At 64.5% G+C, this 111807-nt stretch carries 113 protein-coding genes (2 of these 113 running past the window's edge); 42 read left to right on the plus strand and 71 right to left on the minus strand.

The window, feature by feature from the left end; all coding sequences use genetic code 11:
* Both NHH73_27535 and NHH73_27540 read left to right on the plus strand, forming a co-directional pair.
* Window positions 1-223: the end of a response regulator transcription factor gene (locus NHH73_27535; protein ID USX26271.1), read on the plus strand. It extends 479 nt beyond the left edge of the window; only the last 223 of its 702 coding nucleotides appear in the window; the start codon falls outside the window, past its left edge; its stop codon occupies window positions 221-223.
* Window positions 216-1463 carry a hypothetical protein gene (locus NHH73_27540; GenBank protein ID USX26272.1) on the plus strand — a complete coding sequence of 416 codons (1248 nt, stop codon included), beginning with the start codon at window positions 216-218 and terminating at the stop codon, window positions 1461-1463. The genes NHH73_27535 and NHH73_27540 overlap by 8 nt, the downstream gene beginning before the upstream one ends.
* A 38-nt stretch (window positions 1464-1501) precedes the next feature.
* On the opposite strand, the gene NHH73_27545 is transcribed toward NHH73_27540, so the two are convergent.
* Both NHH73_27545 and NHH73_27550 read right to left on the minus strand, forming a co-directional pair.
* The gene (locus NHH73_27545; protein USX26273.1) at window positions 1502-1963 is read right to left on the minus strand and encodes a hypothetical protein; all 462 of its coding nucleotides are present in this window, start codon (window positions 1961-1963) and stop codon (window positions 1502-1504) included.
* Window positions 1964-2002: 39 nt separating this feature from the next.
* A complete protein-coding gene (locus tag NHH73_27550) occupies window positions 2003-3001 on the minus strand; it encodes a proline iminopeptidase-family hydrolase (protein ID USX26274.1) in 999 nt (332 codons plus the stop codon).
* Window positions 3002-3214: 213 nt separating this feature from the next.
* On the opposite strand from NHH73_27550, the gene NHH73_27555 reads away from it, so the two are divergent.
* A complete protein-coding gene (locus NHH73_27555) occupies window positions 3215-4894 on the plus strand; it encodes an alkaline phosphatase D family protein (GenBank protein USX26275.1) in 1680 nt (559 codons plus the stop codon).
* 51 nt (window positions 4895-4945) lie between these two features.
* On the opposite strand, the gene NHH73_27560 is transcribed toward NHH73_27555, so the two are convergent.
* The 3 genes from NHH73_27560 to NHH73_27570 are packed head-to-tail and all read right to left on the minus strand — an operon-like array spanning window position 4946 to window position 6980.
* Window positions 4946-5629: a hypothetical protein gene (locus NHH73_27560; protein USX26276.1), complete on the minus strand. Its 684-nt coding sequence runs from the start codon at window positions 5627-5629 to the stop codon at window positions 4946-4948.
* A 6-nt stretch (window positions 5630-5635) separates the two neighbouring features.
* On the minus strand, window positions 5636-6385 hold the full coding sequence (locus tag NHH73_27565; protein ID USX26277.1) for a MipA/OmpV family protein: 750 nt from the start codon (window positions 6383-6385) through the stop codon (window positions 5636-5638).
* A 7-nt stretch (window positions 6386-6392) separates the two neighbouring features.
* Window positions 6393-6980, minus strand: coding sequence for a porin family protein (locus tag NHH73_27570; GenBank protein ID USX26278.1), 588 nt, complete (start codon window positions 6978-6980; stop codon window positions 6393-6395).
* 171 nt (window positions 6981-7151) lie between these two features.
* Between NHH73_27570 and NHH73_27575 the strand changes: the two genes are divergently transcribed.
* Genes NHH73_27575 through NHH73_27590 form a run of 4 tightly spaced genes read left to right on the plus strand, consistent with a single transcriptional unit; the run spans window position 7152 to window position 9871 of the window.
* Complete coding sequence (locus NHH73_27575) at window positions 7152-7853, plus strand: response regulator (GenBank protein ID USX26279.1); 702 nt, start codon at window positions 7152-7154, stop codon at window positions 7851-7853.
* The gene (locus NHH73_27580; GenBank protein ID USX26280.1) at window positions 7850-9157 is read left to right on the plus strand and encodes an ATP-binding protein; all 1308 of its coding nucleotides are present in this window, start codon (window positions 7850-7852) and stop codon (window positions 9155-9157) included. Before NHH73_27575 ends, NHH73_27580 begins: the two co-directional genes overlap by 4 nt.
* Window positions 9157-9501 carry a hypothetical protein gene (locus NHH73_27585; protein ID USX26281.1) on the plus strand — a complete coding sequence of 115 codons (345 nt, stop codon included), beginning with the start codon at window positions 9157-9159 and terminating at the stop codon, window positions 9499-9501. Before NHH73_27580 ends, NHH73_27585 begins: the two co-directional genes overlap by 1 nt.
* A complete protein-coding gene (locus tag NHH73_27590; protein ID USX26282.1) occupies window positions 9467-9871 on the plus strand; it encodes a hypothetical protein in 405 nt (134 codons plus the stop codon). The genes NHH73_27585 and NHH73_27590 overlap by 35 nt, the downstream gene beginning before the upstream one ends.
* 63 nt (window positions 9872-9934) lie before the next feature.
* Here NHH73_27590 and NHH73_27595 read toward each other — a convergent pair whose 3' ends face one another.
* The 3 genes from NHH73_27595 to pyrE all read right to left on the minus strand — a co-directional run bounded on the left by NHH73_27595 (window position 9935) and on the right by pyrE (window position 11956).
* Window positions 9935-10798, minus strand: coding sequence for a lysophospholipase (locus NHH73_27595; GenBank protein USX26283.1), 864 nt, complete (start codon window positions 10796-10798; stop codon window positions 9935-9937).
* Window positions 10798-11169, minus strand: a complete 372-nt coding sequence (locus NHH73_27600; protein USX26284.1) for a hypothetical protein — start codon at window positions 11167-11169, stop codon at window positions 10798-10800. The genes NHH73_27595 and NHH73_27600 overlap by 1 nt, the downstream gene beginning before the upstream one ends.
* A gap of 118 nt (window positions 11170-11287) precedes the next feature.
* Window positions 11288-11956, minus strand: a complete 669-nt coding sequence (gene pyrE / locus NHH73_27605; protein USX26285.1) for an orotate phosphoribosyltransferase — start codon at window positions 11954-11956, stop codon at window positions 11288-11290.
* Window positions 11957-12067: 111 nt separating this feature from the next.
* On the opposite strand from pyrE, the gene NHH73_27610 reads away from it, so the two are divergent.
* Window positions 12068-12841, plus strand: coding sequence for an exodeoxyribonuclease III (locus NHH73_27610; GenBank protein USX26286.1), 774 nt, complete (start codon window positions 12068-12070; stop codon window positions 12839-12841).
* A 144-nt stretch (window positions 12842-12985) separates the two neighbouring features.
* On the opposite strand, the gene NHH73_27615 is transcribed toward NHH73_27610, so the two are convergent.
* The 13 genes from NHH73_27615 to NHH73_27675 form a co-directional block, all read right to left on the minus strand.
* Window positions 12986-13873, minus strand: a complete 888-nt coding sequence (locus NHH73_27615) for a pseudouridine synthase (GenBank protein ID USX26287.1) — start codon at window positions 13871-13873, stop codon at window positions 12986-12988.
* Window positions 13873-14754 (minus strand): M48 family metallopeptidase, encoded by an 882-nt coding sequence (locus tag NHH73_27620; GenBank protein USX26288.1) that lies wholly within the window; start codon window positions 14752-14754, stop codon window positions 13873-13875. The genes NHH73_27615 and NHH73_27620 overlap by 1 nt, the downstream gene beginning before the upstream one ends.
* On the minus strand, window positions 14741-15997 hold the full coding sequence (locus tag NHH73_27625; GenBank protein USX26289.1) for an AmpG family muropeptide MFS transporter: 1257 nt from the start codon (window positions 15995-15997) through the stop codon (window positions 14741-14743). The genes NHH73_27620 and NHH73_27625 overlap by 14 nt, the downstream gene beginning before the upstream one ends.
* Entirely contained in the window at window positions 15997-16620 is a 624-nt protein-coding gene (gene metW / locus NHH73_27630; protein ID USX26290.1) for a methionine biosynthesis protein MetW, read from the minus strand. The genes NHH73_27625 and metW overlap by 1 nt, the downstream gene beginning before the upstream one ends.
* Window positions 16617-17759, minus strand: coding sequence for a homoserine O-acetyltransferase (locus NHH73_27635; protein USX26291.1), 1143 nt, complete (start codon window positions 17757-17759; stop codon window positions 16617-16619). The genes metW and NHH73_27635 overlap by 4 nt, the downstream gene beginning before the upstream one ends.
* A 107-nt stretch (window positions 17760-17866) precedes the next feature.
* Entirely contained in the window at window positions 17867-19612 is a 1746-nt protein-coding gene (gene ptsP, locus NHH73_27640; protein USX26292.1) for a phosphoenolpyruvate--protein phosphotransferase, read from the minus strand.
* Window positions 19613-19656: 44 nt separating this feature from the next.
* A complete protein-coding gene (locus NHH73_27645) occupies window positions 19657-19926 on the minus strand; it encodes an HPr family phosphocarrier protein (GenBank protein ID USX26293.1) in 270 nt (89 codons plus the stop codon).
* 77 nt (window positions 19927-20003) lie between these two features.
* Complete coding sequence (locus NHH73_27650; protein ID USX26294.1) at window positions 20004-20405, minus strand: PTS fructose transporter subunit IIA; 402 nt, start codon at window positions 20403-20405, stop codon at window positions 20004-20006.
* 66 nt (window positions 20406-20471) lie between these two features.
* On the minus strand, window positions 20472-21431 hold the full coding sequence (gene gshB / locus NHH73_27655) for a glutathione synthase (protein USX26295.1): 960 nt from the start codon (window positions 21429-21431) through the stop codon (window positions 20472-20474).
* Between the two features lie 110 nt (window positions 21432-21541).
* A complete protein-coding gene (gene gshA, locus NHH73_27660; GenBank protein USX26296.1) occupies window positions 21542-22843 on the minus strand; it encodes a glutamate--cysteine ligase in 1302 nt (433 codons plus the stop codon).
* A gap of 189 nt (window positions 22844-23032) precedes the next feature.
* Window positions 23033-24331, minus strand: a complete 1299-nt coding sequence (gene amt, locus NHH73_27665) for an ammonium transporter (protein ID USX29726.1) — start codon at window positions 24329-24331, stop codon at window positions 23033-23035.
* A 260-nt stretch (window positions 24332-24591) separates the two neighbouring features.
* On the minus strand, window positions 24592-24930 hold the full coding sequence (locus NHH73_27670) for a P-II family nitrogen regulator (GenBank protein USX26297.1): 339 nt from the start codon (window positions 24928-24930) through the stop codon (window positions 24592-24594).
* A gap of 12 nt (window positions 24931-24942) precedes the next feature.
* Window positions 24943-25713 carry a TorF family putative porin gene (locus NHH73_27675; protein ID USX26298.1) on the minus strand — a complete coding sequence of 257 codons (771 nt, stop codon included), beginning with the start codon at window positions 25711-25713 and terminating at the stop codon, window positions 24943-24945.
* A 288-nt stretch (window positions 25714-26001) separates the two neighbouring features.
* Here NHH73_27675 and NHH73_27680 point away from each other — a divergent pair, with 288 nt between their 5' ends.
* The gene (locus NHH73_27680) at window positions 26002-26262 is read left to right on the plus strand and encodes an accessory factor UbiK family protein (GenBank protein ID USX26299.1); all 261 of its coding nucleotides are present in this window, start codon (window positions 26002-26004) and stop codon (window positions 26260-26262) included.
* Between the two features lie 69 nt (window positions 26263-26331).
* On the opposite strand, the gene NHH73_27685 is transcribed toward NHH73_27680, so the two are convergent.
* From NHH73_27685 to NHH73_27695, 3 genes are read right to left on the minus strand one after another with little or no spacing between them, the layout of a single operon-like run.
* Complete coding sequence (locus NHH73_27685; protein USX26300.1) at window positions 26332-26757, minus strand: group 1 truncated hemoglobin; 426 nt, start codon at window positions 26755-26757, stop codon at window positions 26332-26334.
* Between the two features lie 39 nt (window positions 26758-26796).
* On the minus strand, window positions 26797-27351 hold the full coding sequence (locus tag NHH73_27690; GenBank protein USX29727.1) for a lytic transglycosylase domain-containing protein: 555 nt from the start codon (window positions 27349-27351) through the stop codon (window positions 26797-26799).
* 47 nt (window positions 27352-27398) lie between these two features.
* On the minus strand, window positions 27399-29135 hold the full coding sequence (locus NHH73_27695; protein USX26301.1) for a proline--tRNA ligase: 1737 nt from the start codon (window positions 29133-29135) through the stop codon (window positions 27399-27401).
* A gap of 202 nt (window positions 29136-29337) precedes the next feature.
* Here NHH73_27695 and NHH73_27700 point away from each other — a divergent pair, with 202 nt between their 5' ends.
* Window positions 29338-29985, plus strand: a complete 648-nt coding sequence (locus NHH73_27700; GenBank protein USX26302.1) for an RNA pyrophosphohydrolase — start codon at window positions 29338-29340, stop codon at window positions 29983-29985.
* A 103-nt stretch (window positions 29986-30088) separates the two neighbouring features.
* Complete coding sequence (locus NHH73_27705) at window positions 30089-30517, plus strand: DUF1841 family protein (GenBank protein ID USX26303.1); 429 nt, start codon at window positions 30089-30091, stop codon at window positions 30515-30517.
* Window positions 30518-30673: 156 nt separating this feature from the next.
* Here the strand turns inward: NHH73_27705 and mqo are convergent, their stop codons facing one another.
* The 3 genes from mqo to NHH73_27720 all read right to left on the minus strand — a co-directional run bounded on the left by mqo (window position 30674) and on the right by NHH73_27720 (window position 33369).
* Window positions 30674-32281: a malate dehydrogenase (quinone) gene (gene mqo / locus NHH73_27710; protein ID USX26304.1), complete on the minus strand. Its 1608-nt coding sequence runs from the start codon at window positions 32279-32281 to the stop codon at window positions 30674-30676.
* Window positions 32282-32671: 390 nt separating this feature from the next.
* Window positions 32672-33013, minus strand: coding sequence for a cytochrome c (locus NHH73_27715; GenBank protein ID USX26305.1), 342 nt, complete (start codon window positions 33011-33013; stop codon window positions 32672-32674).
* A gap of 11 nt (window positions 33014-33024) precedes the next feature.
* On the minus strand, window positions 33025-33369 hold the full coding sequence (locus NHH73_27720; GenBank protein USX26306.1) for a cytochrome c: 345 nt from the start codon (window positions 33367-33369) through the stop codon (window positions 33025-33027).
* Between the two features lie 218 nt (window positions 33370-33587).
* On the opposite strand from NHH73_27720, the gene NHH73_27725 reads away from it, so the two are divergent.
* The 3 genes from NHH73_27725 to NHH73_27735 are packed head-to-tail and all read left to right on the plus strand — an operon-like array spanning window position 33588 to window position 36206.
* Entirely contained in the window at window positions 33588-34442 is an 855-nt protein-coding gene (locus NHH73_27725; GenBank protein USX26307.1) for a MoxR family ATPase, read from the plus strand.
* Window positions 34442-35035: a GNAT family N-acetyltransferase gene (locus tag NHH73_27730; protein USX26308.1), complete on the plus strand. Its 594-nt coding sequence runs from the start codon at window positions 34442-34444 to the stop codon at window positions 35033-35035. Before NHH73_27725 ends, NHH73_27730 begins: the two co-directional genes overlap by 1 nt.
* 1 nt (window position 35036) lies before the next feature.
* A complete protein-coding gene (locus tag NHH73_27735; protein USX26309.1) occupies window positions 35037-36206 on the plus strand; it encodes a hypothetical protein in 1170 nt (389 codons plus the stop codon).
* Between the two features lie 81 nt (window positions 36207-36287).
* Here the strand turns inward: NHH73_27735 and kdpE are convergent, their stop codons facing one another.
* The 7 genes from kdpE to NHH73_27770 all read right to left on the minus strand — a co-directional run bounded on the left by kdpE (window position 36288) and on the right by NHH73_27770 (window position 44526).
* Window positions 36288-36992, minus strand: coding sequence for a two-component system response regulator KdpE (gene kdpE, locus NHH73_27740; protein ID USX26310.1), 705 nt, complete (start codon window positions 36990-36992; stop codon window positions 36288-36290).
* Between the two features lie 14 nt (window positions 36993-37006).
* On the minus strand, window positions 37007-39796 hold the full coding sequence (gene kdpD / locus NHH73_27745; GenBank protein USX29728.1) for a two-component system sensor histidine kinase KdpD: 2790 nt from the start codon (window positions 39794-39796) through the stop codon (window positions 37007-37009).
* Window positions 39797-39811: 15 nt separating this feature from the next.
* Window positions 39812-40402: a potassium-transporting ATPase subunit KdpC gene (gene kdpC / locus NHH73_27750; GenBank protein ID USX26311.1), complete on the minus strand. Its 591-nt coding sequence runs from the start codon at window positions 40400-40402 to the stop codon at window positions 39812-39814.
* Between the two features lie 10 nt (window positions 40403-40412).
* Window positions 40413-42458 carry a potassium-transporting ATPase subunit KdpB gene (kdpB, locus tag NHH73_27755; GenBank protein ID USX29729.1) on the minus strand — a complete coding sequence of 682 codons (2046 nt, stop codon included), beginning with the start codon at window positions 42456-42458 and terminating at the stop codon, window positions 40413-40415.
* Between the two features lie 72 nt (window positions 42459-42530).
* On the minus strand, window positions 42531-44348 hold the full coding sequence (gene kdpA, locus NHH73_27760) for a potassium-transporting ATPase subunit KdpA (protein USX26312.1): 1818 nt from the start codon (window positions 44346-44348) through the stop codon (window positions 42531-42533).
* Window positions 44348-44437: a potassium-transporting ATPase subunit F gene (locus NHH73_27765; GenBank protein USX26313.1), complete on the minus strand. Its 90-nt coding sequence runs from the start codon at window positions 44435-44437 to the stop codon at window positions 44348-44350. Before NHH73_27765 ends, kdpA begins: the two co-directional genes overlap by 1 nt.
* The gene (locus tag NHH73_27770) at window positions 44434-44526 is read right to left on the minus strand and encodes a potassium ABC transporter ATPase (GenBank protein ID USX26314.1); all 93 of its coding nucleotides are present in this window, start codon (window positions 44524-44526) and stop codon (window positions 44434-44436) included. Before NHH73_27770 ends, NHH73_27765 begins: the two co-directional genes overlap by 4 nt.
* A 236-nt stretch (window positions 44527-44762) precedes the next feature.
* Between NHH73_27770 and NHH73_27775 the strand changes: the two genes are divergently transcribed.
* Both NHH73_27775 and NHH73_27780 read left to right on the plus strand, forming a co-directional pair.
* Window positions 44763-45458 (plus strand): dihydrodipicolinate synthase family protein, encoded by a 696-nt coding sequence (locus tag NHH73_27775; protein USX26315.1) that lies wholly within the window; start codon window positions 44763-44765, stop codon window positions 45456-45458.
* Window positions 45455-46027, plus strand: a complete 573-nt coding sequence (locus NHH73_27780) for a hypothetical protein (protein ID USX26316.1) — start codon at window positions 45455-45457, stop codon at window positions 46025-46027. Before NHH73_27775 ends, NHH73_27780 begins: the two co-directional genes overlap by 4 nt.
* A gap of 91 nt (window positions 46028-46118) precedes the next feature.
* Here the strand turns inward: NHH73_27780 and NHH73_27785 are convergent, their stop codons facing one another.
* A complete protein-coding gene (locus NHH73_27785; GenBank protein USX26317.1) occupies window positions 46119-46886 on the minus strand; it encodes a TorF family putative porin in 768 nt (255 codons plus the stop codon).
* 302 nt (window positions 46887-47188) lie between these two features.
* Here NHH73_27785 and NHH73_27790 point away from each other — a divergent pair, with 302 nt between their 5' ends.
* Window positions 47189-49186 (plus strand): type IIA DNA topoisomerase subunit B, encoded by a 1998-nt coding sequence (locus tag NHH73_27790; GenBank protein ID USX26318.1) that lies wholly within the window; start codon window positions 47189-47191, stop codon window positions 49184-49186.
* A gap of 12 nt (window positions 49187-49198) precedes the next feature.
* Window positions 49199-51607, plus strand: a complete 2409-nt coding sequence (parC, locus tag NHH73_27795) for a DNA topoisomerase IV subunit A (GenBank protein ID USX26319.1) — start codon at window positions 49199-49201, stop codon at window positions 51605-51607.
* 121 nt (window positions 51608-51728) lie between these two features.
* On the opposite strand, the gene NHH73_27800 is transcribed toward parC, so the two are convergent.
* From NHH73_27800 to NHH73_27820, 5 genes are all read right to left on the minus strand, one after another.
* A complete protein-coding gene (locus tag NHH73_27800) occupies window positions 51729-52208 on the minus strand; it encodes a hypothetical protein (protein ID USX26320.1) in 480 nt (159 codons plus the stop codon).
* A 158-nt stretch (window positions 52209-52366) separates the two neighbouring features.
* Window positions 52367-53824 carry an IgA Peptidase M64 gene (locus tag NHH73_27805; GenBank protein USX26321.1) on the minus strand — a complete coding sequence of 486 codons (1458 nt, stop codon included), beginning with the start codon at window positions 53822-53824 and terminating at the stop codon, window positions 52367-52369.
* 187 nt (window positions 53825-54011) lie between these two features.
* Window positions 54012-55268 (minus strand): cyanophycinase, encoded by a 1257-nt coding sequence (locus NHH73_27810; protein USX26322.1) that lies wholly within the window; start codon window positions 55266-55268, stop codon window positions 54012-54014.
* 24 nt (window positions 55269-55292) lie between these two features.
* Window positions 55293-56612 carry a cyanophycinase gene (locus tag NHH73_27815; protein USX26323.1) on the minus strand — a complete coding sequence of 440 codons (1320 nt, stop codon included), beginning with the start codon at window positions 56610-56612 and terminating at the stop codon, window positions 55293-55295.
* 107 nt (window positions 56613-56719) lie between these two features.
* Window positions 56720-59482, minus strand: coding sequence for a TonB-dependent receptor (locus NHH73_27820; protein USX26324.1), 2763 nt, complete (start codon window positions 59480-59482; stop codon window positions 56720-56722).
* Window positions 59483-59705: 223 nt separating this feature from the next.
* Between NHH73_27820 and NHH73_27825 the strand changes: the two genes are divergently transcribed.
* Together NHH73_27825 and NHH73_27830 are read left to right on the plus strand one after the other, a co-directional pair.
* Entirely contained in the window at window positions 59706-60854 is a 1149-nt protein-coding gene (locus NHH73_27825; protein ID USX26325.1) for a M14 family metallopeptidase, read from the plus strand.
* Between the two features lie 21 nt (window positions 60855-60875).
* Window positions 60876-62270: a YfcC family protein gene (locus NHH73_27830; protein ID USX26326.1), complete on the plus strand. Its 1395-nt coding sequence runs from the start codon at window positions 60876-60878 to the stop codon at window positions 62268-62270.
* Window positions 62271-62403: 133 nt separating this feature from the next.
* Here the strand turns inward: NHH73_27830 and NHH73_27835 are convergent, their stop codons facing one another.
* Window positions 62404-62829, minus strand: coding sequence for a GNAT family N-acetyltransferase (locus NHH73_27835; protein USX26327.1), 426 nt, complete (start codon window positions 62827-62829; stop codon window positions 62404-62406).
* Between the two features lie 106 nt (window positions 62830-62935).
* Here NHH73_27835 and argH point away from each other — a divergent pair, with 106 nt between their 5' ends.
* Together argH and NHH73_27845 are read left to right on the plus strand one after the other, a co-directional pair.
* Window positions 62936-64333: an argininosuccinate lyase gene (argH, locus tag NHH73_27840; GenBank protein ID USX26328.1), complete on the plus strand. Its 1398-nt coding sequence runs from the start codon at window positions 62936-62938 to the stop codon at window positions 64331-64333.
* A 146-nt stretch (window positions 64334-64479) separates the two neighbouring features.
* Window positions 64480-66729: a M4 family metallopeptidase gene (locus NHH73_27845; GenBank protein USX26329.1), complete on the plus strand. Its 2250-nt coding sequence runs from the start codon at window positions 64480-64482 to the stop codon at window positions 66727-66729.
* 12 nt (window positions 66730-66741) lie between these two features.
* On the opposite strand, the gene NHH73_27850 is transcribed toward NHH73_27845, so the two are convergent.
* Window positions 66742-68373 carry an S-layer protein gene (locus NHH73_27850; protein USX26330.1) on the minus strand — a complete coding sequence of 544 codons (1632 nt, stop codon included), beginning with the start codon at window positions 68371-68373 and terminating at the stop codon, window positions 66742-66744.
* Between the two features lie 163 nt (window positions 68374-68536).
* On the opposite strand from NHH73_27850, the gene NHH73_27855 reads away from it, so the two are divergent.
* Both NHH73_27855 and NHH73_27860 read left to right on the plus strand, forming a co-directional pair.
* Window positions 68537-69763: a Xaa-Pro peptidase family protein gene (locus NHH73_27855; protein USX26331.1), complete on the plus strand. Its 1227-nt coding sequence runs from the start codon at window positions 68537-68539 to the stop codon at window positions 69761-69763.
* 8 nt (window positions 69764-69771) lie between these two features.
* Window positions 69772-70002, plus strand: a complete 231-nt coding sequence (locus tag NHH73_27860; protein ID USX26332.1) for a hypothetical protein — start codon at window positions 69772-69774, stop codon at window positions 70000-70002.
* Window positions 70003-70094: 92 nt separating this feature from the next.
* Here the strand turns inward: NHH73_27860 and NHH73_27865 are convergent, their stop codons facing one another.
* From NHH73_27865 to paaA, 12 genes are all read right to left on the minus strand, one after another.
* The gene (locus NHH73_27865; protein USX26333.1) at window positions 70095-70526 is read right to left on the minus strand and encodes a hypothetical protein; all 432 of its coding nucleotides are present in this window, start codon (window positions 70524-70526) and stop codon (window positions 70095-70097) included.
* A gap of 71 nt (window positions 70527-70597) precedes the next feature.
* Window positions 70598-72661 carry a phenylacetic acid degradation bifunctional protein PaaZ gene (paaZ, locus tag NHH73_27870; GenBank protein ID USX26334.1) on the minus strand — a complete coding sequence of 688 codons (2064 nt, stop codon included), beginning with the start codon at window positions 72659-72661 and terminating at the stop codon, window positions 70598-70600.
* A 16-nt stretch (window positions 72662-72677) separates the two neighbouring features.
* On the minus strand, window positions 72678-73289 hold the full coding sequence (gene paaY / locus NHH73_27875) for a phenylacetic acid degradation protein PaaY (protein USX26335.1): 612 nt from the start codon (window positions 73287-73289) through the stop codon (window positions 72678-72680).
* A 9-nt stretch (window positions 73290-73298) separates the two neighbouring features.
* Window positions 73299-74624, minus strand: a complete 1326-nt coding sequence (gene paaF, locus NHH73_27880) for a phenylacetate--CoA ligase (GenBank protein USX26336.1) — start codon at window positions 74622-74624, stop codon at window positions 73299-73301.
* Window positions 74625-74641: 17 nt separating this feature from the next.
* Window positions 74642-75070, minus strand: a complete 429-nt coding sequence (paaI, locus tag NHH73_27885) for a hydroxyphenylacetyl-CoA thioesterase PaaI (protein USX26337.1) — start codon at window positions 75068-75070, stop codon at window positions 74642-74644.
* Window positions 75063-76655 carry a 3-hydroxyacyl-CoA dehydrogenase PaaC gene (gene paaC / locus NHH73_27890; GenBank protein USX26338.1) on the minus strand — a complete coding sequence of 531 codons (1593 nt, stop codon included), beginning with the start codon at window positions 76653-76655 and terminating at the stop codon, window positions 75063-75065. The genes paaI and paaC (NHH73_27890) overlap by 8 nt, the downstream gene beginning before the upstream one ends.
* Before the next feature lie 2 nt (window positions 76656-76657).
* A complete protein-coding gene (gene paaG / locus NHH73_27895) occupies window positions 76658-77449 on the minus strand; it encodes a 2-(1,2-epoxy-1,2-dihydrophenyl)acetyl-CoA isomerase PaaG (protein USX26339.1) in 792 nt (263 codons plus the stop codon).
* Window positions 77450-77461: 12 nt separating this feature from the next.
* Window positions 77462-78541: a phenylacetate-CoA oxygenase/reductase subunit PaaK gene (gene paaK, locus NHH73_27900; GenBank protein ID USX26340.1), complete on the minus strand. Its 1080-nt coding sequence runs from the start codon at window positions 78539-78541 to the stop codon at window positions 77462-77464.
* Between the two features lie 5 nt (window positions 78542-78546).
* Window positions 78547-79104: a phenylacetate-CoA oxygenase subunit PaaJ gene (gene paaJ / locus NHH73_27905; protein USX26341.1), complete on the minus strand. Its 558-nt coding sequence runs from the start codon at window positions 79102-79104 to the stop codon at window positions 78547-78549.
* Between the two features lie 10 nt (window positions 79105-79114).
* Entirely contained in the window at window positions 79115-79867 is a 753-nt protein-coding gene (gene paaC / locus NHH73_27910) for a phenylacetate-CoA oxygenase subunit PaaC (GenBank protein ID USX26342.1), read from the minus strand.
* 12 nt (window positions 79868-79879) lie between these two features.
* Window positions 79880-80164: a 1,2-phenylacetyl-CoA epoxidase subunit B gene (gene paaB, locus NHH73_27915; GenBank protein USX26343.1), complete on the minus strand. Its 285-nt coding sequence runs from the start codon at window positions 80162-80164 to the stop codon at window positions 79880-79882.
* A gap of 71 nt (window positions 80165-80235) precedes the next feature.
* Window positions 80236-81219: a 1,2-phenylacetyl-CoA epoxidase subunit A gene (paaA, locus tag NHH73_27920; protein USX26344.1), complete on the minus strand. Its 984-nt coding sequence runs from the start codon at window positions 81217-81219 to the stop codon at window positions 80236-80238.
* A 182-nt stretch (window positions 81220-81401) separates the two neighbouring features.
* On the opposite strand from paaA, the gene paaX reads away from it, so the two are divergent.
* Window positions 81402-82331 carry a phenylacetic acid degradation operon negative regulatory protein PaaX gene (paaX, locus tag NHH73_27925; protein ID USX26345.1) on the plus strand — a complete coding sequence of 310 codons (930 nt, stop codon included), beginning with the start codon at window positions 81402-81404 and terminating at the stop codon, window positions 82329-82331.
* An 8-nt stretch (window positions 82332-82339) separates the two neighbouring features.
* Here paaX and NHH73_27930 read toward each other — a convergent pair whose 3' ends face one another.
* Window positions 82340-82576 (minus strand): DUF4160 domain-containing protein, encoded by a 237-nt coding sequence (locus NHH73_27930; protein ID USX26346.1) that lies wholly within the window; start codon window positions 82574-82576, stop codon window positions 82340-82342.
* A 193-nt stretch (window positions 82577-82769) separates the two neighbouring features.
* Here NHH73_27930 and NHH73_27935 point away from each other — a divergent pair, with 193 nt between their 5' ends.
* Window positions 82770-83900, plus strand: a complete 1131-nt coding sequence (locus NHH73_27935) for a M14-type cytosolic carboxypeptidase (protein USX26347.1) — start codon at window positions 82770-82772, stop codon at window positions 83898-83900.
* Window positions 83901-84004: 104 nt separating this feature from the next.
* On the opposite strand, the gene pmbA is transcribed toward NHH73_27935, so the two are convergent.
* Window positions 84005-85357: a metalloprotease PmbA gene (gene pmbA, locus NHH73_27940; protein USX26348.1), complete on the minus strand. Its 1353-nt coding sequence runs from the start codon at window positions 85355-85357 to the stop codon at window positions 84005-84007.
* A gap of 94 nt (window positions 85358-85451) precedes the next feature.
* Between pmbA and NHH73_27945 the strand changes: the two genes are divergently transcribed.
* The 3 genes from NHH73_27945 to NHH73_27955 all read left to right on the plus strand — a co-directional run bounded on the left by NHH73_27945 (window position 85452) and on the right by NHH73_27955 (window position 87483).
* A complete protein-coding gene (locus tag NHH73_27945) occupies window positions 85452-86054 on the plus strand; it encodes a DUF615 domain-containing protein (protein ID USX26349.1) in 603 nt (200 codons plus the stop codon).
* 3 nt (window positions 86055-86057) lie between these two features.
* Window positions 86058-86705: a molybdopterin adenylyltransferase gene (gene mog, locus NHH73_27950; GenBank protein ID USX26350.1), complete on the plus strand. Its 648-nt coding sequence runs from the start codon at window positions 86058-86060 to the stop codon at window positions 86703-86705.
* 112 nt (window positions 86706-86817) lie between these two features.
* Complete coding sequence (locus tag NHH73_27955) at window positions 86818-87483, plus strand: alpha/beta hydrolase (protein ID USX29730.1); 666 nt, start codon at window positions 86818-86820, stop codon at window positions 87481-87483.
* Here the strand turns inward: NHH73_27955 and NHH73_27960 are convergent.
* Window positions 87467-87787, minus strand: coding sequence for a hypothetical protein (locus NHH73_27960; protein USX26351.1), 321 nt, complete (start codon window positions 87785-87787; stop codon window positions 87467-87469). The genes NHH73_27955 and NHH73_27960 overlap by 17 nt on opposite strands.
* A gap of 178 nt (window positions 87788-87965) precedes the next feature.
* Here NHH73_27960 and NHH73_27965 point away from each other — a divergent pair, with 178 nt between their 5' ends.
* Complete coding sequence (locus NHH73_27965) at window positions 87966-88451, plus strand: hypothetical protein (GenBank protein ID USX26352.1); 486 nt, start codon at window positions 87966-87968, stop codon at window positions 88449-88451.
* Between the two features lie 73 nt (window positions 88452-88524).
* Here the strand turns inward: NHH73_27965 and NHH73_27970 are convergent, their stop codons facing one another.
* Genes NHH73_27970 through NHH73_27980 form a run of 3 tightly spaced genes read right to left on the minus strand, consistent with a single transcriptional unit; the run spans window position 88525 to window position 89947 of the window.
* Window positions 88525-89049 carry a hypothetical protein gene (locus tag NHH73_27970; protein ID USX26353.1) on the minus strand — a complete coding sequence of 175 codons (525 nt, stop codon included), beginning with the start codon at window positions 89047-89049 and terminating at the stop codon, window positions 88525-88527.
* Window positions 89049-89357, minus strand: a complete 309-nt coding sequence (locus NHH73_27975) for a hypothetical protein (GenBank protein USX26354.1) — start codon at window positions 89355-89357, stop codon at window positions 89049-89051. The genes NHH73_27970 and NHH73_27975 overlap by 1 nt, the downstream gene beginning before the upstream one ends.
* A gap of 35 nt (window positions 89358-89392) precedes the next feature.
* Entirely contained in the window at window positions 89393-89947 is a 555-nt protein-coding gene (locus NHH73_27980; GenBank protein USX26355.1) for a carboxymuconolactone decarboxylase family protein, read from the minus strand.
* A gap of 125 nt (window positions 89948-90072) precedes the next feature.
* On the opposite strand from NHH73_27980, the gene NHH73_27985 reads away from it, so the two are divergent.
* Window positions 90073-91404 carry an aspartate aminotransferase family protein gene (locus NHH73_27985; protein USX26356.1) on the plus strand — a complete coding sequence of 444 codons (1332 nt, stop codon included), beginning with the start codon at window positions 90073-90075 and terminating at the stop codon, window positions 91402-91404.
* 120 nt (window positions 91405-91524) lie between these two features.
* Here NHH73_27985 and NHH73_27990 read toward each other — a convergent pair whose 3' ends face one another.
* The 4 genes from NHH73_27990 to NHH73_28005 form a co-directional block, all read right to left on the minus strand.
* On the minus strand, window positions 91525-92376 hold the full coding sequence (locus NHH73_27990) for a fumarylacetoacetate hydrolase family protein (protein USX26357.1): 852 nt from the start codon (window positions 92374-92376) through the stop codon (window positions 91525-91527).
* Window positions 92377-92407: 31 nt separating this feature from the next.
* Window positions 92408-93328, minus strand: coding sequence for a 2OG-Fe(II) oxygenase (locus NHH73_27995; GenBank protein ID USX26358.1), 921 nt, complete (start codon window positions 93326-93328; stop codon window positions 92408-92410).
* A gap of 4 nt (window positions 93329-93332) precedes the next feature.
* The gene (locus NHH73_28000; protein ID USX29731.1) at window positions 93333-94586 is read right to left on the minus strand and encodes an MFS transporter; all 1254 of its coding nucleotides are present in this window, start codon (window positions 94584-94586) and stop codon (window positions 93333-93335) included.
* A 170-nt stretch (window positions 94587-94756) separates the two neighbouring features.
* Window positions 94757-96214: a lysine 2,3-aminomutase gene (locus NHH73_28005; protein ID USX26359.1), complete on the minus strand. Its 1458-nt coding sequence runs from the start codon at window positions 96212-96214 to the stop codon at window positions 94757-94759.
* Between the two features lie 235 nt (window positions 96215-96449).
* On the opposite strand from NHH73_28005, the gene NHH73_28010 reads away from it, so the two are divergent.
* Entirely contained in the window at window positions 96450-96920 is a 471-nt protein-coding gene (locus NHH73_28010) for a cache domain-containing protein (GenBank protein USX26360.1), read from the plus strand.
* Between the two features lie 26 nt (window positions 96921-96946).
* Window positions 96947-98629, plus strand: a complete 1683-nt coding sequence (locus NHH73_28015; GenBank protein ID USX26361.1) for a methyl-accepting chemotaxis protein — start codon at window positions 96947-96949, stop codon at window positions 98627-98629.
* Here NHH73_28015 and NHH73_28020 read toward each other — a convergent pair.
* The gene (locus NHH73_28020; GenBank protein USX26362.1) at window positions 98531-99118 is read right to left on the minus strand and encodes a DNA-3-methyladenine glycosylase; all 588 of its coding nucleotides are present in this window, start codon (window positions 99116-99118) and stop codon (window positions 98531-98533) included. The genes NHH73_28015 and NHH73_28020 overlap by 99 nt on opposite strands.
* A 272-nt stretch (window positions 99119-99390) precedes the next feature.
* On the opposite strand from NHH73_28020, the gene NHH73_28025 reads away from it, so the two are divergent.
* From NHH73_28025 to NHH73_28050, 6 genes are all read left to right on the plus strand, one after another.
* Window positions 99391-100257, plus strand: coding sequence for an HDOD domain-containing protein (locus NHH73_28025; protein ID USX26363.1), 867 nt, complete (start codon window positions 99391-99393; stop codon window positions 100255-100257).
* Between the two features lie 15 nt (window positions 100258-100272).
* Window positions 100273-101493: a hypothetical protein gene (locus NHH73_28030; GenBank protein ID USX26364.1), complete on the plus strand. Its 1221-nt coding sequence runs from the start codon at window positions 100273-100275 to the stop codon at window positions 101491-101493.
* 138 nt (window positions 101494-101631) lie between these two features.
* The gene (locus NHH73_28035; GenBank protein ID USX26365.1) at window positions 101632-102810 is read left to right on the plus strand and encodes a tetratricopeptide repeat protein; all 1179 of its coding nucleotides are present in this window, start codon (window positions 101632-101634) and stop codon (window positions 102808-102810) included.
* Window positions 102811-102826: 16 nt separating this feature from the next.
* Window positions 102827-103516 carry a GNAT family N-acetyltransferase gene (locus NHH73_28040; protein USX26366.1) on the plus strand — a complete coding sequence of 230 codons (690 nt, stop codon included), beginning with the start codon at window positions 102827-102829 and terminating at the stop codon, window positions 103514-103516.
* Between the two features lie 230 nt (window positions 103517-103746).
* A complete protein-coding gene (locus NHH73_28045) occupies window positions 103747-104007 on the plus strand; it encodes a type II toxin-antitoxin system CcdA family antitoxin (GenBank protein USX26367.1) in 261 nt (86 codons plus the stop codon).
* Window positions 104007-104324: a CcdB family protein gene (locus tag NHH73_28050; protein USX26368.1), complete on the plus strand. Its 318-nt coding sequence runs from the start codon at window positions 104007-104009 to the stop codon at window positions 104322-104324. The genes NHH73_28045 and NHH73_28050 overlap by 1 nt, the downstream gene beginning before the upstream one ends.
* Window positions 104325-104350: 26 nt before the next feature.
* On the opposite strand, the gene NHH73_28055 is transcribed toward NHH73_28050, so the two are convergent.
* Window positions 104351-104851 (minus strand): DNA-deoxyinosine glycosylase, encoded by a 501-nt coding sequence (locus tag NHH73_28055; GenBank protein ID USX26369.1) that lies wholly within the window; start codon window positions 104849-104851, stop codon window positions 104351-104353.
* 129 nt (window positions 104852-104980) lie between these two features.
* Between NHH73_28055 and NHH73_28060 the strand changes: the two genes are divergently transcribed.
* From NHH73_28060 to NHH73_28070, 3 genes are all read left to right on the plus strand, one after another.
* Window positions 104981-105418, plus strand: a complete 438-nt coding sequence (locus NHH73_28060; GenBank protein USX26370.1) for a DUF962 domain-containing protein — start codon at window positions 104981-104983, stop codon at window positions 105416-105418.
* A 77-nt stretch (window positions 105419-105495) separates the two neighbouring features.
* Window positions 105496-106416, plus strand: a complete 921-nt coding sequence (locus tag NHH73_28065) for an EamA family transporter (GenBank protein ID USX26371.1) — start codon at window positions 105496-105498, stop codon at window positions 106414-106416.
* Complete coding sequence (locus tag NHH73_28070) at window positions 106416-106907, plus strand: GNAT family N-acetyltransferase (GenBank protein ID USX26372.1); 492 nt, start codon at window positions 106416-106418, stop codon at window positions 106905-106907. The genes NHH73_28065 and NHH73_28070 overlap by 1 nt, the downstream gene beginning before the upstream one ends.
* A 22-nt stretch (window positions 106908-106929) precedes the next feature.
* Here NHH73_28070 and NHH73_28075 read toward each other — a convergent pair whose 3' ends face one another.
* The 5 genes from NHH73_28075 to NHH73_28095 form a co-directional block, all read right to left on the minus strand.
* Window positions 106930-108423 carry an ABC transporter permease subunit gene (locus tag NHH73_28075; GenBank protein USX29732.1) on the minus strand — a complete coding sequence of 498 codons (1494 nt, stop codon included), beginning with the start codon at window positions 108421-108423 and terminating at the stop codon, window positions 106930-106932.
* A gap of 41 nt (window positions 108424-108464) precedes the next feature.
* The gene (locus NHH73_28080; protein USX26373.1) at window positions 108465-108671 is read right to left on the minus strand and encodes a hypothetical protein; all 207 of its coding nucleotides are present in this window, start codon (window positions 108669-108671) and stop codon (window positions 108465-108467) included.
* A gap of 90 nt (window positions 108672-108761) precedes the next feature.
* Window positions 108762-109991 carry an imidazolonepropionase gene (gene hutI, locus NHH73_28085; protein USX26374.1) on the minus strand — a complete coding sequence of 410 codons (1230 nt, stop codon included), beginning with the start codon at window positions 109989-109991 and terminating at the stop codon, window positions 108762-108764.
* 19 nt (window positions 109992-110010) lie between these two features.
* Window positions 110011-110586 carry a HutD family protein gene (locus NHH73_28090; protein ID USX26375.1) on the minus strand — a complete coding sequence of 192 codons (576 nt, stop codon included), beginning with the start codon at window positions 110584-110586 and terminating at the stop codon, window positions 110011-110013.
* On the minus strand, window positions 110583-111807 hold the 3' portion of the coding sequence (locus NHH73_28095; GenBank protein USX26376.1) for a formimidoylglutamate deiminase. The gene runs 152 nt beyond the window's last position; the window shows 1225 of its 1377 coding nt (coding positions 153-1377); its start codon lies beyond the right edge, outside the window; its stop codon occupies window positions 110583-110585. Before NHH73_28095 ends, NHH73_28090 begins: the two co-directional genes overlap by 4 nt.

Consider the following 111807-nt stretch of genomic DNA (forward strand, 5'->3'; position numbering starts at 1 on the left):
TTTCAAGATTCTATCGGCGCTGTGCGCCGCGCACCCGCATGCCGTGTCCCGGTCGGCGCTGACGCACGCGCTGTGGGGTGCGAACCCACCGGACAGCGACGCCCTCAAATCGCACATCTACGCGCTGCGCAAGCAGCTGGAACTGGCCGGCGCGCCGGACATGGTCGTCACCATCCCGCAGCTCGGCTATCGGCTCAAGGTCGATGCGGCGGACCATGTTTAGGTCGATCCGCCACGGCCTGTTCGCGGCGCTGGCCGGCTTCACGGTGCTGCTGTGCGTCGGCTATACCGGCTTGGCGCTGATCATCTCTTACGTGACCGAGGACATGCTGGTCGACCGCCTGCTGGAGCGGGAAGCGACCGCCGTGACCGCGCAATTCCGCTCGGGCGGCGACATACAATCGACCGGCAACGACCTCATTCACGTCTACCGGGACGCCGGCGCGCTGCCGCCCGTCGTGCGCGCGCAGGTGACCGCCGGCCGCGAGCACGGCGAGATATTTACCGACACCGGCCAGCACTATAACCTGCGCACGCTCGACCTGCATGCGGCGAACGGCCGGCGGCGGCTCTATCTGCTGGCCGACGCCGGCCCGCTGCTGGTGGTGTCCAAACTGTTCCAGGATGTTGGCGGCGTGCTGGTCGCGGTCGCGCTGGGGCTGATCGCCTTGGCGCTGCTGCTCGCCTACATGCTGTCGCGGCGCCTGGTGCTGCCGCTGCAGGTATTGGCGGACGAAGTAAAAAGCCTGGCGCCGGAGGGCTCGACCGACTTCAGCGCCCGGCAACGCCCCGATGAAATCGGCTACCTGGCGGATAAGCTCGGCACCACGATCGAAGCGTTGCACGCGGCGCTGCACCGCGAGCAGGCCTTCACGCGCGACGTCGGCCATGAGTTACGCACCCCGCTGACCGTCATGAACAACGTCCTTGGCCAGGCTGCGTCACGCCCGCTGCAGGCGCATGAGCTATCGCAGCTGCGGGCCGGCCTCGGCGAGCTCGGAGACACCGTCGACGTCCTGTTCGCCCTGGCGCGCGCGGAACACATCCCGAACGACATGGTCGACCTGCGCGGCTGTATAGAGGACAGCCTGCTGCGCCTGCTGGAGATGGAGACGGCCGACTGGAGCGACGACCGCCTGGCGCTGCAATTGCCGGACCGCCTGGAGGTCACGGGAAACCGCCATCTGTCCATGCTGCTGCTGAACAACTGCCTGGGCAACGCGCTGTTTCATGGCCGCGCCGCCTCGCGACTGCGGTTGTCGTTCGCCGACGGCGTGCTCAGCCTCGCAAACACGATCGATCCGGACCGGGCCGGCACGATGCAGGGCTTTCTGCACGGCCAGCATCTTTTGCGGCGCATCGCCAAGGCCATGGGCTGGGAAATCGCCTTCCACGCCGAAGCGGCGGCGTACCGGGTCGACATCGTACCCCTCGTGCCACTCGTACCGCTGCCCCCGCGCTGAAACCGGCCGGACTTCACCGGGATTTCACCGCCGGTTTTCTATGCTGCGTACTCCTCAACTTCTTCCGGATACGCACCATGAAAATCCTTATCGGTCTGCTGGTCCTGGCCTGCGCTTCGCAGGCCGCTGTCGCGCAAGTGAAATCGCTTCCCTACAAGGAGGAAAAGCGCCGCTACCTGGTCTACACGCCGCCGTCCTATGACACCGCGCAGCGCAAGGCCTTTCCGGTGGTGTTCAGCTTCCACGGCGGCGGCATGACCATGGCAGAACAAATGCTGTACACGCAAATGAACCGCGCCGCCGACCGCCACCAGTTCATCGTCGTCTACCCGGCGGGGATTAAGCAGGACTGGAACGTCGGTTTCGGCATGTCCTATCGCGACGGCACCGACGACATCGGCTTTACCGAAGCGCTGCTCAACAAGCTGAAACAGGACTCGGGTCGACGTCGGCCTGCCGATCGGGAAAACCAGCCGCGACATCGAGGCCAACGACGTCATCTGGCGCTTCCTCGCACGGCATCGCCGCTAACCCGCCGGCTAGAGCCCGCCGAGGAACGCGAGCAGCCGCTCGAAATAGAACGCCTGGTCGTCCCACATGCACAAATGGCTGCCGTTGGCGCAGATGACCGCCTTGGCGTCGCCCATCGCCGACGCCATCTTCGGCATGTCACGCGGGTCCATCTCGTCGTAGGTGGCGCCGATGACCAGCGCTTTGACCTTGATCTCGCCGAGCCGATCCCAACGCTCCCAGTCCTTCAGGTTTCCGGTCATGACGAATTCGCTGCGCCCCTGCATCTGGTGATAGATCTTCAGGTTGGCGTGCGCGAACGTGCGGTTGACTGCGTCCGGCCACGGCGCCAGGCGGCAGATGAATTTGGGGTAGAGTTCCTCCATCAGGATTTGCTCGTAGTCGGGCGAGTCGTAGGCCTCGGCCGCCTCCAGCGCATCAAGCCGCGCCAGCGCCGCCGGCGGCAGCTGCCGTTTGAGCACGGCGAGATGGCGCTTCAGCGCCTGCATCCCGGCCGTCATGTTCGAGATGACAAGGCCGCGCAAACGGGCTTGATGGCGCAGCGCGTAGTCGATCGCCAGCAGCCCGCCCCACGAGTGGCCGAACAACACGAACGATTCCAGGCCGAGGCCGGCGCGCACTTCCTCCACCTCGTCCAGGTAGCGCGGCAGGGTCCACAGCGCGGGGTCGTCGGGACGGTCCGAGTTGCCGCAGCCGAGCTGATCGTAATAATACATCTCGATGCCCGCCTGCGGCAGGAACGACTCCATCGCCTCGAGGTACTCGTGCGAAAAGCCGGGCCCGCCGTGCAGCAGCAACACCTTGACCGGACCGCTACCGATCTTTTTCGTCCAGACCTTGTACTTGCCGCCCATGACGGGGACCATGCGCACACCGGCTGTCCTGACGCCCGGCGGGTTCAGGCCGTCGGCCTTGGTGATGGTGGGTGGCGGCGGCGGGCGGGACGTGGCGCCGGCCGCCGGGGAGGCCAGGGCGATGCCAGTAGCGATAAAGTGTCGACGATCCATTGCATTCCAGGTGGGTTGGGATGACGGCATTTTGCGCAATGCCGGCCGCAACCGGAATAGCCGCGCCGCGTAAGACACTGTTTCTCGCCGCGCGGCAATGGCTGCGCGACACGCCCTGGGCGCACCGTCCGCGACGCGATGCCCCCATGTCATCAGCCCGTAACACGGACTGCCTAAGCTACGCGTTCTTTCACTTTCGGCAATAGCCCAGTCATGACACAAACGAATTCGCGTCGCAAGTTCATCCGCAACTTCTCGGTCGGCACCGCCGCCATTTCGCTCAGCGCCTGCGGTGGCGGCGACCCGTACTACCAGCCGATCAGCTTTGCGCACGGCGTGGCCAGCGGCGACCCGCTGAGCGACCGCGTCATCCTGTGGACCCGCGTCACGGCCACGCCCGGCGCCGACGACATGGACGTCGGCTGGATGGTGGCCGAAGACAGCGCCTTCGCCAAAGTCGTCGCCTCCGGCACGGCCCGCGCCGGCGCCGCCGGCGACTACACCGTCAAGGTCGACGCCAACGGCCTGTCGGCCAACCGTGCCTACTACTACCGCTTCCGCTGCCAGGGCGTGGACTCGCCGGTCGGGCGCACCAAGACCTTGCCGACCGGCTCCGTGTCGCGCGCCCGCTTCGCCGTCTTCAGCTGCTCGAACTACCCGGCCGGCTACTTCAACGTCTACGGCGACGCGGCCAAGTTCGACGACATCGACGTCGGCCTGCACCTGGGCGACTACATCTACGAATACGCGGCCGGCGGCTACGCCTCGCAGAACGCCGCCACCCTGAACCGCGTGTCGCAGCCGGCCACCGAGATCATCACCCTGACGGACTACCGTCGCCGCTACCAGCAATACCGCACCGACCCGGACCTGCAGGCGGTGCACGCGCGCATCCCGTTCATCGCCGTCTGGGACGACCACGAGCTGTCGAACGACACCTGGCGCGACGGCGCGGAAAACCACGACCCGCTCACCGAGGGCCTGTGGTCGGCGCGGCGCAAGATGGCGATCCAGGCGTACCACGAATGGATGCCGATCCGCGTGCCCGACGCCGCGCGGCCCGACCGCATCTACCGCTCCTTCGACTTCGGCAACCTGCTGTCGCTGCACATGCTCGACACGCGCGTGATCGGCCGCGACAAGCAATTGGCGTTCGCCAGCTACGTCGGCGCCGACAAGAGCTTCAACGGCGCCGCCTTCGCGGCCGACGTGTCCAACCCGGCGCGCCAGCTGATGGGCGCCGAGCAGACCACGTGGCTGCAAGGCCAGATGAGCAAGTCGACCGCCACCTGGCAGATCCTCGGCCAGCAGGTGCTGATGGCGCGCATGATGCTGCCGGCGCCGATGGTGCTGGGCACGGTCGGCTACCCGACCTACCTCGGCATCGCCGCCAAGGTGCGCGCCGGCGTGGCCCTGACCGAGACCGAAAAGCAGCAGCTGGCCGCGCCGACGGTGCCGTACAACCTCGACGCCTGGGACGGCTATGCGGCCGCGCGCGAGACAGTGCTCAACATGTCGCGCACGCTCAACAAGAACCTGGTGGTGCTGGCCGGCGACACCCACAACGCCTGGGCCAGCGACCTGGCCGATGTCAATGGCCAGGCGGTCGGCGTCGAATTCGGCGTGCCGTCGGTGACCTCGCCCGGCTTCGAGAGCTATTTCCCGGGCGCCGCGCCGGCCACGGTGGCCGGCGGCATGGAACAGCTGATCGGACCACTGCAATATGCGGAAACGTCGTTGCGCGGCTTCGTGGTGCTGACGGTGACGCCGACCGAAACGCGCGCCGAGTACCGCTATGTCGACACCATCCAGTCGAAGACCTACAGCGCGTCGGTCGGCAAGACCTTGCGCATGCTGCCGGGCGCGGCGAACCGCAAGCTCGTGGCGGGCTGACAATGACAAAGCCGCGCGCTGCGCGGCTTTTTTTTCGGGCCGCGCGGCGCCCTATTCCAGCACGGCGCTGATCGCCAGCGGCGTGCTGCTGGTGAGCACCTGGACGCCGCCGGGATGGGCGGTAAAACGATAAACGAAGTTGCGGAAGCCGGCCAGCGCGTCGCCGGCAAAAGCCGGACCGTCCCTGCCGGCCAACAGCACCGGGGCCGTGCCCTCACCTTTGACCACCCGCAGTTGCGGCGCCTCGCCCGCCGCGTAGGAGAACTGCACGCCGGCGCAGTTCTTGCCGCCGGCCGCGCCGACGTAGCGCAAATAGGCCGCCATCTGTTCGCACGCGGTCGCCAGGTCGGCGACCGCGTACACGCCATCGGCGCGCGTCACCAGCGACACCCAAGGACCGGAAAAAAACTGCCGCGCCGGACGGTTCAATACCAGCTCCGCGTTCTCGTCGTAGGCCGCCTTGGAAAACGGAAAAACCGCCCGCCCCAACGCGTCCAGCGGCAAATCGACGCGCGTCGTCTTGCCGACCAGCGTCAGGCGCAGTCCCTCACCCTGTGCGCCCGCCTCGCGCTGGCGAAGGCGAAAGTGATTCTGCAAAAACTGCTTCGGCTTGCCGTACTTTTCAAACCAGATCATCTGCCGGTAGACGTCCCGGTAGCTGATCCAGTCCGACGTCTGCTGCGCCCAACAAAGCGTGGGCGCGACGACAAGCCAGAGCAGGAAGAATTTGACCATGACGTTCTAGAACCGGTATGCCAGCCCGCTGGACCACGTCACGACATTGCGCCGCCCGACGATCGGACTGGCGGCCGGTTCATTGCCCAGACGCTGGGCCGACACGGCGGTGTTGATCAACCAACGGCTGCTCAACTCCCAGTTCCAGTTGGCGCCCGCGTTCACCGCCATCACGCCGCCGGACGGGCGGTAGGCGCCGAACACCTCGTAGCGCTCCCGCATGACGGCCCCGCTGCCCAGCGTGGCGCCGGCGGAAAACGTGATGGTGTGGTGCGGCGCCACCGATGCCAGCGTCTTTTGCAGCCCCACGCTGCCAGCTAAGCCACCGGCGCTGGTATCGTAGGCTGCGCTGGTCAGCAGGCGCACCCGCCAGCCCAGATAGTAGTTATAGAATCCGCCGGCGTCCCACGAACCCTTGATGGAATGCGTATTGGCCAGCCGGCGGTTGTCGCCCGGTTCGCGGCCGTTGCTATCCAATAGCAGTGGGCCGTACTCCACCCCCGGCGTGTGCGACAGATGCATGCCAACCACGCCGCTGGCGGAAACGAAGATACCGTTGCTCCACTGGACCTGAAGCAGCGGCCGCAGCGCGGTCGACGGCTCGTGGTCGTCGACCGACGACAGGCGGGAGGCGATCGCCAGCCCCACGTACATATCGGTGCTCCCGTCCGGCATCATGCCAACGGCGCCATCGTCGGCCAGCGCCGGCAGCGCGGCCAGGGAAAGTAACGCGAATATCGGGGACAGCTGGTTCATGTTTTCCTTAAAAGCCGAAGCGCGCGCCGAGCGATAACTTGTTCATCTTCGCCGTCAACCCTTCGTATTTGATCTTGCTCGTGTGTTCGAACTCCAGTTGCAGCGACACGTCGCCGGCCACCCTCCAAGCGGCGCCGACGCCCAGGTACGCGCCATTCTTGTGCGCAGTGCGGGCCTCGCTGGTGCCGCCGCCGGTCAGATCGACCTTGAGCCGCCCCTGCGCCACGCCGGACTTGCCGTACAGCGACCAGTCGTCGCCAAGCCGCCAGGTGCTCCGCAAGGCCAGATAGGCCATTTGGGTGCTGACCTCCATCCGCCCGCCGGCCAGCTCATAATCGGTCGAGCCGCCGAAGCCCTGATAGCCGGTCTCCAGCGCCCAAACGGGCGTCAACACGTAGCCGGCGAACACGCCGACGCGCCGCTGATGCGTAGCGGCGTCGTGCCGGGTCGTCACGCCCCCATTGCGCTCGTTGACGTAGCCGTCGATGCGCGAGCCGATGTTGGCGCCCAAATACAGGTCCTCGGCCTGCGCGGAAGGCGCGAGGGCGGGGGCGAGGACGAGGGTGATGGCGGCACTTGCAAGGATTTTTTTCATGATGGTTTCCGGGTTGAGGTAAGAGCCTCGAATATTAAAACCGGCCGCCGCTGAAATCCCCCTCGGACTGTCTGCCAATTGTCGTCAATTTGTAGGGCGCATTTGTATAGAAAGTGTACGAATCTGTATGCGATTGTCTGATTTGCCACGCCGGCGCCGCGTGCCGCTACAATGCTGATCCAAAAGGGAGGCCCGATGCAGCGAGTAATGCTGGTGGAAGACGATGCGCGCCTGGCAGCGCTGGTCAAGGAATATCTCGGCGAGTTCGACTACGAGGTCGATGTGGTCACCCGCGGCGACCGCGCGCTCGAGCGCTTCAGCGCCACCCGGCCCGACCTGGTGATCCTGGACCTGACGCTGCCCGGCATCGACGGCATGGTCGTCTGCCGCCAACTGCGCCAGCTAAGCCCCGTGCCGATACTGATCCTGACCGCGCGCGAGGACATGTTCGACGAAGTGTCCGGACTCGAACAAGGCGCCGACGACTACGTCAACAAGCCGATCCAGCCGCGCGTGCTGCTGGCGCGGCTCCGCGCGCTGCAGCGGCGCGGCAGCGCGCCGGTCAACAGCGACGTCGTGGTCGGCGCGCTGCGCATCGCGCGCGCCAACCGCGCGGTGTTCTGGCGCGACGACGAGGTGGCGATGAACGGCGCCGAGTTCAAACTGTTCCTGATCCTGGCCGAGGCGGCAGGCAAGGTCCTGTCGCGCAACGACATCCTGATCAAAATGCGCGGCATCGAGTTCGACGGCCTTGACCGCAGCATCGACAATTGCATCTCGCGGCTGCGCCGCAAATTCGACGACGGCGCCGCCGAACGCATCAAAACCGTCTGGGGCGAGGGCTATCTGTTCAGCCCATCGGCCTGGGAATGAACCGGATTTTCCCACGCTTCGCGGCGCTGGTGCTGCTGGCCATCAGCGTGGGCACCGTGGTCGTCTACGCCGCCTTCAGCGCCCTGTTCGGCGATCCGGTCGACGAAATCGCACGGCGCCAGGCCACCGGTCAGATCTTCCTGCTCGAACAATATATCGACCAGGCCCCGGCCGACCAATGGCTGGCGCGCCTCAACAAGGTGCGCGAGGTGTCGGAGGCCACCTTCGAGCTGGTGCCACTGCCGGCCGCACTGGCCGCGCTGCCGGCATCGAAACAGGCGCGGCTCAATCAAGGCGCGATCGTCATCGACCCCGGCACCGCATCCTTCTACCGCCGCGTCGACCTGACCGGCGCGCGCTACATCGGCAGCGGGGACGACGTGATCCACGCGCAGCGCCTGCCCATCGACATCGGCCAGGCGCTGGCGATGGAGGTGATCCGCTTCGGCGTGATCGCCCTGTGCCTGCTGGTGCCGATCGGCTGGTGGTCGCGGCGCCACTGGCGCGATTTGCAGGCGCTGTCGCGGGTCGCCGACGATTTCGGCCGGGGCGACCTGAGCGCGCGCGCCGCGCCACGCGCCACCTCGAGCGTCGCCCCGCTGGCCGGCCGCATCAACGACATGGCCGGGCGCATCGCGCTGCTGCTCGAGACGCGCAAGCACTTGCTGCATTCGGTATCGCATGAACTGCGCACGCCGATCGCGCGGCTCGAATTCGCACTCGAGCTGCTGCGCCATCGGCATGGCGCCGCCGATCCGGCGCTGGAGCAACGCGTGCTGGCGATGGAGAGCGATGTCGACGAGCTCAAAACGCTGGTCAACGAACTGCTCGATCTGACCCAACTCGATCACGCCGGCGCCATGTCGACGCGACGCTTCGCGCTGGCGCCGATGCTGCGCCGCTGCGCGCCCTCGTCGGCGCTACGCTACGACGCCAGCCTTGCGCCCGACCTGGGAGATCTCGATGGCGACGAACGGCTGCTGGCCCGCGCGCTCAACAACCTGCTGGGCAACGCCGTGAAATACGCCGCCTCGCGCGTGACGCTGCGCGCCGCGCGCGAGGGCGATGGCGCGCGGCCCGTCGTCATCGTGGTCGAAGACGATGGTCCGGGGATTCCGCTGGACGCGCGCGGCAAGGTGTTCGATCCCTTCGTGCGGCTGGCGCGTGAGCAGGACGACGCCGTCGGCGGCTATGGACTCGGGCTGTCGATCGCGCTCAAGGCGGTGCGACTGCACCACGGCGATATCGCGGTCGACGACTCGCCGCTGGGCGGTGCGCGTTTCACGATCAGACTGCCGGCGTGATGGCACGCGGTGCGCGGCAAGCCATTAGCAGCCTTGGCTGCGAATGCAGTCCTTTCGGACACTGGATTGGCGCGCAGCGTTATGACGGCGCCTTCTACATCTCGGGTTACGCCGTGGAACTAACACTGAAAGCGCGAATTTGTAAAACCCTGCAATGGAACGGTTTTCCCGACTCCAACAAAGAATTTGAACGTTTCAGTTCTTTCAGAGTCCATGATTTAGCGGTACTCTTAAAACTGACCGGGCGGGAGCGCATGGTTATGACTCAGCATGCGGCGGAGTGGTCGATCGTCGCCGATTGCACGAACTATGAACACCTTCGTCGAAAAATTACAGCGCATTGAGCGGCGTCTCTCGATCGAGCGAGGTCCGTTTGAATTGTTTGCCGCGTTCCGGCCTGACAGCACGTTGCGGCTGTGGGACCTGCTCGTTACTGCGCGCTGGCTCGACGACTGGGGCTTGCCGGAAATGCAGATCATCGCATCGCAGCTGAACGCGGAATTTTCCTCTCCGGAAATCTTGAAATTCTCACGTATCGCTATCATCGAACGTGACAATCCTGGCCTGCAAACCATTCACTCGTCCGTCCAGGTTGAGCACGGTCTACGGGAATTCCGAAACGTCACCTTCTTTGACGTACCGATTTTGCATGCGTACGTCATCACCGCGCGCCACACCGATGCCGCACAACCACCTTCGCAGCGCGCCGCGTAGACTTGTCTACATCGATTAACGCCCCTTTTCAGGCCCGCGCCGCCGCCTCCGGTCCGATGACGATCAGCCGGAAGGCGGCAGCCGCATCCAATCGAGGATGTCGGCGAAGATTTGCTCGCGATTGAGCTCGTTGAAATTCTCGTGATAGTTTTGCGGATGGCGCTGATACGTCAGCAGCGACGCCGGCACCGATTTGAGCATGGCCTCGGACGCGTCGGCGTCGGCCAGCTTGTCGTCCCCCGCCACCACGGCAAACAGACGGTGCCGCCACGACGGCAGCCGCGCCGCCAGTCCCCGCTGCGCGGCCGTCAGCGCGTTGCCGAAGCGGACCGTGATCTCGGTGGCGCGCACGCCGTCGCGCTCGTCGGCGTGATGGCGCGCGGTGATGGCGTTGTCGTGCGTGAGCACATCGGTCAACGGCGCCAGCGGCACCTTCATGCGCGGCGCCAGCGCGCCCAGCACGCCGGCCAGCGCCAGCAGCACCGGCGACACCCTGATCGCGTTGACATAGTACGGCGACGATAAAATGAATCCGTCGATGCCGGCCTCGCCGACGAAGCGGCCCAGCCCCAGGTGGGTGGCGATCAGCGCGCCCATCGAGTGGCCCATCACGAACACCGGCACGCCGGGATATTCGCGCCTGACCCATTGCAGGAACAGCACGCTGTCGTCGATGAACACGTCGAAGCCGGGGATGTCGACCCGGCGCGCATCCTGATGCCCGCACAGGTCGCAGGCGACGGTGGCGATGCCGTGTTGGCGGAAGTACAGCGCCGGGGTGACGTAGTCGCCGCCATGCGCCATGCCGCCGTGGATGGCAAGCAGCACGGCACGCGGCGGCGTCGGCGCCGCCGGCTCCCAGATATGAATGCGCCGCTCGGCCCGCCCGCAACGCAAGCCGGCAAGCCGCGTTTCGGCGAAGCGCATCAAGCGATGATGCTGAGCGTGATGCCCATTTCGACCAGCAAGGTCAAATCGGCCAGGGTGAAGTCCAGGCTGGGCGTCGCCGCGCCACGCTCGGTGGTGAAGGAGATGCGCAGCTCGGCGGCCACGTCGGAGCGTTCGAAGTGGATGCCGCGCGCCTGGCATTCGGCAAGATACGAGCGGATCTGCTTGAGCAGCTCGTCCGGGTTTTGGTCCGTGCCGATGCCGACGTAAAAGCCGGAATCGATGCGCACCCGGCCGTCGGGCTTGACGTCGCCCTTTTGCCAGTCGCTATCGGGTTCGGTTGGCAAGCCGTCGCGGACGTCCGCCAGTCCGGCGTCGTCGCCGTGCACCTTCATTGTTGCGATGTTCATGGATCTGCCTTGTTTGTCCACGGTCTGGATGCCGTCTCAAAAGGTTACACCATAGAAATATCAAAGTCTAGCAAGATGGCCGGTTCGACAAGGCATCCGCGCCAGACTGGGCGATAGATCAGGCAATGCCGTAGCGTTCGCGATACGCCGCCACGGCGTCTTTGTGCTGAAGCAACTGCGGATCGGCGCCCTTGCCGTTCAGGTACGCGAACAAATCGTCCAGGTTGCCGATCGAAATGACCGGGATATTGTAGAGGTTGGCCACTTCCTGCACCGCCGAGTTCGGCGACAGCACGCCGTCCGCGTTGGCGGAGCGCTCCATCCGGTCCAGCGCGATGAGCACGGCACATGGCTCGGCGCCGGCGGCGCGTATCATGTCCACCGATTCGCGCACCGAGGTGCCGGCCGAGATCACGTCGTCGATGATGACAACCTTGCCTTGCAGCTTGGCGCCGACCAGCGAACCGCCCTCGCCGTGGGCCTTGGCTTCCTTGCGGTTGAAGGCGAACGAGGTGTTGCGGCCCTTGCCGGCCAGTGCGACGGCGGTGGCCGACGCCAGGGTGATGCCCTTGTAGGCCGGGCCGAACAGCATGTCGAACTCGACCCCCGAATCGAGCAGGGTCTGGGCGTAGAACTGGGCCAGCTGGGCCAGGGTCGCGCCGTCGTGGAACAGGCCGGCGTTGAAGAAGTACGGCGACTGGCGCCCGGCCTTGGTGGTGAACTCGCCGAAGCGCAGCACACCGGTGTCGACCGAAAACTCGATAAATTGCTGACGTAAATTGTTCATGCTGCCTCATTTCTTTAAAGTGGCCGTATTTTACCGCTACACTAATGCATTCTGAAATTTCGTCGCATTTTTAAGCACTCTTTTTAAGCACTCTTTCTTAAGCACCCCTCCATGCCAAAAATCATCTCCGCCAACCTGAACGGCATTCGTTCGGCATCCTCCAAAGGCTTTTTCAAGTGGATGGCCACGCAGGACGCCGACTTCATCTGCGTACAAGAACTTAAGGCGCAGGCGCCGGACATGACGCCCGAGTTCCTGAATCCAGGCGGCTACCACGGCCATTTCCATTATGCCGAGAAAAAAGGCTACTCCGGCACCGGCGTCTACAGCAAGATCGAACCGGATCGCGTGGTCATCGGTTTCGGCGCGCCGGAATTCGACGCCGAGGGCCGCTATGTCCGTTGCGATTTCGGCAATCTGAGCGTGATTTCTGTGTATTGCCCGTCGGGCTCGTCGGGTCCGGAGCGCCAGGAAGCCAAGTTCCGCTTCATGGCGCTGTTCCTGCCGCACTTGCAGCAGCTGCACGCCGAAGGCCGCGAAGTGGTCATCTGCGGCGACTGGAACATCGCCCACAAAGAGATTGATTTGAAGAATTGGAAGGGCAACAAGAAAAATTCCGGCTTCCTGCCGGAGGAACGCGAATGGATGACGCGCGTGTTCGACGAGGTGGGCTTTGTCGATGTGCACCGAGGCCTCGACCCGCGCGAGGAGCAATACACGTGGTGGAGCAACCGCGGCCAAGCCTACGCGAAGAACGTCGGCTGGCGCATCGACTACCATGTGGCGACCCCTGGCATCGCCGCCAAGGCCACCACGGTGGCGGTCTACAAGGAAGAGAAGTTCTCGGACCATGCGCCGTTGATCATCGAGTACGCGCACGACTGAGGCCGACGGGCTGGAAAACACCTCGGGGACACGTAGGGCGGATTAGGCGAAGCCGTAATCCGCCATCTTTGAGCCGCCGACGGAGCATGCATGGCGGATTACGCTGCGCTAATCCGCCCTACGTGATCATTCGACGGATCGACATCAAAGGCTGCGACGGCTGCTGAACTCGCGCCAGTCGTTTGTCAGCGGGTCCAGGAAGGAAATGCGGCGCGCCAGCAGCTTCAACGGCTGCGACACGTCGTCCGCCTTGCACGGCAGCGCCACCGGATAAAACGCGTCGTTGATGATCGGGATGCCGAGCGACGACAGGTGCAATCGCAACTGGTGCTTGCGCCCCGTGTGCGGAAACAGCCGGTACAAGGTGCAATCGTCGCGGTGCTCGATGACCTCGATGATGGTCTCGGAATTGGGCTCGCCCGCTTCCTCCTTCATGATGAAGAACTTGTCGCCGTCGACCATCCGGCTTCGGTACGTGAACGGATACTCCACGCCCTTCAACGTCGGCGCCAGCGCCTCGTATTCCTTCTCGATCACCCGCTTCTGGAACATCGATTGATAGGCGCCACGGCTTTCCTGCTTGCGCGAAAAGATCACCACGCCGGCCGTCTCGCGGTCGAGCCGGTGGATCGGCGTCAGGGCCTGCTCGCCCAGCGTTTTCTTCAAGCGCACCAGCAAGGTCTCATGCAGGAAGCGCCCGCCCGGCGTCATCGGCAAAAAGTGCGGCTTGTCGACCACCACCAGATGCTCGTCCATGTGCAGGATCTCTTCGGTGAACGGTATCGGCGTCTCCGCCTCGAGCTCCCGGTAGTAAAAGATGCGCATGCCGCGCTTGAAGGCGCTATGCGGCGCCAGCGGCCTGCCGTCGCCGTCGACGACCTCATTGCGCGCCATCCGTTCGTACCACGTCGATACCTCGACGTCGGGAAAGCGCGCCGCGAGAAAGGTGATCAGGTCCGGCCACTGCCCTTCCGGCAGCCACAGATAACTAGGCGCGACCCCGTCGCGCATCGGCAACGGCGTCGACGACATCAGGACTTCGGCAGCGCCAGCGAGTGGTACTTGGGCAGGTTGTTCGGGTCCAGCCCTTTGGCGCGGGCATACACGGGCAGCACCAGCGGCATATTCTTGTTCATGTTGGCGATGCGGTCCTTGCCGGTCGGGTGGGTCGACAGGAAGCTGATCGGCTGGCTCTTGTTGATCGCGCCCATCTTCTGCCACAACGCCACGCCGGCGCGCGGGTCGAAGCCGGCGCGCGCCGCCAGGTCGATGCCGACCAGATCGGCCTCGCTTTCATCGCCGCGCGAGAACTTCAACGCCGCGCCCTGCGAGACCATGCCGGCCGCCGCGTCGCCCAGACGCGGATCGACACCGAAGTAGGCCGATCCAAGGGCGCCGAGAATGCGCGAGCCGACCTGCGTGACGGTGTTCTTGCCGGCCTGCTCGCGCGCGTGTTCGCGCAGCGCGTGGGCGATCTCGTGGCCCATCACGGCCGCCACTTCGTCGTCCGTCAGATTCAGTTTGGTCAGGATGCCGTTGTAAAAGGCGATGCGTCCGCCCGGCATGCAGAAGGCGTTGACGGTGTCGGACTTGAGCAGGTTGACTTCCCACTTCCATTGCGCCGCGTCGGGATTCCAGCGAGTGGTGAAGGGAATCAGGCGCTTGGCGATGGCGCGCAAACGAATCAGCTGCGGATTGTTATCGCTGGCGACGGCATCCTTGTCATGCGCCTGCTTCAACATCTGATCGTACTGAAGCTTGGACTGTTGGTCGAACTGCGCGGAATCGCCGCCCAGGCCGCGCATGCGCGACAGCTTCTCGACCGGAATACCGTCGTTTTGCGCGTAGACCGGCAAGGCGCCCATCACGCAGACCAGCGCCAGCGCGGCGCTCTTCAATTTAAGCTTTTTCATTTGCACTATTCCAAGGAGCGATTTTCGGCAGCATCATCATCGCCGGGAAGGCGAGGATGAAACACACGATAAAGAACCAGAACCAACCCGTTTCGGCCACAATATAACCCACGGAGGAATTAATGAATGTGCGCGGGACCGCAGCCAGACTGGAAAACAACGCGTACTGGGTGGCAGTATAGCGGGGATCGGTCGCCCTTGACATAAATGCCACCAATGCCGCCGATCCCAGCCCCAGGCTGGCGAAGGCCTCGAACCCGAACACGGCGCTCAATAGCACCGGGTCCGGCCCGACGTTGGCCAGCCAGGCGAAGCCCAGAATTGCGATCGCCTGCAGAACCCCGAACACCCACAGCGCGCGGTTGATGCCCAGTTTGATCATCCAGATGCCGCCGACGGCGCCGCCGGCCAGGCTGGCCCACCAGCCGGTGGCGTTGGCCGCCAGGCCGATCTGCTTGGTGCTGAAGCCGAGGTCGAGGAAGAATTTGGTCGACAGCGCGGTGCTCATCGTGTCGCCAATCTTATATAGCAGCACAAAGGCGATGACGAACAAGGCCTGGCGCCAGCCGTCGCGCAGCACGAACTCGCGGAACGGCAGCACCACCGCTTCCTGCAGGTTTTTCGGCGGCTCGCCATACAATACCGGCTCGCGCGCCAGCAGCGTGCAGATGAAGCCCGGCAGCATGAAGGCGGCCACGGTCCAGAACACGATCTGCCACGGCTGGCTGTCGGCCATCACCAGCCCCAGCGCGCTGGGGATCAGGCTGGCGGCCTTGTAGGCGTTCACGATGATGGCCGCACCCAGGCCCTGCTCCTCCTCGGCCAAGATCTCGCGCCGGTAGGCGTCGATCACGACGTCCTGGCTGGCCGACATGAATGCGATCAGGAACACCGCCACCACGATCACCGACAGCTCGAGCTTTGGATCGAGCATGCCGAGCCCGCCGATGAGCAGGAACAGCAACAGCTGCGTGAGCGCCATCCAGCCGCGCCGCCGGCCTAGCGGGCCGATGCTGTAGCGGTCCATCAGCGGCGCCCACAGGAACTTGAATGTGTAGGGGAACATCGCCAGGCCGAACAGCCCCAGCGCCTTGACGTCCAGCCCGGCCTTGGCCAGCCACGCCTGCATCAGGTAGATCAGCGTGTAGAGCGGCAGCCCGGAGCTGAAACCCAGGAACAGAATCGAGATGGTGCGGCCGTTCAGATACGACAGCCAGTGCCGCTTCTGCTCCTGGGCGGCCATCAGTGCGCCGCCTTCGAGGTGACTTTTTTACGCAGGCGGAACACCGCCAGGTCGCCGCGCAGGTTGGGCAGGAACGACACGCGTTGTCCCTCCGCCAGTGCCACGTATTCGATCACTTCCAACCCGCATTCAACGGCCAGGTCGCGGAAGTCGTTGATGGTGGCGCAGCGCAGGTTGGGCGTGTCGTACCATTCGTACGGCAGCGACTCGGACACCGGCATGCGGCCCTTGAGCAGCGACACCCGGTGCGGCCAGTAAGCGAAGTTGGGGAACGAGACGATGGCCTCCTTGCCGACGCGGACGATATCGCGCAGCAGCGCCTCGACATGCTTCATCATCTGCAGCGACGACAGGCACAGCACCGTGTCGAAGGTGTTATCGCCGAACAGCGACAGTCCGTTCTCCATATCCTGCTGGATCACCTGCACGCCGCGCCTGGTGCTGTCGAGGACCTTGTCGTCGGCGATCTCGATGCCGTAGCCGCTGCACTGTTTGTCGCTTTGCAGGTAGTCCATCATCACGCCGTCGCCGCAGCCGACGTCCAGCACGTGCGCGTTGTTCGGCACCCAGTGGGCGATGAAGGCCAGGTCCGGACGGGCCGTACTTAATTGGGTGAAGTTCATACTGGCTCCTTGATATCGTTCCACACCTGGTCGTAGTACGCGCGCACCAGTTTCAGGTAGCGGGGGTCCTCCAGCAGGAAGGCGTCGTGGCCGTGCGGCGCGTCGATTTCGGCGTAGGTCACGCGGCGGCGGTTGCTCACCAGCGCCTGCACGATCTCCTGGCTGCGCTCGGGCGAGAAGCGCCAGTCGGTGGTGAACGAGGCCACGAAGAACTTGGCGCGGGTGCCGGCCAGCGTCTTGGCCAGATCGCCGCCGTGGTGGCGCGCCGGGTCGAAGTAGTCGAGCGCCTTGGTGATCAGCAGGTAGGTGTTGGCGTCGAAGTATTCGCTGAATTTGTCGCCCTGGTAGCGCAGGTAGGATTCGATCTCGAAGTCGACGCCGAAGCCGAATTTGTAGTTGGCCGGATTGTCGCCCGGGACGCCGGCGATGTCGTCGACCGCGGCGCGCAACCTGCGGCCGAATTTCTCGGCCATGTCGTCGTCGGACAGGTACGTGATGTGGCCGACCATGCGCGCCACGCGCAGGCCATTCTTCGGCACCACGCCGTATTCGTAGAAATCGCCGCCATGGTAATCCGGATCGGACAGGATGGCCTGGCGGGCGACGTCGTTGAAGGCGATGTTCTGCGCCGACAGCTTGGCCGTCGAGGCGATCACCACGCAGTGGCGCAGCCGCTCCGGGTACATGATGGACCAGGCCAGCGCCTGCATGCCGCCCAGAGAGCCGCCCATGACGGCGGCGAACTGCGTGATGCCCAGCGCGTCGGCCAGGCGCGCCTGCGCGGCCACCCAGTCCTCCACCGTGACGACCGGGAAGGCGGCGCCGTAAGGCTTGCCGGTGGCGGGATTGTTGTGCATCGGGCCCGTCGAGCCGAAGCACGAGCCGAGGTTGTTGATGCCGATGACGAAGAACTTGTCGGTGTCGAGCGATTTGCCGGGACCGACCATGTTGTCCCACCAGCCCAGGCTTTTCGGCACGCCCTCGTATTCGCCGGCGACGTGGTGCGAGGCGTTAAGCGCGTGGCACACCAGCACCGCGTTCGATTTGTCGGCGTTGAGGGTGCCGTAGGTTTCGTACATCAGCATGTAGTCTTGCAGCGCGGCGCCGCTTTGCAGCGGCAGCGGCTCTGCGAAATGCATGGTTTGCGGTTTGACGTATCCCAGGGATGACATATTTTAATTGGAGTTTTGGGGCGGCCCCACGGGCCATGTATCAGGGCGGGACCGCGAGGATGGGTCCCACCGACTTACATCAGTTGCAATTGTTCGACCGCGTCTGCAATTGCACCTGGTTCCATCGAGCGCATGATCTTGCGGGTTTGCGGAACGATCCGCGCAAGGTCGCTGTTCAGGATTTCCTGCTTGACCGACAGCAGCTGCGCCGGGTGCATCGAGAATTCGCGCAGTCCCATGCCCAGCAGCAGGCGTGTCAGCTTGACGTCGCCCGCCATTTCGCCGCACACGGCGACGTCGATCCCGGCTTTATGCCCGGCCGCAATCGTCATCGAGATCAACTGCAGCACAGCCGGATGCAGCGGATTGTAAAGGTGCGCGACCTCATAATCAACCCGGTCGATCGCCAGGGTGTACTGAATAAGGTCGTTGGTGCCGATCGACAGGAAGTTCATGCGCTTGACGAACATCGGCAGCGACAGCGCCGCCGCCGGGATTTCGATCATCGCGCCCACCGGCACCGTATCGTCGAATTTGATTTTGGCCTCGCGCAGTTCGGCCTTGGCCTGGGCGATCATCGCCAGCGACTGGTCGATCTCGAACGCGTGCGCCAGCATCGGGATCAGAATCTTCACCTTGCCGAACGCCGACGCGCGCAGGATGGCGCGCAGCTGCGTGAGGAAAATCTGCGGCTCGGCCAGGCAATAGCGAATCGCCCGCAGGCCCAGCGCCGGATTGAGCGCCGTGTGCTCGGTCTGGTCGAGCGGCTTGTCGGCACCGATATCGAGCGTGCGGATCGTCACCGGCCGCCCCTTCATCGCCACCACCGCGCGCTTGTACTGCTCGAACTGTTCGTCCTCGGACGGGATCTTGCTGTTGCGGCCCATGAACAGGAACTCGGAGCGGAACAGGCCCACGCCGTTGGCGCCCGCCTCCATCGCCGCCGGGCAGTCGTCGGGCAGCTCAATGTTGGCCAGCAGCGTGATCTCGGTGCCGTCCCTGGTGATGGCCGGCGTTTTCTTGAGCTTATTGAGCTTTTTGCGGGCGCGCAGCGCGGCGCCCTGGCGCTCGCGGTACTGCTCCAACACCAGCGCGCTGGGGTTGGCGATGACCACGCCGGCGTCGCCGTCGATGATCAGCCAGTCGTCCTGCTCAATCAGGGTGGAGGCGCCGGACATGCCGACGGCGGCCGGGATGTCCAGGCTGCGCGCAACGATCGCCGTGTGCGAGTTCTGGCCGCCGACGTCGGTGACGAAGCCGATGAACGAGCGGTCGCGGAACTGCAGCATGTCGGCCGGCGAGATGTCGTGGGCGACGATGATCATCTGCGCCTGGAATTCGTCGCCGCTGCTGGTGGTCGGCGGCAGGATCTGCGCGGTGCCCATCAACACCTTGAGCACGCGCTCGGCCACCTGCTGGATGTCGGCCTTGCGCTCGCGCAGGTACGGGTCTTCGATCTCGTCGAACTGCGCCGACAGCTCGTCGATCTGCGTCAGCAGCGCCCATTCGGCGTTGTAGTGGCGCGCGCGGATGATGTCGAGCGGCGCCTCCGAGATCATCGGGTCCGACAGGATCAGCGCGTGGACGTCGATGAAGGCGCCCAACTCGGTCGGCGCGTCCTTGGGCAGCTCGTTCCACAGCGTTTGCAGTTCCTTGTGCACCTGGGCCAGCGCCTGCTGCAGCCGCACCACTTCCGCTTCCAGATGCTCCTCGGCCACCAGGTAATGCTTGACGTCGAGCGCCGCCGGCGCCAGCTTGTGCGCGCGGCCGATGGCGATGCCGCGGGAGACAGGAATGCCGTGCAGTGTGAAGGAAGCCATGGGTGGACCAGTGAAAATGCGGGAACGGCTACGATCCGAGGGCATTACTCGCCTTCGCCGAACTTGTCGTTGACCAGTGCGGACAAGGCGGCGATACATTCGCTTTCATCGGGGCCGTCGGCCTCCAGCGTGACCTTGGCGCCCTTGCCGGCGGCCAGCATCATCACGCCCATGATGGACTTGGCGTTGATGCGGCGCGCGTTGCGGGTCAGCCATACGTCGCTTTGAAACTTTGCTGCCAGTTGGGTAAATTTGGCGGAAGCCCGGGCATGCAGTCCAAGCTTGTTGATAATCTCAAGTTCTTGTTGAATCATTTTTCTTTTGTCTCAATGAGAAATCGGCGCAAAACAAATCGCGCAAATAAGCCGCACAAAAAATTCCCGCGCCGTCGCTACACGACGCGAATCCGGTTGTCGACGCGCACCGCTCCGCTTTGCGCTCCGGCCAGGGCCATCTCGACGACCACGTCGAGCGTGTCGCGCCGGTAGGTGATGGCCCGCAGCAGCATCGGCAAACTGATGCCGGCGATGACCTCCACCCGGCCCGCATCCGCCAACCGGTCGCAACAATTGGCGGGGGTACCGCCCTTGACATCGGTCATGATCAAAACGCCGTCGCCGTCGTCGAGCCGCTTGATCGCCGCCGCCGCCAGGGACTGCACTTCGCCGAGGTCCTGGTCGGCGATCACATCGATCGCCTCGAGCCGCTCGGTCGGACCACGGAACACATGCGCGCAGGCGGCGATGAAAGCCTGTCCCAGCGGTGCGTGCGTCATAAGCAGTATGCCAACCATATTCTTAAACCGCCAGTGAGCGCGGAGGTTTTTGAGGCCGTCCGGCAAAATTATTTTGAATATCCATCATCGGGCCGGGGTCGCCGCTTCCACGGCCGCCTCCACCGCATCCATGAACATCGCCGCGACCGGGAAACCGGCCTGCTGGGTGATTTCCTGGAAACAGGTCGGGCTGGTAACGTTTACTTCCGTCAAGCAATCCCCAATCACGTCCAATCCTACCAGCAACAAGCCGCGCGCCGCCAGTATCGGACCCAGGGTATTGGCGATTTCGAAGTCGCGTTCGGTCAAAGGTTGCGCCACGCCAAGGCCGCCGGCCGCCAGGTTGCCCCGCACCTCGCCGTTTTGCGGGATGCGCGCCAGCGAAAACGGCACCGGCTTGCCGCCGATGACCAGGATGCGCTTGTCGCCCTTGGCGATGTCAGGAATGAAGCGCTGGGCCATGATCGTGCGCTTGCCGTTGTCGGTCAGCGTTTCGATAATGGCGCCCAGGTTCATCGCGTCCGGCTTGACGCGGAAGATGCCGGTGCCGCCCATGCCGTCGAGCGGCTTGAGGATGACGTCGCCATGCTCGGCCTGGAAGGCGCGGATGCGCGCCTCGTCGGCCGTCACCAGGGTCGGCGAGGTGAACTCGCTGAACTGGGCGATGGCCAGCTTTTCGTTGTGGTCGCGGATGGTCGACGGCTTGTTGAAGACGCTGGCGCCCTGTTTCTCGGCCAGCTCCAGCATGTAGGTGCCGTAGATGTATTCCATGTCGAACGGTGGGTCCTTGCGCTGGATGATCGCGTCGAACTCGCCGAGGTTGGTTTCCACGGCCGGGGCGGCGCGGAACCAGTCCTTGAGGTCGTCCAGGATGGTGATTTCGGCAACTTTGGCATAGGCCACGCCGCCGTTGACGGCCATGTCTTTTTGCTCGAAGGCGTAGACGGTATGGCCGCGCTTGGCGGCCTCCACCATCATGGCGTAGGTCGAATCCTTGTAGGTCTTGAAACTGGCCAAGGGATCGGCGAGGAAAGCTATTTTCATGGGCGCATCCAATCTGGGTAATGCCTGATTTTAGCCGAGATTCGCCGCCCGCACCGGGGAGCGGACGAGGCCGCTAGCCCGGTGGCCCTTGCCAAGCCGATAATGTCGGCTTAATACACTTCCGGATTGGGATCGGTGCGTTCCATTTCCAGCGACGCCGCCAGCAGCGCCAGCCGCGCCACCACGCCGTAGACGTAGAAACGGTTCGGCGCCGCCGTGCCCGGCTTCGCCTTCAAATCCGGCACCGCGTGCTGCTGCGCGAACGCCAGCGGCACGTACTGCGAACCGGGCGCGTTGAGGTTCTGGTCGACGCCCTTTTCCGCGTGCACGCGGTAGAAACCGCCCACCACGTAGCGGTCGATCATGTACACCACCGGCTCGGCGACGTCGTCCTTGATGCTCTCGAAGGTCGGCACGCCCTCCTGGATGATGAAGTCGGTCACTTCCTTGCCATCCTTGATGACGATCATCTTGTCGCGCTGGGCCTGGCTCAAGTCCTTGATTTCACTGGAATCCTTGATCGTCAGGATGCTGGTGCCGTAGGTCCCGGCGTCCGGTTTGACGATCACGAAGGGCTTGTGCTCCTTCATGCCGTATTCCTTGTACTTCTTCTTGATCTTGGCCAGCAGCGCGTCGACATTGGCGGCCAGGCAATCGTAGCCGTCGCCGGTGCGGAAGTTGACCGCGTCGCACTTGGCGTGGAACGGGTTGAGCATCCACGGATCGACGCCGATCAGCTTGCCGAACTTCTTGACCACCTCGTCATACGCGTTCAGGTGGTTGCTCTTGCGGCGCACGGCCCAGCCGGCGTGCAGCGGCGGCAGCAGGCTCTGCTCATGGATGTTCTGCAAAATCTCCGGAATGCCGGCCGACAGGTCGTTGTTGAGCAAAATCGTGCACGGATCGAAGTCCTTCAGGCCGACGCGGCGGCCGTTGGCCGAGCGCACCAGCGGCTCGACCACCAGCATATTGCCGTCCGGCAGAGCGATCGGGGTCGGCTGCGTGACCTCCGGCGACAGCGAACCGAGGCGCACGTGCAGGCCGGTCTGGCGGAAAATCTGCATCAGCCGCGCGACGTTTTGCCAGTAGGTCGGGTGGCGCTGGTGGATTTCCGGGATCAGCAGCAGATTGCGCGCGTCAGGACAATATTTGTCGATCGCGGCCATCGCGGCCTGCACCGACAGCGGCAGCATTTCCGTGGCCAAGTGGTTGAAACCGCCCGGGAACAGGTTGGTATCGACCGGCGCCAGCTTGTAGCCGGCGTTGCGCATATCGACCGAGCAATAGAACGGCGGCGTGTGTTCCTGCCATTCCAGACGGAACCAGCGCTCAATGGCCGGCGTGGCGGCCAGGATTTTTTCTTCGAGATCGAGCAGCGGACCGGTCAGAGCCGTGACGAGATGGGGAACCATGATTACTTCCTTAAATGTGCGGGAGGACGGCCCTCCAGGCAACAGAACCTCAAATATTACCTTGCAGATAGCCCAAATCAGGGCGAAAACCCTATTTTAAAGGTGGAAATGGCCCGCAAACGAAAAAAGCGCCTCATTCGAGGCGCTTTTGTGGGCACCCGCCGAAGCGGGTTATTACAACAACAACGATTAAGCGTGGTAAGCGGACTCGCCGTGGGTGGTGATGTCCAGGCCTTCGCGCTCTTCCTCTTCCGGAACGCGCAGGCCGATGACCACGTCGACCAATTTGTAGGCGATGAACGAGACGACAGCCGACCACAGGATGGTGACGCCGACGGCGGTCGCCTGGGTGGTGACCTGGCCCATGATCGAGTAGTCAGGCGATGCTTTGTTGGCAACGTAGTCGAAGATGCCCTGGCCGCCCAGCGACGGCGCAGCGAACACGCCGGTCAGGATCGCGCCGAGGATACCGCCGACGCCATGGACGCCGAACACGTCCAGGGAGTCGTCGGCGCCCAGCAGGCGTTTCAGACCGTTCACACCCCACAGGCAGACGACGCCGGCGGCCAGGCCGATGACCAGCGCGCCCATCGGGCCGACGAAACCGCAGGCCGGGGTGATGGCGACCAGACCGGCCACCGCACCCGAGGCGCCACCGAGCATCGATGGCTTGCCTTTGAAGATCCACTCGGCGAATACCCAGGCCACGGTGGCGGCGGCGGTTGCCAGCAAGGTGTTGATGAAGGCCAGCGCGGCGATGTCAGCGGCTTCCAGCGCCGAACCGGCGTTGAAACCGAACCAGCCGACCCACAGCAGCGAGGCGCCGATCATGGTCATGGTGACCGAGTGCGGGGCCATCGATTCGCGGCCGTAGCCGACGCGTTTGCCGATCATGTAGGCACCGACCAGGCCGGCAACCGCGGCGTTGATGTGCACCACGGTGCCGCCGGCGAAGTCCAGCGCGCCTTTTTGGAACAGGAAGCCCGCTTTGGCGCCTTCGGTGGCGGCGGTGGCCGCGTCCTTGATCGCGTCCGGACCGGTCCAGAACCAGACCATGTGGGCGATCGGCAGGTAGGCGAAGGTGAACCACAGCACGACAAAAGCGAGCACGGCGGTGAACTTGGCGCGTTCGGCGAAGGCGCCGACGATCAGGCCGCAGGTGATGGCGGCGAACGTGGCCTGGAAGGCGACGTAGATAAATTCAGGAATGACCACGCCCTTGCTGAAGGTGGCGGCGTACGAGAAGGCGCCCTTGGCCGGATCCCAGATGCCGTTCAGGAAGGCACGGTCGAATTTGCCGTAGAAGGCGTTGCCTTCGGTGAATGCCAGCGAATAGCCGTACACGCACCACAGCACCACGATCAGGGCGAAGACCATGAACACCTGCATCAGGATCGACAGCATGTTTTTGGAACGGACCAGGCCGCCGTAGAACAGCGCCAGGCCGGGAATCGTCATCAGGATCACCAGCAGGGTCGCGACCATCATCCAGGCGGTGTCGCCCTTCTGCGGCGTTGGCGCCGGTGCGGCGGGTGCATCAGGTGCTGCTGCGGCGGCAGGCGCGGCCGCGGCCGGCGCGGCGGCAGGCGCTGCCGGCGCTTCGGGTGCGGCGGCGGCGGGCGCGGTGGCGGCGGCGGCCGGCGCGTCAGCCGGTTTGGCCTCCTGGGCGTGGACCGGCGCGGCGAGTGCGAACAGGATGGAAACCCCAGCGAGCAATGTTGTTATAGTTTTCTTCATCAATCTTCCCCTTAAAGAGCTTCGTGGCCGGTTTCACCGGTACGAATACGGATCACCTGTTCCAGGTTGTACACAAAGATCTTGCCGTCACCGATTTTGCCGGTGCGGGCAGCGCCTTCAATCGCTTCGATCGCCTGTTCGACGATGGCATCGTCCACCGCCGCCTCGATCTTGGTCTTCGGCAGGAAGTCCACGACGTACTCGGCACCGCGATACAGCTCGGTGTGGCCTTTCTGGCGGCCGAAGCCTTTCACCTCGGTCACGGTAATGCCTTGCACGTTGATCGCCGACAAGGCCTCGCGGACCTCGTCGAGCTTGAACGGCTTGATAATGGCGGTAATCATTTTCATGCTAAGCCTCGCTTAGAAGGTTTTGGAAATGGTCAGCACGGCGCCGGTTTTGCCGAGGTTCTTGCCGCGGCCGACATAGGCGTCGGTATCGGTGGAGAACGCGGCCACGGCCACGGTCACGACGCCGAAATCTTTGGTGAAGCCGAGTTTGTAGTCGTTGTAGCTGAAGGCGGAGTTGTTCTTGACGGTCTGGCGGCCCAGGTGGACGTTCAGGATGTAGCCGTCATAGATCTCGGTGTTGAGCTGGGCGTCGACGTAGCCGCTGTCCTTGCTGTCGGCGGTGCCGAACAGATTGGTGGTCGAGCGGGAATACTTGACGGAGAATGGACCGACGCCGAGTTGGGCGTACAACTCGAAGGTGTTGGCGCTGGTGGCCAGCTTGTTCGACGGGTAGTAGTAATACAGGCCGCCGACATCGTAGGTGACATTCGGGGCGAACTCGCCGCGCTTGCCACCGTAGACATCGATTTCCATATCGGCGTCGCCGCCACCGTCCTTGACCCACTTGATGGTCGAGGCCCAGGTGCCGACATACAGGCCGGTCGGATTGTTCACGTAATCCACGCCGCCTTGCAGCGCTGGATTGAGACGGGTTTGCGAGATGCCGCGATAACGGTAGTCGGTGGCGACAGCGACGTTGTAGCTGATCTGGTGGTCCGGTGCCGGTTCGGCAGCGGCCGGGGCCGCAGGCGCGGGTTGCGCTTCCTGGGCCAGCGCCGAAGCGCTCATGGTGGCGAATGCGAAGGTCAGTGCTGCGATCAGGGTCAGGTTCGTGCTTTTCATAATTTTGTCCTTGTAGTTATCGAACTTAGTCACAGATAGGGAATACGGTTACGGGTAAAATCCTTGTGAGGCAAAGCAGTGAGCGGCATTCATTGACTTCTATAGCAGAATGCGTGCCAGCTAATGTTGCTCGCCGGATAGCTGCCGTAGCATCCGCGACAACGGACGTACTCCGAAGAAAGTGATAATCTGAAAGTGTCGAACGCGAGAGTCTTTGGTTTTGCACCACAATGACGCATGCATGCACATTTATAGTGCTTACAGAACCCCAACAGATCAAGGAATATTATGGATATGAACACTTTTTTTAACGACTTGCAGAACAAGATCAGCCAAGCCGTCCAAAACTCACCAGCAAAGGACATTGAGAAGAACGTCAAGTCCATGATGACGCAGGGATTCTCCAAACTGGACCTGGTAACGCGCGAGGAATTTGATGTTCAAACGCAAGTTTTAGCGAAAACCCGCGCCAAGCTGGAAACGCTGGAGACGCGTCTGGCGGAACTGGAAGCGAAAGCGGCGCCGCCCAAGAGCGATATCATCATCTGATCAGGCGCTATTGCGGCGCAACCGCGGCGACACGGAGTTTTGCCCACGGCGCCGCAACAGTCTGGTTGCCTATTTATTCAGAATATCTGGACGCAGGCTTTCGAGGATTGCTTCCAACTCGGATAGGGCTTGGGGGTCCGCCCCTTGACGTAAAAACGCTGTGTGCAGGTAGGCGCCCATGATCCGAAACTCGTCAGCCGTGATCGCCAGCCCCGTGTGGGCAACAGCCATGTTCTCGCCGCTGTACGTGCAGGGCCCGCTGGAAATGACGCACAGATGCTCGGCCACCTTGGCCTTTAATGGTTTCAACGCCACCCCTTCGAATGAACGGCGTGTAAGGGGGTCATGTGAAACGTTCTCGACTAGTTCGTTTGCCGCCCGGGTGAGAGCTTCGCCGCCACCGAGTCGTTCGTAGAGTGTCCTCTCTTGCGCGTGAGTGTTTTCGCCGACCGCGAAAGCGAACGCTAGAATTATTACGTTACTGACAAGTTTCACAATTTCTCCTCACGGCGGCCGTGGTTCGTCAGGCCACGCTTATTTCCAGTTGTTCCACGCCGCGAGCACGGCGTTCGGGTATTGCGGCCGGCCCCGGCTGCCGTTGTAGCGGCCCAGCGCAAGGTAGAGGTTGCCGCCCTCCATGTCGATGTACATGCGCAAAATCGCGCAGCCGTAGCGCAGATTCGTCTGCATATTGAACAGCGCGCTGCGGTCGCGGTCGCCGATCACATTGGTCCAGAACGGCATCACCTGCATATAGCCGCGCGCGCCCACCAGCGAAACAGCGTACTTGCGATACGCCGACTCCACCTGGATCAACCCCAGCACCATGCCCGGCTCCAGCCCGGCGCGACGCGATTCGTACCACACGGTGGCAAGAAACTCATGGCGGGTTTGCTCGTCGGGCAGCTTGCGCTTGAGGCGGGCCGACATCTGCGCCAGCCAGCCCTCATAACGCAGCCGTTCTGCGTCGTTGCGGAAGGTGATCTGCGGCGGGGTCGCATCCTTGATGCTGTTGGCGAGGGCGACGCGGACCGCATCGGCCAGCGCCTCCTCCTTCTGATTGCCGGCTTGCGCCACCGGCGCCATCATCGATGACAGCGCCAGCGCCAACAAGGCGCCGGCTACAACGCGCTTGCTCACTGCGACATTTTGCCCTGGATGAAGCTGATCACATCGGCCACCGGCACGGCGGTCGCTTCGGTGTCGCGGCGGCCCTGGTATTCCAGGTTGCCTTCCTTCAGGCCACGGTCGCCGATCACCACGCGGTGCGGCACGCCGATCAGCTCCCAGTCCGCGAACATGCCGCCCGGACGCAGGCCACGGTCGTCGAGGATGACGTCGATGCCGGCCGCCTGCGCGTCCGCGTACAGCTTCTCGGCCGCTTCCTTGACCGCCTCGCTGCGATCCATGCCCATCGGGCACAGCACCAGTTCGAACGGCGCCAGCGACGTCGGCCAGATGATGCCTTTGTCGTCGAAGTTCTGCTCGATGGCGGCGCCCAGGATACGCGTGATGCCGATACCGTAGCAACCCATCTGCAGCGGCGCCGGCTTGCCGTTCTCGTCGAGGAAGGTGGCCTTCATCGCTTCCGAGTACGCGGTGCCGAGCTGGAACACGTGGCCCACTTCGATGCCGCGCTCGATCGCCAGCACGCCCTTGCCGTCCGGCGAGGCGTCGCCTTCGACGACGTTGCGCAGGTCGGCGACGATGGCAGGTTCCGCCACGTCGCGGCCCCAGTTGGCGCCGGTGTAGTGGAAGCCGGCGTCGTTGGCGCCGCAGACGAAATCGGCCATGTTGGCGACGGTGCGGTCGGCCACCACGGTGACCGGGGCCTTGGTGCCGATCGGACCCAAATAGCCGGGCACGCAGCCGTACACTTCCAGGATTTCCGCCTCGGTCGAGAAGCGGTGCGCGGCCAGGCCGGCCACTTTGCCCATCTTGACTTCGTTCAGTTCATGGTCGCCGCGCAGCAGCAACATGAAATACTGTTTAGCCACTTTGCCGTCTTTTTCGGTCTCGACGGTCAGCGCCAAGGTTTTGACGGTCTGCGCCAGCGGCAGCTTGAGCTGCTCGGCGACCAGCTCGCACTTGGTGGCGTCCGGCGTGGCGACCTTGGTCAGCGCCTGGACGGCGGCTGGACGGGTGGCGTTCAGCGGCAACGCTTCGGCCGCTTCCATGTTGGCCGCGTAGTCGGAGGTCGGGCAGTAGACGACCGCGTCCTCGCCGGTGCTGGCGATGACGTGGAATTCGTGCGAACCGGTGCCGCCGATGGCGCCGTTGTCGGCCGCCACGGCGCGGAACTTCAGGCCGAAGCGGTTGAAAATGCGCACATAGGCGTCATACATGATCTGGTACGACGCTTGCATGCCGGCCAGGTCGCGGTCGAACGAGTACGCATCCTTCATCGTAAATTCGCGGCCGCGCATCAGGCCGAAGCGCGGGCGGCGCTCGTCGCGGAACTTGGTCTGAATGTGGTAAAAATTCAACGGAAGTTGACGGTACGATTTAATTTCCGAGCGGACGACGTCGGTGATGACTTCCTCGGCGGTTGGCTGGAAGGCGAATTCGCGGCCGTGGCGATCCTTGATGCGCAGCAACTCTGCACCCATCTTGTCCCAGCGGCCGGTTTCCTGCCACAGCTCGGCCGGCTGGATCAGCGGCATCAGCAGCTCAATGGCGGCGGACTTGTTCATCTCTTCGCGTACGATCGCTTCGACTTTGCGGATGACGCGCAGGCCCATCGGCATGTACGTGTAGATGCCCGAGCCCAGGCGCTTGATCATGCCGGCGCGCATCATTAACTGGTGACTGACGATCTCGGCGTCGGAAGGCGCTTCTTTAAGCGTGGAAATAAAAAATCGTGAGGCGCGCATACGGTGAATTCTTTTTAAAAAGAGAGAGTTATAATCAACCTAATTTTAAAGGATTAGCTGGCTGATGCGTCCATACTTTATACAAATGCGTTCAATAGATGGCCCTTCGACCGTTTTCGTACCCCGAAAACCCAGCCGAGGCGTCTTTTTATGGGCAAAAATATAAGCAGGGAGCTCAGTCGCAGAAAGTTTGAGGTGCAATATGCTCGATCGGGAGGGGTTTCGGCCCAACGTCGGCATCATCCTGCTCAACGCGCAGAACGAGGTGTGGTGGGGCAAACGGGTGCGCGAGCATTCGTGGCAGTTTCCGCAAGGCGGCATCAAATATGGAGAAACGCCTGAGCAGGCGATGTACCGGGAGTTGGAGGAAGAGATCGGCCTGCGGGCCGAGCACGTAAAAATCGTCGGCCGCACCCGCGACTGGCTGCGCTATGAGGTGCCGGATCATTTCATCAAGCGGGAAATCCGCGGCCATTACCGTGGCCAGAAGCAGATTTGGTTCCTGCTGCGCATGTGCGCGCGCGACAACGACGTCAACCTGCGCCTGACGGACCATCCGGAATTCGACGCCTGGCGCTGGCACGAGTATTGGGTGCCGCTGGACGTGGTGATCGAGTTCAAGCGCGACGTCTACCAGCGCGCGCTGCAGGAGCTGTCGCGTTTCCTGACGTGGCCGGCCAACGGCCACGACCGGCGCCAGCACGGCTCGCGCTACCTGCGCCAGGCGCACGCGCCGCGTCCGAACCCGGAACCACCGGGCTCGGCCTGCGCGCCGACCGAGGCGGCATCCACGGCCACCGTGGCCACCGTCGCGGCGGGGCCGGCCGAGCCGGTCAAAAGCGGCAGCTGAGCGGTTAGCAAGGCGTCAACAAGAACAGCAACAAGGACTGCAACAAAAAACGCGGGACAGGCACACTGTCCCGCTTTTTTTTCGCCGGAGGTACAATGGCGGCATGTTCAATCCATCATCCGACGACGTCCGCCGCTTCTTCTGCGAGGCCTACCGCAAGCAGCGGGCCAACGAAATCCTCACCCCGCTCGAAGCGATGGCGGCCGACTGGGCGCGCCACCATCCCGAATACCATGATGTGCTGGCCGACGTCGACGCGGCGCTGGCGCGCGATTACTCGGTCGAAGGCGCGCAAGCCAATCCCTTCCTGCATTTGTCGATGCACCTGTCGATCGACGAGCAGATCTCGATCGACCAGCCGCGCGGCATCCGCGACGCCGCCACCGCCCTCACCCTCAAGCTCGATTCCGCGCACGAAGCGCAGCACGAAATCATGGAATGCCTGGGCGAGATGATCTGGAACGCCCAGCGCACCGGCACGCCTCCCGACGGCGACGCCTACATCGAAGCCATCAAGCGCCGTATCAAATAAAGCAACTCCGGGGTCAGGTCCACCATTTCTACACAAACCCAACTGTAGGGCGGCAATTCGCTCGTCAATTGTCCAGCTCGTGTAGAAATGGTGGACCTGACCCCGGATGAAAAAAAGCCACGCATCAGCGTGGCTTCTTCTTTTTTGTGGCTTGCTTTATTTGGCTGCGGCCTCTGCGGGTGCGGCGGCGACTGCCGGCTCATCCAGCGTGAACGCCTTCAGGCCCAGAATATCGCTGCTGTAGTGGCGGATCTTGTTCGCCAGGACAGGATCGCCGTTCAGCTTGTGACCGTAGGACGGCACCATGGCCTTCATTTTCGCGTCCCATTCCGGCGTGGCCAGCTTGGCCTTGAACGCGGTCTGCAACACTTTGATCATGATCGGCGGCGCGGTCGAGGCGCCTGGCGAGGCGCCCAGCAACGCGACGATGCTGCCGTCGGCCGAACCGACCACTTCCGTACCGAACTGCAGCAGGCCGCCTTTTTCCGGGTCGTCCTTGACGATCTGCACGCGCTGGCCGGCGTTTTGCAAGGTCCAGTCTTCCAGCTTGGCGGTCGGCAGGTATTCTTTCAGCGCGGCCAGACGGTCTTCAGGCGAATTCATCACTTGGCCGACCAGGTACTTGGTCAGTGGGATGTTGTCGTAGCCGGCTTGCAGCATCGGGCGGACGTTGCCGCTGTCGATCGAGGCCGGCAGGTCGATCCACGAACCGTTTTTCAGGAACTTGGTCGAGAACGTGGCGAACGGGCCGAACAGCAACGCTTTCTTGCCGTCGATGATGCGGGTATCCAGGTGCGGCACCGACATCGGCGGCGAGCCGACCGACGCCTTGCCGTACACCTTGGCGGCGTGCTGGTCGATCAGCGCCTGGTTGGTGGTGACCAGCCATTGGCCGCCGACCGGCACGCCGCCGTAGCCCTTGGCTTCCGGGATGCCCGATTTTTCCAGCAGCGGCAGCGAACCGCCGCCGGCGCCGATGAACACGAACTTGGCGCGCACGGTCTTGACGGAGTCGTCGGCCAGGTTCTTGACGGTGACGTTCCAGTTGCCGTCGGTGCCGCGCTTGATGTCTTCGACCTGGTGGCGCAGGTTCAAGGTGGTGCCGTGGCTGTCGGTCAGGTGCTTGACCAGCGCGCGGGTCAGGTTGCCGAAGTTGACGTCGGTGCCGATTTCCATGCGGGTGGCGGCCACTTTCTGGCCCTTGTCGCGGCCGGTCATGATCAGCGGCGCCCATTGCTGGATGACGGCCGGATCTTCCGAGTACAGCATGCCCTTGAACAGGTTTTCCTTCTGCAGCGCGGCGTAGCGCTTGCGCAGGAAGTTGATGTTGTCGTCGCCCCAGACAAAGGCCATGTGCGGCACGTTGTTGATGAAGGTTTGCGGCGCGCCGATGTACTTGTTCTTGACCTGGTAGGCCCAGAATTGCTTGGAAATCTCGAACTGCTCGTTGATTTCGACCGCTTTCTTGGTTTCGATGTGGCCGTCGGCCGCTTCCGGCGTGTAATTCAGTTCGGCAAAGGCCGAGTGGCCGGTGCCGGCGTTGTTCATCGCGTCCGAGCTCTCGGCGGCGACCGAATCCATGCGCTCGTAGATGGCCATGGTCAGGCTCGGGTCCATTTCCTTGAGCATGGCGCCCAGGGTGGCGCTCATGGTGCCGGCGCCGACGAGCAGCACGTCGACCGGTTTGTCGTCCGACGGCGCGGGCGATTTGCTACATGCCGCCAGGATCAGGCACGACATCAAAATTAATAATGACTTACGCATACGTAACTCCATTCATAGGTACCGACTGTATTCGGGACTGGCGTTGCCGGCCATCCCGCACGCCGATGGCGCCGGGAAGTGGCATTCGAAGGTGGCTGGTCGTCCTTGGCGATGACTGCGCGCGGACGAAGAGGGTGACGGCTGCCGATGCTTGTTCAATGCCGATTGGCGGCGAAAACCGACAATAGAATTGAACGAGTGTCCATAGATATTATCAAGAAAGAGGATTTTAGCAGCGCAAGGTTGGCGCCAGATGAGGGATAACACTTAAGGAAAGCGGAAGAAACTACGTAGACGGACACAAAAAAACCGGCGAAAAGATACAAAAAAGCCACGCAATGCGTGGCTTTTCGCGGCTGGAGGGCGGCGTCGCCGCCTTGGCCAGACGGTCTAGCGGTGCACCGCCAGGCTGCCCGGCAGACTGTGGAAATACGCCGCCAGGTCCTTGATGTCCTGATTCGTCAGCGGCTTGACCTGGCCGGTCATGATGGCGTTGTTGCGGCCGTTGGCGCCGTCGCCCCGCTTGTAGGCGGTCAGCGCGTGCTGGATGTAATCCTTGTGCTGGCCGGCCAGCTTTGGATAGCTGGGGTCGATCGGGGAGTTGTAATCCTTGCCATGGCAGGTGAAGCAACTGTATTTGTCGGCCACGGCCTTGCCGGCGGCGACATTGCCGCCAGCGACGGCGGAGAACGACAGGGCGGAGCAGAACACTGCGGCGATCAGTTTTTTCATAGTGGCGGTCCTCATTTCGCGGCGGTGCGCGTCTGCTGCGCGTAGAACGCGGCGACATCGGCGATATCCTGGTCCGACAGGCTGGCGGCGATGCCCTTCATGGATGGATGCTTGCGATCGCCCTTCTTATAGGCCTGCAGCGCGTTTTCAATATACTTGGCCGACTGTCCGCCGATCATCGGCACCTGAAACACTTCCGGGAAGGTGGCTTTGTAACCCGGAATTCCATGACAACCGATACACATTTCAACCTTGGCCTTGGCGTTCTGGGCGTTGCCCACGATTTCCGCCGCGGCGGCGACCTGGACGGTCTGGGCGAGGCCTGCGAGCACGAGAAGTGCGGTGATTTTTTTCATGGTGTTTGCAAGGTAAGTAATCGGATACTACCGCGGATGCAAAACTTGACTTTTGCACTATTAGGCTGCGATTCTAACTCAAGAAATTTTTCTAAGCTACACAGAATCATTGCCGGAACAACACAGTGCCGAGGCCGCCTGTCGGGGTGATACCGGGCCACAACATCGGCCAATCTCCCCTATACTCGACAAATCCCTTTTTCACCGAGACATCACGCATGCAAGCCACCCAACGCTTTGAGGGTTCCGACCAGTACGTCGCGACCAATGACCTGAAACTGGCCGTGAATGCGGCCTTGACGCTGCAACGCCCGCTGCTGATCAAGGGCGAGCCGGGCACCGGCAAGACCATGCTGGCCGAGGAAGTGGCCGCCGCCCTGAACATGCCGCTGATGCAATGGCATATCAAGTCCACCACCAAGGCGCAACAAGGGTTGTATGAATACGACGCGGTGTCGCGTTTGCGCGACTCCCAGCTGGGCGACGAGCGTGTGCGCGACATCCAGAACTACATCGTCAAGGGGGTGCTGTGGCAGGCTTTCACGGCCCCCGAGCCGGTGGTGCTGCTGATCGACGAAATCGACAAGGCCGACATCGAGTTCCCGAACGACCTGCTGCGCGAGCTCGACCGGATGGAGTTCTACGTGTATGAGACGCGCGAAATGGTGCGGGCGGTGCACCGGCCGCTGGTGATCATCACCTCCAATAATGAGAAGGAGCTGCCCGACGCCTTCCTGCGCCGCTGCTTCTTCCACTATATTAAATTCCCGGACCGCGACACGATGGAGCAGATCGTCGCCGTGCACTACCCGAATTTGAAGAAGGATTTGCTGGCACAGGCGCTGCAAAGCTTCTACGAGGTGCGCGACGTGCCGGGCCTGAAGAAAAAGCCGTCGACGTCGGAGTTCCTCGACTGGCTCAAGCTGCTGATGGCCGAGGACATCCCGGCCGAGGCGCTGCGCAGCCAGGACGCCAAGGCCATCGTGCCGCCGCTGCACGGCGCGCTGCTCAAGAACGAGCAGGACGTGCACCTGTTCGAGCGCCTGGTGTTCATGTCGAGGACCAACCGCTGATGAAGGCGCCCTCCCCGATCATCCTGGAATTGAACGGCGTGCGCCTCGAGCCGCTCGGGCCGCAGCACGCCGAGGGCCTGCTGGCCGCCGCGCAGGACGGCGAGCTGTGGACCTTGCGCGTCACCTCCGTGCCGGCGCCGAACGAAGTGGACGCCTACATCGACAAGGCGCTGGAGATGCGCCCCACCCGGCTGGCGTTTGCCGTCATCGACACCGTCAGCGGCGCCGTCATCGGCTCGACCAGTTATCACGACATCGTCCCGGGCATCGGCCGCATGGAGATCGGCTACACCTGGTACGCCAAGAGCCGCCAGCGCAGCCACGTCAACTCCACCTGCAAGCTGCTGCTGATGACGCACGCGTTCGAAAAACTGGGCGCGGCGCTGGTCGGCCTGCGCACCGATAACTTCAACCACGCCTCGCAGGCGGCGATCGAGCGCCTGGGCGCGCGCAAGGACGGCGTGCTGCGCCACCACGCGGTGCGGCGCGACGGCACTGTGCGCGACACGGTCATGTACAGCATCACGGCCGGCGAATGGCCCGAGATCAAGGCGCAGCTGCGCTACCGGCTGGAACGGCACGGGAAGGCCTGAAATGCTGATCGATTTCTTCTTCACCCTCAAGGACGCCAAAATCCCGGTCACGATCAAGGAGTTCCTGACCTTGCTCGAAGCGATGCAAAAGAACGTCATCGACGCCTCGCTCGACGACTTCTATTACCTGTCGCGCCTCACGCTGGTGAAGGACGAGGCGCACTTCGACAAGTTCGACCGCGCCTTCGGCATGTACTTCAAGGGCGTCAACGACGTCTTCGAGACCAACAGCGCGATTCCGCTGGACTGGCTGCTGCAACGCATGAAGCGTGAGCTGAGCGCCGAGCAGAGGGCCGAGCTGGAAAAATTCGGCTACGACAAACTCATGGACCGCCTGCAGGAACTGCTCAAGGAGCAGAAGGAGCGCCACGAGGGCGGCAGCAAATGGATAGGCACGGGCGGCACCTCGCCCTTCGGCAACGGCGGCACCAATCCGGAAGGGGTGCGCATCGGCGGCAAGGGCGGCAACCGCACGGCGGTCAAGGTGTGGGAGGCACGCGCCTACAAGGACTACGACGGCGACAAGGAAATCGGCACGCGCAACATTAAGGTCGCGCTGCGGCGCCTGCGCAAGTTCGCGCGCCAGGGAGCGGAGGACGAGTTGGCGCTCGACGCCACCATCCGCGCCACGGCCAGCAATGCCGGCTACCTGGACATCAAGATGCAGCCCGAGCGCAAGAACAATATCAAGGTGCTGATGCTGTTCGACGTGGGCGGGACCATGGACGACCATATCGAGCGCACCGAGGAATTATTCTCGGCGTCGAAGACGGAGTTCAAGAACATGGAGTTCTTCTACTTCCACAACTGCGTTTATGACTATATGTGGAAGAACAACCGGCGGCGGCACTCGGAGCGTTTTCCGACGTGGGACATCCTGCGCAAGTACCCGGCCGATACCAAGCTGATTTTTGTCGGCGACGCGACCATGAGCCCCTACGAGGTGCTGCAGCCGGGGGGCTCGGTCGAATATAACAATGCGGAAGCGGGCAGCGAGTGGCTGGCGCGCTTCACGAACGCGTTTCCGAAGTTCGTCTGGCTCAATCCCGAGCCGGAAGGGATTTGGCAGTACCGGCAATCGGTCAGCATCATCCGCCAGTTGATGAACAACCGGATGTTCCCGCTGACGATGGATGGGCTGGAGCGGGCCATGCGGACCTTGAGCAAATGAGACGTAGCGCGATCAGGCGGAACGCGGTAATCCGTCATGTATGCGCCGTCGACAAAGTCTGGCGGATCAAGCGCTGCGACATCATGATTGCAATTGAAGGCGGTAGCCGACCGCAGTCTCGGTCAGCAGATGGCGCGGCTGAGTGGGATCGGCCTCCAGCTTGTGCCGCAGGTGCCCCATGTAGATGCGCAGGTAGTGGCCGTTCTCCCCTTGCGACGGCCCCCAGACCGCGCGCAGCAACTGCGGATTGGTCATCACGCGGCCGGCGTTACCCACCAAAACCGCGAGCAGTCGATACTCGGTGGGCGTCAGGTGGACATTCTCCCCGGCGCGCGTGACGCGGCGGTTCTTCAGGTCCACCGTCACGTCGCCGAACACGATCAGGCCATCATTATCGGCGGCGGGCTGGCGCTGGCGCCGCAAGGTGGCGCGCACCCGCGCCAGCAGCTCGCCGACACCGAACGGCTTGGTCAGGTAATCGTCGGCCCCGGCGTCGAGCGCACGGATCTTGTCGGCCTCGTTGACCCGCGCCGACAGCACGATCACCGGCACCGTCGACCATTTGCGCAAATCGGCGACGAAATCGATGCCGTCGCCGTCGGGCAGGCCCAGATCGAGCACGATCAAGTCCGGTTTGCGGGTGCCGGCGTCTATCAGGCCACGCTGCAGGGTCGCCGCCTCGTGCACCTGCCAGCCCTCCTCCTCCAGCGCGGCGCGCACGAAGCGGCGGATTTGCGGCTCGTCCTCGACCAGCAGGGCGATGGGGGCGGTCGCTATGTCATTCATTTACGTCACTCATATCAGCTATCCTGTTCCAGCTCGTGCATCTCCGGCATTTCCGGCGGCGTGCCAAGCGGCAGCGAGATCGCGAAGCCCGCGCCGCCCAACGGCGACTGCGCCGCCGCGATGCGTCCGCCGTGCGCCTCGACGATGGCGCGGCAGATCGCCAGCCCCAGGCCCACGCCAGGCTTGGCCGATTCCCGTTCGCCGCGCGTGAATTTCTCGAAGATGGCTTCCTCCCGTCCGGGCGGCAAACCCGGACCGTCATCATAGACCAGGATATTAATCCAGGCGCCGTGCAACTCGGCGGCGATGACGATTTGCGATCCGGGCGGCGTATATTTGCCGGCGTTTTCCACCAGGTTGCACAGCACCCGTTCGATCAGCACCGCGTCGTAGCGCAGCAGCGGCAGGTCGGACGGCAGCCGGGTGCGCACCACGTGGCCTTTTAATAGCGACGCGCTGGCGCGCAGCGCGCTGCCCACCACTTCCTCCAGCGGCTGCCATTGCAGGTTGAATTTCACTTCCCCGCTCTGGATGCGCGCCATGTCGAGCAGATTCGAGACCAGGGCGCTCATGCGCAGGGCCTCGTCGTGCAGCGCGGCCGCCATGTCCAGTTGCGAGGGCGCCAGCGCCGGTTTCGAGCCGGCCAGCGATTCGGACAGGCCGACCAGGGACGTGAGCGGCGTGCGCAGGTCGTGCGACAACGCCGCCAGCAGCGAATTGCGCAGCCGCTCGGATTCCATGTTGACCAGCGCGTTCTGCGCCACCTCGATGTAGTGCACCCGTTCCAGCGCGATGGCGGCCAGCGCGGCGAAGGTGTCGAGCTGCTGCCGCTGCTCGGGGATCAGTATCCAGCGCGCGTTTGCCGGTTCGATTGCCAGTACGCCGCGTGTGCGCATCGGCGCTTCCAGCGGCAGGTAAAAGATCCGGCTGGCTGGCAGGGTGCCGGTGCCCAGGCCCGCGCTTTCGGCGTGGTCGAACGACCATTGGGCGATGCCGATGTCGAGCGCGGAGCGATGTCCGATATAGGCGGCATCGACGGCCTGGATAGCGCCGCCACCGTTTCCGGGAGGCGGCATCCGCAGCCTGCCCTCGTCGTCCGGCACCATCAGCGTGGAGCGGGCGCGGAAGGCCCGCTGAATCGCCGCCTGCGTGGTCCCGAAGATTTGTTCGGTTTGCAAAGCGCCGGACAGTTCACGCGCGAACTCATAGAGTGCGCGCGAGCGCTTCTCGCGCTGTGAGGCGATGCGCGCCTCGAAACGCAGGCCGGCGGTCAGGTGGCCGGTGATCAGACCCACCGCGAGCATGACGACAAAGGTAATCACGTACTGGAAATCCGTCACGGCGAAGGTGAAGCGCGGCGGAACGAAAAAGAAGTCGAAGCAGGCCACGCTGACGCAAGTGCCCAGCACCGACGGTCCGCGACCGAAGCGCACCGCCACCAACACCACCATCAGCAAAAACAGCATGGCGATGTTGGCCAGGTCGAGCCAGACCGCCAGCGGCGTGGCCACCAGCGCGGTGGCGACGCTGGCCACGGCGGCAATCAGGTAGCCGGCGGCCCGGCTGCGCAGCCAAGGCACTTTTACCCCGGTGTCATCGGCATCGGCGGGCAAGTCGTCGGCGTCCCGGCCGATGGGAACCGGCGATGCCGCCTCCGGCTCCTTGCTTGCGCGGCCGATTTCGATCAGGTCGAGGTCCGGCGCGTAGAGCGCCAGGCGCTTGATGTGCGGCGGGCGCCAAGGCCACGTCGGATGGGCGCGGCCGACCACGATCTTCGACAGGTTGCGGCTGCGCGCATATTCCACCGCCGCCATGGCGATGTCGCGCCCGGAAATGACCGCCGTGGTCGCGCCCAGGCTCTCCGCCAGCTTCAGGGTTTTGAGAATCTGCTCGCGCCGCGCGGCGGGCAGCCGATGCAGCGACGGCGTTTCGACATAGATCGCGTGCCAGCCGGTGCCCAGTTGGCCGGCCAGCCTCGCCGTGCTGCGCACCGTATGCTCGCTGCCGGGACGCGGGCCGACGCAGGCCAGCAGCGCGGCGCCGGTCTTCCAGATGTCGGCAATCGATTGCTCGACGCGGTAGGCGCGCACGTCGTCCTCGACCCGGTCGGCGGTGCGGCGCAGCGCCAGCTCGCGCAACGCGATCAGATTCCCTTTGCGGAAGAAGTTTTTCGACGCGCGCTCGGCCTGCTGCTCCTGATAGACCTTGCCGCTTTTGAGGCGCGCCAACAGTTCGTCGGCCGGGATATCGACCAGCACCACCTCGTCGGCCTGGTCGAACACCGTGTCGGGCACCGTCTCGCCGACGCGGATGCCGGTGATGCCGCCGACGACGTCGTTGAGGCTTTCAAGGTGCTGCACATTGACGGTGGTGAGCACGTCGATGCCGGCGTCGAGCAGTTCCTCGATGTCCTGCCAGCGCTTGGGGTGGCGCGAGCCGGGCGCGTTGGAGTGCGCCAGTTCGTCCATGAGGATCAGCGGCGGGCGCCGGGCCAGCGCGCCATCGAGATCGAATTCGCTCAGGGTTTTGCCGCGATAGTCGATGCGCTTGGGCGGCAGCACGTCCAGGTCCCCCAGCATGGCGGCGGTCTCGCCGCGTCCGTGGGTTTCGACAACGCCGACCAACACCTCCTGCCCTTCGGCCTGCGACTTGCGGGCGGCGGCCAGCATCGCATAGGTCTTGCCAACGCCGGCGGAGGCGCCGAAGTAGATGCGCAGCTTGCCGCGCGCCGCCTTGCGCTCCTGCGCATTCACCTGCGCCAGCAGCGCATCGGGGTCGGGTCGTTGGCTCTCGTTGGGGAACATGGACATGCGCTGATTTTACCCCTTGTCGGGGCTTGCCGCGCCGTCCAACGCCAGATTCAGCGCCAGCACGTTGACCCTCGGCTCGCCGAAAAAGCCGAACACCTGGGCGATCCGGTGGCGGTCGATCAGCGCCAGCACCTCCTTGGCCGGCAGCTTGCGGACGGCGGCGATACGGCCGGCCTGATAGCGCGCGGCGGCCACGCTGATCTCGGGATCGAGGCCGCTGGCGGACGCCGTCACCAGATCGACCGGAATCGGAGCGCTGTTGGACGGATCGGCCGCCTTGAGCGCGTCGATACGGCCCTTGACGGCATCCAGCAGCGCGGGATTGTTCGGTCCCTGATTGGAGCCGCTGGAGCCGGCGGCGTTGTTGGGCATCGGCCCGGTGGCCGACGGACGGCCCCAAAAATACTGCGGCGACGAAAACGGCTGGCCGATCAGCGTCGAGCCGACCTGCTTGCCGCCGGCTTCCACCAGGCTGCCGGCCGCCTGGGCGGAAAATGCTGTGGCGCCGATGCCGGTGACGGCGAGTGGATAAATCACGCCGCAGATCAGGGTCAAGGCACTGAAGACGACGACGGCGGGACGAATTGCGGAAAACGACATGATGATCTCCTTAAGCCAGGTTGAGCGCCGACAGCAGCAGGTCGATGGCCTTGATGCCGACAAACGGCAGGATGATGCCGCCGACGCCGTACAGCAGCAGGTTGCGGCGCAACAGCGCGACGGCGCCGATGGCGCGGTAACGCACGCCCTTGAGCGCCAGCGGAATCAGCGCGACGATGATCAGCGCGTTGAAGATCACCGCCGACATGATGGCCGACGACGGGCTGGCCAGGTGCATGATGTCGAGCGCCTTCAGTTGCGGGTAAGTGCCGACGAAGGCCGCCGGAATGATGGCGAAGTACTTGGCGATGTCATTGGAGATGGAGAACGTCGTCAGCGAGCCGCGCGTCATCAGCATCTGCTTACCGATTTCGACGATCTCCAGCAGCTTGGTTGGATTCGAATCCAGATCGACCATGTTGCCCGCCTCCTTGGCCGCCTGCGTGCCCGAGTTCATCGCCACGGCGACATCGGCCTGCGCCAGCGCCGGCGCGTCGTTGGTGCCGTCGCCGGTCATCGCCACCAGACGTCCCTCGGACTGGTAGCTGCGTATCAGTTTAAGCTTGTCTTCCGGCGTCGCCTCGGCCAGGAAATCGTCCACGCCCGCCTCGGCGGCGATGGCGGCGGCGGTCAGCTTGTTGTCGCCGGTGATCATGACGGTCTTGATGCCCATGCGGCGCAACTCCGCGAAGCGCTCCTTGATGCCGCCCTTGACGATGTCCTTCAACTCGACGACGCCCATCACGCGGCCGCCGTCGACCACCACCAGCGGCGTGCTGCCGCGACGCGAGATGTCGTCGACGGCGCGGGTCACTTCCGCCGGATACGGCAAGCCGAGCGCCTCGACGTACTTGCGCACCGTGTCGGCCGCGCCCTTGCGGATTTCGCGGTCGCCGATATCGACGCCGCTCATGCGGGTTTGCGCGGTGAACGGCACAAAGACCGCGTTCAGCGACGCCATCTCGCGCTCGCGCAGGTTGAACTTCTGCTTTGCCAGCACCACGATGCTGCGCCCTTCCGGCGTTTCGTCGGCCAGCGAGGCCAATTGCGCGATATCGGCCAACTGCTGGTCGGTCACGCCGGGCGCCGGCACGAACGATGATGCCTGGCGGTTGCCGAGCGTGATGGTGCCGGTTTTATCGAGCAGCAGCACGTCGACGTCGCCGGCCGCCTCCACGGCGCGGCCGGAGGTGGCGATCACGTTGGCCTGCATCATGCGGCTCATGCCGGCCACGCCGATGGCCGACAGCAGGCCGCCGATGGTGGTTGGGATCAGGCACACCAGCAGCGCGATCAGCACCGTGATGGTGACCGGCGCGCCGCTGCCGCTGGCGGCCACGGAAAACAACGAAAACGGCAGCAAGGTCACGGTCACGATCAGGAACACGATGGTCAGGGCCACCAGCAGGATCGTCAGCGCGATCTCATTTGGCGTTTTCTGGCGCTTGGCGCCTTCGACCATCGAGATCATGCGGTCGAGGAAGGTCTCGCCCGGATTGGCGGTGACTTTGACCACCAGCCAGTCCGACAGTACGCGCGTGCCGCCGGTGACGGACGAGAAGTCTCCGCCGGACTCGCGGATCACCGGCGCCGATTCGCCGGTGATGGCGCTTTCGTCGACCGACGCCACGCCTTCGATCACTTCACCGTCGATCGGGATCACGTCGCCCGCCTCCACCAGGATGTAGTTACCCTTGCGCAGATCGAGCGCGGGCTGTGGCAGCCAGGTGGTGCCGTACTTGGGGCTGGCCAGCTTCTTGGCGACCACGGTTTGCTTCAGGCTGCGCAGCGACGCCGCCTGCGCCTTGCTGCGGCCTTCGGCCATGGCCTCGGCGAAGTTCGCGAATAGCACCGTGAACCACAGCCAGACGGTGATCGCCAGGATGAAACCGGGGCTGGTCTCGCCCTTGCCGAACAGCGCCTGCGCATACAGCAAGGTGGTGATGATGCTGCCGACGTAGACCACGAACATCACGGGGCTGCGCACCTGCGTGGCGGGACTGAGTTTGCGGAACGAGTCGGCGATGGCCGGCATCAGCAGCTCGCTGTCGAACATGCCCTGCTTTTTGACCGGTGGATTGGTAAAGATGGTCATCTCTTTTTGGATAGTCTGCGACATGGTGATTCCTTATTTTGCAAACAGCTGCAAGTGGTCGACCACTGGGCCGAGCGCGAGCGCCGGAACATAATTGAGCACGCCGACCAGCGCCACCACGCCGCACAGCAGGCCGATGAACATCGGGCCGTGGGTCGGCATGGTGCCGGCATTCGCCTGCAAGCGGTTTTTACCGGCCAGCGAACCGGCGATGGCCAGGATAGGCACGATCATCGCGAAGCGGCCGAACCACATCGCCACCGCCAGCATGCTGTTGTAGAACGGCGTGTTGGCTGACAGGCCGGCAAAAGCGCTGCCGTTGTTGTTGGCGGCGGAGCTGAACGCGTACAGGATCTCGGAGAAGCCGTGGGCGCCGGGATTGGCGATGCCGGCCTTGCCGGCGTCCGTCATGACGGCGATGGCGGTACCGACCAGCACCAGGGTCGGCGTCACCAGGATGGCGATGGAGGTCATCTTCATCTCGTATGCCTGGATCTTCTTGCCCAGGTATTCCGGCGTGCGGCCGATCATCAGGCCGGCGATGAAGACGGCCATGATGGCGAAGATCAGCATGCCGTACAGCCCCGAGCCGACGCCGCCGAATATCACTTCGCCGAACTGGATCAACAGCATCGGGATCATGCCGCCCAACGGCATGAACGAATCATGCATGGCGTTGACCGCGCCGCAGGAGGCGGCCGTGGTCACGGCGGCGAACAAGGCCGAGGCGCTGATGCCGAAGCGGGTTTCCTTGCCTTCCATATTGCCGCCCGATTGCAGCGCGCTCATGGCCTGGTCGACGTTGAGCGCCTGCAGCGCGGGATGCGCCTGCTGCTCGGCGCCCAGCACCACGACCGTGGTGGCGACGAACAGCAATGTCATCGCGGCCAGGACCGCCCAGCCCTGGCGCGGATCGCCCACCATGCGGCCGAACGCGAAGCACAAGCCGGCCGGGATCAGGAAGATGGCCAGCATCTGCATGAAGTTCGTCAGCGGCGTCGGATTCTCATACGGATGTGCGGAATTGGCGTTAAAGAAGCCGCCACCGTTCGTACCCAGCATCTTGATCGCCTCCTGCGAGGCGACAGGTCCCATGGCGATGGTTTGCGTTTTGGCGGTCAGCGTTTCGGTGACCGGCTCGCCCTTGGCGTCCTTCAGCGGCTGTCCATCAGCGCCGACTTTGGGCTGCGTGTAGGTGACCGGATCGAGCAGGGTTACTTCTTTATACGCGGAGAAGTTCTGGATCACGCCCTGCCCCATCAGGAATACGGCGAACACCAGCGACAGCGGCAGCAGCACATACAGCGTCGAACGGGTGGCGTCGACCCAGAAGTTACCGATCGACTTGGCCGAACGTGAAGAAAAGCCCCGGATCAGCGCATAGGCGACAGCCATGCCGGTGGCGGCGGAGAAGAAGTTCTGGCCGGTCAGCGCCAGCATCTGGGTTAGATAACTCACAGTCTGTTCGCCGCTGTAGCCCTGCCAGTTGGTGTTGGCGACAAAGCTGACGGCGGTGTTGAACGACGAGTCGGGGCTGACGTTGTCAAAGCCCTGGGGATTGAGCGGCAGGAAGGCCTGAACCCGCTGAAGCGCGTAAACAGCTAAGGCGCCGATGCCGTTGAAGGCCAGCAGCGCGATGGCGTAGGCTTTCCAGTTCTGGCCTTCGGGTTTGCCGTCCTGGCCAGCGATGCCGGCGGCGCGGTACAACAGCGCCTCGATCTTGCCGATCCAGCCCATGCCGGGGATGGCATTGCCGTTGCCGACGCGCGTCAGCAGGATGCCGAGCGGGTAGGCCAATGCGATGACGGCGGCCAGGAACACCACCAGCAGAACGATCGATTGCATGGTCATCACAGTTCCTCCGCTTTCAGCAACGCGACGATCAAATACACCAGCAGGCCGCCGGCGGCGGCGGCGCCGATCACGTAGAAGAGGCTCATGGCTGGCCTCCCAGCTTGTCGCAACCGGCGGTAAACGCCACGGTCACAGCGAAGAACATCACCATCGCACCGATAAATACTATGTCCATCACACCCTCACAGGTCTTGTTTTGATACTGGGAAGGTTAGCGGGAAGGGTCTAAAGATTTTGTAAAGACTTGGAGGGGCGGTGTAAACAAACCGTAAAAATTTGGTGTTCCGGTACGCGATTATGCCTTTCGCTTATGCCTTGTTTACACGCTGTTTACGCCCCCGGCCACACTCTTTAGAGAATTTTTACAAGCCTCGGCATAAGCTTGAAGTGTTACCACTATCCGAAAAGATCATGCTTACCTCCATTCGCGGCATCTGGGTGCCGCTGGCCACACCGCTGCATCATTGCGAAATCGATCTCGCCGCCTATGTGCGGCCATCGCAGGATGGTCTGGTGCGCCACTTCGAGACGATCGCCGACGCCACGGCGCAGCCGATCGTGCTGTATAACGTGCCGGCGCGCACCGGCATCAATCTGGAGCTGGCCACAGCGCGCCGTTTGGCGGTCAACCCGCAATTCATCGGCATCAAGGAAGCCGGCGGCAGCTTGCAGCAGATGACGGAGCTGGTGCTCCGCACGCCGCTGTCGATGCTGTGCGGCGACGATGCGCTGCTGTTCGCAGCCTTGTGCGGCGGCGGGCATGGCGCCTTCTCGGCCGCCGCGCATATCCGCGTCGATTTGTATGTGCGGCTATACGATCTGGTGTGCGCGCAACGCCTGACGGAGGCACGCGATCTGTTCGACCATCTGCTGCCGATTATCCGGCTGCTGTTTTCGGAGCCGAATCCAGCGCCGCTCAAGGCCGCGCTGTCGATACAGGACCGGATCGGCGATGAGTTGCGCCTGCCGATGACACCCGCCAGCACGGAGTGCAAGCTCGGCCTCGCCGCCGCGCTGGAGGAGCTGGAAGACATTCCAGTCTATCGTTCGGACGCGGCGGCGCAACCGGCCACGCGTGCCTGTACTGCAGCGGCGGAGGTGGCATGATCGTCGCGCTAACGGGCATGGACGGCAATCGGGACGTCTCCGATCTGGCCGAGGAACTGGCGTTGTTGCGAGTGGCGGCCGGCAATCGCGTGCTACTGGTCTGTCCCGATCCCGGCGCATACGATCCGCAGCTATACGATGATTTGGTGGTCGATGCGTCGCAGTTTGTGGATTCAGGCGCGTCGCCGACGTCGGGTAGCGCCAAGGCCGATACGGCCTTGGCGCGTGCAGGCGTGATCGTGGCGCTGCTGCGGCGGGAGGAACTGGAGCGTCCGAACCACGCGCCTTTGCTCGAGCGTCTGCTCGAGGCGCAACGGGCCAATCCAGGTGCGCGCGTGCTGGTGACGGTGGCGCATGGCAGCGTGCCGTTGTCGGCGCATCAGACAGGGTGTGTGCTGGTGTTTGTGGCGCAGTTGCGGGGCGCGCGGCTGGCGGACATGCTGATTCTGGACGAGCAAGGCGCGTATCACTCGCACCATAGCGAGCTGGAACCAGCGATGTACAAGGCTGCGAACGTGCTGTGCGCGCCGGAAGTGCGGCACCTGTACCGGGAAGTATTCCACGCATAATCCGGCACCGCTGGACCCAAAACCATCGCAGGGTCGTACCCCGTGGGGGGTACGACCCTTGCCCGGATTTACGGGCGAGTGCTAGAAAAGATCAAAAGACCTTGCTGATCATTAGCTGTAGCGCGGTTTTGCCGAGGAACTTGCCATTGGCTGGCGAGGCGTACGCCGTCTTGTCGGCATTCGTGCCGATCACCGCCAGCGAACCGGTGACCACGCCGAAGTCCTTGGTGGCGCCGACCTTCCAGTCGGTGTAGCTCGAGACGTCGTTGTGCTTCACCTTCTGGTGTCCGGCGTGCAGGTTGACGGTGAAACCGTCACCCGCGTCGATATTGGCGCCGACGTCCACATAGCCGCTGTTTTTGCTGTCGATGAAGCCGAACAGATTGGCCACCGCGTGCGAGTACTTAATATAGGCGGGGCCAAACCCGAGCTGCCCGTAGATCTCGGTGGTGTCGGCGTTGGCGAAGCCGCGCACGTTTTTCAGGTCGTTGGACGGATACACGTAGGTGAGCACGCCCACGTCGTACGATACCGCCTCGCTGACCTGACCGCGCTTGCCCGCGTAGATATCGACTTCGACATCCCCATCGCCACCCGCATCCTTGGTCCATTTGATGGTCGACATCCAGACGCCGGCATACAAACCGGTCGGATTGTTCACATAGTCGGCGCCGCCCTGCAGCGCGGGCTTGAGGCGCGTCTGCGAAATGCCCCGGTAGCGGTAGTCCGACACGACAGCGGCGTTGAAGCTCGTTTCGTTATCGGCCTTGGCGACGGCGGCCGGCGCGGCATCCTCGGCGCGGGACTGGCCGCAAACGAATGCGGCGCTGACGACGGCGGCAAGTAGTAATTTGTTCATGATGCGGTTCTTTCTTTCAGTGGTTGGAACATCCTGGGAGTGGTATTCGCAGCGATCAAAGCGCCGGCCGTTCGTGCATATCGAACTCCTGATTGATCGTTGCGATACGAATCAGCTTATCGGGGCGCCCGTAAAAACGGTCTAAAAAGTCACGCCCCCGTTGTAAACATCGTGTATAAATTGGCCCGCAGCTATTTTTTGTCCCGTTTTAGGCCTCGATCGCGTCCGGTTGAGGATAGAATACGCAAACGAACGTATAAAACTGTACATAAACCCAGTATTAAAATCACAAGCTTGAACGTATGGCCACTAAAAAACCAGTTTCCGATTACAGCGAATCATCCATCCGGGTCCTCAAGGGCCTGGAACCAGTCAAGCAACGTCCGGGCATGTACACCCGCACCGAAAATCCGCTGCACATCATCCAGGAAGTGATCGACAATGCCTCCGACGAGGCGCTGGGCGGCCATTGCAAGAACATCGTCGTCACGCAAAACGCCGACGGCAGCATCACCGTCGAAGACGACGGCCGCGGCATCCCGGTCGGGCTGCACCCTGAAGAAGGCGTGCCGACGGTGGAAATCGTCTTCACCCGCCTGCACGCCGGCGGTAAGTTCGACAAGGGCTCGGGCGGCGCCTACGCCTTCTCGGGCGGCCTGCATGGCGTCGGCGTGTCGGTCACCAACGCGCTGTCCAAGCGCCTGGAGATCACCGTCTGGCGCAAGGAACCCGATGGCACCGGCCTGCACAAGCTGGCCTTCGAGCACGGCGACGTGGTCGAGCCGCTGTCCTCCGTGGTCGCGCCGCGCGACGGCAAAAAGTCCGGTACCCGCGTCACCGCCTGGCCGGACGCCAAATACTTCGACTCGCCCGCGATCTCGCAGACCGAACTTCAGCGCCTGCTGCGCTCCAAGGCGGTACTGCTGCCCGGCGTGACCGTCACCCTGGCCAACGCCAAGACCGGCGAATCGCAAACCTGGCAGTACAACGACGGCTTGCGCGGCTATCTGACCGAGGCGCTGGCGCAATCGACCGACGGCGAGACCCTGATCCCGCTGTTCGAGGGCGCGCAGTTTGCCGGCCCGGACGCCGAAGGCTTCGCCGAGGGCGAAGGCGCGGCATGGGTGGTGGCGTGGACCGAGCAAGGCGCCGTGGTGCGCGAATCCTACGTCAACCTGATTCCAACGCCGAACGGCGGCACCCACGAATCGGGCCTGCGCGACGGCTTGTATGGCGCGGTGAAGAATTTCGTCGAGATGCACTCGCTGCTGCCGAAGGGCGTCAAGCTGCTGCCGGAGGATGTGTTCGCGCGCGTTTCGTTCGTGTTGTCGGCCAAGGTGCTGGACCCCCAGTTCCAGGGCCAGATCAAGGAACGCCTCAATTCGCGCGACGCCGTGCGCCTGGTGTCGACCTACTCCAAGCCTGCGCTGGAACTGTGGCTGAACCACCATGTCGACTACGGCAAAAAACTGGCGGAGCTGGTCATCAAACAGGCGCAATCGCGCCTGCGCTCCCTGCAAAAAGTCGAAAAGAAGAAGTCGTCCGGCGTAGCCGTTTTGCCCGGCAAGCTGACCGACTGCGAATCGACCGACGTCCATCGCACCGAATTGTTCCTGGTCGAGGGTGACTCGGCGGGCGGTTCGGCCAAGATGGGCCGCGACAAGGAGTTCCAGGCCATCCTGCCGCTGCGCGGCAAGGTGCTCAACTCGTGGGAGACGGACCGCGACCGCCTGTTCGCCAACAACGAGATCCACGACATCTCGGTGGCGATCGGCGTCGACCCGCACACGGCCGACAGCACGCCGGATCTTTCCGGTCTGCGCTACGGCAAAATCTGCATCCTCTCAGACGCGGACGTCGACGGCTCGCACATCCAGGTACTGCTGCTGACGCTCTTCTTCAAGCACTTCCCCGGCCTGATCGCCAACGGGAATATCTGCATCGCGCGCCCGCCGCTGTACCGCGTCGACGCGCCGGCGCGCGGCAAGAAGCCGATCCAGAAGCTGTACGCGCTCGACCCGGGCGAGCTGGTGGCCATCGAGGACAAGCTGCGCAAGGACGGCCTGAAGGAAGGCGCCTGGTCGATCTCCCGCTTCAAAGGCCTGGGCGAGATGAACGCCGAACAGCTGTGGGAAACGACGATGAATCCGGACACCCGTCGCCTGCTGCCGGTGTCGCTGGGCGCTTTCGCCCACGGCGAATCGGCCGCGCGCTTCAATATGCTGATGGGTAAAGGCGAAGCCGCCGCCCGCCGCGCGTGGATCGAAGAACACGGCAACGAAGCCGAAGCCGATATTTAATTTTGAACGACTATGACTCAAGCAAATCTCTTTGACGAATCCGCGGCAGCGCCGGCCCAAGCCGGCCAGCCGCCGCAGCCCCCCGTGCCTCCGGTTCCGCCGCAAGGCGGCGACGGCGACGGCCCGCCCGATGGCGGCGATGGCGGTGACGGCGGCGAAACGCTGACCCTGTCCACCTTCGCCGAACGCGCCTACCTCGATTACGCCATCTCGGTGGTCAAGGGCCGCGCGCTGCCGGACGTGTGCGACGGCCAGAAGCCGGTACAGCGCCGCATTCTGTACGCAATGAACGAAATGGGCCTGAACCCGACCGCCAAGCCGCGCAAATCGGCCACCGTGGTCGGCGACGTGCTGGGTAAATTGCACCCGCACGGCGACCAGTCGGTGTACGACGCCATGGTGCGCATGGCGCAGGACTTCTCGCTGCGCTATCCGCTGGTCGACGGCCAGGGTAACTTCGGCTCGCGCGACGGCGACGGCGCGGCGGCGATGCGATACACCGAGGCGCGGCTCACGCCAATCGCCAAGGTGCTGCTCGACGAGATCAATCTCGGCACGGTGGAATTCCAGGCCAACTACGACGGCTCGACCGAAGAACCGTGCCTGCTGCCGGCGCGCCTGCCGATGGTGCTGCTGAACGGCGCCTCCGGTATCGCGGTCGGCCTGGCGACGGAAATCCCGTCGCACAACCTGGGCGAGGTCACGCAGGCGGCAGTCGCCATGATCCGCAATCCGAAGATCTCGCACAGCGAGTTGATGGCGCTGGTGCCGGGTCCGGACTTCCCGGGCGGTGGCCAGATCATCACGCCGGCGGCGCAGATCAGCGAGATGTACGCCAACGGGCGTGGCAGCATGAAGGTGCGCGCGCGCTGGAAAATCGAAGAGCTGGCGCGCGGCCAATGGCAGGCGGTGGTCACCGAACTGCCACCGGGCACCTCGTCGCAGAAAGTGCTCGAAGAGATCGAGGAGCTGACCAATCCCAAGATCAAGATGGGCAAGAAGGCGCTGTCGCCGGAACAGATGGCGCTCAAATCGCTGATCCTCAACTCGCTCGACACCATCCGCGACGAATCGGGCCGCGCGGCGCCTGTACGCCTGGTGTTCGAACCGAAGTCGAAGAACCAGGATCAGACGGAATTCATGCTGATGCTGCTGGCGCATACGTCGCTGGAATCGTCGGCGTCGATCAACCTGGTGATGATCGGCGGCGATGGCCGTCCGCGCCAAAAGGGCCTGGGCGAGATTCTGCAGGAATGGATCGACTTCCGCTTCATCACCGTCACCCGCCGCACCAAATTCAAGCTGGGCAAGGTCGACGCGCGCATCCATATCCTGGAAGGCCGCGAGACCATCCTGCTGAACATCGATGAAGTGATCCACATCATCCGCAATTCGGACGAACCGAAAGCGGCGCTGATGGAGCGCTTCCGCCTGTCGGACATCCAGGCCGAAGATATCCTGGAAATCCGCCTGCGCCAGCTGGCACGTCTGGAAGCGATCAAGATTCAGCAGGAACTGGCCGAACTGCGCAAAGAGAAGCAGCTGTTGCAGGACCTGCTCGACAATCCAGCGTCGATGAAGCGCGCCATCATCAAGGAAATCGAAGCCGACACCAAGCAATACGGCGACGCCCGCCGCACCTTGATCGAAGAAGCGCAGAAAGCCGTGGTCGAACAGAAGGTGGTGGACGAACCGGTCACCGTCATCATTTCGGAAAAAGGCTGGATACGCGCGCGCACCGGCATCGGCCACGACGCCACGCAATTCACGTTCAAGGCAGGCGACACGCTGTATGGCGCGTTCGAATGCCGCACAGTGGACAACCTGCTCGCCTTCGGCAGCAACGGCAAGGTGTACTCGGTGCCCGTGGCCGCGCTGCCCAACGCACGCGGCGACGGCGTGCCGATCACCACCCTGATCGACCTGGCTTCCGGCGCGCGCATCCAGCATTACTTCGCCGGACCGGCCGCCACGCAACTGATGATGGCCACCAGCGCGGGCTTTGGCTTCATCGCCAAGGCCGGCGACATGGTCAGCCGCATCAAGGGCGGCAAGGCCTTTGTCACGCTGGACGAGGGCGACGTGCCGCTGCCGCCGGCGGTGGTGGCGGACGGCGCCAGCGCGGTGGCCGTATTGTCGGCCAACGCGCGGGTGCTGGTGTTCGGCATGGACGAAATGAAGGTGCTGACCAACGGCGGCCGCGGCGTCATCCTGATGGAGCTGGACGACAAGGAGACCTTGATCGCGGCCAAGCCGATCAGCCAGAAAGGCGTGATCGTCTCCGGCATCGGACGTGGCGGCAAGGCGCAGGAAGAGCGTCTGTCGGCATCGGCCCTGGCGGTCCACTTCGGCAAGCGCGCACGCAAAGGCAAAGCGCTGGCGACGAAGATCAAACCCACATCGCTGACGCCGATTATCTAGCACTACGGGTTTGGGGTCGGACCCGTAGGGTCCGACCCCGCTTTGCTGTGCGGGTTTGAATGCGATAAAAAGGCGAAAAAAAGACGAGCATTGCTCGTCTTTTTTATTGCCTGGCTAAGAATTAATGCTTAGCGGCGGCTTCTTTGACTTCGGCAGCCGATTTGGCTTTCACTGCGTCGGTCTTGTTGGCGGCCAGCGCTTTGTCTTCGGTGGCGTCAACGGTTGCCTTGATCGCTTTGGCGTCGGCTTTCACGGCCTTTTTGTTGGCCTTTTCTTCGGCTTTAGCGATGTTCTTTTCGCCTTTGGCGGCGGCTTTGGCTTTGTCTTCTGGATCTGCCTTGGCGATTTTTTCGTTCGCTTTGGCGGCTTCCACATTTACTTTAGCCTGGGCTTCGTCGTGGGTCTGGTTGGCTTTAGCGACGGCCTTGTTGGCTTTCTTGTCGGCTTTGGCATCAACTTTCATCTCTTTCTGTTCAGCCTTGGCGACGTCCTTGTTGGCTTCTTGCTGCGCCTTGGCGACTTCGTTGGTCTGTGCAGGGGTCTGTGCGAAAGCTGCGGTTGCGAACAGGCCGGCGATCAGGGTAGCGATGATTTTGCTCATGATATTTCCTCTCAAGTTTAATTTGGATGCGTTCTTATCTTATTAAGGCAGGGCCTTGGGCCTTGCCTGCGTCGCGCTCTTGTTTAGAAGCGCCAGATCACGTATCCAGAATAGCAACCCAAGCCGATGTGCTCTGTACGGTAGCGTACTAAAACCGATTATTCGCTTTTCGGCCGGGAGTAGAGGTCGACGATGGTGCTGATCCCGTCCGCGCACACGGAACAGAATTTGTCGCTGCGGTCGAACATAATGCACTGCATCTCGGGACGGTAATATCCCTTGGCCTCGTAGTTGGCTCCCTCGAAGGCGCCAACCACGTGCCGGTTCGGATCGCGCGAGAACAGTTCGTTGGTGTGCTGAAGGTCCTTGTGGAACAAGGCGCTCATCTCCGACTCCGGCCGGTCTGCCTTGCGCAGCGCGACGCGCTCCTTCTGGTACGCGCGCGACGCCGCCTCGTAGTCGTCCTTCTTCCACGGCGTCGGCAACGGCGTGCCCTCCTTGACGAACTTTTTCCACTTTACGTTGGCCGGATCGTGCAGCGCCGTCGCATTAGGCTCCCAAGGCTCCGGGCGCGTGGCGCCGCCGGTGGCGTAGGCCACCGGCGAGGTGTAGTACTCGTCGGCCAATCCGGCGAAGTGGTGGCCGAATTCGTGCACGAACAGATAGTTGGCCCAGTCGTTGTTGGCCGCCGCTGTGCTGAACTGGCCGAAGATGCCGCCGCCGCCATAGGTGTCGTTGTTGACGAGGATTTCGATGAATTCATAGGGCGCGTTCTGCGCCAGTTCGCGCAGCGCGCGGTTGTCGGTGGTCAGCACATAACGTTCGCTGCCGAAGATGTCGTAGCGCGTGCCCAGCGGCGAGGCGTGGTGCACGCCGGTCGATGGCCGCGACACGCCCGATTCCTGCGTCGGCAAGGCCAGCGCCCAGACGTTGAAGTCCTTGGCGCGCTCCTTGAACGGCGAGGTGTTAAACAGATGGTCGGCCAGGCGGCGCGCGGTCGCCTCGAACTTCTTCATCTCGCCGGCCGTGTAGCCGTCGCCCAAAATCAGCAGGTCGACCTTGTCCTTCGACGGGCCGTTGACGCGGATGCCGATCGGCTTTGCCGGCGTGGGCGCCTGCTTGCGCACCACGTCCATCGCGTCGGTATCGACGCTGGTCGTCCACACCACGGAGAAGGCGCCGCGCTCGTCGCGCTTGAGGATGCGCACCTTCACCGGCTTGTCCGGTTTCGGGAAGCGCACCGACTCCTGGAAGCCGCGATTGGTCTTGCCGGCTTCCTCGGTGCTGGCCCATTCCGCGAACACTGTTGAAAAGCCGCGCGAGTACAGCAGCTTGCCGGAGGCGGCGTCGACCACCTCCACCAGGTTGTTGCCGCGATTGGTGTCGTCGATGGTGCGGCGCATGTCGCCGGGCCACGGCAGCGGCTCGATCACCACACGCTCCACCGCATACTGCTCGTTGAGCGCGTTGCCGCTATGGATGTAGTCGAGGCGGACGGTGGCCGGTTGGCTGTCCGGCGAAGTCGCCGGTGCCGCAGCCAACGCGGTAACTGCGCCTGCGGACAGCGCCAATAGCAGCGCAGAGACAAAGCGGCGGGAGTGAACGAAAAGACTCATGGGATTCCTGGCAAGCGGTTGAAAACGTGACCGTTATTTTAGGTTGTCGCCGCGGTGGCGCAGCGAAATTTAGTATGGTTTCGCGTCACGCGCGGCAATTTTAGTAAGGAATAGCGCGGGCTAGTAGAGGTTAGCAAAGGTTAGCGGCATTTAGTAAAAGCCGCTTTTCAGCACCCCACCTCCCAGCCTAGTTTTTTTGCGTCGTCAGCGACTGCCCGATGTCGAGCGGGCGGATATCCAGCCGGACGTTGAGGATCGAGTAGCTCTGCACCGGCGCCGCCGTCACCGACGCCGATGTCGATGCATAGCCGACGCTGTCGCGCGTTTTGCTGAAGGTGAACTGGAAGCCCAACTCCGGCAGCAGCGACCGGGGACCACTAGTGGCGATGCCGATCGCCTCGACGCGGCGGTTGACGATCAGGCTCTCCATCAGGTCCACCACCGCGTTCCTGCCCAGGATATCGGGCGAGAACACCGGCTGGTGCAGCACCGCGTGTTCCGCCCGCAGCCGGCCGCCGGCCTTGGCCTCGGACGGCGTGAACACGTGCGAGGCCAGGTCGTAGCGGTCGCCCCGGTCCAGATAGCTGATCACCGCGTTGGAGACGTTGAAGCCGGCGCTGGCGGGGTCGGTGGTGGCGCGCGACAGGTCGATCAGCAGCGCGCCCTTGTGGCCGACGATTTCCACGTTGCGGCGGCTGTCGACCACCATGGCGGTGTTCTCGTCGATGCCCAGCCCGAATTTGTAGCCCTTTTTGAGCATCGCCGGGATCATGCGGGCGAAGCGTCCGCGCACCAGCAGGTGCTGGTCGACGAAGACGTCGTCGCCGATGAAGCCCAGGCCGGGCGCGATTTCGCGGCCTTCATTGACGCCGCCGCGCAGGGTGCCGAACACCGAATTCGGCGAGTAAAACATGGTGCTGCTCATGATGGCGGCGCCGGCGCTGTCGCCGGCCACCACGCCGCCGCCGCGGTAGACGTCCCACACCGCCTCCAGCACCGCGCTGCGGCTGCCGTCCTCGCGCACCAGCGCCTGCGTGATGCGGGACTGGTCGCCGCCGGAGAAGAACACGCCGCCGGCGCCGCGCACGGCCGCCGCCAACTCGCCATCCTCGGCCACCCGGCGGAAATCGCTGCCGTCCAGGCGCACCGCCAGCGGCACCATGAAGGCGGCCGCGCCGTAGCCATTGAGTCGCTCGACGATCCTGTCGCCGGTCCGCTGCGGATCGGCCGCCGCCGACGGCAGCACGGCGATGCGCGCGCCCGGCCCGCCGGCCAGCGCGACGATGCGTTGCCAGACGTCGGCGTTGTCGCCCCGCAGGCCGCCGCCGATGATCACCAGCGAACCTTTGGGAGCGGCCGGCGCGGCCAACGCGCCCTCCAGCGGAATGGCCAGCACCAGGACCGCCCCGATCAGGTGCTTCAACATGGTGCCCGGTGTGCGCATGGCGGCCGACTCCCGGTTCGCCCGCTACCGGTACCGGTAAAGCGGTTGTTGGAGCTGGATCGGCCGGATGTCCATCCTCAGCTTGAGCACCGAATACGCCTCCACCTCGGTCGAGCTGTAGCCGACGCTGTTGATGGTTTTACTGAAGCGGAATTCAAAGCCGATGTCCGGCGCCGAATCGCGCGGATTGCCGAAGGCGATGCCGATGGCCTCCTGCTGGGCGTTGTCGATCAGGTTCACCATCAGGTCCAGCACTGCGTTGTTGCCCAGGATGTCGTTGGTGAAAACGGTGCCGCGCGTGTCGGGCTGGTTCGGATCGAGCTTGTTGTCCGCCTTGTCGGCCGACGGCGTGAACTCGCGCGAGACCAGGTTGAATTTGTCGCCCCTGTCCAGATAACTGATGGTGGCATTGCTAATATTGAAACCCTTGATGCCACGGTCGGTGATCGCCGCCGACAAATCGAGCAGCAGCGCGCCGCTGTAGCCGATGATTTCCACATCGCGGCGGGCGTTGACCACCATCGCGCTGTTCTCGTCGATGCCCAGGCCGATCTGATAACCTTTTTTCAACATCACCGGGATCATGCGGGCGAAGCGGCCGCGCACCAGCAAATGCTGGTCGACGAAGACGTCGTCGCCGATGAAGCCCAGTCCCGGCGCGATCTCGTTGCCGTCGGTGACGCCCTGTTTAAGCATGTCCAGGGTGGCCTTGGCGTCGTAGAACATGGTGGTGCTCATGATCGCGGCGCCGGCGCTGGAACCGGCCACCACGCCGCCGTCGCGGTACACGTCCCATACCGCCTCCAGCGCCAGCGTGCGCGAGCCGTCGGGGCGCACCAGCGCCTTGGTGATACGGGCCTGGTCGCCGCCGGTGAAGTAGATGCCGGTGGCCGAGTGGATCAGCGCCACCACCTCCGGGTCCTCGGCGGCCTTGCGGTAATCGCTGTTGGGCAGCGTCACGCCGAGCGGGATGAAGAACGCCTGGGCGCCATATTGATTGAGCTTGTTAACCGTGTTTTGCGCCGACTTTTCCGGGTTGATCGAGGCCGAGCCGAATACGCCGATACGCGCGCCACGGCCGCCGGCCAGCTGCACGATGCGCTGCCAGACTTCGGCGTTGTCGGCGCGCAGGCCGCCGCCGATGATCACCAGGTTGCCCGCCGGCGGCGCCAGCACCGGCTTGGGCGGCGGTACCGCCTTGGCCGGCTTGCTGGCCTTGGTCCCCGACTGCGCCTTGGCCGACGACGTGGCGGCCGCTCCCTGGGCCGCATGCGCACTGACGCCGGCGAACACCAGCAGCCAAAGCAAGCAAAGGCGCTGGAACGTAGAACCTGTAAATTTCATGTTGCCCTTCCAATGATGAAACCGGCGCCGGGGCTTGCGCGCGGCGCCGTGGTAATACAGATGATACCAATCAATTACTTAAGCATGTATTACATTGTGGAGGGCTTTCATTTGAAGGCGTAGCTGGCGCTGGCGAAGAAGCGCCGGCCGCGCGGATCCGTGTAGGTCGGATCGTAGCCGGACAGGAAGAAATAGGCCTGGTTGGAGAACGGCGGCGCCTTGTCGAACAGGTTCTGGACCCCGGCGCGCAGCTTGAACGCCTTGCTCACCTGCCAGGCGCCCGACAGGTCCCACAGCGAGTAGGAGCTGACGCGGTTGGGCGCCACCACCGTGCCGTCGTCGGTGTTGATGGCCGAGTTCTGGTCGTGGTAGCCGCTCGAGAAGGTGTTCGACAGCGTTGCCGAATACGGACCCCGGTCCCAGTCGAAGTTGATGGTATGGCGCCAGCGCTGCACCACGCCGTCGGTGACGAAGCGTCCCAGGTTGCTCACATACGGGTCGCCGACGTCGTTCTGGATCTTCGACGTGAGCACGTAGGTGCCCGACAGGCGGCCGCCGAAATTGCCGGCCCAGGTGCGCACGCCGTTGTAGTCGAGGATCACATCGATGCCCGAGGCCTTTTGCGCGCCGCGGTTTTCCTTGCGCAGCTCGATGTAGTCGATCGCGCCGTCCTCGTCGCGGTGCACCAGGTTGCCGTATTTGGCCAGGTTGCCGAGGATGATGTCGTCGCCGATCTCGCTGATCAAGTCGGTGCGCTCGATGTTCCAGTAATCGATCGTCATCGACGCGTTTTTGGAAGGCTGGATCACCATGCCGGTCGAGAACTGGCGGCTGCGCTCGGGCTTGAGGTTGGCGTTCGAGTAGCGGCGCGTGCTCCAGTTGTCGGCGCAATCGGCCAAGGTGGCGTCTTCCACGGCGCAGGCCACGGGATCGGGCAAGGTGGCGGTGACGCTGTAGATGTTGGCGCGATACAGGTCGGTCATCGACGGCGCGCGGAAGCCGCGGCCGGCCGAGGCGCGGAACAGCATGGTCTTGGTCGGCGTGTAGCTCACGCCCACCTTCGGACTGGCGGCGCCGCCGACCACCTGATAGTGGTCGTAGCGCGCCGACAGCTGCGCCTCCCACTGCTTGGTGAACGGCAGCAGCAGCTCGCCGTAGACCGCCTTGACCTTGCGGCTGTTGCTGTAGGCACGCTCCTCCTCGGGCGCCGGATCGTTGTTGATGTTGTCGCTCAACAGCAGGTCCGACGGATTGTAGCTGGTGCGTTCGCGGCGGTATTCGCCGCCGACGGCCAGCGCGGCGTCGCCGCCGGCCAGCGCGCCGATCGCGTGCGAGAGCTTGAAGTCGACCGAATCCATGGTGCCGCGCGCGCGCCGCGCCACATCGTCGACCTGGATGCGGTTGAGCAGGTCGACGCCGGCCTGGCTCGATGGCCCGAACGGGTTGATCAAGCCATCGGCGATCCCCTGCAGCATTTGGTCCTTCAACAGGTAGCCGTGGGTGTCGCGGTCCTTGATCTTGTTGACGCTGTGGTTGACGCCGAAGTCATAGTCCCAGCCGGCGGCGGTGCCGGTCAGGCCGACCACATAGCGCTGGCTTTCGCTGGTCAACTCGGTGGCGCGCCGGCCGGCCTCGTTCATGCGCATGCGCAGGCCGACGGTGACCGGCGCGCCCGGATCGGCGTCTTCCTCCGGCGAGAGCGTGAAGCCGGCGAACGCCGGGATCTTCTTGTAGTCGATTTCGGCGTCGTCGGCGCGCGCGCCCGAGCCGATGTACCAGGTCTTCGAGCGGCTCAGCGCCACCTCGGCGTACAACTGGCTGTTCGGCGTGAGCTGCAACACGCCGCGTGTGAGCAGGTTGCTCTTGTCCGACTTGGGGAACAACTCGGTGTCGCGCATGTAATCGTAGGTACAGGCGTCGACGCCGCCGATGCCGGCCGGCAGATACAGGTTGGCCGGCGCCGCGCACGTCGGCACCGACGGATTGATGGTGCGGTTGGTGATCGGTTTGCCGTTGATGCGGAAGTTCTGCTCCTGCAGTTCATCGCGCTGGGCGCTGGAGAGGCGGATATTGGCCGGCGAGGTGTAGCCCGACAGCAGGTGCGGCAGGCGCTCGGGCACCCGCAGGTCGCCGATGAAGTCGCGCTGCGAGGTGCTCAAGGCGTTCGATTTCTGCACGTCGGCCACGGCGAAGACGTTGAAGCCGTCCTTGGACAGGTCGCCGAAACCGGCCGTGATGCTGGCCTTGCGCTTGCCGGCGCCGCCCTCCTGGGTCTTGAGGCCATAGGCGTTCAGCTCCACGCCCTGGTAGTCCTTGCGGGTGATGAAGTTGATCACGCCGCCGATGGCGTCGGTGCCGTACAGCGCCGAGGCGCCGTCGAGCAGCACTTCGACGCGCTGGATGGCGGCGGCCGGGATGTTATTGAGGTCGACGCCGGTGTCGTCGCCGGGCGAGGCGAAGTTGGCCATGCGGCGGCCATTGAGCAGCACCAGGGTCGAGGAGGTGCCGATGCCGCGCAGGTTGGCGCTGTTGAAGCCGCGCTGGTCGCCGCCGACGTTGATGCTGGCGCCGTCGGTGAGGCCGCCGACGTTGGCCGACAGGCGGGCCAGGATTTCGGAGGCGGTGGTCACGCCCACCTTGTCGATCTCCTCGCGGGTGATGACCTGCACCGGCAACGCCGTCTCCGACTCGATGCGCTTGATCGCCGAGCCGGTGATCTCGACCCGGGGCATCGGCTTGGCGGCGGCGGGGTCCTGGGCGGGCGCCGACGCGTCCTGGGCCAGCGCCAGGCCCGGTTGGCCGAGCACGCCGATCACCGCGCCCAGACCGATCGCGCGGCGCACCGAGCGCGCCATCGTGGAAATTCGCATACCGTGCAATTCAGCCATAGTTCTCTCTGGTAGTTATGTCATATGTAAATAATTCCAATCGACTAACTGTACGCAGTTCGCGGGGAAAACTCAAGAAAGCGCGTCCCGATTCGGCCCGAACGATTTACTTTGTGAAAATAGTGCTACATACTCAAGCACTAAAGCACGCGTTAAGCATCGTTAAGCACATCGCCGCACCGTCAACCTTCCCTGCCAGCCCATCATGCACGTACAAAAACACCCCCTTTCCGGCCCCCACAGCAGCACCGCTTTCGAACTGACCAGCTTCCACTTCGGCACTCCGGGCGCCGGCAAAAAGGTCTACATCCAGGCCTCGCTGCACGCCGACGAGGTGCCGGGCATGCTGGTGGCCCAGTTCCTGCGCAAGCGATTGGCCGCGCTGGAGGCGGCCGGCCAGATCGCCGGCGAAGTCATTCTGGTGCCGGCGGCCAACCCGATCGGGCTGGCGCAGGCGATCCACGGCGCCGCCTTCGGCCGCTTCGACCTGACCACCGGCGTCAATTTCAACCGCAACTACAAGCACGTGTTCGAGGACCTGAAAACATCGCTCGACGGCCTGCTCGGCCAGGACGCCGACGCCAACGTGCGCCTGATCCGCGAACACGCGCGCGCCTCGATCGCCAACTGGCGCCCGTCGACCGACGCCGACACCCTGAAAAAAGCGCTGATGACGATGGCGGTCGACGCCGACATCGTGCTCGACCTGCACTGCGACAACGAGGCGGTGATGCACATCTACGCCGGCACGCCGCTGGCCGGCGCCATCGCGCCGCTGTCGGCGCTGATGGGCGCGCACGCGCTGCTGCTGGCCTACCAGGCCGGCGGCGAACCGTTCGACGAGGCCTGCAGTCGCCTGTGGTGGGACCTGGAGCGCCACTTCGAGGGTAAATATCCGATTCCGCCGGCCTGCCTGTCGACCACCGTGGAGCTGCGCGGCGAGATGGAGGTCAGCTACGAGCTGGCCGAAAAGGACGCCGCCGCCCTGCTGCGCTTCCTGGTCTTGAACGGCGTGCTGCTGGACGACGGCAGCGGCGCGGGCGCCGCCGCCATCGCCGCCGCGCCGCTGCCGGCCGCGCTGTGCGAGGCCACGCCGCTCGAAGGGGTCGAGCCGCTGTACGCGCCGCACGCCGGGGTGCTGGTCTACACCCGCGAGCTGGGCGAGCGCGTCGCGCCCGGCGACGCCATCGCCGACTTGATCGACCCGGTCAGCGGCGAGACGACCACGGTGCGCGCCGGCGTGGCCGGCGTGTTCTTCGCCCGCAGCGCCCACCGCCACGTGCTGCGCGGGATGAACGTCGGCAAAGTGGCGGGCGCCCGGGCCTACCGCGCCGGCGATCTGCTGAGCCAATAAAAACAACGACCACGACGTCCCATGACCACCAAAAAATTCAAGCTGCCGCACACCTTCGTCCTGTTGTTCATCATCCTGGCGCTGATCGCCACCGCCACCTGGCTGGTCCCGGGCGGCAAATACGACACCCACCTGGTCGACGGCAAGCAGCTGATCGTGCCGGACAGCTTCCACTACGTGCCAAGCGCGCCGCAAGGCGTTGTGGCGCTGCTCAAGGCGCCGATCAAGGGCTTCGTCGAGGCGGCGCAGATCATCGGCTTCGTGCTGATCGTCGGCGGCGCCTTCGCGGTGCTGCAAAAGACCGAGGCGGTCGACTCGATGATCAAGGCGCTGGCGCGCGCGCACAAGGACTCGGCCTTCATCCAGAAGGCGCTGATCCCGGTGTTCGTCACCTTGTTCTCGCTCGGCGGCGCCACCTTCGGCATGAACGAGGAAGCCATACCGTTTATATTGATTTTCGTGCCGCTGGCGCTGGCGCTGGGCTATGACACCATCACCGGCGTGTCGATCCCCTTCCTCGGTTCGCAGGTGGGCTTCGGCGCCGCCTTCCTCAATCCCTTCAACGTCGGCATCGCGCAGGGCATCGCCGGCGTGCCGGTGTTCTCGGGCTGGGGCTACCGGCTGATCGCCTGGACCATCGCCACCGCCATCACGGCCGCCTTCCTGATGTGGTACGCGGCGCGCGTGAAAAAAAATCCGCAACTGAGCCCCACCTATGCGCTCGACCTGGAAAAGCGCAAGGAGCAGCCCGAGGGACTGGGCGAACTGCACGGCATGACCGCGCGCCACAAGCGCGTGCTGTGGATCTTCGCCGGCTCGCTGGCCATCATGGTGGTGGGCGTGGTGCACTACGGCTGGTACATCGACGAAATCGCCGCGCTGTTCCTGACCATGGGCGTGGTCATCGGCCTGGTGGGGCGTCTCGACTCGGGGCAGATCGTCGAAGGCTTCATCCAGGGCGCGCGCGACCTGGTCGGCACGGCGCTGGTGATCGCGCTGGCGCGCGGCACGATGATCCTGGCGCGCGACGCGCAAATCATCGACACTATGCTGCACGGCCTGACGCCGCTGGTGCAATCGTCCAGTCCCATTTTCACGGCGTGGAAGATGTTCGGCATCCAGACGGTGATCAACTTCTTCATCCACTCCGGCACCGGCCAGGCGGCGTTGACGATGCCGATCATGGCGCCGCTGGCGGACCTGGTGGGCGTGACCCGCCAGACCGCGATCCTGGCGTTCCAGTTCGGCGAGCTGACCACGCCGATGATCCCGACGTCGGGCATCACGGTGGGCGTGCTGGCGCTGGCGCGGGTGCCGTGGATCACCTGGGCCAAGTGGATGATCCCGTTGCAGCTGATCTACGCGGTGATGGCGCTGGCGCTGCTGGTGCCGCCGGTGCTGATGAACTGGCAATAGGATAAAGAGCCAATCTAAAACCCGTAGGGCGGATTAGCGCAGCGTAATCCGCCACTGCGTGCGTTACGACGGCGCATGCAATGGCGGATTACGGCGTTCCGCCTAATCCGCCCTACGTATTTGTTCTACAACGCTAATTGCGGTAGACGTCGGGGCAGTAGCGCTCCATCAGGGTCGCCGGGCGCACCGGCGGCGTGAACCCGAACTGCGCGTACAGACCGTGCGCGTCGAAGGTGGCCAAGGTGAAGCGCCGCAGGCCCTGCAAATCCGGATGCGCGACGATCGCCTCCATCAGCCGCTTGCTGTGCCCCTGCCCCCGGTGCGCCGGCAGCACGAACACATCGACCAGGTTGGCGAAGGTGGCGCAATCGGTCACCACGCGCGCGAAGCCGATCTGGCGCCCGTCCAGATACACCCCGAAGCACAATGAATTGGCGATGGCCCGCTCCAGCAGCGCGCGCGGCATGCCGACCGCCCACGTCGATTGCTCGCTGAGGAATTGGTAAATCAGGGGCACGTCAAGCCGGCCCTGGTCGGTGCTGATCTGCGCTGTCGTCATGTTTTACGTGGCCAAAATAGCAATAATGACATATTTTTGAGCAGTTGACGGTTTATAATCCGTCCTGCCTATCGACACCAATACCGCGAAAGCCATTCCCACCACTATGACCGCACAACTGTCCAAAAAGAGCGAAGCCTGGTCGGCCCGCTTCAACGAACCTGTTTCCGACCTCGTCAAACGCTACACCGCCTCCGTCTTCTTCGACAAACGCCTGGCCAAGGCCGACATCCAGGGCTCGCTGGCGCACGCCGAAATGCTGGCCTCGCAGGGCATCATCAGCGCCGCCGACCGCGCCGAGATCGAGCGCGGCATGGCGCAAATCGCGTCCGAGATCGACGCCGGCCAGTTCGAGTGGCTGCTCGACCTGGAAGACGTCCACCTGAATATCGAAAAACGCCTCACCGAACTGGTTGGCGACGCCGGCAAGCGCCTGCACACGGGCCGCTCGCGCAACGACCAGGTGGCCACCGACATCCGCCTGTACGTGCGCGCCGCCATCGACGACGTGGTCGAACTGCTCGGCGCCCTGCGCGGCGCGCTGACCGACCTGGCCGAGAAGAACGCCGACACCATCATGCCCGGTTTCACCCACATGCAGGTGGCGCAGCCGATCACCTTCGGCCACCACATGCTGGCCTACGTCGAGATGTTCGGGCGCGACGCCGAACGCATGCTCGATTGCCGCAAGCGCGTCAACCGCCTGCCGCTGGGCGCGGCCGCGCTGGCCGGCACCACCTTCCCGATCGACCGCGAACGCGTGGCTAAAACGCTGGGCTTCGACGACGTTTGCCACAACTCGCTCGACGCCGTCTCCGACCGCGACTTCGCCATCGAATTCACCGCCGCCGCCGCGCTGATCATGACGCACGTGTCGCGCATGTCCGAGGAGCTGGTGATCTGGATGAGCCCACGCGTGGGCTTCATCGACATCGCCGACCGCTTCTGCACCGGCTCGTCGATCATGCCGCAAAAGAAAAACCCGGACGTGCCGGAGCTGGCGCGCGGTAAAACGGGTCGCGTCTACGGCCACCTGATGGGCCTGCTGACCCTGATGAAGGGCCAGCCGCTGGCCTACAACAAGGACAACCAGGAAGACAAGGAACCGTTGTTCGACACCGTCGACACCGTGGTCGACACCTTGCGCATCTTTGCCGACATGGCCGGCGGCATCAGCGTCAAGCCGGAGGCGATGCGCGCCGCCGCGCTGCAAGGCTACGCCACCGCGACCGACCTGGCCGACTACCTGGTCAAGAAAGGGCTGCCGTTCCGCGACGCCCACGAAGCCGTGGCGCACGCGGTGCGCGCCTGCGACGATCTGAAAATCGACCTGGCTGAAATGACGCTCGACCAGCTGCGCGCCTACTCGGCCCTGATCGGGGACGACGTGTTCGCCGTGCTGACGCTCGAGGGCTCGGTGGCCGCGCGCGACCACGTCGGCGGCACCGCCCCGAACCAGGTGCGCAAGGCCATCGCCCGGGTGCGCGCACAGTTGGCGCAGTGAGCGGAAATCTGCCAAATTAGTGCATAATTCATAATGTTTTGATCCAGGACATGACGTCACGCTGGCGCACGATCTAGCGTGGCTCATCCGCCTTGGCGGACACGGCGCCCCCGGTCGGAGGCCGCCGGAACGGATTGGAGGACGTTATGAACCTGCACACGCCTGTTTTCGCAGCATGCATCGCCACGGCCGCCATGGCCGCGGCCAACACCGCGCTGGCGCAAGCGCCTGTCCGCATGATGGCCGCGCCGGTCGCGCCGCCGTCGCCGCAGGAGGGCGCCGGCCTGGTGTCGAAACTGACGGCGCTCGAGCGCTCGCGCGGCATCAGCGGCGACTACAGCTTCCGCATCGGCGCGGTCCATCCCGGCGTCGCCGGCCAGAAGATCACGCGCGCGCAGCATACCTTCAAGGGCTTGCGGGTGTTCGGCTCCGAGTCGGTGGTGGTGACCAACAACGCCGGCGACATCGTCAGCTCCTCGGTGTCGGACCGCCGTCCCGGCCTGTCCCCCAGCGCGGCCGCCGCGCCGGTGGACATGACACCGGCCCTGACGGCCGAACAAGCCATCGACGTCGCCGTCAAATCGGTCTCGCCGCGCGGCGTGCACCGCTGGACGCCCGGCGCCGAACTGCTGCTCTATCCGATCATGAAAACGGTGCGCGTGGCCTCGGCGGCCAGCAAATCCGAGGCCGAGCTCAATGCGCTCGATGTGCAGGAAGTGGTCGAGCGCCACGAGCTGGCCTACTATGTGCGCACACGCATGGCGCAGGACGGCAAGCCGTTCTACTACGACACCATGGTCAACGCCAGGACCGGCGCGATCATCGCCCAATGGCAGGCGCTGCAAACGGCCATCGGCCAGGGCAAGAGCCAGTACAACGGCGTGGTGCCGATCAGTACCTCGCAATCGGGCGGCGCCTTCCAGATGCTCGACCCGACGCGCGGCACCGGCGGCAAATTCGGCGGCATGGCCATCACCAACGCCAATCACAGCTCGTCCAACAATCCCAACCCCGGCAGCATCTACACCAACAGCACCAACAACTGGGGCGACGGCCAGCAATACAACGGCGGCAGCACCACCGACGCCAACGGCCAGACGGCGGCCGTCAACGCGTTGTGGGGTCTGATGAACACCTACGACACCAACAAGAACGTGCTGGGATGGCAGTCGCTCGACGGGAACAACACTGCCACCTACATCGCCGTCCACGTCGACAAGAACTACGACAACGCCTTCTACGACGACAGCTGCAAGTGCATGTACATCGGCGACGGCTCGTTCTTCAACCACCTGGGATCGATCGACGTGATCGGCCACGAAATGTCGCACGGGGTCACCGCGTCCACGGCGGACCTGATCTACTCGGGCGAGTCGGGCGGCTTGAACGAATCGAATTCCGACATCGGCGGCGACATGGTGGAAGCCTACGCGCGCGCAGGCGGCACCGGCAACGTGGTGCCGGCGGCCGGCAACGACTGGGTGACCGGCAAGGAGATCAGCAAGAGCGGCGAGCCACTGCGCTACATGTATAAGCCCAGCAAGGACGGCAGCAGCCCGGACGCGTGGAGCACCTCACTCAAAAACCTGGACGTCCACTATTCGAGCGGTCCGAATAACCGCATGTTCTACTTCCTGTCGCAGGGATCGAACGCCGATCCGGCCGACGACCATTACAGTAAATACCTTGTCAAGAAGCCGGCGGCGATGAGCGGCATCGGCAACGACAAGGCCTATCGCATCTGGTTCAAGGCGCTGACCACCAAGTTCACGTCGTCGACCAACTATGCGGATGCCCGCAACAAGGTACTGGCGTCGGCGCAGGAACTGTACGGGGCCGACTCCAGGGAAGCCATCGCCGTCAAGCGCGCCTATGCGGCCATCAACGTCGGCACCGATATCGACGAGGAAGGTGGCGGCGGCGGCGGGGACGCCACCGAGCTTGCGGTCAACGGCGGCTTCGAAGACGGGACCACCGGCTGGCGCGGCACCACCAGCACCATCGGCAGCCTGTCCGGTCAAACCGCGTACGAAGGCACCCGCTTTGCCTGGATGGGCGGCAAGGGACGGCGCACCAGCCAAACGCTGAGCCAGGCGGTGACGATACCGGCGCAAGCGACCAGCGCGGAGCTGAGCTTCGCGCTGCACGTCGACAGCGCCGACACCGGCGGCACCGCGCACGATACGCTGGTGGTCACGGTGCGCGGCAACCTGGGGCGGGTGCTGCGCACCCTGGCCACCTACTCCAACGTCGATGCAGCCGACGGCTACAAGGTCCGTACCTTCGATCTCAGTGAGTTCAAGGGCAAGCAGGTGACGCTGCACTTCGCGATGCGCGAGGACACATCGCTGAAGACCTCCTTCGTCGTCGACCAGGTCAGCCTGCTCGCCAGATAAAACCCAACCGGATTAGCGCAGCGTGACGAACACCGGGTTCGAATAGAACCACAGGCTGCGGTAGTTACGGTCGTTGATGTCGTTGAAACGCTGGGTGTTGTCGGTGGTGCCGGTGCGCTGGTCGGCCAACGGCTCGCCACCCTGCGTCAGGCCGGCGACATCGGTGCCGAGATTGGTGCCGCGCAGGCGGTAGTATTGGTTCTTGGTGGCGGTGGTCTCGTAGCTGATGGTGAAGTAGCCATCGGCGTCGACCTTCCAGTCGGCGCTGGTGAAGCGTTTGACCACCTTGGCGCTGGCGTTGGTGGCCACGCTGTAGGCCGCGCTGCCCTGCGCCGCTTTGGGTCCGACATCGCCGACGATCAGGTCGACGTGGTCGACCACCGGTTTGACGTTGGCGGCGGTGCCGCTGTCGACCGGCTTCTCGTAGTTGTTCTTCGCGGGGGTCTTGAAGCGGATCGTAACAACCACCTTTTCGCCGCTGGCGACCTTGATCTCTCCGCCCATCTCCTTGCGATCGTCCTTGCTGGCCAGGTTGAAGTCCAGCGCGTTGATCAGATCACCGTAGACCGAGAACATTTTGCCCGAGCGCAGACCTTGCAGCAGGTCCTTCATGGCCGGCGCGCCCTGGGCGGCGTTGAACACATAGTTCTTCGCGTACTCGCCGGGGAAGTAGCCGCTGCTGTTGCCGTTGACGATCTTGAAGTGGGTGTCGGAATCGGTCAGGTTCCAGACGCGGCGTCCCTCGCCCAACAGCGCGTCCCACACGCCGCCGACCTTGGCCACGACGTAATCGACGCCGCCATACGCGCGCAGCGGCGCGTTTTCAGGCGTGTAGGCAGCGGTGTAGCCGCCACGATCCGGCTCCATCTGGTTGCCGACCATGCCTTCGATCGCGAACATGATGTTGGGCGCGATGTCGTTGAAGCGGCGGAAGTCGTCGACCGTGTAGCTGCCCTTGTTGCGCGACGGGTGGTTGATGACCGCGTAGCTGGTGTCCGGGTAGTTGTCCTTCAACCAGCTGATCGCCTTGAGCGCGTCGTCAGCGGTCTTGTTGTAGCGGGTTTCGCCGTACCTGGCCTTCCACGCGGCGACATCGGCGGCGTCGAACATGGCCGGATCGCGGGTAGTGAACAGATACTCGAATTCTTTCATGCCCTTGGTGCTGGTGGTCAGCTTATCGGTGCCCTGGAACAGGCCGACGCCGATATGGTCATGGGTCGGCATATCCCACTCGAAGCCGCTGAAAATCAGCTTGTCGGCATAGGTGCCGGCAGCCTGCAAGGCCTGCACGCGCGGGATCTCGTAGCGCTCCGCGCCGATCGACATCGGGATCGAGGTATCGAGTGTCGCGCCCTTCTCGTCGCGCGTCGATACGCGCAAGTGGTTGGACACCGCCATCCAGTCCAGGCCAAACGTGGTGAAGGCCTTGCCCAGCACCTTGTCGAGCGTCTGGCTGACATCCGCGTCGGCCGACTGCGTGGTGTGGGTGTGCAGATCGCCGGCGATCCAGCGGCCGCTCGGCAACGGCGGCACGTTGCTGCCGACCGGCTGGTCGCCACCGCCACAGGCGACGGCCGCGACGACGATTGCGACGGCCGTCGGAATCAGCAGGAGACGGGTGGAGAAGGATGTATTGCGCTGCATGCTATTGTCCTGAAAGTGAGTGCGGAGAAGCCGGCACACTAGCATTTGCGTGTGACGGCACGATGACCGGACGGCAAGCGCCGCGCGCAAAACTGCTATCATCGGGGGCTGTCGCGCACCGGTTGCGCGCGCGTTCGAAAACTCAAACAGGGATGTTAAAAAAATGACTATTGGCGGAAAGACCATAGAGCAGGCTTTGTCGACGTTATCCGATATGACCGCGGGCGCGGTCCCGATCGGCAAGGAGGAGCATCTGCAGCGCGTCGAACGCGCCCAGGCCTTCATGCGCCAGCAGGGTATCGCCGCGATCTATGTCAACGCCGGCGCCAACATGACCTACTTCACCGGCACCAAGTGGCATGCCAGCGAACGTATGGTCGGCGCGATCATCCCGGCCAGCGGCGCCGTCGAGTACATCGCCCCGGCGTTCGAGGAAAGCACGCTGAAGGACTTCATGCTGGTCGAAGGCCCGGTCAACTGCTGGCAGGAGCATGAAAGCCCGTACCAGCTGTTCGTCGATACGCTCAAGCGCATGGGCATCGCGCCCGCCGCCGGTGCGGCCGCGCCGCGCGTGGGCATTTGCGAAAGCGCCGCCTTCTTCATCTACGACGGCATCCGTCCACTGGCCGACGGCTACGCGCTGGAAAACGCCAGCACCGTGACGGCGCACTGCCGCACCCGCAAATCGGCCAACGAGATCGCCCTGATGCAGCGCGCCAAGGACATGACGATGGCGGTGCACGTGGCCGCCGCCAGCATTCTGCGCGAGGGCATCACCACCGTCGAAGTGGAGCAGTTCATCGACCGCGCGCACCGCAAGGTCGGCGCGTCGGGTTCGTATTTCGTCATCGTGCTGTTCGGCGAGGCGACCGCGTATCCGCATGGCGTGAGCTACGTGCAGACGCTCAAGCCGGGCGACACGGTGTTGATCGATACCGGCTGCAAGCTGCATAACTACATCTCCGACATCACCCGCACCTATGTGTACGGCGAGATCAGCGAGCGTCAGCGTTCGGTGTGGAACAGCGAGAAGGCGGCGCAGCTGGCGGCCTTCAACGCGGCGCAACTGGGCGTGCCGTGCGAGGAGGTGGACCAGGCGGCGCGGCGTTCGCTGGAGGCCGACGGTTTCGGTCCCGGCTACAAGCTGCCAGGCCTGCCGCACCGCACCGGTCACGGCATCGGGCTCGATATCCACGAGTGGCCGTATCTGGTCGGCGGCAACAAGACGCCGCTGGACGTCGGCATGTGCTTCTCGAACGAGCCGATGATCTGCATCCCCGGCGAATTCGGCGTGCGCCACGAGGATCATTTCTACATGACCGAAAACGGTCCGAAGTGGTTCACCGAGCCGGCGCACAGCATCGACGATCCCTTCGGCCTGGCGCGTTGAGAGTGGCGATGCAGACTGCGACGCTACTCAGCCTGGCCGCCTCGATCACGTGTGTCGGCCTTTTCACGAAACAGAAGAACTGGGTGCTGGCGGCGGCTTTCGCCTTTTCCTCGATCTACACGATCCTGGACAAGGCGATTTACATCGCGGCGGTGCCGGCGTTTGTCATTCCCTGGTGCGCGTACATTTTTTTCGCATTGGTGGGATACGAGGTGTTCCGAAAGGTCGTCCTCAGCTAATTAAAAACGGGGTCAAGTCTAACATTCGTACACGGGCTGAAGCACTATGCTGCTCAGCTCGTGTACGAATGACAGACTTGACCCCGGAGTTTTTAGGCCTGGATGCGCTTCAGTGCGCGGTGGAAGCGCAGCGGGACGGTGACGGGGAACGCGTTTCCTACCGGCCGGCCGACGATGATCGGGCCGAACATGGCGCGCAGCGGCGAGGCGCTTTTGCGCACGAAGGTGCGGCCTTGCGCCGTTTCCGCCGCCGGGATGTAGCCGAATTGGGCGATCCGGCCCAGGAAGGCGGTGCTGCCCTCGGCCGACACCATGCCGCGTACCGGCAAGTGCTCGATCGCCGCCGATGCGATGTAGCCGGCAAAGCCCAGCAAAACGATCCGCAGCACGCCGACCAGATCCCAGCCGCGCGGCAGCTGCGTCACCACAAACAGACATGCCACCGCCACCGCGATGGTCAGCCAGCTGCGCGGGTTTTCCAGCGGATTGAGAACGATTTTGTGTTGGGTGATGGTGCTCGCCATGACTGCCGCCTGCTTAAAAATAAAGCGCTATTGTGACCGGCGGCGACCAAAAAGGAAAGCACCCTCCCCTATCAAGCGCGCTTCATCACCAGGGTGAGGATGTCGTAACTGGCCACCAGTTCGTCGTTCTGGTTGGTGACCTGCACATCCCACGCGACCACGCCCTGGCCGACGCCCTTGTCGTCGGTGCGGTTGCGGTCGACCTTGCGCTTGCAGGTCAGGCGCGCCCGGATGGTGTCGCCGATGGCCACCGGCGTGATGAAGCGCAGGTTGTCCAGCCCATAGTTTGCCAGCACGGGCCCTGGCGCCGGCGAGACGAACAGGCCGGCCGCCGCCGACAGCACGAAGTAGCCGTGCGCGATGCGCTTGCCGAACTGCGTGTCCTTGGCGGCGATGTCGTCGAAGTGCATGTAGAAATAGTCGCCCGAGACGCCGCCGAAGTTGACGATGTCCGCCTCACTAACGGTACGGCGGTGCGTGAGCAGCGAGTCGCCGATCTTGAGGTCCTCGAAATGCCTGCGGAACGGATGCACTTCGCTCTCCTGCACCCTGGCGCCGCGCACGTACTCGCCGGTCACCGCCGCCAGCATCGTCGGCGAGCCCTGAACCGCCGCGCGTTGCAGGAAGTGGCGCACCGCCCGGATGCCGCCCAGCTCTTCCCCGCCGCCGGCGCGTCCCGGCCCGCCGTGCTTGAGCTGCGGCAGCGGCGAGCCGTGGCCGGTGGAGTCGACCGATGCCTCACGTTCCAGTATCAGCACACGTCCGTGCGAAGCGGCGGCCACCGGCACGGCGTAGGCGGCGATGGCCGGCTCCTTCGTCACCAGGGTCGATACCAGGCTGCCCTTGCCGCGCGCGGCCAGCGCCAGCGCTTCGTCGATGCCGTTGTAGCTGATGATGGTGCTGACCGGGCCGAAGGCTTCGACATCGTGCACGGCGTCGTTGACCATGCCGTCGCGGCACAATAGCAGCGTCGGTGCGAAGAAGGCGCCGTCGGCGACGCCGTCGCCCACCGGCTTGAAGCCATCGCCCTCACCGAACAGCACCTCGTTGCCGCGCGCGAGCATCGCCAGCCGTTCGGCGACGTCGCGCTGCTGGTCCCTGGATGCCAAGGCGCCCATGCGCACGCCTTCGACCGACGGGTCGCCGACGCTGACCTTGGCCAGGCGCTCGCGCAGCCGCGTGCCGACCGCGTCGACCAGGTTCTCCGGGACGATGATGCGGCGGATCGCGGTGCACTTCTGCCCCGCCTTGCCGGTCATCTCGCGCGCCACTTCCTTGACGAACAGGTCGAACTCGGGATCGTCCGGCGTCACGTCCGGCGCCAGGATGGCGCAGTTGAGCGAATCCGCCTCGGCGGTGAATGGTACGGAATGAGCGATCAGGTTGCGGTTGACGCGTAGTTTCGCGGCGGTGTCGGCGGAACCGGTGAAGGTGACCACGTCGGCGCCTCCCAGACGATCCAGCAAATCGCCGGTGCTGCCGATGACCAGCTGCAGCGCCCCTTCCGGCAGTAGTCCGGATTCGTGCATCATCCGCACCACCGCCTCCGTCAAATAGCTGGTGGCGGTGGCCGGCTTGCCGATGCACGGCATCGCCGCCAGGAAGCTGGGGGCGAACTTCTCCAGCAGACCCCAGATCGGGAAGTTGAAGGCGTTGATGTGCACCGCCAGGCCGCCGCGCGGCACCAGGATGTGGGTGCCGGAGAAGCCGCCGTTTTTACCCAGCGCCATGGCAGGGCCTTCGTGCAGCACGTTCGACGACGGCAATTCGCGCCCGCCCATGCTGGCGTAGGCGAACAAGGTGCCGGTGCCGCCTTCGATGTCCACCCAGCTGTCGGCGCGGGTGGCGCCGGTCAGGTGCGAGATCGCGTACAACTCCTCCTTGCGGCCGACCAGGTACAGCGCCAGCGCCTTCAGGCGCGCGGCACGCTGCTGGAAGTCGAGCTTCATCAACGCCGGCACCCCGGTCTTGCGGGCGTAGGTGACGGCTTCGTCGAAGTCGATGCGCTCGGCGTGGGTGTGATAGATCAGCGAGTTGTTCAACGCGCTATGCAGCGGCGTCGAGGCTTCGCGGCCGATCCAGCGGCCGCCGATCAGGCTTTGCAGGGTTGATACCGGGGTTGAAATTCGTGCCATGTGTGTTCTCCGTGATTTACGCCGAGGCGTTCTTGTGCAGGTGCAGCGGCAGCGAGCTTTCCCACTCGATGCGCTTGCGGTCCGCTTCCACTTCGGTCAGCGCGTCGACCTCGCGCATGGTGTGCATGGACCGCACGGCCAGCTCCTGGTATTGGCCGGTGCCGGCGGTCTTCCATTGAATTTCGTCGTCGCGCAGTTCGCGCACCACCTTGGCCGGCGTGCCGACCACCAGGCTGCGGGCAGGCACCTCCATGCCGGCGCGGACGAAGGTCATGGCGGCGACAATGCTGTCGGCGCCAATGACGGCGTTATCCATGATCACGCTGTTCATGCCCACCAACGCGTTGCGGCCGATGCGGCAGCCGTGCAGCACCGCGCCGTGGCCGATATGGCCGTCCTGTTCGACGACGGTGTCGGCGCCGGGGAAGCCATGCATGACGCAGGTGTCCTGCAGATTCGCCCCCTCCTCCAGTATCAGCCGTCCGAAGTCGCCGCGCAGCGCCGCCAGCGGGCCGACGTAGCAGCGCGGCCCGACGATGACGTCGCCGATCAGCACCGCGCTCGGATGCACATAGGCGGTCGGGTGGACCACCGGGGTAACGCCATTGATCTCGTAAACCTTGACCATGTCCGCTCCTCAGGCGCGGTCGCGCGGCCGCTGGTCGACCACGCGGCGCGCCTTGCCGGTCAGCGTGCGCTCGATGCCGTTGGCAGCCATCACCCGCACCTTGGTGGTGACGCCGACGTTGGTTTTGATACGCTGTTCCAGCTCGCGGGCCAGCGCTTCGATTTCGCCGTCCGGCAGGCCGCCCGCTTCGCCGCGCAGTTCGGCCAGCACATCGAGCTTGTCCAGATGGCCGTCGCGGGAAACGATCAGCTGATATTGCGGCGCCAGTTTCGGCATCTTGAGTATCAGTTCCTCGATCTGCGACGGGAAGACGTTGACGCCCCGGATGATCAGCATGTCGTCCGAGCGGCCCGTGATCTTGCCGATGCGGCGCATCGAGCGCGAGGTCGCCGGCAGCAGCCGCGTAAGGTCGCGCGTGCGGTAGCGGATGATCGGCAGCGCCTCCTTGCTCAGCGAAGTAAATACCAGCTCGCCCTCCTCGCCGTCCGGCAGCACCTCTCCCGTTTCGGGATCGATGATCTCCGGATAGAAGTGGTCTTCCCAGATCACCGGGCCATCTTTGCTTTCGATGCATTCGCTGGCGACACCAGGCCCCATGACTTCGGACAGACCATAGATGTCGACCGCGTCGATACCGGCGCGCTGCTCGATCTCGGCGCGCATGGCGTCCGTCCACGGCTCGGCGCCGAAGATGCCGACCTTGAGCGAACTGGCGGCCGGATCGAGGCCCTGGCGCTGGTATTCCTCGATGATGTTCAACATGTACGACGGCGTGACCATGATGATCGACGGTTTGAAGTCCTGGATCAGTTGCACCTGCTTCTCGGTCTGCCCGCCGGACATGGGGATGACCGTGCAGCCAAGCCGCTCGGCGCCATAGTGCGCGCCCAAACCGCCGGTGAACAAGCCGTAGCCGTACGAGATGTGCACCATGTCGCCGCGACGTCCCCCGGCCGCCCGGATCGACCGCGCCACCACGTTCGCCCAGGTGTCGATATCGTTCTGGGTGTAGCCGACCACCGTCGGCTTGCCGGTGGTGCCGCTGGAAGCATGCACCCGCACCACCCGGTCCTGCGGCACGGCGAACATGCCGAACGGGTAGTTTTCGCGCAGCTCCTTCTTGCCGGTGAACGGGAATCTGGCGATATCGGCCAAGGTGCGCAGGTCGTCCGGATGCACGCCGGCGGCGTCGAAGGCGGCGCGGTAGTGCGGGACGTTGTCGTAGGCGTGCTTCAGCGACCACTGCATGCGCTGCAGCTGCAAGGCCTGAAGCTCGTCCTTGCTGGCGCGCTCGATCGGTTCCAGATCGGACGGCTCGGGGATGCGTTGGACCATCGGTGTCTCCTCCGTATTTATATGACTTCGCCGCCGACGCGCAACGACTTACCCCGGAACAGCGCGATCGTCCGGCCTTCCTGGTTAGTGACCTTGACGTCGTAGACGCCGCTCTTGCCGCTCAGCGCCAGCTCCACCGCTTCGGCGGTGAGGACGTCGTGCAGCCTGCCGGGTGCGAGGTAATCGATGGTGCAGGCCGCGCCGACGGTGTTCAGGTTGTAGCTGTTGCAGGCGAAGGCGAACGCGCTGTCTGCCAGCGTGAAGATAAAGCCGCCGTGGCAGCTCTGGTGGCCGTTGAGCATATCGGCGCGTATGATCATCGACATGCTGGCGCGGCCGGGACCGACCGCGTTGATCGTCATCCCCAAGCCCTTCGAGGCGGGATCGCGCGAAAACATGGCGTCGGCGACCTTCTCCGCCAACGACTGCGCCTCAGGTTTATGCATGAAAAGCGCCTCCGCCGGCGTGCTTGCGGCGCAGCAGCGGCGAGACGCGATAGCGGTCCTCCCCGTAGCTGGCGGCCAGGTTGTTCAACACGGTCACGATCTGGCCGATGCCGATCGCGTCCGCCCACGCCAGCGGTCCGCGTGGATAGTTGACGCCCTTCTGCATGGCGATGTCCGCCGCCTCGGCGCTGCACACGCCCTGGTTGACGGCGTCGGCCGCCTCGTTGGCGAGCATGGCGACGCTGCGCATGACGGCCATGCCGGGAACGTCGTCCAGCCGCGTGACGGCAAAGCCGGCGGCCTGGAACAGCCCCACCACCGACTGATAGGCGGCCGACGAGCATTGATCGGCGCAGGTGACGGCAATGCGGGTGGCAGTGGCGTAATCCAGCGCCAGATCGAACAGCACCGTGTCCGGATGCTGGTTGTCGCGCGCCCGCTGGGTGGCGCTGCGGCCGTCAGTCAGATAGACGGCGGCGCCATTGCAGTGAAAGGCGGGCGCGCCGTCCGCACCGGAGGCGTGCCCGCGTGCCTCCGGCGACTGCCGATGGGTGACGGTGATGCCGGCCGCGCGCAGGCGTTCGGCCAGCGCATCGGCCACCATACTGCCCGATACACGCGGCGCACCGGCCTTCGCGCCCTGCTCGACGGTGTAGCTGACGAACTCCGGCACCGGCTGCGCGGCCTCGGTTTGCGGTTGCGGCGAACCAGTGGCGCCATCGCCGTAATGATAAAACCCCCGCCCCGATTTACGGCCCAGATATCCGGCGTTGACCATCTCCTGCTGCAGCACCGACGGCGTAAAGCGCGGATCGTTGAAGTAGGCGCTGAACACCGATTGCGTGACCGAGAAGTTGACGTCATGTCCGATCAGGTCCATCAATTCGAATGGCCCCATGCGGAAGCCGCCCGCTTCGCGCATGACGGCGTCGATGGTGGCGGCATCGGCGGCTTGCTCGTTGAGCAGGCGCCAGCCCTCGGCATAAAACGGCCGCGCGACGCGGTTGACGATGAAGCCGGGCGTCGACTTGGCGTGCACCGGATTCTTGCCCCACGCGGCGGCGGTGTCGCACACGGTTTGCGCGACGGCGGCGCCGGTCGCCAGGCCGCTGATCACCTCGACCAGCGCCATCAACGGCACCGGATTGAAGAAGTGCATGCCCACCAGGCGCTCCGGCTTGCGCAATTTGGCGGCAATGGCGGTGACCGAGATCGATGACGTGTTGGTGGCGAGGATGCAGTCGTCGGCGACGAGCGCTTCCAGCTCCGCGAACAAGCCGCGTTTGGCGTCGAGGTTCTCGACGATGGCCTCCACCACCAGGCCCGCGCCGGCCACGTCGTCGAGCGTGACGGCGGCCCGCAAGCGGGCGATGGCCGCCGCGGCTTCAACTGCGCTCATGCGCTCCTTCGCCACCAGCTTGTTGAACACCAGCGCGATATCGGAAATGGCCTTGGCCACCGCTTCGGGGCGGGTATCGTACAACTTGACGGTGTAGCCGGCGACGGCGGCCACCTGCGCGATACCGGCGCCCATCGCGCCGCTGCCGATGACGGCGACCAGACGGTCCTTGCTCAAAGCTGCCATGCTTATTTCCCCTGGAATTGCGGTGCGCGTTTTTCCATGAAGGCGGCGACGCCCTCGCGGTAGTCCTCGGTGCGACCCAGTTCGCTCATCATGCCGCATTCGAGCGCCAGCTGCTGCTGCAAGGTGTTGTGCGGGCTGGCGTACAGCGCCTGCTTGGTGAAGGCCAGGCCCTTGGTCGGCGCGGTGGCGAAATGGCGCGCCATGGCCATTGTTTCGGCGGCCAGGTCCTCGTCCGGCACCGCCTTCCAGATCAGGCCCCAGGCCTCGGCCTTTTCGGCGCTGAGTTTTTCGCCCAGCATGGTCAGGCCCATGGCGCGGGCGCTGCCGATCAGGCGTGGCAAGAAGTAGGTGCCGCCGGTGTCGGGAATCAGGCCAAGTTTGCAGAACACCTCGACAAACGATGCCGACTTGGCGGCGAGGACGATGTCGCACGCCAGCGCGAGGTTGGCGCCAGCGCCGGCCGCCACGCCGTTGACGGCGCAGATGACGGGCATCGGCAAGCCGCGCAGCGCCAGCACCAGCGGCGCGTAGTTCTTTTCGACCGAGTCGCCCAAATCGACGGCGCGCGCGCCCGGCTCCACCGCGCGGTCGGACAAGTCCTGGCCGGCGCAGAAACCGCGCCCGGCGCCGGTGAGGATCAACACGCGCACGCTCTTGTCGGTGCCGACTTTGTGGACGGCGTGGCGCACCTCGTCGTGCATCGCCTGCGTGAAGCTGTTCAGTTTATCGGGACGGTTCAGCGTGAGCTGGGCGATGCCGTCGGTGATCTCAAAAAGGATGTTCTCGTAGTTCATGGCGTCTCCGTGTTATTCGGCCTGGTCGAAGTCGATGACGACCTTGTCGGTGATGGGGAAGCTCTGGCAGCTGAGGACATAGCCGCGCGCGATTTCGTAGTCCTCCAGCGCGTAGTTGACGTCCATGTCGACTTTACCTTCGAGCAGTTTGCAGCGGCAGGTGGAGCACACGCCGCCCTTGCAGGAATAGCGCATGTCGATGCCGGCGCGCAGGCCGGCGTCGAGCAGCGACTCCTTGTCCTGGTCCATGGTGAAGCTGCTGGCGCTGCCGTCCATGATGACGGTGACTTCGGTTTCGTGGCGCGCCGCTGCTGGATCGAGCGCGCGTGGCTTGTGCTGGTGTTTGGGGATGCTGGCGGCGAACAATTCGATCTTGATGTCCGACTTCGGCATGCCCGCTTCCTGGAGCGCTTCGGACACGCCCAGCATCATGTCTTCCGGGCCGCAGATGAAGGCGACGTCGATGTCTTCCACACGCACCCAGTGCCGCAAAAACTGCGCGCATTTGTCCTTGGTGATGCGGCCGTTGAACAATTCGATGTCCTGCTGCTCGCGGCTCATGACGTAGGCCAGCTTCAGGCGGTCCATATAAGTGTCTTTGAGGTCCGACAGCTCGTCCTTGAAGATCACCGACGACGAGGCGCGGTTGCCGTAGAAGAGCGTGAAGCGGCTGTGCGGTTCGGCCGCCAGCGTGGTCTTGATGATCGACAGGATCGGCGTAATGCCGCTGCCGGCGGCGAAGGCCAGGTAGTGCTTGTGGTTGGCGGCGTCCAGCGGCACGTTGAAGTGGCCCATCGGCGGCATGACGTCGAGCGTCGAACCGGGTTTGATCGACTCGTTGGCCCAGCTGGAGAACAGACCGCCCTGCGTGCGTTTGATGGCCACGCGCAGCGCGCCCTCGTGGACGGCCGAGCAAATCGAGTACGAGCGGCGCACGTCCTCGTCTCCGATGATGGCGCGCAGGGTCAGGTGCTGCCCTTGCTGGAAGCGGAAGCTGTCCCGCAGCTCGGGCGGCACGGCAAAGGTGACGGCGATGGTGTCGCGCGTTTCGTTGCGCACTTGCGAGACGGTCAACGGATGGAATTTGCTCATGGTCGTTAATGGCACTTGAAGTAGTCGAAAGGCTCGCGGCAGTCCAGGCATTTGTACAACGCCTTGCAGGGCGTGGAGCCGAACTGGCTGGTGATCCCGGTGTGGGAAGAGCCGCAATTGGGGCAGACGATGGCGACGCGCGGTTGCGGGCGGCGCGAAATGGCCGCCAGCGCGCCGCCGCGCGTGCCACCTCGCAGGCCGCTGATGTCGATCACCTGTTCGGCGGGCGGCGCGATGCCGTAGCCCGACAACTTGGCCTTGCCCTCCTCGCTCATCCAATCGGTGGTCCAGGCGGGCGACAGCTGGTTTTGCAGCCGCACATCCACGACGCCATGCCCGTGCAGCGCCTCGGTAATGGCGTCAGCGATGACCTGCATCGCCGGGCAGCCGGAATAGGTAGGCGTGATGGTGACCGTGCAGGCGCCATCGTCGAGACGCACGTCGCGCACGATGCCCAGGTCGACGATCGAGATGACCGGGATTTCGGGATCGGACACCTCGGCCAACCAGGACCAAACCTGGGCTGCGCTCAACGCGGGAGCTTCTAAAACGGCGGCTGTCATCTCGCTACTCCTACCACTCGGCGCCGGGATAGGCGCGCTGCAGGAACTGCATCTCGGCCAGGATGTAGCCCAGATGCTCGGTGTGGCGCCCCTGCTTGCCGCCCTTTTGCATCCAGGCGTCGGCAGGTGGCATGGTCAAGGTGGCCTCGGCGAAGATCTCGGCCACGTGGGCCAGCCACTGCGCACGCAGTTCGTCGGCCGGTGGCGCGATGCCCTCGTCCACCATCGCGTTGTCGATGGCGTCGTAGGCGAACACTTCGCCGCTGTACATCCACAACTCGTCGGCGGCGGTCTGCGTGCGCGCGTGCGCCAGCTCGGTGCTGTCGCCCAGGCGCACGATCAAGTCGCCGCTGCGGCGCAGGTGATACGTCACCTCCTTGAGCGACTTCTCGGCGATGGCGGCGATGCGCGGGTCGGCGCTGCGCGTCAGCCCTTCGATCAGGAAGTAGTGCCAGGTGTCGAAGTAAAACTGCCGCATCATGGTGTCGGCATAATTACCGTTCGGCTGTTCCAGCAGCAGGCAGTTCTTGAAGTCGTGGGCGTCGCGGTGGTAGGCCAGCTTGTCCTCATCGCGGCCGGCGCCTTCCAGTTCGGCGGCGTATTCGTACCACAGGCGGGTCTGGCCGAGCAGGTCGAGCGCGACGTTGGTCAGCGCCATGTCCTCCTCCAGCGCCGGGCCTTTGCCGCACAGCTGCGACAGCTGCTGGCTCAGAATCAGCGCGTTGTCGCCCAGGCGCAGCACGTAATTGACTTTGTTATCCACGATGCGCTCCGCTTACAGGTTCTTGACTTCGGCCGGCATCGAGAAGAAGGTCGGGTGGCGATAGACCTTGCTGTTAGCCGGCTCGAACAGCGCGCCCTTGTCGCTTGGGCTGCTGGCGACGATGTCGGCGGCGCGCACCACCCAGATGCTGACGCCTTCATTGCGGCGCGTGTAGACATCGCGCGCGTTGTTGACAGCCATTTCGGCGTCCGGGGCGTGCAGGCTGCCGACGTGCTTGTGCGCCAGGCCATGCTGGCTGCGGATGAATACTTCCCACAGGGGCCATTCTTTGCTCATGCTTTGCTCCTATTTATTCTAGTGGCGGCGCTTGGCGGATTACGCTTCGCTAATCCGCCCTACAAAATCACTCAGGCGGCTTTTGCTGCCTGTTTGTCGGCGTGGACGACCAGGGCCTCGCGGAACCATGCGCCGTCTTCCCAGGCTTTCACTCGCGTGCGCAGGCGTTCGCGGTTGCACGGGCCATTGCCCTTCAAGACGTTGTGGAATTCGCTCCAGTCGATGGCGCCGAATTCGTAATGGCCAGTCTCCGCGTTGAATTTCAGGTCAGGGTCGGGCACCGTCAGGCCGAGGAACTCCGCCTGCGGGACGGTCTGGTCGACCATGCGCTGGCGCAGTTCGTCGTTGGAGAACAGCTTGATGCGCCACTGCGCCGATTGCGCGCTGTTGACCGATTCGGCGTCCGAAGGGCCGAACATCATCAGCGACGGCCACCACCAGCGATTGAGCGCATCCTGCGCCATCGCCTTTTGCTCCGGCGTGCCGCGCGCCAGCGACATCATGATGTCGTAGCCCTGGCGGGCGTGGAACGACTCCTCCTTGCAGACGCGGATCATGGCGCGCGCATACGGCCCGTACGAGCAGCGGCAAAGCGGGATCTGGTTGATGATGGCCGAGCCGTCCACCAGCCAGCCGATGGCGCCCATGTCGGCCCACGACAAGGTCGGGTAGTTGAAGATGCTGGAATATTTGGCTTTGCCGCTGTGCAGGGCCGCCAGCAATTCGTCACGCGACACGCCCAAGGTTTCCGCGGCGCTGTACAGATACAGGCCGTGACCCGCCTCGTCCTGGATCTTGGCCAGCAGGATGGACTTGCGCTTCAGGGTCGGCGCGCGCGTGACCCAGTTCCCCTCCGGCAGCTGGCCGACGATCTCCGAATGCGCATGCTGCGAGATCTGACGGATCAGCGTTTTGCGGTAGGCGTCCGGCATCCAGTCCTTGGCCTCGATCTTGACGCCGTCGTCGATGCGGGCCTGGAAGGCGCGCTCGTCGGCGGCCATGTCGTCGGCCGTGCGTACGGTGCTCTGGCCGGTTTCCACCATTTGTGCGTACATAGCTGTCTCCTCGTGTCACGCCATATTACGATACACAATCTGATTTTGCTACGACTTTTTTGAATCATATTAAAATAGAGTATCCCAAGAGAAAGAAGCCACAAGCGGGCGACAAATAAATGCTGCGCCGCAGTCGAGGCAAAGTAAACTATTGTTTCCATGTACAGAACCGACGTTTGCCTATGAATTATTCCGAATGGATAGCGGATTGCCTCGCCGGCGATCCGCCGCGCTCGAAGTCGCTGGTGGTGACCATCTTCGGCGACGCCATCGTCCCGCACGGCGGCATGGTATGGCTGGGCAGCCTGATCGAACTACTGGCGCCGTTCGGCGTCAACGACCGGCTGCTGCGCACCTCCGTGTTCCGGCTGGCGCAGGAGGGCTGGCTCGGCGCCCAGCGCGATGGCCGGCGCAGCTCCTACGCGATCACGCCCGACGCAATGGCGCGCTTCGTGCACGCCTACCGCCGCATCTATGCGCCGCTCAATGTGCATTGGGACGGCAGCTGGACCCTGGTGCTGAACGGCGACGGCGCGCTCAACGCGGCCGAGCGCAGCGCCGTGCGCAAAGAGCTGCTGTGGGAAGGCTACAGCGTGATCGCGCCGGGCATCATGGGGCATCCGGCGGCCGACGGCGGCGCGCTGAACGAGTTGCTCAAGCGGCTAGGCGTGGTCGGGAAGTTGTTCGTGGTGCAAGCCAAATCGATGGAGCACGTCGCCGGCCGGCCGTTGAGCGACCTGGTCGCCAGCGGCTGGGAGGTCAGCGATGTAGCACTGGGCTACGAAGGATTCATAAAGCGCTTCGAGCCCCTGCTGGCCGCGCTGCGCGCGCAAGCCGGCGAGGTAAAACTGACGCCGGAGCAAGCCTTTGTGATCCGCACCCTGCTGATCCACGCATACCGGCGCGTGCAGCTGCACGATCCGCAATTACCGGTGGAAGTATTGCCGACGCCGTGGCCGGGCGCGCTGGCCTACGAGCTGGCGCGCGGCATCTATCAGGCGGTGTACGCGGATGCCGAGCGACATGTCGACGCAGTGTTGCGGCGCGAGGATGACGCCGCGCCCGCCGCCGAGCCGGCGTTCTTCGAGCGGTTTGGCGGCCTGACGCAATAACGTCAGGCCTAACGCAACCACGTGCGCCAGATCTGGCGCATTTGCACCACATGGCCAGCGATGAATTGTTCGGCGTCGCGCAGTTGCAGGTTCGACAGCCCGGTGTGCCACGCCAGCGCGACATCCGGCTCGAGCCAGAACTTGGCCGTGCCGTCCGGGTGCGAGACGTGGATGTGCATGCGCTTGTCGCCCCGCGCGAAAAAATAGTAGCGGAAGTCGTCGGCCTGGAATAGCGGCGGGTTCATGGCGGGCTCCTGGGCGGCGTTGAAGTCACTTCAACTTAGCAAACCAGCCGGGCCCCGGCTTGCGCTGGCGCAGGGCCGCTCCGACCAGCGGCCGATCGGCGGGCGCCCGGCCGCGCCGCGAGCCTGTATGATGTCGGCACTGCGCCAAAAGTGCAAAACGACTCTTTACACTGAATCCACCAGGACTTACGCAATGTCTATCAAAATCAGCCAGCAATTCGACGCCGGCGCCATCGAAGTCGTGCGCGCCGACGATCCGGCGGCCATCGACCTGAACATCCGCAAGGATTCCCACGCCGACATCACGCAATGGTTTTATTTCCGCGTGCAGGGCGCCCGGGCGACGCCGTTGAACCTGCGCTTCCTCAACGCCGGTTCGGCCGCCTACCCGGACGGCTGGAAGGACTACCAGGCCGTCGCCAGCTACGACCGCGACAGCTGGTTCCGCGTGCCGACCACCTATGACGGCCAGGTCATGACGATCAACCACACGCCGGAATACGACAGCGTCTACTACGCCTATTTCGAGCCGTACTCGTGGGAACGCCACCTGGCGCTGCTGGACAACGCGCAACTGTCGCCGCTGGTCAAGCAGGTCGACCTGGGCAGCACCATCGACGGGCGCGACCTGAACATGCTGGTCATCGGCGATCCGGAAGCGGAGCAAAAGGTGTGGGTCATCGCGCGCCAGCATCCGGGCGAGACGATGGCCGAGTGGTTCGTCGAAGGCATGGTCGACGCCCTGCTCGATCCGGCCAATCCGTTCGGCCGCCAGTGCCTGAAGGAAGCGGTGTTCTACGTGGTGCCGAACATGAATCCGGACGGCTCGGTGCGCGGCAACCTGCGCACCAACGCGGCCGGCGCCAACCTCAACCGCGAATGGCTCAATCCGACGATGGAACGCAGCCCGGAAGTGTTCCTGGTCAAGAACAAGATGCTGGAGATCGGCTGCGACCTTTGCCTCGACATCCACGGCGACGAAGGCTTGCCGTATGTGTTTGTGGCCGGCAGCGAATCGTTGCCCGAGTTCACGGCGGACCAGGCCGAGGCGCAACAGTATTTCATCGACAACTTCCTGATCGCCAGCCCGGACTTCCAGGACGAGTATGGCTACGGCGAAACGCCGTACACGCCGGAAACGTTGACGATGGGCTCGCCGCACATCACCCACGCGTTCGGCTGCCTGTCGCTGACGCTGGAAATGCCGTTCAAGGACAACGCCAACGATCCGGACCCGGACACGGGCTGGAACGGCGCCCGCAGCGCCGAGCTGGGCCGTGCGGTGTTGCAGCCGGTGTTGCAGTCGTTGCTGGCGCAGCAGTGATCTGTTAGCAAACCCGCACGTCCATACAGGGTCGTACCCCAAGGGGTACGACCCTTAAGTGGTGTCGCATACGTATAGGCAAAGGCACTCGGGTTGGGTTTGCGTCAACCGCCCGCCACCACCATGTTGTCGATCAGGATCGAGCCAGTCTCCCTGCTGCCGCGCACCAGCGTATCGGTGCCGACGGCAACGATCTGCGCCAGCATGTCTTTCATATTGCCGGCGATAGTGATTTCCTCCACCGGATACTGGATGATGCCGTTTTCGACCCAGAAGCCCGACGCCCCGCGCGAATAATCGCCGGTCACGTAGTTGGTCCCCTGGCCCATCAACTCGGTCACCAGCAGGCCGGTGCCCATCTTCTTCAGCATCGCCACGAAATCGTCGCCCTTTTTCGTCAACGTCGACGTCAGCGACAGGTTGTGCGCACCGCCGGCGTTGCCGGTCGTCTTCATGCCCAGCTTGCGGCCCGTGTACGTCGACAGGAAGTAGCCCTGCACCACGCCGTCCTTGACCACCTCGCGCTTGGCGGTGCGCACGCCCTCGTCGTCGAACGGCGCCGAACCGACACCGCCAATCACGTGCGGATCTTCGTTGATCTGCACATGCTTGGGCAGCACCTGCTTGCCCAGCGAATCGATCAAAAAGCTCGACTTGCGGTACAGCGCCCCGCCGGACGTCGCCTGCACGAAGGCGCCCAGCAGGCCGGCGGCCAGCGGCGCCTCGAACAGCACCGGGCAGGTGCGCGTATCGATGGTGCGCGCGTTCAGGCGCGCCAGCGCGCGCTCGGCGGCGTAACGGCCGATGGCCTCCGGCGACGACATCTTGTTGGCGTCGCGCACCGACGAATACCAGTCGTCGCGCTGCATCTTCGAACCCTTGCCGGCGATCGGCGCCACCGACAGCGTATGACGCGAGAACGGATAGCCGCCGATGAAGCCGCGCGAGTTGGCCGACACGAAATGCGACTGCTGCACGTGCACGTTGGCGCCTTCGGAATTGGTCACGCGCGGATCGACATCGAACGCCGCCGCCTCGGCGCGCTGGGCCAGCGCCACCGCCGCCTCGGTGCTCACGTGCCACGGATAAAACAGCTTCAGGTCGCGCGGCGACAGTTCCAGCATGTCCTCGTCGGCCAGGCCGGCGCAATCGTCGTCGGCGGTGAAGCGGGCGATGTTGTAGGCCGCTTCCACCGTCGCTTTGAGCGCGGCCGGCGAAAAATCGGAGGTGCTGGCGTTGCCGCGCCGCTGGCCGATGAACACCGTCACGCCCATCCCCTTGTCCTTGTTTTGCTCGATCGTCTCGATCTTGCTCTTGCGGACGGACACCGACAAACCACTGCCCTCGCTGATTTCGACGGCGCAATCGGTGCCGCCCTGCGCCTTGGCAAACGCCAGCACATCGCGCGCGAGCTGCCTTAACTGGTCCTGGGTGTGGGTGAAATGGGTGTCGCTCATGGGCTGTTTTCGTCGGTTGGCCGCTAAAACAGTTATCATAGCAGTCGTTTACAGTTTACAGGGGCAGGTACACGCCCCACCGAAAGTTGATATTATGGTAAATCCAAATCGCGGCGCGGTCGGCTTCAGCTCCACCGAATTCGAGCAAGAATACGAACGCCCTTCCAAATCCGAGATGAAGCGCCAGTCCGACGCCCTGCAGAAAATGGGCGAAACGCTGGTCGAAGCGGCGCGTGACCGCGTCAAGCGCGTGCCGATGCCCGAGGACGTGCGCGACGCCATCCTCGAGTGCCAGCAAATCACCAACCACGAGGGCCGCCGCCGCCAGATGCAGTTCGTCGGCAAGAAGATGCGCACCCTCGACGAGACCGAAGTGGCCGAGATCCAGAAAGCCATCGACAGCTGGAAAGGCGCCTCCAAGTCGGAGACGGCCGCCATGCACGCGCTGGAACGCCGCCGCGACAAGCTGCTTGCCGACGACAAGGCGCTGACCGTGCTGCTGGAAGAGAACCCGGAACTGGACGTGCAGCAGCTGCGCACGCTGATCCGCAACGCGCGCAAGGAACAGGCCGAGAACAAGCCGCCGAAGGCTTACCGCGAGATCTTCCAGATCCTCAAGCAGGTCGAGGGCAAGAAGAAGCAGGCGGCCACCGACGAAAGCGACGACGCCGACGACAGCGAGCAAGATGACGAGTAAAGAATGACGAGCAATACAGCCATGGAAGGCGTCCCCGTTGTCGATCCGGCACAATTGCTGGTCATCGGCCTGGTGTCGGTCTCGGACCGCGCCAGCGGCGGCGTGTACCAGGACCAGGGCATCCCGGCGCTGGAGGATTGGCTGGCGCGCACGCTGACCACCCCCTATCGCCTTGAAACGCGCCTGATCGCCGACGAACGGCCACTGATCGAAGCGACGCTGACCGACCTGGTCGACATCGACCGCTGCCACCTGGTGCTGACCACCGGCGGCACCGGCCCGGCGCGGCGCGACGTCACCCCGGAGGCCACGCTGGCCGTCGGCACCAAGGAAATGCCCGGCTTCGGCGAGCAAATGCGCCAGATCAGCCTGCACTTCGTGCCGACCGCGATCCTGTCGCGGCAGACGGCGGTGATCCGCGAGACGCCGGACCACGCGGCACTGATCATGAACCTGCCGGGCCAGCCGAAGGCGATCGCCGAAACCCTGGGCGGACTGAAGGACGCCGACGGCGCCATCATTACCGGCGGCATCTTCGCCGCCGTGCCCTACTGCATCGACCTGATCGGCGGTCCCTACATGGAAACCGACCCGACCGTGTGCAAGGCGTTCCGTCCGAAATCCGCGCTGCGCCCGCAGCCGGCCGCCTAGGCGACATCCGGTGGCGGCAAAAAGCGCCTCGCGCCGCCGCTGGCTGGGCGCCGCCGGCGCCGCCGGCCTGCTATATTTCGCCCAACGACCATCCGCATCCCCAAGGAGCCCCATGAGCACGCTGCTGCAAACGATCGAAAAAGAAACCGGCGCCAATCCGACCGTCGCCATCATCTGGATGCACGGCCTGGGCGCCGACGCCAACGACTTCGCGCCGATGCCGCAGGAGCTCGACCTGCGCGGCCTGCCGCCGATCCGCTTCGTCTTTCCCAACGCGGAGACGATGCCGGTCACCGTCAACGGCGGCTACGTCATGCGCTCGTGGTACGACATCGTCGCCAGCGACCTGGGTCGGCAGGAGGACGAGGCGGGCCTGCGCGCCTCGCAGCTGAAGGTCGAAGCGCTGATCGCGCGCGAGAACGCCCGCGGCATTCCCACCTCGCGCATCATCCTGGCCGGCTTCTCGCAAGGCTCGGCGATGACGTTGCAAACGGGCTTGCGCCACAAGGAAAAGCTGGCGGGCATGATGTGCCTGTCGGGCTACCTGCCGATCGCCGCCAAGGCCGGCGCCGAGCACACCAAGGAAAGCCTGGCGACGCCGATCTTCATGGCGCACGGCCGCATGGACCCGGTGGTGCCGCTGGCGCGCGCCGAGCAATCCCGCGACGCCTTGAAGCAGCTTGGCTACGACGTCGAATGGCACGAGTACCCGATGCAGCATTCGCTGTGCCAGCAGGAAATCGTCGACATCAGCGCCTGGCTCAAGCGCGTTCTTTGATACAGGCGTCGGCCAGTTGCTCCCACTCCGGCTCGACGCGGTCGGAGTTGGAAAGCAGGATGACCGACAGGCGCTGCTGCGGCAGGCGTAGCAGCAGCGTATGAAAGCCCCATAGCGAGCCGCCGTGGAAGATGACGTCCTGGCCGCAGCGCCGGGTCCACTCCAGGCCGAAGCGGTAGTCGGGCACCGTGCCATCGGCCAGCGGCGACGGTTGCAGCATCGCGTGCAGCAGGCTGTCCGGCTGCGCCCACTGCCGGTGCCATTCGCGCTCCCACAACACCAGTTCTCCAATGCTCGCGTACATGCCGCCATCGCCCACCGTGTTGGCGTTGCCCAGGTGCTGACGGTAGCCGCCGGGGCGCCTCGTCGATCTCGTAGCTGGACACCCGCTGCGGCAGCACGGCGCCGCGATCGTCGTCGAATCCCATGCGCGTGATGCCCAGCGGTAGCAGCAGCGTCTCGCGCACGTGGCGCGCGGCCGTTTGCCCCGTCAGCCGCTCCAGCAACGCCGCAAGCAAGATGTAGTTACTGTTGCTGTAGCGGTGTGCGCTGCCGCTCGGGAAAGCCACCGTTTCCATGCGCGCGATCAGCGCCAGGATGTCGGCGTTGCAGAAGTAGTCGTCCTCGTGGCGGCCGGGCTGGCACTGCAGGAACTGGAAATAGTCGGGGATGCCGCTGCTGTGGTTGAGCAGGCCGCGCAACGCGAACGGCTGTTCGAAGCCGGCCAGCTCCGGCAGATGGGGACGGACGTCGTCATCGAGTTCGATCGCGCCCGCCCGCACTTGCGCCAAAATAGCCGCAGCCATGAACTGCTTGGATTCGGACGCGAGGTAGTACGCCGACCGGGCCGAAAGGGGCACGTCCAGCTCCAACGACGCCAAACCATGATGCAGCTCAAAGACGATTTCGCCGTCTTGTACTACCACGGCGCTGAAACCGGGACCGTCGGGCGGCAAGGTGGATTGTAAGCGTGAGAAATAGGCGGATAAAGATGAGGGCATTACGTTCCAGAACTATACGATTTGAAGTGCCATTCTAGCGCTACACCGTGCCTGCCGCCTCCCGCATGTGCGTAAAATTGATGGCGTCGCCCCCAGTTGAGACTGCGGATATGTATAGGTCGAGATCGTCCGTCAACAACAAGGTATTCGTCTGCACCAAAGTAGTGAGGCCGGCATCGGTTAGCCCTAGTCGCGCGAACAGGTCGGCACTGATCGCTGGGCCATCGACATGGCATGACTTGAGCGAGCCTGGGGTTTCCAGGCAAAACAATGGATGCAGCCGCTGCGACATTTCATGCCTGAAGCCGCCGCCAACAATTTGTCTGGCCAAGTTGCTCGTCTCCGCTAATACGTGCTGGGTAGTGAGAATTTGGCCAAACCGGCCAACAAACTGGGAAATCAGGTCAGCATCCTCGATGCCATATTTGGACAACCGCTTTTGGCCTATGGCCGATGGCAACAACTTCCCGAATAGGTATAACAGCAAGACATTGGTATCGATAAGAATGCCACGAGCGCTATGCTTGCTCACCAACTTGAGCAGTTGTTGCTCCAGGCTGGACATTACGAAACCTGCCGAATATCCATTTTGACAAACTGGCCCGAAGCCGCATCGATAAACACTGTTTTATAAACGCGATGGTCGATTTGGCTGGGCGCCGGATTAAAGATGGCGCCAATAGTGTTCTGGGTCTGCATGACTACCCCATTGTGTCGTAGAAAGCCCAGCGTTACCGCCCACAGCTGACGCCCGTTGTCCTGGACCTTCTCGATCTCCTCCAAGGCCATTGCCTTCGGAGGATCATCCTCGTATAACTCAAGCAACGCGTCCTTGGCGGCTTTGACCGCCTCCTTCACATTGATTTCCGCCATGACCAACCCCTTGAACATTAGGCATCAGTATAAAGCTATTCCGGCAGTGGGACTGCGGCCGATGCCGGCACCTCCGTCTGCGCCGCGTTCATCACCATCGCCAAAAAAGTGTAGTAGCCGTTGATCCCCATCAAATCGACGACGCCATGCTCGCCGAACAGCGCCAGCGCCGCCGCGTAGGTGTCGTCGTCGATCCGTTGGCGCTGGTGCAGCATCACGCAGAAATCGTGGACCAGCGCTTCGTCCGGCGCCATGTCCTCGGGCCGCCGGCGCGCCGCGATCGCCGCGATCACGCCGTCGGCGATGCCGTGGTCGCGCGCGATCGGCTCGTGGATCGCCCACTCCACCTGCTGGCTCCATTGGCGCGCCGTCACCAGGATCGCCAGCTCCGTCAGCCGCGTGCCGATGGCGCTGCGGTAGCGCAGGTACTCGCCCATGCGCTGCGCCGCCGCCATCAGCTCCGGGCTGCGGATCAGCGGCACGAACGGCCCGTACAACGCGCCGCGCGGGCCGTCGATGACCGCCTGCGCCGCCACCTGCTGGCTCGCGCTCATGTGGGCGAAGGGAATCGGTCCCAGTCGATCGTTCATAACATTCTTCCTTGTGGCTTTGGGAAACAATTCACTTATGTTCCGGCATTTATCAAGGGAATACAAGCCGATCGGCGCTATCTTCTGCTGTCGGTCACACTCTTCCCCACGCCAGAAAGGACGCCATGAGCCACATCATCCACCGCAACCTGCGCCGCCCGCCGCCGCTGGCCGTCAGTGCCTCCGGGCTGACGGTGCGCGACAGCCAGGGCAACAGCTATCTCGATGCCAGCGGCGGCGCCGCCGTCTCGTCGCTGGGCCACGGCCACCCCGACGTGCTGGCCGCGATGCACGACCAGATCGACCGCAACGCCTATGCCCACACCGCGTTCTTCACCTGCGAGCCGGCAGAGGAACTGGCCACGCGCCTGGCCAGCGACGCCCCCGGCGACCTCAATCACGTCTACCTCGTCTCCGGTGGCTCGGAGGCGATGGAGACGGCGCTCAAGCTGGCGCGCCAGTACTTCGTCGAGGCGGGCGACACCGAACGCAGCGTCTTCATCGCCCGCCGCCAGAGCTATCATGGCAACACCCTCGGCGCGCTGGCCATCGGTGGGAACGAGTGGCGCCGCCGTCCGTTCGAGCCGCTGCTGATGAACGTGCCGCGCGTGTCGCCCTGCTACGAATACCGCCACCGCGCCAAGGACCAGAGCGTCGACACCTACACCGACGGCCTGCTGCGCGAGCTGGAAGCGCGCATCCTTGCCGCCGGACCGTCGCGCGTGATCGCCTTCTGCGCCGAGACGGTGGTCGGCGCCACCTCCGGCGCCGTGCCGCCGACGCCGGGCTACTTCCGCGGCGTGCGCCAGCTGTGCGACCAGTACGGCATCCTGTGGATCGCCGATGAAGTCATGTGCGGCATGGGCCGCACCGGCACCTTGTATGCGTTCGAGCAGGAGGGCGCCCTGCCCGACCTGGTGGTGCTGGGCAAAGGCCTCGGCGCCGGCTACCAGCCGATCGGCGCGGTGCTGGCGCGCGACCACATCGTCGAGCGCCTGCGCGACGGCAGCGGCGCGTTCCAGCATGGCCACACCTATATGGGGCATCCGATCGCCGCCGCCGCCGCGCTGGCGGTGCAGAAGGTGATCCAGCGCGACAACCTGCTGGGCGAAGTGACGGTGCGCGGCGCCTGCTTCCGCCGCATACTGCGCGAGGCCTTCGGCGAGCATCCGCATGTGGGCGATATTCGCGGGCGCGGGCTGTTTATCGGGATGGAGCTGGTCAAGGACCGCGAGAGCAAGGCGCCGTTCGATCCGGAACTCAAGCTGCACGCGGCGATCAAGGAACAGGCGATGGCGGTGGGGTTGATGGTGTACCCGATGGGCGGCACCATCGACGGCCGGCTGGGCGACCATATCTTGCTGGCGCCGCCGTTCACCAGCACCGAGGCGGAGCTGGCGGAGATAACCACGCGGCTTGGGGATGCAGTCACGCGGGCGTTTGCCAGTGTGTTGTGACGCAACGCCGCGCAAAATCGGGGTCAAGTCTGACATTCGGACACGACCCCGTCAGTAAAGCCACCGCGACGGTTCAATCCGTGTCCGATTGTCAGACTTGACCCCGGCGTGCTGAAACGCTCAGCGCGCTTGCCAGGCGATGACGTCCTGCTGCTGTTCGCCCAGGCCGGCGATGCCCAGGCGCAGTGTGTCGCCTTTCTTCAGGAAGCGCTGCGGTTTGCGCGCCTGGCCAACGCCCGGCGGCGTGCCGGTGGCGATCACGTCGCCCGGCTCCAGTGTCATGAACTTCGACAGATAGCTGATGATCTGCGCCACCGAGAACACCATCGTCTCGGTGCACCCGGTCTGCATGCGCTTGCCGTTCAGATCCAGGTACAGATCGAGCTTCTGCACATCGTAAATATCCTCCTGCGTCACCAGCCACGGGCCGATCGGACCGAAGGTGTCGCAACCCTTGCCCTTGTCCCACTGCGTGCCCATCTCCAGCTGGAAGGCGCGTTCCGAGACGTCGTTGACCACGCAATAGCCGGCCACGTACTTGAGCGCGTCCGCTTCGCTGACGTATTGCGCGCGCGTGCCGATCACCACGCCCAGCTCCACTTCCCAGTCGGTCTTCTTCGACCCTTGCGGCAGCATCACCGGATCGTCCGGGCCATTGACGCAGGTGACGGCCTTCATGAACACCACCGGTTCCTTCGGCGCCGGCATGCCGATTTCGGCCGCGTGGTCGGAATAATTGAGGCCGATGCCGATGAATTTGCCCACGCGCGCGATCGGTACGCCGTAGCGCGGATTGCCGCGCACCAGCGGCAGCGACGCTTGCGGAATTTTCTCCAGCTTGCGCAGCGCCTTGGGCGACAGCTGCTCGGCGCCGATGTCGTCGATCACGCCGGACAGGTCGCGCAGCTTGCCTTCGTCATCGATCAGGCCAGGTTTCTCTTTGCCGGGACGGCCGTAACGCACAAGTCTCATACAGTTCCTTGGTTAAGATGTCTGCGACATTCTAACCGTAGCGTCCCTGTCTCAACCATTTGTTGGCGATGATCTTGGTGCCGCTGACCACCGGCGCGCCGCCGTGCAGCGTTTGCCGGTCCGGCTGGTGGTTGGCGTCGGTGTTGAGGAACCACAGCGCGTTGCCCTTTTTCGGGTACACCTCCAGGCCGATGCCGGGGAAGACGGTGCCGCCGCCCTGCTCGACGTCGCTCAGGTACAGGATGAACGTGGCCAGGCGCTGGCCGCCGCGCTGCAGGTGGCTCTGGTGGCCGCTGCTGTCCGGGTCGAGCCAGTCGAAGTGCGGCCGGTACTCCTGCGTGCTGTTGTACTTCTGCAGCTGGAACGGTTCGCCGCATTCGGCCGGCCAGTGCGCCAGCGCCGCCAGGCGCCGTTCGATGCGCTCTGCCACCTCGGCCTCGCCGCGCTGGATGAAGGCCATCTCGCTGGTGCGGCCCTCGTGCACCACGCTGGCGCCGTCGGCCTCGCCGGTGACGGTCGAGCGGGTGTAGCGCGTGCCGCAGTGGGCGACGATGGCGTCGCATTCCTCCATGCTGAGCACATTGCCGAGCAGGATCACCTGTGGCTGTTTGAGCACGAACAGCAGCTCGACCTCGCGGTCCGGGGCGGCGACGCGATTGCGTTCGATGTCGATGAAGGGCATCTGCTGCGGCGCCACGAACACGCTTTGCGGCGGCCCGGACTCGCCGGCGGCGGCGCCATCGTCCCGCGCCCGCATGCGCAGGGCTTCGTCGATGGCGGCGCTGGCCGCGGCCATGCTGTACTGGCCCGAGCGGGCCATGCTGTTGGCCATGTCCAGCGGGCTGCACGCGCGCGCCAGATTCTCCTTGATCCAATCCTGCCAACTGCGCGGCAGGGAGGTGAACGCGTTGTCCGCGCCGTGTCCGTTCTGGGCCTGTTGAAGTTTGGTCATCGCGTCATGAAGGGCTGGTCGCCGGGTTGCCGGAATGGAGGTCCATTCTACCGGAACCGGACGGCCGTCTCCAGCGCCGCCACACGAACCATCCCAATCCGGGCAACTGCAGCAACACCAGCACCGCGAAGCCGACCTGGTAGGCCTGTACCGGGTACTGCTGCATCAGATTGGGCCGCCAGCAGCCGACCACCATGCCGAAGCCCGCCTGCACCGCGAACGCGCCCAGGAAAATGAGCAGGTTCAGGCAGGTGGCGGCCCGTCCCGTCAAGCTGCCGGGCAGGTTCTGCGCGACGATCGCGTACTCGATGCCGGTCACCGTGCCCACCAGCGTAAACAGCACCGACAGGGTCTGGTAGCTGGGCGGCCAGTTGAACACAAAGCCCAGTTGCACCAGGATGAAAAGCGCCACGCCGGCCGCCGCCACGCGGATCGGCGGCACGCCGCGCCGCCCGGCCCACTCGGTGATCATGCCCACCGCGATGGCTCCAAAGATGATAGCGGCCATGCTCAGATACAGCAGGTAGCCGACCGCCTCGTCGGAAAATCGGGCGGCGTCGGTCAGCCAGCGGCTGATCCACAAGCCCTGCATGCCGAAAAATACCGTATGCGGAATCAGCACCAGCATGGCCACCTCGCGGAAAGCCGGATGGCGGTAGACCTCGCCCATCGTCGCCATCACCGATCCCCTGCCCGATCCGTGCGCCGGCAACGGCGGCTGCGACGGCGCCAGCATGCGGATCAGCAAACCGGTGGTCACGGCCGCGACGGCCAGCACGACGAACAGGCCGCGCCAGTCCGTGTAGTGCAAGGCCAGGCGCACCGGCAAGGTGGCCGACGCCGCCCCCAGGCCGCCGACGGCGATCAGGTAGCCCTGCACCGAGGGCATGCGCGACGGCGCGATCCAGGTCGAAATCGCCTTCACCGCCGACATGAAGCAGCCGCCCACGCCCAGGCCGATGACGGCGCGCGCCACCAGCAGTTCGGCGAAGGTGTGGCCGCCGGAGAAAGCCAGCGCGCCCAGCGCGGCCAAGATCAGCATCGGCAGCTGGACCTTGGCCGGCCCCCAGCGGTCGAGCGCGATGCCGACCGGCAGCTGGACCAGCGCGAAGGCGAAAAAGAAGGCGCTGGTCAGCAGCCCCAGTTGGCCGGGCGTGAGCGCGAGCGCCGTTACCAGTTGCGGCGCCACCGTCGCGTTCACCGTGCGCATCAGCGCCGACAGGAAGTGGCCCAGCGCGAACGGCAGGAACACCAGCATGAACACGGCGCTTCCCGACAGTTTGGGCGGCGGCGCCCCCAACCCGCAAACCGGAGGCGCGGGGTCGGATCCCGTACGGGGTCCGACCCCTGTGGCCGCATTGCGGGTCGGCGGTGGCGGCATGCGCACCACATCCTCCCGCGTCCGTTCCCGGGTCAGCATGGCGTCACCTATGCGGCGTTGGGGGCGCTGCAACCGGCGGACACGGCGGCGGCCGCCGCCTCCTGCCGCGCCGAGATCAGCGGAATCACCTTGCGGTGGCCCGGCGTCTCGATGCCGTACTCGCTGCGGCTGCCGCCCTCCTCCTCGAAGAAGAATTTCTCCTTGCCGAAGGCCGGTTTCAAATGGTCCATCCAGGTCGCGTTCGGATCGTACTTGGCGTAGAACGGACGGCGCACCCAGTTTGGATTGCGCGCCTGCAGGAACTGCAGCGCGAACACCTTTTCGCCGCCGATGGTGGCCACGCCGTCGATCACCACCTTGCCGGGGAAGGCGCTCATCGACGGGCCGCGCACGGTACGCGCCAGGCCCGACACCATCTGGTAGGCCTCCTGGAAGATCTCGTGCGCGCGCGCCAGCGGCAGCTCGAAATACTCGCGCGGGCCGGTGTCGCGCTCGACGAACATATAGTACGGAATCGCGCCCAAGCGCACGCCGGTCTGCCACAGCTCGGCCCAGCTTTTCGGATCTTCGTTGATGTGGCGGATCAGCGGGCCTTGCATGCGCAGGGTGGCGCCGGTGCCGACGATGCGCTTGACGGCGCGCTGGGCGATCTCCGAGCGCAGCTCCACCGCGTGGTTGTAATGGCCCATGATGGCCATGTTCTTGCCGCTGGCGACCACCCGCTCGAACAGGCGCAGCAAATCGTCGGCGTCGCGGTCGGTGACGAAGCGCTGCGGCCAGTAGGCCACCGACTTGGTGCCGATGCGGATGTTCTGGATATGCGCCAGCTCCGGCACCAGCAGCGGCTCGATATAGGCCTCGAGCGAGCGGGTGTTCATGATCAGCGGATCGCCGCCGGTGATCAGCACATCGGTCACCTCCGGATGCAGCTTCAGGTAGGCCGCCAGCTCGTGCGACTCGCGGGCGTCGAACTTCATGTCGTCCATGCCGACGAACTGCGGCCAGCGGAAGCAGAAGGTGCAATAGGCGTGGCAGGTCTGGCCGGCGCTGGGGAAGAACAGCACCGTCTCCTTGTACTTGTGCTGCAGGCCCTTGACCGGCGCGTCGTTTACACGCGGCACGTTGTGCGTCATCTGTCCGGCCGGGTGCGGGTTCATGCGCAGGCGGATCTTGCGCACCAGTTCGGCCATCGCCGGCTGGTTGGCGTGGCCCAGCACCAGTTCGCGCAGCTGGGCGTAGTCGTCCGCCTGCAGCATGTCCTTGTGCGGGAACACCAGGCGGTAGATCGGATCGTCGGGGATGTTGTTCCAGTCGATCAGATGGTCTAGCACGTATTCGTTGGTGCGGAACGGCAGCACATGCGACACCACCTGCACCGCCTCCTGCAACTCGGGCGGTATCCATTCCCACTGGCGCGAGTTGGCGATGGTCTGGCGGATGAAGGGTTTGAACTTCGGCGCCTGCGCGGCGCTCGGGGTCCCGGACGAATTCAGGTTGGTGGTCATGGCGGTTTCCTATCGCTTTTGTGGGGTGGCGGAAACTGAATCGTAGGCTGCCCATGGGCCATTGAAATTGCCGAAAATCAAGTGACACTTGGAAATATTTAGAGACGCGGCGCAAGCGGCAATAAAACCACGGTCGTAATTGCCATGCGGCCACACCTTGCGACAGCGCAATCCCGGCGACCGGGGCGGGCGTAAAGTTGACCCGAGCAATCCCCTCACCTGACAAGGAACCGCCATGAAACTGCACTTCGCGCACTTCGCCCTGGCCGCCATCGCAGCGACCGCCCTGTTCAACCTGCCGGCCGCCCACGCCAGCGAGCCGACCGAGAAAGACGCCATCGCCATAGCCGAAAAAGGCGCCGCCTTCATGAAGGCCAACGGCAAGGAAGCGATGATGAAAAAGATCACCGCCAAGGACCCCGACTATGTGCAGGGCTCGCTGTATGTGGACATGCGCGATATCAACACCGGCATCGTGCTGGCCCATCCGATCAACCCGTCCATCGTCGGCAAGGACTTGACCGACGTGCCCGACGCCAGCGGCAAGAAATACCGCCGCGAGATCATCGAGCTGGCCGCCAAAAAAGGCAGCGGCTGGGTCGACTACCAGTACAAGAATCCAACCACCGGCAAGATCGAGCCGAAAACCACCTACATCCTGCGCGTCGGCGACGCCGTGCTGGAGGCGGGCATCTACAAGAAATAATCACGACGCAACCGCCGGAGAGCATCATGTTGAAGAAATTACGGATAGGTCCCAAACTGCTGCTCGCGCCCGGCCTGGTGCTGGTGCTGTTGATCGTCACCGCCGCCGCCGGCTACTACGGCATGGTGCGCCAGAACGCCTCGATGCAGAACCTGGTGCAGGTGCGCGCCGAGCGCCTCAAGGCGGCGGCAGACGTCTCCGGCGAGGCGCGCTACGCCCATGCCCACATCTACCAGTTGCTGGCCTGGGTCAACGGCAGCTTCGCGCAGGCGCGGCTCGACGCGCTGGGCAAACAGATCAAGGCGCGCCACGCCGGCGTCGAGGCCGGTCTGCGCCGGCTGGCCGCCGAAGCCGGCGCCGACGAGGCCGAGCGCAAGCTCGTCGATCAGTCGCTGCAGTCGCTGGCGGCCTACCGCAAGGCCGTGCTCGAAACGATGGACATGGCGCAGATGGATCAAAGCATCGCCACCAACTCGATGGCCAAGGCGGAAACCCAGTTCCTGCAGCTCAACGACCAGCTGGCGAAAATGTCGGCGCTGCAAAAGCAACTGAGCGAACAGGCGCACGCCCGCGCCACCGGCGACTTCGCCACCCTCACCACCACCATGGCTGTCATCGTGCTGCTGTCGATCGCGCTGTCGCTGGGCGTGACGATGGCGGTGCGCGGCGCCATGCTGCGCGACATCCGCGGCATCGCCGACGTCGTCGTGGCGCTGGCGGCGGGCCGCCTAGGCACCGGCCGGCGCAACGACGGCCGCGATGAAATCGCCGACACCGCGCGCATGCTCGACCAGACCATGAGCAACCTGACGCAGACCCTGGGCACGATCCTGACGGCGGTGCGCTCGATCGACACCGCCGCCCACGAAATCGCCAGCGGCAACCTCGATCTGTCGACCCGCACCGAAATGCAGGCCAGCTCGCTCGAACAGACCGCCAGCGCGATGGACAGCCTGACCCGGGCGGTGCAGCAGAACGCCGCCAACGCCCAGCAGGCCTGCAAGCTGGCCGCCAGCGCCACCGACATGGCGCAGCGCGGCGGCGCCGCCGTGCAGCAGGCGGTGCAGACGATGACGTCGATCCGCGCCAGCTCGCGCCAGATCGTCGACATCATCAGCGTCATCGACAGCATCTCGTTCCAGACCAACATCCTGGCGCTCAACGCGGCCGTCGAGGCGGCGCGCGCCGGCGAGCAGGGGCGCGGGTTCGCTGTGGTGGCGTCGGAAGTGCGCACGCTGGCGCAGCGCTCGGCGGCGGCGGCCAAGGAAATCAAAACCCTGATCGCGGCCTCGGTGGCCACCATCGACAGCGGCAGCGCCTCGGTGCACCAGGCCGGCGAGCGCATGGGCGACATCGTCGACTCGGTGCGCGAGGTCAACGACATCATCGCCCGCATCAGCGACGCCAGCGCCGAGCAGGCGCTGGGCATCGCCGAGGTCAACCAGGCGGTCGGACAGATGGACGACGTCACGCAGCAGAACGCAGCGCTGGTAGAACAGGCGGCGGCCGCCGCCGAGAGCCTGCAGGACCAGGCGGTGCACCTGTCGCAGGCGGTGTCGGTGTTCAAGGTCGAGCCGCCGGCGGCGCCGGTGGCCGTCGCCGGCGCGGCCTCAGGCGCGCATGGGTTTGCTCAAAAAGCGCGAGCCGGCCACGCCGAAGCGCCACGGCAGCTCCACGGCTTTCGAAATGCCGATGCGCGGGCCGGCTAGCACGACGATCGGCTCATGCGCCGGCGACCCGTGGTCGGGCGGCAGCAGCAGGAACGGCGGCGCGTCGAGCGGCAGATTGTTATGCTCGCGCGTCACGCCCAGCGCCTGGCATAGCCGCCCCGGTCCGGCACACAGCAGCCGTTCGTCGTCCATGCCGCGCCGCTCGCGCATCCGCTCCAATCCCTGCACCGGTTCGAGCGCGCGGATCAGCACCCCGGCGCCGTGGCCCTCCTCGCGGCAAACGAAATTGAGGCACCAGTGCAACCCGTGCGAACGGTAGACATAGCTGCGCCCGGGCGGGCCGAACATCGAGAAATTGCGCGGCGTCTCACCGATATAGCAATGCGAAGCCGGCTCCTCGCGGTCGTAGGCCTCGGTCTCGACGATGCGCCCGCCGACGCCGTCGACCAGCACCGTCACGCCGATGAGCCGGCGCGCCACCTCGTGCGACGGCGCGGCAAAATTGATCCCTGCGATAACATTGGTCATGGCGATATTGTAAATGCCAATCTGGACCGCGCAACCACGGCCGGGCTATTGAATCGTTATCGAAGCGACATCAAATTTGTGTCACGGGCCAAAATTTGCGACAAATTTGAAGCCTCTGTAGCCCCAAAGCAATAAAATCGGGAGAAATTCGCGCAACCGGCGCGCGCTTGCGGCGATAATGTTGGGTACGCATGCTCATTCGCACGCCCAACATTTGCCCGCGCCGGCCGCCCATCGGGGCCGCGCGCCGCCTTTGACACCTGAAGAACAACATGACGACAGTTGCAGCCCCAGCCATGCCAGTAGAAAACGCGGTGGAAGAAGCGCTGATGCGCTCCATCCGTATTCCTCCACGGCCCAGCCTGCTTGTCGACCTGCAGCGCGAGCTGGCCCAGTCCGACCCGTCGCCGCGCCGCATCGCCCGCATCATCGGCAACGACGTCGGCATGTCCGGCGCCCTGCTCAAGCTGGCCAACTCGCCGTTCTTCGGCGCCGCCCGCAAGGCCAAGTCGGTTGAACAGGGCATCAACTTCCTCGGCGTCGACCAGTGCGCCGCGCTGCTGACCGGGCTGCTCGCGCGCCAGGCCATCGAAGGCAAGGAATCGGACCTGAACGCGTTCTGGGAAGTGTCGGCGCGGCGCGCCCAGGCGCTGGTGTTCATCTCGCGCAAGCTGCGCATCGCCCCGCCCGACATCGCCCACACCTTCGGCCTGTTCTGCGACATCGGCGTGCCGCTGCTGATGAACCGCTTCAGCGACTACGCCGACACCTACGCCGACGCCTGCCACGAGGCCGGGCTGCCGTTCACCGCCGTCGAAGACCAGCGCTACAGCACCAACCACGCCGCCATCGGCTGCCTGCTGGCGCGCAACTGGGGGCTGTCGCCGGACGTCTCCTGGGCCATCCTGCTGCACCACGACTACCGCGTGCTCGACGACCCGGCCACCGACGACGCCGTGCGCTCGCTGGTGGCGCTGGCGCTGCTGGCCGAAAAAGGCATCGAACGCTTCCACGGCCGCCGCATGTCGCACGAATGGGAAAAAGGCGGCGCGCTGGCCTGCCAGCACCTCGGCCTGACCGAGGACGAAACCGCCGACCTGCTCGACGAGCTGCACGAAGCCTTCCACCACGAACGATAAGACGACCCCACCTACATGCCTAAGAACAAGCGCCCCGTACCGCGCAAATCCGCCAACTCGCCGGAACTCAAGGACGAGCAGCAAACCACCGAACTGTGCGCGCTCGCGCTGGACCTGTCGGACGGTGAATTCAACAACGATATCGTGGCCGAGAGCACCCGCGCCGAACTGGCGCAAAAGGCGCTCGACTTCCAGCGCCTGCTGCGCAAGCTGCTCAACCAGGGCAAGGACGAGGTGCTGTACGGCGCCATCGAACTGGCGCGCGACGAAGCCGTCGACGGCTACCGCTACCTGCGCACCGCCGTGGAGGAAGGCGCCGCCAGCCTGCTGCTGCGGCGCGAGGGCGCGCCCGAGATGGAGATCGACGCCTTCGCCATTCCGGTGTTCGTGCACAGCCAGGGCGGACTCGACCCGGCCGCCGACTTCCAGGACGGCGACGCCTACGACGCGCTGCTCGCCAGCTTCAACGACGCCGGCCTGGAAAGCCCCAAGGCCAAGGTGGTGCTGGTCAGCCACGCCTATGACCTGACCGAGTTCGAGCGGATCAGCTACGGCCAGTTGCACAGCATGGTGCGCGAAGCGGCGCAGACGCTGACGGAGAAGAAAATCACCGCCGCGCCGGCGCTCGAGCGCAGCATGGCGGCCGGCTGGACGCCGGCCGGCTTCGGCCCGGACGACAGCGCCGTCGAGTTGCGCTTCCTGCTCGGCTTTGCGCTCAAGCGCGCCGACGACGCCTTCTACCAGGTGCCGGCCGGCGAGAAGGCGGCCGACGCCCACTTCGCCAAGCGCGCCGAGCGCTACCAGAAATGGACGGAACAATACGGCGCGCTGGTGGCGCGCTGCCTGGGACGCGGGCGTGGCGCCGATCCGGCCCTGACGCTCAATTTCCTCTACCAGGACCTGTTCTTCGGCGCCCGCGCGCAGGGGCAGTCCGAGTACGACATGCTGCGCATCTTGTCCGAGCTCAACCAGGCGCTGGGATCGCACGCGCCGGACCAGGTCAGCGCCATCATCGCGCCGACCGATGTCGACGATGAAATGCTGCTGCGCGTGCAACTGGCGGCCGGCGCCGAGGTGCTGGCCACGTGCGACAAGCCGCTCGACATCACCGCCGACCTCGAAGTGGAAGTGGACGACCTGCGCGACGCGCTGGCCAGCATCGGCATCGAAGCGGTGTCGGTGGCGCTGCGTTTCGACGGCCAGGGACAGCCGGTCGATGTGCGCCCGTTGGGGTAGGTGAAACCGCCCGCGACGCAACATGGATACTCGTTGACAGCACCGGATTAGCGGCCGATACTTTCTCCAAGGCGGAACACAGAGTCCGCTGCCTGGTGCGGCGCCGGCCTTGTGCTCCGCAGCAAAGGGAGACAAGTCATGAAGCCATGGGCCATGCTCTGGTGCGCCGTCGCGTTCTGCGTCGGCGGCTGCGCCAGCCAATCGCCGGCGCAGCGCGCGCCGGTAGCCGAACTATTCCACGACCAGCTGTTCAAAGCCCCCGCCGCACCGATCGACACCACCGCCATCTTCGCCCTCAGCGACCGCATGCGCGACTACCTCAAGCACAACCTGGTGCAGCGCGGCGCCGGCCAGGACCCGCGCCGCGCGCTGTTCGACGCCCTCTACACCCGCGACCAGCTCAAGCTCGAATACGACGCGGCCATGACGCGCAACGCCGCCGAGACCTTCGACGCGCGCGCCGGCAACTGCCTGTCGCTGGTGATCATGACGGCCGCGCTGGCGCGCGAACTCAACTTCTCCGTGCAATTCCAGCAAATCCAGATGGACGAAAGCTGGAGCCGCTCGGGCAACCTGTACTTCGCCGCCAACCACGTCAACCTGGTGCTCGGCAAGAAGCGCACCTCCTACCTCGACGGCTACCAGGTCAACACCGCGAATGCGCTGACGGTGGACTTCATCCCCATCCCGCCCAAGGCGCGCGAAACCGCCCGCCTGCTCGAGGAACACACCATCGTCGCCATGTACCTCAACAACCGCGCCGCCGAACTGCTGTCGGCCGGCAGCATCGACGACGCCTACTGGGCCGCGCGGCTGGCCGTCCAGGTGGATCCGGCCTTCATGAACGGCTACAACACCTTGGCCGTCATCTACCAGAACCACGGCGACCAGATGCAAGCGGAGCAGACCTTGCGCTACGTCTTGCGGCAAGCGCCCGACAACACCATCTACCTGTCGAACCTGGCGCAAACGCTGGAGTCGCTGCAGCGTCCGATGGAGGCGGCGGCGGTGCGCGAGCGGCTGGCGCGGCTCGAACCGTTCCCGCCGTTCCACTTCTTCCACCTGGGACTGGAGGCGGTCAATCTCGGCGACTACCAGCGCGCGCGCAACCTGTTCGAACGCGAGCTCGAGCGCTCCCCCGACTACCACGAGTTCCACTACTGGCTGGCGGTAAGCCAATACCAGCTGGGCAACCTGCGCGCCGCCGACAAGCATATGCGCAAGGCGCTGGAGAACAGCACCACGCAAGGGCAGAACGCGCTGTACGCCGCCAAGCTCGACCGTATACGCGCCCATGAAGCGAAAGTGATGAAGTAATGGTAATCTGGAGGCGATGCAAAACAACTCACTACTCGACCACATTTTCTGGCACACGCTGACCGGCGCGCATGCCCAGCACGCCAGCGGCGAAGGCTGCGCGCGCCGCTATACCGCCGGCTTCTCGCCCATCCTCGCCTTCGCCGACAGCGCCGCGCCGGACTTCGCCGCGCTCGCGCCCCACTGCGCGCCGGGCGAACACTTCTATTGCGAAAACTGGACCGGCGCCGCGCCGCCCGGCTGGCGCATCGACGCCGAGACGACGATGTTCCGCATGGTCTTTGCCGGCGCCATGCCGGCCGAAGATCCCGCGCCCGAGGCGCTGCCGCTGCGTGCGCAGCACGCGCAGCAGGCGCTGGAGCTGGCCACCTTGTGCAAGCCGGGGCCGTTCGGCATCCGCACCATCGAGCTGGGCGAGTACTTCGGCTACTTCGACGGCGAGCGGCTGATGGCGATGGCCGGCGAGCGCCTGCGCGCGCCGGGGCTGTGCGAGATCAGCGGCGTGTGCACGCATCCCGACTATCAGGGACGGGGGCTGGCCAAGCGACTGATCGGCAAGCTGATCCGCCGCCACATGCTGCGCGGCGACACGCCCTTCCTGCACGTCATGCGCGCCAACCCGGCACACGATGTCTATCTGCGCATGGGGTTCGAGGATTATCTGGAGACGGTGGTGCGGGTGGTGGTGTGCGAAGGCACCAACTAGGCGAAGAGCATCCACTCGGACCACATAAATCCCAAGGCGCTCAGACGCCGGTTAATCGCCCCGCCTGGACTTCATGCGATGTTGGGGCACCCATGCGCGCACCATCGCCCGGCCGTCGTTAGTAAAGCCGACGCGGACCCGATGGCGCATTTCGCGGCGGCCGATTAGCGCTAAAGGGGGCGTATAATGCTTGGTGATCACCCACATTCATGATGCGCAATGGAGTCCACATGAAACCAGCCCGCGTAGCTTCGCATGCGTCAAAAACATCGCCAAAGAAGACAACCAACGTCAGCCTGGCTACGGACGTGTACGTGGAGGCGAAAAAGTTCGGCATCAACATTTCCCAAGTTTGCGAGCAACGTTTGCTTGAGGAGATACAGGCGCGCAAGGAACCGCTTTGGAACGAACTGCATGCCGACTTCATCGCAACGTATAACGAACAAGTTGCAGCAGAAGGCGTGGCACTGCAAGAGTGGCGCGGCTTCTAATGGCGCGTTTCGATATCTATGAGAATCCGGGAAGAAACAAGGGAAAAATCCCGTACCTAATCGATGTCCAAAGCAATGTGATCAGCGGGCTGGCGACTAGAATCGTGATACCACTACGCACTTTGGCCATGTTTTCATCACTGGCGCTACCCGGCGACCTGTTCCCGCTGATAGAAGTTAACGGCATCCGGCATTTTCTCGACACGCCGCAAATGGGTGCCATCCCATTAAGTGAACTCAAAGTCAAAGCGGGTTCTGCTGGTCTGCATCAGTTTGAAATCCAGACGGCGTTGGATCGTGTGTTCGGCGCGCATTGACACCGATCTACGCAGACTCCCGCCAATCACAGCAGGCTTCTCCAGCGCTCTAGTTTTTCCGCCAAGGAAAGCGAAGCATGGGCCGGCGAGGTCGACGGCAGCACCACAGTGCGATAGCCCTCCGCCGCGAATTGCAGCGCGAACTTGCCCGACGTCTGCCCGTTGAAGCCGACCGTCTCCAACAACGGACACAGCTCGCGCAGCCGCGCGAAGTCGTTGGCCGCCGGCTTGCGGATCGCCGAGTCGAGGCTGCCTTCGCGCTCGCACGCCCCCAGCACATCCCACAGCCCGAACCCATGCGCCAGCAGCCGCGGCAACCGCTCGGCATACGGCAATTGCGCCAGCGGCTCCCCCGTCAACGCCGACAGGATCGGCCACAGCAAATTGCGCGGATGCGCGTAATACTGCTGAGCGGCCAGCGAGGCGGCGCCGGGAAAACTGCCCAGCACCAGGATGCGCGTGCGCGCGTCGACCACGGGCGCGAGGCCGGTCAGCGCCGGGGAGATCAAATCGGTGTCGTCGGGCATGTCGGCATTTTACCGGAGCCGGCCACGGCGCGTCGCCGCAGGAAGCGGCCTCGGCAGCCTCCATGAAAAACGGGTGTAGAATTTACCGGCGGCCAGACCGCGCCATAAAAACAATCGCAGGAGACAACCATGCCGCAACCGCGCACCATCGATCTGTTGCTCGCCAAGTACAGCGAGAGCCATCTGAATCCTACCAACGAAATGATCCACTTCATCTGCGTGCCGGTCATCGTGTTCACCTTGCTGGGGCTGGTATGGGCGATCCATCCGCTGGCCGCCGTCGCGGTCACCGTGGCGTCGCTGGTCTACTACCTCACCTTGTCCAAACCCTTCGCGCTGGGCATGCTGGTGATGGCCGCCGTCATGCTCGCCGTGCTGGCCGCGCTGCCGCAACAGGCGGTGCTGCCGCTGTCGCTGGCGATCTTCGTGCTGGCGTGGATCGGCCAGTTCATCGGCCACAAGATCGAAGGCAAAAAGCCGTCGTTTTTCGACGACCTGCGCTTCCTGCTGATCGGGCCGCTGTTCGTACTGGGCTTTTTGTACCGCCGCTTCCGGCTTGCCTACTGACGCGGCCCGTCAGCGACGCGACATCGCCAAAAGGTGGCAGCTAGGCAAGTTGCCATTAAGCCAGCTATACTTGTTCGATGTCCTCGCCACTGCTCTTCGCTATCGCCTGCATGATCTGGGGCTCCACTTTCTTCGCCATCACCTTGCAACTGGGCGACGTCGCGCCGGCCGTCTCGGTGGCCTACCGCTTCGGCCTGTCCGCCGCCGCGCTGTTCGCCTGGTGCGCGGTGCGCGGCGACAAATTGATGCTGCCCTGGCGCGCCCAGCGCTGGCTGATGCTGCAGGGCTGCGCGACCTTCGCGCTCAGTTACATCTGCACCTATTCGTCGGAGCAATACCTGGTGTCGGGGCTGGTGGCCGTCCTGTTCGCGTTGATGGTGTTCTGGAGTCCCATCCTCAACCGCGTCGCCTTCGGCACGCCGGTCAGCTGGCGCACCTGGAACGCCGGCATCATCGCCGTCGCCGGCGTCACCTTGCTGTTCTTCCACTCCATCCAGGGCGCGTGGCGCGACATCATGACCGGCGGCGAAGGCCATTTCCTGCTCGGCCTCGGACTGGCGCTGACGGCCACCATCGCCAGCACCGTCGGCAACCTGATGGTCGTCAAGGTGCGCGTGGAGTCGTCCAACGTGCTGCTGACGATGGCCTGGTCGATGATGTGGGGCACGCTGATCGTCGCCGCCTGGGTGCTAGCCAGCGGTCAGTCGTTCACCTTGTCGAGCGAACCGAAGTACTGGGGCGGGCTGCTCTACCTGTCGCTGTTCGGCTCGGTCATCGCGTTCGCCGCCTATTTCACCTTGATCCACCGCATCGGTTCGGACAAGGCCGTCTATATCACCGTCGTCACGCCGGTGATCTCGGTACTGTTGTCGATCCAGCTCGAACACTTCCGTCCCGGACCGCTGGAATGGATCGGCATGGTATTGTGCTTGGCAAGCGTCGCCTGGGCGCTCAAATCCGATTCCCCCGTCATAAAAGAAAGTGCAGAAGCAGCCTGATGAACAACTCCGACCTGACCATCCGCCCGGCCGAGCCGGCCGACGTCTCCGCCATTTTCGGCATGATCTTCGAGCTGGCGGTGTTTGAAAAACTCGAACACATGGTCGTGGCCAACGAGTCCATGCTGCATGAAAGCCTGTTCGGCGACAAACCGGGCTGCGAGGCGCTGGTCGGCGAGGCCAACGGCGAGGTCGTCGCCTTCGCGCTGTTCTTCCACAACTTTTCCACCTTCCTGTGCAAAAAGGGCCTGTACCTGGAGGATTTGTACGTCAAGCAAGCCTGTCGCGGCCGGGGCTACGGCAAGCAGATGCTGGTGGCGCTGGCGCGCCTGGCGGTCGAACGCAACTGCGGCCGCTTCGAATGGTCGGTGCTGGACTGGAACACCAACGCCATCAAACTCTACGAGGGCATGGGCGCGACCGTCATGCCGGAGTGGCGCATCTGCCGCGTCACCGGCGAAGCGCTGACCGAGCTGTCGGCGCAGGCGTAACCCCGGCGCGGTCCGCTCCAAGCTACGGTCGCTGTGACCGGGAACGGACGGCAAACCGCTCCAGCAGCTCGAACACCGCCTGTGTCAGCAACGCCAGCACGGCCGCCGGAATGGCGCCGGCCAGCAGCATGTCGTTGTCGTTGAGCGCCAGGCCGATGGTGATGCGCTCGCCGTAGCCGCCCGCGCCGATAAAGGCCGCGATGGTCGCCGTGCCCACGCTCAGCACCGCCGCCGTCTTGACGCCGGCGAGGATTACCGGCAGGGCCAGCGGCAGCTCCACCAGCATCATACGTTGCGACGGCCGCAGGCCCAGCGCCAGCGCCGCCATGCGCAGCCCCGCCGACACCTGCAACAGGCCGGTGCAGGTGTTACGCACGATCGGCAGCAGCGCGTAGACCACCAGCGCCACCAGCGCCGGCACGGTGCCGATGCGCCCCAACAGCGGGATCAGCAGCGCCAACAGGGCAAGCGACGGCACGGTTTGCAGCACGCCAGTCAATCCCAACACCAGTTGCCGAAGGCGCGGGAACACCGCCGCCATCACGCCCAGCGGAATGCCGATCACGCACGCCATCGCCACCGCGAACAGCACCAGCGTCAGATGCTGGCGCGTGAGCGGCCACAGATTTTTGTCGAAGATCTTGGCCAGCAGGCCGTCGCGCGCGGCCGGCGGCGCTTTGGCATCGGTGGCGGCGGCGGACGTTCCGGCGGCCTTCGCGGCGCGCGCCGCCAGCCAGTCGCGCGCGATATGGGTAAAGCTCTTGCCGTCGATTTCGGCGGCGGCGTTCATGGCGATCATGTCGTCCGCACTGATACGTCCCTCCAGCTGGCCGATCGCCTTCCAAGCGGCGGGAAAGCGCCGCGCCGCATCGAGCCGGTACAGCAGCACGGCGTCGTAGCGCGGGAAGTAGGCGCCGTCATCGTCGAGCACCCGCAGCCCGTACTGGCGTATCTTGGCGTCGGTCGAATAGATATCGATGACGTCGACCTGGCGCTGCATCAAGGCCTCGTAGGCGATGCCGTGATCGAGGCCCTCCGGCCGCTGCTTCAACCCGTAGCGGGCGGCCAGGCCCGGCCAGCCGTCGGCGCGGCCGATGAACTCATGCGACAGCCCGAAACGCAGCTTGTCGCGCGCGGCCAGGTCGCTCAGCTTGTGCACGCCCTCGGCGTCGCCGCGCGTCGCCAGCGCATAGGTGTTGTTGAACCCCAGCGGCACCGCCACGCCCAGCCCCATCGGCGCCAGTTCCCGCCGTATCTGCTCCAGCGGCGCGGGCTTGGTGTGCTTGAGAATCTCCAGATCGATGGTGCCCAGGTATTCCGGATAAACGTCGATGCGGCCTGCCTGCAAGGCCGCCAGCACGATGGCGGTATTACCCAGCCCCTGCATGTGCGTGACCTTGGCGTGCGGCGCGGCCGTCTGCGTGAGCACCTCGCCAAGGATATAGGATTCGGTGAAACGCTTGGAGCCGACGTGCAGCGTATCCGCTTCCTGCGCGGCGGTCGCGCCGCCGATCATCACTCCAAGTGCGAGGAGCGCCCCGCCCAACCAGCCCCGCATCAGGACCCCATCCGCGGCATCGGCGTCCCGTAGCTCGCCGTCGAAGGCGCTTTGACGTCGCTGCTGGCCGTGCGCATTGTCGCGCCGAGCAGATCGCGCCGCAGCGCCGGTGCGTCTTCGCGTCGCAGGCTGCGTGCGCCGGCCGGCGTCGACGGCGTGGCGCGCAGCAGCATGACGGCGACGCGCTGGGATTTCAAGGCAAACATGGTGTTCCTGTTACAGGTTGTGGAATCGGGATAATGTAACCGAAAGCCCCGGCAACGGAACGATTTTTTGCAAAGCCGCCGCGCGAACGCCTAACCGTGCGGCGAACGCCATACGCCGGCGTTGACCACGCCCGCGCAGGGATTCATGCCGATGGCATAGGACAGGTCGGCCGGCCGGGCGATGCGCCACAGCGCGAAGTCGGCCCGCTTGCCCGGTTCCAGGGTGCCGATATCCGCCTGCCGGCCCAGCGCGCGCGCCGCGTGCGACGTGCAGCCGGACAGCGCCTCGAGCGGCGTCAGTCGCCACAGGGTGCAGGCCATGTTCATCGCCAGCAGCACGGACGTCATCGGCGACGTGCCCGGATTGCAGTCGGTGGCGACGGCCATCGGCACGCCGGCAGCGCGCAAGGCGGACACCGGCGGCGGCGTGGTATCGCGCAGGAAGTAGTAGGCGCCCGGCAGCAGCACCGCCACCGTGCCGGCGGCGGCCATCGCGGCGATGCCGTCGCCGGTCAAATGTTCGAGGTGGTCGGCCGACAGGCCGCCATAACGCGCCACCAACTGCGCGCCGCGCTGGTCGGACAGCTGCTCGGCGTGCAGCTTGACCGGCAAGCCATGCGCCTGCGCCGCCTGGAACACGCGCTCCGTCTGATCATGCGAAAACCCGATCCGCTCGCAGAAAGCATCGACCGCGTCGACCAGGCCCTCCTCCGCCAGCGGCGCGATCATGGCGCGGACTTCGTCGATGTAGTCGTCTGCGCGGCCGGCGAATTCCGGCGCCAGCGCGTGCGCGCCCAAAAACGTGGTGACGACATCGACCGGGAATTTGCCCGACTCGTCGCGGCCAATGCGGCGCGCTACGCGCAGCATCTTCGCCTCCGATTCCAACGTCAGGCCGTAGCCGGATTTGATCTCGATGGTGGTCACGCCCTCGGCCAGCAGGCTGCGCACGCGCGGCAGGCTTTGCGCCAGCAATTCGTCTTCCGACGCGGCGCGGGTGGCGCGCACGGTGGACATGATGCCGCCGCCGGCGCGCGAAATATCCTCGTAGGTGGCGCCATTCAGGCGCGCCTCGAATTCATCGCTGCGGTTGCCGGCGTGGACGATGTGGGTGTGGCAGTCGATCAGGCCCGGCGTCAGCCAGCAGCCCTCCCCGTCATGCGTGGCGGCCGCCCGCGCGTCAGGCGGCAGCGCCGCGACAGGTCCCAGCCACGCGATGCGGCCGTCCTTGACGGCGATGGCGGCATCGCGGATTTCGCCGTAGCCCCCGTCCATGGTGGCCAGGTGCACATTGGTAAACAACACATCCCACGCGGTCATGCCATGCCTTCGTATTATTTTAGATATTGATGATGTCGACCACGAACACGGTCGCCTGCGCCGCCTCCAGGTTCCATACCTGCTCGGACTCGATCACCAGCATGTCGTAGCGCACCATGGCGATGCGTTCGCGCGCGCTGCTGACGGACAGGCTTTCGCCGTCGGCCAGGAACACCAGCGTGGTGCTGGCGCGCCGGTTCAGCTCCAGCGTGCCGCGCACCACGCAGGCTTCGAGCCGATGGCGGCAGCGGCCGCGCCGCGTCATCACATTGAAATCGGTGGTGTTGGCGCCGGTGACGGTGGCGTGCACCGCATCCTCGCCGGCGAACTCGATCAGCGGCTCGCTGGGGCTGAGCACCACGCGCTCGTCGCCGAAATCGAGCAGCACGCCGTCGCCGTCGACCAGCGCCAGGGTGCGGTCGATGCCGGGGAAAGCGGAGAACGGGCCGTCCTGGGTGATGGTCGCCAGGCTGACGCGCCAGTCGAAATCGTCAAAACCGGCGCCGGCGGGAGAGGCGGCGATTTCGGTCGTGCTGCCGCCGCCGTTCTTCCACGGCGCGGGCATCAGGCTTGCATACTGGATCAGCTGGGTCATCGGAACTCCCTCAGTTCGGCCATCGTCTGCTTGAAGCGCGCAGCGATCGCCTGCTGCGCCACGTGCTGCTGGTTGCGTACTACCCACTGGCCGCCGACCATGACGTCCTTGACCAGATTGTCGTTGCCGCTGAAGACGAAACTGCCAAGCACCTCGTCCAGCGCCAAGCCATAAAGATTCGGGTGATCGTCATCAAGCACGATCACATCGGCGCGGCGCCCCGGGGCCAAGGCGCCGACCGGCCGTCCCGCCGCCTGCGCGCCGCCGCGCAAGGCGCCCTGCCACAGAAAATCACCGACATGGCGCTCCGTGGCCGACACCGCGATATTGCGGCGCTGGTGCTGCAGGCGCTGGCCGTATTCCAGCCAGCGCAGTTCCTCCACCGGGCTTTGCGAAATATGGCTGTCGCTGCCGATGCCGAAGCGCCCGCCCGCCGCCAGGAAGTCCTCCAGCGGGAACAGGCCGTCGCCCAGGTTCGCCTCGGTGGTCAGGCACAGGCCGGCCACCGCGCCGCTGGCCGCCATGCGATCGACTTCGCCGCGCGTCAGGTGGGTGGCGTGCACCAGGCACCAGCGCTCGTCGACGGCGACGTTATCGAGCAGCCACTCGACCGGCCGGCGCCCGCTCCAGTCCAGCGACTGCCGCACCTCCGGCTGCTGCTCGGCGATGTGGATGTGCACCGGGCGGTCCGGCGGCAAAGCCGCCAGCACCGCGTTGATCTGTCCCACCGAGGCCGCGCGCAGCGAATGCGGCGCCACGCCCACCTCGGTTTGCGCGTCGCGCAACGGTTCCAGCGCCTCGATCACGCGCAGCACATCTGCGACGTCGGTCTTGAAACGCTGCTGTTCGGGTTTCAGGGCGCTTTCGCCAAAACCGGAATAACTATACAACACCGGCAGCATCGTCACGCCGATTCCGGCCAACCGTGCGGCGGCTATCACCCGCTCGGCCGTTTCGGCCGGGCGCGGGTACATGGCGCCGTCCGGCGAGCGTTGCACATAGTGGAATTCGCACAGCGAGGTATAGCCATGGCGCAGGCATTCGGAGAACAGCTGGGCCGCGATGGCCTCGATCTGCACGGGGGTGATGTTGCGGGCGAAGCGGTACATCAGGTCGCGCCAGGTCCAGAAGCTGTCCTGGGCGCCGCCGGCTTTGTGCGGCCCGGCCTTTTCCGTGCGCCCGCCCAGCGCCCGCTGGAAGCTGTGCGAATGCAGGTTGATC

The sequence above is a fragment of the Oxalobacteraceae bacterium OTU3CINTB1 genome (genome assembly GCA_024123955.1).
GTDB lineage: Bacteria > Pseudomonadota > Gammaproteobacteria > Burkholderiales > Burkholderiaceae_D > Rugamonas.

Coding starts and splice junctions, on each gene's coding strand:
- NHH73_27720 (USX26306.1), bottom strand. CDS start 33,369: ATGAAAAAAATCACCGCACTTCTCGTGCTCGCAGGCCTCGCCCAGACC.
- NHH73_27610 (USX26286.1), top strand. CDS start 12,068: ATGCCAAAAATCATCTCCGCCAACCTGAACGGCATTCGTTCGGCATCC.
- NHH73_27690 (USX29727.1), bottom strand. CDS start 27,351: ATGATGGCGCCGGTGGCGCAAGCCGGCAATCAGAAGGAGGAGGCGCTG.
- NHH73_27705 (USX26303.1), top strand. CDS start 30,089: ATGTTCAATCCATCATCCGACGACGTCCGCCGCTTCTTCTGCGAGGCC.
- NHH73_27580 (USX26280.1), top strand. CDS start 7,850: ATGAACCGGATTTTCCCACGCTTCGCGGCGCTGGTGCTGCTGGCCATC.
- NHH73_27615 (USX26287.1), bottom strand. CDS start 13,873: ATGTCGTCGACGCCGTTGCCGATGCGCGACGGGGTCGCGCCTAGTTAT.
- paaX (USX26345.1), top strand. CDS start 81,402: ATGAATTATTCCGAATGGATAGCGGATTGCCTCGCCGGCGATCCGCCG.
- NHH73_27955 (USX29730.1), top strand. CDS start 86,818: ATGAGCACGCTGCTGCAAACGATCGAAAAAGAAACCGGCGCCAATCCG.
- paaJ (USX26341.1), bottom strand. CDS start 79,104: ATGACAGCCGCCGTTTTAGAAGCTCCCGCGTTGAGCGCAGCCCAGGTT.
- NHH73_27990 (USX26357.1), bottom strand. CDS start 92,376: ATGAGACTTGTGCGTTACGGCCGTCCCGGCAAAGAGAAACCTGGCCTG.
- NHH73_28035 (USX26365.1), top strand. CDS start 101,632: ATGAAGCCATGGGCCATGCTCTGGTGCGCCGTCGCGTTCTGCGTCGGC.
- NHH73_27860 (USX26332.1), top strand. CDS start 69,772: ATGCAGACTGCGACGCTACTCAGCCTGGCCGCCTCGATCACGTGTGTC.
- NHH73_28010 (USX26360.1), top strand. CDS start 96,450: ATGAAACTGCACTTCGCGCACTTCGCCCTGGCCGCCATCGCAGCGACC.
- paaI (USX26337.1), bottom strand. CDS start 75,070: ATGCATAAACCTGAGGCGCAGTCGTTGGCGGAGAAGGTCGCCGACGCC.
- argH (USX26328.1), top strand. CDS start 62,936: ATGACCGCACAACTGTCCAAAAAGAGCGAAGCCTGGTCGGCCCGCTTC.
- NHH73_27830 (USX26326.1), top strand. CDS start 60,876: ATGACCACCAAAAAATTCAAGCTGCCGCACACCTTCGTCCTGTTGTTC.
- kdpA (USX26312.1), bottom strand. CDS start 44,348: ATGACCATGCAATCGATCGTTCTGCTGGTGGTGTTCCTGGCCGCCGTC.
- NHH73_27930 (USX26346.1), bottom strand. CDS start 82,576: ATGAACCCGCCGCTATTCCAGGCCGACGACTTCCGCTACTATTTTTTC.
- NHH73_27815 (USX26323.1), bottom strand. CDS start 56,612: ATGAAATTTACAGGTTCTACGTTCCAGCGCCTTTGCTTGCTTTGGCTG.
- kdpE (USX26310.1), bottom strand. CDS start 36,992: ATGAATGACATAGCGACCGCCCCCATCGCCCTGCTGGTCGAGGACGAG.
- NHH73_27825 (USX26325.1), top strand. CDS start 59,706: ATGCACGTACAAAAACACCCCCTTTCCGGCCCCCACAGCAGCACCGCT.
- NHH73_28050 (USX26368.1), top strand. CDS start 104,007: ATGGCGCGTTTCGATATCTATGAGAATCCGGGAAGAAACAAGGGAAAA.
- NHH73_27775 (USX26315.1), top strand. CDS start 44,763: ATGCTTACCTCCATTCGCGGCATCTGGGTGCCGCTGGCCACACCGCTG.
- NHH73_27645 (USX26293.1), bottom strand. CDS start 19,926: ATGATTCAACAAGAACTTGAGATTATCAACAAGCTTGGACTGCATGCC.
- kdpC (USX26311.1), bottom strand. CDS start 40,402: ATGTCGTTTTCCGCAATTCGTCCCGCCGTCGTCGTCTTCAGTGCCTTG.
- NHH73_27725 (USX26307.1), top strand. CDS start 33,588: ATGCAAGCCACCCAACGCTTTGAGGGTTCCGACCAGTACGTCGCGACC.
- NHH73_27650 (USX26294.1), bottom strand. CDS start 20,405: ATGGTTGGCATACTGCTTATGACGCACGCACCGCTGGGACAGGCTTTC.
- NHH73_27820 (USX26324.1), bottom strand. CDS start 59,482: ATGCGAATTTCCACGATGGCGCGCTCGGTGCGCCGCGCGATCGGTCTG.
- NHH73_28015 (USX26361.1), top strand. CDS start 96,947: ATGTTGAAGAAATTACGGATAGGTCCCAAACTGCTGCTCGCGCCCGGC.
- paaC (USX26338.1), bottom strand. CDS start 76,655: ATGGCAGCTTTGAGCAAGGACCGTCTGGTCGCCGTCATCGGCAGCGGC.
- pmbA (USX26348.1), bottom strand. CDS start 85,357: ATGAGCGACACCCATTTCACCCACACCCAGGACCAGTTAAGGCAGCTC.
- paaF (USX26336.1), bottom strand. CDS start 74,624: ATGGTCCAACGCATCCCCGAGCCGTCCGATCTGGAACCGATCGAGCGC.
- NHH73_27960 (USX26351.1), bottom strand. CDS start 87,787: ATGTACGCGAGCATTGGAGAACTGGTGTTGTGGGAGCGCGAATGGCAC.
- NHH73_27675 (USX26298.1), bottom strand. CDS start 25,713: ATGAAAAGCACGAACCTGACCCTGATCGCAGCACTGACCTTCGCATTC.
- NHH73_27790 (USX26318.1), top strand. CDS start 47,189: ATGGCCACTAAAAAACCAGTTTCCGATTACAGCGAATCATCCATCCGG.
- NHH73_27945 (USX26349.1), top strand. CDS start 85,452: ATGGTAAATCCAAATCGCGGCGCGGTCGGCTTCAGCTCCACCGAATTC.
- kdpD (USX29728.1), bottom strand. CDS start 39,796: ATGTTCCCCAACGAGAGCCAACGACCCGACCCCGATGCGCTGCTGGCG.
- ptsP (USX26292.1), bottom strand. CDS start 19,612: ATGGCTTCCTTCACACTGCACGGCATTCCTGTCTCCCGCGGCATCGCC.
- NHH73_27600 (USX26284.1), bottom strand. CDS start 11,169: ATGAACATCGCAACAATGAAGGTGCACGGCGACGACGCCGGACTGGCG.
- NHH73_27670 (USX26297.1), bottom strand. CDS start 24,930: ATGAAAATGATTACCGCCATTATCAAGCCGTTCAAGCTCGACGAGGTC.
- hutI (USX26374.1), bottom strand. CDS start 109,991: ATGACCGCGTGGGATGTGTTGTTTACCAATGTGCACCTGGCCACCATG.
- NHH73_28045 (USX26367.1), top strand. CDS start 103,747: ATGAAACCAGCCCGCGTAGCTTCGCATGCGTCAAAAACATCGCCAAAG.
- NHH73_28025 (USX26363.1), top strand. CDS start 99,391: ATGACGACAGTTGCAGCCCCAGCCATGCCAGTAGAAAACGCGGTGGAA.
- NHH73_27540 (USX26272.1), top strand. CDS start 216: ATGTTTAGGTCGATCCGCCACGGCCTGTTCGCGGCGCTGGCCGGCTTC.
- mog (USX26350.1), top strand. CDS start 86,058: ATGACGAGCAATACAGCCATGGAAGGCGTCCCCGTTGTCGATCCGGCA.
- paaB (USX26343.1), bottom strand. CDS start 80,164: ATGAGCAAAGAATGGCCCCTGTGGGAAGTATTCATCCGCAGCCAGCAT.
- NHH73_27555 (USX26275.1), top strand. CDS start 3,215: ATGACACAAACGAATTCGCGTCGCAAGTTCATCCGCAACTTCTCGGTC.
- NHH73_27780 (USX26316.1), top strand. CDS start 45,455: ATGATCGTCGCGCTAACGGGCATGGACGGCAATCGGGACGTCTCCGAT.
- NHH73_27715 (USX26305.1), bottom strand. CDS start 33,013: ATGAAAAAACTGATCGCCGCAGTGTTCTGCTCCGCCCTGTCGTTCTCC.
- gshB (USX26295.1), bottom strand. CDS start 21,431: ATGAAAATAGCTTTCCTCGCCGATCCCTTGGCCAGTTTCAAGACCTAC.
- NHH73_28020 (USX26362.1), bottom strand. CDS start 99,118: ATGACCAATGTTATCGCAGGGATCAATTTTGCCGCGCCGTCGCACGAG.
- NHH73_27700 (USX26302.1), top strand. CDS start 29,338: ATGCTCGATCGGGAGGGGTTTCGGCCCAACGTCGGCATCATCCTGCTC.
- NHH73_27730 (USX26308.1), top strand. CDS start 34,442: ATGAAGGCGCCCTCCCCGATCATCCTGGAATTGAACGGCGTGCGCCTC.
- NHH73_27560 (USX26276.1), bottom strand. CDS start 5,629: ATGGTCAAATTCTTCCTGCTCTGGCTTGTCGTCGCGCCCACGCTTTGT.
- NHH73_27625 (USX26289.1), bottom strand. CDS start 15,997: ATGGCCGCCCAGGAGCAGAAGCGGCACTGGCTGTCGTATCTGAACGGC.
- NHH73_27585 (USX26281.1), top strand. CDS start 9,157: ATGGCACGCGGTGCGCGGCAAGCCATTAGCAGCCTTGGCTGCGAATGC.
- NHH73_27835 (USX26327.1), bottom strand. CDS start 62,829: ATGACGACAGCGCAGATCAGCACCGACCAGGGCCGGCTTGACGTGCCC.
- NHH73_28080 (USX26373.1), bottom strand. CDS start 108,671: ATGTTTGCCTTGAAATCCCAGCGCGTCGCCGTCATGCTGCTGCGCGCC.
- NHH73_27620 (USX26288.1), bottom strand. CDS start 14,754: ATGAAAAAGCTTAAATTGAAGAGCGCCGCGCTGGCGCTGGTCTGCGTG.
- NHH73_27800 (USX26320.1), bottom strand. CDS start 52,208: ATGAGCAAAATCATCGCTACCCTGATCGCCGGCCTGTTCGCAACCGCA.
- NHH73_27970 (USX26353.1), bottom strand. CDS start 89,049: ATGTCCAGCCTGGAGCAACAACTGCTCAAGTTGGTGAGCAAGCATAGC.
- NHH73_27595 (USX26283.1), bottom strand. CDS start 10,798: ATGCGCTTCGCCGAAACGCGGCTTGCCGGCTTGCGTTGCGGGCGGGCC.
- NHH73_28040 (USX26366.1), top strand. CDS start 102,827: ATGCAAAACAACTCACTACTCGACCACATTTTCTGGCACACGCTGACC.
- NHH73_27785 (USX26317.1), bottom strand. CDS start 46,886: ATGAACAAATTACTACTTGCCGCCGTCGTCAGCGCCGCATTCGTTTGC.
- NHH73_28060 (USX26370.1), top strand. CDS start 104,981: ATGCCGCAACCGCGCACCATCGATCTGTTGCTCGCCAAGTACAGCGAG.
- parC (USX26319.1), top strand. CDS start 49,199: ATGACTCAAGCAAATCTCTTTGACGAATCCGCGGCAGCGCCGGCCCAA.
- NHH73_27995 (USX26358.1), bottom strand. CDS start 93,328: ATGACCAAACTTCAACAGGCCCAGAACGGACACGGCGCGGACAACGCG.
- NHH73_27985 (USX26356.1), top strand. CDS start 90,073: ATGAGCCACATCATCCACCGCAACCTGCGCCGCCCGCCGCCGCTGGCC.
- paaA (USX26344.1), bottom strand. CDS start 81,219: ATGTACGCACAAATGGTGGAAACCGGCCAGAGCACCGTACGCACGGCC.
- metW (USX26290.1), bottom strand. CDS start 16,620: ATGAACTTCACCCAATTAAGTACGGCCCGTCCGGACCTGGCCTTCATC.
- NHH73_27855 (USX26331.1), top strand. CDS start 68,537: ATGACTATTGGCGGAAAGACCATAGAGCAGGCTTTGTCGACGTTATCC.
- gshA (USX26296.1), bottom strand. CDS start 22,843: ATGGTTCCCCATCTCGTCACGGCTCTGACCGGTCCGCTGCTCGATCTC.
- NHH73_28090 (USX26375.1), bottom strand. CDS start 110,586: ATGACCCAGCTGATCCAGTATGCAAGCCTGATGCCCGCGCCGTGGAAG.
- NHH73_27680 (USX26299.1), top strand. CDS start 26,002: ATGGATATGAACACTTTTTTTAACGACTTGCAGAACAAGATCAGCCAA.
- NHH73_27635 (USX26291.1), bottom strand. CDS start 17,759: ATGCATTTCGCAGAGCCGCTGCCGCTGCAAAGCGGCGCCGCGCTGCAA.
- NHH73_27735 (USX26309.1), top strand. CDS start 35,037: ATGCTGATCGATTTCTTCTTCACCCTCAAGGACGCCAAAATCCCGGTC.
- NHH73_27980 (USX26355.1), bottom strand. CDS start 89,947: ATGAACGATCGACTGGGACCGATTCCCTTCGCCCACATGAGCGCGAGC.
- mqo (USX26304.1), bottom strand. CDS start 32,281: ATGCGTAAGTCATTATTAATTTTGATGTCGTGCCTGATCCTGGCGGCA.
- NHH73_27590 (USX26282.1), top strand. CDS start 9,467: ATGAACACCTTCGTCGAAAAATTACAGCGCATTGAGCGGCGTCTCTCG.
- NHH73_27545 (USX26273.1), bottom strand. CDS start 1,963: ATGACGTCGTTGGCCTCGATGTCGCGGCTGGTTTTCCCGATCGGCAGG.
- paaY (USX26335.1), bottom strand. CDS start 73,289: ATGGTCAAGGTTTACGAGATCAATGGCGTTACCCCGGTGGTCCACCCG.
- NHH73_27765 (USX26313.1), bottom strand. CDS start 44,437: ATGAGCCTCTTCTACGTGATCGGCGCCGCCGCCGCCGGCGGCCTGCTG.
- pyrE (USX26285.1), bottom strand. CDS start 11,956: ATGAACAATTTACGTCAGCAATTTATCGAGTTTTCGGTCGACACCGGT.
- NHH73_27575 (USX26279.1), top strand. CDS start 7,152: ATGCTGATCCAAAAGGGAGGCCCGATGCAGCGAGTAATGCTGGTGGAA.
- amt (USX29726.1), bottom strand. CDS start 24,331: ATGATGGTCGCGACCCTGCTGGTGATCCTGATGACGATTCCCGGCCTG.
- NHH73_27570 (USX26278.1), bottom strand. CDS start 6,980: ATGAAAAAAATCCTTGCAAGTGCCGCCATCACCCTCGTCCTCGCCCCC.
- NHH73_28075 (USX29732.1), bottom strand. CDS start 108,423: ATGATCGGCGGCGCGACCGCCGCGCAGGAAGCGGATACGCTGCACGTC.
- NHH73_28000 (USX29731.1), bottom strand. CDS start 94,586: ATGCTGGTGTTCCTGCCGTTCGCGCTGGGCCACTTCCTGTCGGCGCTG.
- kdpB (USX29729.1), bottom strand. CDS start 42,458: ATGTTCGACAGCGAGCTGCTGATGCCGGCCATCGCCGACTCGTTCCGC.
- paaZ (USX26334.1), bottom strand. CDS start 72,661: ATGGCACGAATTTCAACCCCGGTATCAACCCTGCAAAGCCTGATCGGC.
- NHH73_27975 (USX26354.1), bottom strand. CDS start 89,357: ATGGCGGAAATCAATGTGAAGGAGGCGGTCAAAGCCGCCAAGGACGCG.
- NHH73_27850 (USX26330.1), bottom strand. CDS start 68,373: ATGCAGCGCAATACATCCTTCTCCACCCGTCTCCTGCTGATTCCGACG.
- paaG (USX26339.1), bottom strand. CDS start 77,449: ATGAACTACGAGAACATCCTTTTTGAGATCACCGACGGCATCGCCCAG.
- NHH73_28030 (USX26364.1), top strand. CDS start 100,273: ATGCCTAAGAACAAGCGCCCCGTACCGCGCAAATCCGCCAACTCGCCG.
- NHH73_27770 (USX26314.1), bottom strand. CDS start 44,526: ATGGACATAGTATTTATCGGTGCGATGGTGATGTTCTTCGCTGTGACC.
- NHH73_27550 (USX26274.1), bottom strand. CDS start 3,001: ATGGATCGTCGACACTTTATCGCTACTGGCATCGCCCTGGCCTCCCCG.
- NHH73_27865 (USX26333.1), bottom strand. CDS start 70,526: ATGGCGAGCACCATCACCCAACACAAAATCGTTCTCAATCCGCTGGAA.
- NHH73_28005 (USX26359.1), bottom strand. CDS start 96,214: ATGACCACCAACCTGAATTCGTCCGGGACCCCGAGCGCCGCGCAGGCG.
- NHH73_27845 (USX26329.1), top strand. CDS start 64,480: ATGAACCTGCACACGCCTGTTTTCGCAGCATGCATCGCCACGGCCGCC.
- NHH73_28055 (USX26369.1), bottom strand. CDS start 104,851: ATGCCCGACGACACCGATTTGATCTCCCCGGCGCTGACCGGCCTCGCG.
- NHH73_27935 (USX26347.1), top strand. CDS start 82,770: ATGTCTATCAAAATCAGCCAGCAATTCGACGCCGGCGCCATCGAAGTC.
- NHH73_27805 (USX26321.1), bottom strand. CDS start 53,824: ATGAGTCTTTTCGTTCACTCCCGCCGCTTTGTCTCTGCGCTGCTATTG.
- paaK (USX26340.1), bottom strand. CDS start 78,541: ATGAGCAAATTCCATCCGTTGACCGTCTCGCAAGTGCGCAACGAAACG.
- NHH73_27695 (USX26301.1), bottom strand. CDS start 29,135: ATGCGCGCCTCACGATTTTTTATTTCCACGCTTAAAGAAGCGCCTTCC.
- NHH73_28065 (USX26371.1), top strand. CDS start 105,496: ATGTCCTCGCCACTGCTCTTCGCTATCGCCTGCATGATCTGGGGCTCC.
- NHH73_27810 (USX26322.1), bottom strand. CDS start 55,268: ATGCGCACACCGGGCACCATGTTGAAGCACCTGATCGGGGCGGTCCTG.
- NHH73_28070 (USX26372.1), top strand. CDS start 106,416: ATGAACAACTCCGACCTGACCATCCGCCCGGCCGAGCCGGCCGACGTC.
- NHH73_27565 (USX26277.1), bottom strand. CDS start 6,385: ATGAACCAGCTGTCCCCGATATTCGCGTTACTTTCCCTGGCCGCGCTG.